The 115,343-nt window shown below is 70.7% G+C and carries 85 protein-coding genes, 3 tRNA genes and 1 pseudogene (1 of these 89 cut by a window edge); 56 read left to right on the top strand and 33 right to left on the bottom strand.

Annotated features, from left to right (window positions below):
- Positions 1–85 precede the first annotated feature (85 nt).
- From ACG83_RS45530 to ACG83_RS27040, 5 genes are all read left to right on the top strand, one after another.
- A complete protein-coding gene (locus tag ACG83_RS45530) occupies positions 86–247 on the top strand; it encodes a DUF4177 domain-containing protein (protein ID WP_116437465.1) in 162 nt (53 codons plus the stop codon).
- A 68-nt stretch (positions 248–315) separates the two neighbouring features.
- The gene (locus ACG83_RS27055; RefSeq protein WP_116437460.1) at positions 316–777 is read left to right on the top strand and encodes a RidA family protein; all 462 of its coding nucleotides are present in this window, start codon (positions 316–318) and stop codon (positions 775–777) included.
- 39 nt (positions 778–816) lie between these two features.
- Positions 817–1,746 (top strand): NUDIX hydrolase, encoded by a 930-nt coding sequence (locus ACG83_RS27050; protein ID WP_054569033.1) that lies wholly within the window; start codon positions 817–819, stop codon positions 1,744–1,746.
- Positions 1,743–2,522: an MBL fold metallo-hydrolase gene (locus ACG83_RS27045; RefSeq protein WP_054569032.1), complete on the top strand. Its 780-nt coding sequence runs from the start codon at positions 1,743–1,745 to the stop codon at positions 2,520–2,522. Before ACG83_RS27050 ends, ACG83_RS27045 begins: the two co-directional genes overlap by 4 nt.
- A gap of 493 nt (positions 2,523–3,015) precedes the next feature.
- Positions 3,016–6,849 carry an AAA family ATPase gene (locus ACG83_RS27040; RefSeq protein WP_054569031.1) on the top strand — a complete coding sequence of 1,278 codons (3,834 nt, stop codon included), beginning with the start codon at positions 3,016–3,018 and terminating at the stop codon, positions 6,847–6,849.
- Here the strand turns inward: ACG83_RS27040 and ACG83_RS27035 are convergent.
- Both ACG83_RS27035 and ACG83_RS27030 read right to left on the bottom strand, forming a co-directional pair.
- Positions 6,796–7,485 carry a Crp/Fnr family transcriptional regulator gene (locus ACG83_RS27035; protein ID WP_018637435.1) on the bottom strand — a complete coding sequence of 230 codons (690 nt, stop codon included), beginning with the start codon at positions 7,483–7,485 and terminating at the stop codon, positions 6,796–6,798. The two genes, ACG83_RS27040 and ACG83_RS27035, sit on opposite strands and share 54 nt — an antisense overlap.
- Before the next feature lie 416 nt (positions 7,486–7,901).
- Positions 7,902–8,138 (bottom strand): hypothetical protein, encoded by a 237-nt coding sequence (locus tag ACG83_RS27030; RefSeq protein WP_035951342.1) that lies wholly within the window; start codon positions 8,136–8,138, stop codon positions 7,902–7,904.
- Positions 8,139–8,256: 118 nt separating this feature from the next.
- On the opposite strand from ACG83_RS27030, the gene nth reads away from it, so the two are divergent.
- The 4 genes from nth to ACG83_RS27010 are packed head-to-tail and all read left to right on the top strand — an operon-like array spanning position 8,257 to position 11,434.
- Positions 8,257–8,982 (top strand): endonuclease III, encoded by a 726-nt coding sequence (gene nth, locus ACG83_RS27025; RefSeq protein WP_054569030.1) that lies wholly within the window; start codon positions 8,257–8,259, stop codon positions 8,980–8,982.
- On the top strand, positions 8,979–9,776 hold the full coding sequence (locus tag ACG83_RS27020; protein WP_054569029.1) for a CoA pyrophosphatase: 798 nt from the start codon (positions 8,979–8,981) through the stop codon (positions 9,774–9,776). Before nth ends, ACG83_RS27020 begins: the two co-directional genes overlap by 4 nt.
- Positions 9,773–10,198 (top strand): cupredoxin domain-containing protein, encoded by a 426-nt coding sequence (locus ACG83_RS27015; protein WP_054569028.1) that lies wholly within the window; start codon positions 9,773–9,775, stop codon positions 10,196–10,198. The genes ACG83_RS27020 and ACG83_RS27015 overlap by 4 nt, the downstream gene beginning before the upstream one ends.
- Positions 10,199–10,252: 54 nt before the next feature.
- Positions 10,253–11,434 carry a MarP family serine protease gene (locus ACG83_RS27010; RefSeq protein WP_054569027.1) on the top strand — a complete coding sequence of 394 codons (1,182 nt, stop codon included), beginning with the start codon at positions 10,253–10,255 and terminating at the stop codon, positions 11,432–11,434.
- On the opposite strand, the gene ACG83_RS27005 is transcribed toward ACG83_RS27010, so the two are convergent.
- Together ACG83_RS27005 and ACG83_RS27000 are read right to left on the bottom strand one after the other, a co-directional pair.
- Positions 11,412–12,377 (bottom strand): alpha/beta fold hydrolase, encoded by a 966-nt coding sequence (locus ACG83_RS27005; RefSeq protein ID WP_054569177.1) that lies wholly within the window; start codon positions 12,375–12,377, stop codon positions 11,412–11,414. The two genes, ACG83_RS27010 and ACG83_RS27005, sit on opposite strands and share 23 nt — an antisense overlap.
- A 128-nt stretch (positions 12,378–12,505) precedes the next feature.
- The gene (locus ACG83_RS27000) at positions 12,506–13,042 is read right to left on the bottom strand and encodes a phage holin family protein (RefSeq protein WP_054569026.1); all 537 of its coding nucleotides are present in this window, start codon (positions 13,040–13,042) and stop codon (positions 12,506–12,508) included.
- A 257-nt stretch (positions 13,043–13,299) separates the two neighbouring features.
- Here ACG83_RS27000 and ACG83_RS26995 point away from each other — a divergent pair, with 257 nt between their 5' ends.
- The 7 genes and pseudogenes from ACG83_RS26995 to ACG83_RS48075 all read left to right on the top strand — a co-directional run.
- Complete coding sequence (locus ACG83_RS26995; RefSeq protein ID WP_054569025.1) at positions 13,300–14,445, top strand: hypothetical protein; 1,146 nt, start codon at positions 13,300–13,302, stop codon at positions 14,443–14,445.
- Between the two features lie 540 nt (positions 14,446–14,985).
- Entirely contained in the window at positions 14,986–16,542 is a 1,557-nt protein-coding gene (ssd, locus tag ACG83_RS26990) for a septum site-determining protein Ssd (RefSeq protein ID WP_054569024.1), read from the top strand.
- Complete coding sequence (locus ACG83_RS26985) at positions 16,539–18,080, top strand: TadA family conjugal transfer-associated ATPase (protein WP_369812915.1); 1,542 nt, start codon at positions 16,539–16,541, stop codon at positions 18,078–18,080. The genes ssd and ACG83_RS26985 overlap by 4 nt, the downstream gene beginning before the upstream one ends.
- A complete protein-coding gene (locus ACG83_RS26980) occupies positions 18,077–19,555 on the top strand; it encodes a hypothetical protein (protein WP_054569023.1) in 1,479 nt (492 codons plus the stop codon). The genes ACG83_RS26985 and ACG83_RS26980 overlap by 4 nt, the downstream gene beginning before the upstream one ends.
- 223 nt (positions 19,556–19,778) lie before the next feature.
- A complete protein-coding gene (locus ACG83_RS26975) occupies positions 19,779–20,015 on the top strand; it encodes a DUF4244 domain-containing protein (RefSeq protein WP_054569022.1) in 237 nt (78 codons plus the stop codon).
- Positions 20,016–20,022: 7 nt separating this feature from the next.
- Positions 20,023–20,436 carry a TadE family type IV pilus minor pilin gene (locus tag ACG83_RS26970; RefSeq protein ID WP_076828807.1) on the top strand — a complete coding sequence of 138 codons (414 nt, stop codon included), beginning with the start codon at positions 20,023–20,025 and terminating at the stop codon, positions 20,434–20,436.
- Positions 20,433–20,786: pseudogene (locus ACG83_RS48075) on the top strand (Rv3654c family TadE-like protein); the annotation flags it as partial. The gene ACG83_RS26970 and the pseudogene ACG83_RS48075, both read left to right, overlap by 4 nt.
- Before the next feature lie 1,120 nt (positions 20,787–21,906).
- Here the strand turns inward: ACG83_RS48075 and ACG83_RS26960 are convergent.
- The gene (locus tag ACG83_RS26960) at positions 21,907–24,351 is read right to left on the bottom strand and encodes a DEAD/DEAH box helicase (protein ID WP_054569019.1); all 2,445 of its coding nucleotides are present in this window, start codon (positions 24,349–24,351) and stop codon (positions 21,907–21,909) included.
- Positions 24,352–24,667: 316 nt separating this feature from the next.
- Between ACG83_RS26960 and ACG83_RS26955 the strand changes: the two genes are divergently transcribed.
- The 9 genes from ACG83_RS26955 (at position 24,668) to ACG83_RS26915 (ending at position 38,984) form a co-directional block, all read left to right on the top strand.
- Positions 24,668–25,009, top strand: coding sequence for an STAS domain-containing protein (locus tag ACG83_RS26955; protein ID WP_054569018.1), 342 nt, complete (start codon positions 24,668–24,670; stop codon positions 25,007–25,009).
- A gap of 36 nt (positions 25,010–25,045) precedes the next feature.
- Positions 25,046–25,621, top strand: a complete 576-nt coding sequence (locus ACG83_RS26950; protein WP_054569017.1) for an ATP-binding protein — start codon at positions 25,046–25,048, stop codon at positions 25,619–25,621.
- A gap of 685 nt (positions 25,622–26,306) precedes the next feature.
- Complete coding sequence (locus ACG83_RS26945) at positions 26,307–28,667, top strand: sodium-translocating pyrophosphatase (protein WP_054569016.1); 2,361 nt, start codon at positions 26,307–26,309, stop codon at positions 28,665–28,667.
- A gap of 614 nt (positions 28,668–29,281) precedes the next feature.
- Positions 29,282–32,374, top strand: a complete 3,093-nt coding sequence (gene topA / locus ACG83_RS26940) for a type I DNA topoisomerase (protein ID WP_369812914.1) — start codon at positions 29,282–29,284, stop codon at positions 32,372–32,374.
- 395 nt (positions 32,375–32,769) lie between these two features.
- Positions 32,770–34,980, top strand: coding sequence for a dTMP kinase (gene tmk / locus ACG83_RS26935; RefSeq protein WP_235498224.1), 2,211 nt, complete (start codon positions 32,770–32,772; stop codon positions 34,978–34,980).
- Positions 34,981–34,987: 7 nt separating this feature from the next.
- Positions 34,988–36,256 carry a DNA polymerase III subunit delta' gene (locus tag ACG83_RS26930; RefSeq protein ID WP_076828814.1) on the top strand — a complete coding sequence of 423 codons (1,269 nt, stop codon included), beginning with the start codon at positions 34,988–34,990 and terminating at the stop codon, positions 36,254–36,256.
- A 104-nt stretch (positions 36,257–36,360) separates the two neighbouring features.
- A complete protein-coding gene (locus tag ACG83_RS26925; RefSeq protein ID WP_054569175.1) occupies positions 36,361–37,161 on the top strand; it encodes a metallophosphoesterase in 801 nt (266 codons plus the stop codon).
- 140 nt (positions 37,162–37,301) lie between these two features.
- On the top strand, positions 37,302–38,276 hold the full coding sequence (locus ACG83_RS26920; protein ID WP_054569013.1) for a regulatory iron-sulfur-containing complex subunit RicT: 975 nt from the start codon (positions 37,302–37,304) through the stop codon (positions 38,274–38,276).
- Between the two features lie 60 nt (positions 38,277–38,336).
- Positions 38,337–38,984 (top strand): histidine phosphatase family protein, encoded by a 648-nt coding sequence (locus tag ACG83_RS26915; protein WP_116437461.1) that lies wholly within the window; start codon positions 38,337–38,339, stop codon positions 38,982–38,984.
- On the opposite strand, the gene ACG83_RS26910 is transcribed toward ACG83_RS26915, so the two are convergent.
- Entirely contained in the window at positions 38,966–39,697 is a 732-nt protein-coding gene (locus tag ACG83_RS26910) for a response regulator transcription factor (RefSeq protein ID WP_006542997.1), read from the bottom strand. The genes ACG83_RS26915 and ACG83_RS26910 overlap by 19 nt on opposite strands.
- 504 nt (positions 39,698–40,201) lie before the next feature.
- Between ACG83_RS26910 and ACG83_RS26905 the strand changes: the two genes are divergently transcribed.
- A tRNA-Thr gene (locus ACG83_RS26905) sits at positions 40,202–40,273 on the top strand.
- A 137-nt stretch (positions 40,274–40,410) separates the two neighbouring features.
- On the opposite strand, the gene ACG83_RS26900 is transcribed toward ACG83_RS26905, so the two are convergent.
- Positions 40,411–40,950: an inorganic diphosphatase gene (locus ACG83_RS26900; RefSeq protein WP_006542998.1), complete on the bottom strand. Its 540-nt coding sequence runs from the start codon at positions 40,948–40,950 to the stop codon at positions 40,411–40,413.
- 616 nt (positions 40,951–41,566) lie between these two features.
- Here ACG83_RS26900 and dacB point away from each other — a divergent pair.
- From dacB to folE, 5 genes are all read left to right on the top strand, one after another.
- A complete protein-coding gene (gene dacB, locus ACG83_RS26895) occupies positions 41,567–43,045 on the top strand; it encodes a D-alanyl-D-alanine carboxypeptidase/D-alanyl-D-alanine-endopeptidase (protein WP_054569012.1) in 1,479 nt (492 codons plus the stop codon).
- 87 nt (positions 43,046–43,132) lie between these two features.
- Entirely contained in the window at positions 43,133–44,287 is a 1,155-nt protein-coding gene (locus ACG83_RS26890) for a zinc-dependent metalloprotease (RefSeq protein ID WP_054569011.1), read from the top strand.
- An 81-nt stretch (positions 44,288–44,368) separates the two neighbouring features.
- Complete coding sequence (gene hpt / locus ACG83_RS26885) at positions 44,369–46,177, top strand: hypoxanthine phosphoribosyltransferase (protein ID WP_054569174.1); 1,809 nt, start codon at positions 44,369–44,371, stop codon at positions 46,175–46,177.
- A gap of 210 nt (positions 46,178–46,387) precedes the next feature.
- On the top strand, positions 46,388–48,643 hold the full coding sequence (gene ftsH / locus ACG83_RS26880; RefSeq protein WP_054569010.1) for an ATP-dependent zinc metalloprotease FtsH: 2,256 nt from the start codon (positions 46,388–46,390) through the stop codon (positions 48,641–48,643).
- On the top strand, positions 48,640–49,398 hold the full coding sequence (gene folE / locus ACG83_RS26875; RefSeq protein WP_054569009.1) for a GTP cyclohydrolase I FolE: 759 nt from the start codon (positions 48,640–48,642) through the stop codon (positions 49,396–49,398). Before ftsH ends, folE begins: the two co-directional genes overlap by 4 nt.
- 52 nt (positions 49,399–49,450) lie before the next feature.
- Here folE and glsA read toward each other — a convergent pair whose 3' ends face one another.
- The 3 genes from glsA to ACG83_RS26860 all read right to left on the bottom strand — a co-directional run bounded on the left by glsA (position 49,451) and on the right by ACG83_RS26860 (position 52,886).
- On the bottom strand, positions 49,451–51,283 hold the full coding sequence (glsA, locus tag ACG83_RS26870) for a glutaminase A (protein ID WP_054569008.1): 1,833 nt from the start codon (positions 51,281–51,283) through the stop codon (positions 49,451–49,453).
- Positions 51,284–51,511: 228 nt separating this feature from the next.
- Positions 51,512–52,357 carry an ATP phosphoribosyltransferase gene (hisG, locus tag ACG83_RS26865; protein WP_054569173.1) on the bottom strand — a complete coding sequence of 282 codons (846 nt, stop codon included), beginning with the start codon at positions 52,355–52,357 and terminating at the stop codon, positions 51,512–51,514.
- Between the two features lie 58 nt (positions 52,358–52,415).
- On the bottom strand, positions 52,416–52,886 hold the full coding sequence (locus ACG83_RS26860; protein WP_054569007.1) for a phosphoribosyl-ATP diphosphatase: 471 nt from the start codon (positions 52,884–52,886) through the stop codon (positions 52,416–52,418).
- A 277-nt stretch (positions 52,887–53,163) separates the two neighbouring features.
- Here ACG83_RS26860 and ACG83_RS26855 point away from each other — a divergent pair, with 277 nt between their 5' ends.
- Positions 53,164–53,970, top strand: a complete 807-nt coding sequence (locus ACG83_RS26855; protein WP_054569006.1) for an HAD family hydrolase — start codon at positions 53,164–53,166, stop codon at positions 53,968–53,970.
- Between the two features lie 28 nt (positions 53,971–53,998).
- On the opposite strand, the gene ACG83_RS26850 is transcribed toward ACG83_RS26855, so the two are convergent.
- From ACG83_RS26850 to ACG83_RS26840, 3 genes are all read right to left on the bottom strand, one after another.
- The gene (locus tag ACG83_RS26850; protein ID WP_054569005.1) at positions 53,999–54,916 is read right to left on the bottom strand and encodes a helix-turn-helix transcriptional regulator; all 918 of its coding nucleotides are present in this window, start codon (positions 54,914–54,916) and stop codon (positions 53,999–54,001) included.
- A 133-nt stretch (positions 54,917–55,049) separates the two neighbouring features.
- Positions 55,050–55,259, bottom strand: a complete 210-nt coding sequence (locus ACG83_RS26845; RefSeq protein WP_054569004.1) for a hypothetical protein — start codon at positions 55,257–55,259, stop codon at positions 55,050–55,052.
- Positions 55,260–55,755: 496 nt separating this feature from the next.
- Positions 55,756–55,956, bottom strand: coding sequence for a hypothetical protein (locus tag ACG83_RS26840; RefSeq protein WP_054569003.1), 201 nt, complete (start codon positions 55,954–55,956; stop codon positions 55,756–55,758).
- A gap of 588 nt (positions 55,957–56,544) precedes the next feature.
- On the opposite strand from ACG83_RS26840, the gene ACG83_RS26835 reads away from it, so the two are divergent.
- The 3 genes from ACG83_RS26835 to ACG83_RS26825 all read left to right on the top strand — a co-directional run bounded on the left by ACG83_RS26835 (position 56,545) and on the right by ACG83_RS26825 (position 61,200).
- Positions 56,545–57,966, top strand: coding sequence for a hypothetical protein (locus ACG83_RS26835; RefSeq protein ID WP_054569002.1), 1,422 nt, complete (start codon positions 56,545–56,547; stop codon positions 57,964–57,966).
- A gap of 169 nt (positions 57,967–58,135) precedes the next feature.
- Positions 58,136–59,707, top strand: a complete 1,572-nt coding sequence (locus ACG83_RS26830) for a TldD/PmbA family protein (protein WP_054569001.1) — start codon at positions 58,136–58,138, stop codon at positions 59,705–59,707.
- Complete coding sequence (locus ACG83_RS26825) at positions 59,704–61,200, top strand: metallopeptidase TldD-related protein (protein ID WP_054569000.1); 1,497 nt, start codon at positions 59,704–59,706, stop codon at positions 61,198–61,200. Before ACG83_RS26830 ends, ACG83_RS26825 begins: the two co-directional genes overlap by 4 nt.
- A 63-nt stretch (positions 61,201–61,263) precedes the next feature.
- Here the strand turns inward: ACG83_RS26825 and ACG83_RS26820 are convergent, their stop codons facing one another.
- From ACG83_RS26820 to ACG83_RS26810, 3 genes are all read right to left on the bottom strand, one after another.
- Entirely contained in the window at positions 61,264–61,833 is a 570-nt protein-coding gene (locus ACG83_RS26820; protein WP_054568999.1) for a bacterial proteasome activator family protein, read from the bottom strand.
- A gap of 227 nt (positions 61,834–62,060) precedes the next feature.
- Complete coding sequence (locus tag ACG83_RS26815; protein WP_076828860.1) at positions 62,061–63,053, bottom strand: NAD(P)H-quinone oxidoreductase; 993 nt, start codon at positions 63,051–63,053, stop codon at positions 62,061–62,063.
- 48 nt (positions 63,054–63,101) lie between these two features.
- Positions 63,102–63,305, bottom strand: a complete 204-nt coding sequence (locus ACG83_RS26810) for a hypothetical protein (protein WP_054568997.1) — start codon at positions 63,303–63,305, stop codon at positions 63,102–63,104.
- A gap of 590 nt (positions 63,306–63,895) precedes the next feature.
- Between ACG83_RS26810 and ACG83_RS26805 the strand changes: the two genes are divergently transcribed.
- From ACG83_RS26805 to ACG83_RS26790, 4 genes are all read left to right on the top strand, one after another.
- Complete coding sequence (locus tag ACG83_RS26805; protein WP_054569172.1) at positions 63,896–64,852, top strand: SigE family RNA polymerase sigma factor; 957 nt, start codon at positions 63,896–63,898, stop codon at positions 64,850–64,852.
- Between the two features lie 135 nt (positions 64,853–64,987).
- Positions 64,988–66,589, top strand: a complete 1,602-nt coding sequence (locus ACG83_RS26800) for a hypothetical protein (RefSeq protein WP_152991525.1) — start codon at positions 64,988–64,990, stop codon at positions 66,587–66,589.
- A gap of 600 nt (positions 66,590–67,189) precedes the next feature.
- Entirely contained in the window at positions 67,190–67,744 is a 555-nt protein-coding gene (locus ACG83_RS26795; protein ID WP_054568995.1) for a hypothetical protein, read from the top strand.
- The gene (locus tag ACG83_RS26790) at positions 67,741–68,151 is read left to right on the top strand and encodes a DUF3817 domain-containing protein (RefSeq protein WP_076828826.1); all 411 of its coding nucleotides are present in this window, start codon (positions 67,741–67,743) and stop codon (positions 68,149–68,151) included. The genes ACG83_RS26795 and ACG83_RS26790 overlap by 4 nt, the downstream gene beginning before the upstream one ends.
- Before the next feature lie 38 nt (positions 68,152–68,189).
- Here ACG83_RS26790 and ACG83_RS26785 read toward each other — a convergent pair whose 3' ends face one another.
- From ACG83_RS26785 to ACG83_RS26775, 3 genes are all read right to left on the bottom strand, one after another.
- Complete coding sequence (locus ACG83_RS26785; protein WP_054568994.1) at positions 68,190–69,125, bottom strand: hypothetical protein; 936 nt, start codon at positions 69,123–69,125, stop codon at positions 68,190–68,192.
- A 221-nt stretch (positions 69,126–69,346) separates the two neighbouring features.
- Positions 69,347–69,703: a hypothetical protein gene (locus tag ACG83_RS26780; protein ID WP_050796123.1), complete on the bottom strand. Its 357-nt coding sequence runs from the start codon at positions 69,701–69,703 to the stop codon at positions 69,347–69,349.
- Positions 69,704–70,144: 441 nt separating this feature from the next.
- Positions 70,145–70,930 (bottom strand): siderophore-interacting protein, encoded by a 786-nt coding sequence (locus ACG83_RS26775; RefSeq protein ID WP_054568993.1) that lies wholly within the window; start codon positions 70,928–70,930, stop codon positions 70,145–70,147.
- A gap of 253 nt (positions 70,931–71,183) precedes the next feature.
- Between ACG83_RS26775 and ACG83_RS26770 the strand changes: the two genes are divergently transcribed.
- Positions 71,184–72,023, top strand: a complete 840-nt coding sequence (locus ACG83_RS26770; protein ID WP_054568992.1) for an SAM-dependent methyltransferase — start codon at positions 71,184–71,186, stop codon at positions 72,021–72,023.
- Positions 72,024–72,271: 248 nt separating this feature from the next.
- Here ACG83_RS26770 and ACG83_RS44565 read toward each other — a convergent pair whose 3' ends face one another.
- The gene (locus tag ACG83_RS44565) at positions 72,272–72,949 is read right to left on the bottom strand and encodes a hypothetical protein (RefSeq protein WP_152991524.1); all 678 of its coding nucleotides are present in this window, start codon (positions 72,947–72,949) and stop codon (positions 72,272–72,274) included.
- Between the two features lie 1,622 nt (positions 72,950–74,571).
- Positions 74,572–75,240 (bottom strand): O-methyltransferase, encoded by a 669-nt coding sequence (locus ACG83_RS26760; protein ID WP_054568990.1) that lies wholly within the window; start codon positions 75,238–75,240, stop codon positions 74,572–74,574.
- Positions 75,241–75,487: 247 nt separating this feature from the next.
- Between ACG83_RS26760 and ACG83_RS26755 the strand changes: the two genes are divergently transcribed.
- Positions 75,488–76,462 (top strand): LysR substrate-binding domain-containing protein, encoded by a 975-nt coding sequence (locus ACG83_RS26755; protein WP_054568989.1) that lies wholly within the window; start codon positions 75,488–75,490, stop codon positions 76,460–76,462.
- A 128-nt stretch (positions 76,463–76,590) separates the two neighbouring features.
- Here the strand turns inward: ACG83_RS26755 and ACG83_RS26750 are convergent.
- Positions 76,591–76,679: transfer RNA gene (locus ACG83_RS26750), tRNA-Ser, on the bottom strand.
- Between the two features lie 413 nt (positions 76,680–77,092).
- Between ACG83_RS26750 and ACG83_RS26745 the strand changes: the two genes are divergently transcribed.
- Positions 77,093–77,551, top strand: coding sequence for a hypothetical protein (locus ACG83_RS26745; RefSeq protein ID WP_054569170.1), 459 nt, complete (start codon positions 77,093–77,095; stop codon positions 77,549–77,551).
- On the opposite strand, the gene ACG83_RS26740 is transcribed toward ACG83_RS26745, so the two are convergent.
- The 5 genes from ACG83_RS26740 to ACG83_RS26720 all read right to left on the bottom strand — a co-directional run bounded on the left by ACG83_RS26740 (position 77,482) and on the right by ACG83_RS26720 (position 85,242).
- Entirely contained in the window at positions 77,482–80,265 is a 2,784-nt protein-coding gene (locus ACG83_RS26740) for an FUSC family protein (protein ID WP_054568988.1), read from the bottom strand. The genes ACG83_RS26745 and ACG83_RS26740 overlap by 70 nt on opposite strands.
- A gap of 132 nt (positions 80,266–80,397) precedes the next feature.
- Complete coding sequence (locus ACG83_RS26735) at positions 80,398–81,159, bottom strand: ABC transporter permease (RefSeq protein WP_054568987.1); 762 nt, start codon at positions 81,157–81,159, stop codon at positions 80,398–80,400.
- On the bottom strand, positions 81,156–82,265 hold the full coding sequence (locus tag ACG83_RS26730; RefSeq protein ID WP_054568986.1) for an ABC transporter ATP-binding protein: 1,110 nt from the start codon (positions 82,263–82,265) through the stop codon (positions 81,156–81,158). The genes ACG83_RS26735 and ACG83_RS26730 overlap by 4 nt, the downstream gene beginning before the upstream one ends.
- A gap of 418 nt (positions 82,266–82,683) precedes the next feature.
- Positions 82,684–83,583 (bottom strand): LLM class F420-dependent oxidoreductase, encoded by a 900-nt coding sequence (locus ACG83_RS26725; protein WP_054568985.1) that lies wholly within the window; start codon positions 83,581–83,583, stop codon positions 82,684–82,686.
- A 768-nt stretch (positions 83,584–84,351) separates the two neighbouring features.
- On the bottom strand, positions 84,352–85,242 hold the full coding sequence (locus tag ACG83_RS26720) for a class II glutamine amidotransferase (RefSeq protein WP_054568984.1): 891 nt from the start codon (positions 85,240–85,242) through the stop codon (positions 84,352–84,354).
- Positions 85,243–85,617: 375 nt separating this feature from the next.
- On the opposite strand from ACG83_RS26720, the gene ACG83_RS26715 reads away from it, so the two are divergent.
- Positions 85,618–87,594, top strand: a complete 1,977-nt coding sequence (locus ACG83_RS26715) for a serine/threonine-protein kinase (RefSeq protein WP_054568983.1) — start codon at positions 85,618–85,620, stop codon at positions 87,592–87,594.
- 286 nt (positions 87,595–87,880) lie between these two features.
- Here ACG83_RS26715 and ACG83_RS26710 read toward each other — a convergent pair whose 3' ends face one another.
- Positions 87,881–88,087 carry a cold-shock protein gene (locus ACG83_RS26710; RefSeq protein WP_006540654.1) on the bottom strand — a complete coding sequence of 69 codons (207 nt, stop codon included), beginning with the start codon at positions 88,085–88,087 and terminating at the stop codon, positions 87,881–87,883.
- Between the two features lie 493 nt (positions 88,088–88,580).
- A complete protein-coding gene (gene dcd, locus ACG83_RS26705) occupies positions 88,581–89,204 on the bottom strand; it encodes a dCTP deaminase (protein WP_054568982.1) in 624 nt (207 codons plus the stop codon).
- Positions 89,205–89,380: 176 nt separating this feature from the next.
- Here dcd and ACG83_RS26700 point away from each other — a divergent pair, with 176 nt between their 5' ends.
- The 3 genes from ACG83_RS26700 (at position 89,381) to ACG83_RS26690 (ending at position 92,821) form a co-directional block, all read left to right on the top strand.
- Positions 89,381–90,157 (top strand): HAD family phosphatase, encoded by a 777-nt coding sequence (locus ACG83_RS26700; RefSeq protein WP_054568981.1) that lies wholly within the window; start codon positions 89,381–89,383, stop codon positions 90,155–90,157.
- Complete coding sequence (locus tag ACG83_RS26695; protein ID WP_083473578.1) at positions 90,154–92,601, top strand: glycoside hydrolase family 65 protein; 2,448 nt, start codon at positions 90,154–90,156, stop codon at positions 92,599–92,601. Before ACG83_RS26700 ends, ACG83_RS26695 begins: the two co-directional genes overlap by 4 nt.
- Before the next feature lie 149 nt (positions 92,602–92,750).
- Positions 92,751–92,821 (top strand) — tRNA-Gly (locus ACG83_RS26690).
- Positions 92,822–93,727: 906 nt separating this feature from the next.
- On the opposite strand, the gene ACG83_RS26685 is transcribed toward ACG83_RS26690, so the two are convergent.
- A complete protein-coding gene (locus tag ACG83_RS26685) occupies positions 93,728–95,944 on the bottom strand; it encodes a (Fe-S)-binding protein (protein ID WP_054568980.1) in 2,217 nt (738 codons plus the stop codon).
- A gap of 900 nt (positions 95,945–96,844) precedes the next feature.
- Here ACG83_RS26685 and ACG83_RS26675 point away from each other — a divergent pair.
- The 7 genes from ACG83_RS26675 to ACG83_RS26645 all read left to right on the top strand — a co-directional run bounded on the left by ACG83_RS26675 (position 96,845) and on the right by ACG83_RS26645 (position 107,447).
- The gene (locus tag ACG83_RS26675) at positions 96,845–98,050 is read left to right on the top strand and encodes a nuclease-related domain-containing protein (protein WP_054568978.1); all 1,206 of its coding nucleotides are present in this window, start codon (positions 96,845–96,847) and stop codon (positions 98,048–98,050) included.
- Positions 98,051–98,991: 941 nt separating this feature from the next.
- Entirely contained in the window at positions 98,992–100,824 is a 1,833-nt protein-coding gene (dnaK, locus tag ACG83_RS26670; RefSeq protein ID WP_054568977.1) for a molecular chaperone DnaK, read from the top strand.
- Positions 100,821–101,666 carry a nucleotide exchange factor GrpE gene (grpE, locus tag ACG83_RS26665; RefSeq protein ID WP_054568976.1) on the top strand — a complete coding sequence of 282 codons (846 nt, stop codon included), beginning with the start codon at positions 100,821–100,823 and terminating at the stop codon, positions 101,664–101,666. The genes dnaK and grpE overlap by 4 nt, the downstream gene beginning before the upstream one ends.
- A gap of 172 nt (positions 101,667–101,838) precedes the next feature.
- Positions 101,839–103,017 (top strand): molecular chaperone DnaJ, encoded by a 1,179-nt coding sequence (dnaJ, locus tag ACG83_RS26660; protein ID WP_054568975.1) that lies wholly within the window; start codon positions 101,839–101,841, stop codon positions 103,015–103,017.
- Positions 103,014–103,604: a heat shock protein transcriptional repressor HspR gene (locus ACG83_RS47010; RefSeq protein WP_054568974.1), complete on the top strand. Its 591-nt coding sequence runs from the start codon at positions 103,014–103,016 to the stop codon at positions 103,602–103,604. The genes dnaJ and ACG83_RS47010 overlap by 4 nt, the downstream gene beginning before the upstream one ends.
- Before the next feature lie 253 nt (positions 103,605–103,857).
- Complete coding sequence (clpB, locus tag ACG83_RS26650) at positions 103,858–106,470, top strand: ATP-dependent chaperone ClpB (RefSeq protein ID WP_054568973.1); 2,613 nt, start codon at positions 103,858–103,860, stop codon at positions 106,468–106,470.
- 56 nt (positions 106,471–106,526) lie between these two features.
- Positions 106,527–107,447 (top strand): pseudouridine-5'-phosphate glycosidase, encoded by a 921-nt coding sequence (locus ACG83_RS26645; RefSeq protein ID WP_054568972.1) that lies wholly within the window; start codon positions 106,527–106,529, stop codon positions 107,445–107,447.
- Between the two features lie 111 nt (positions 107,448–107,558).
- Here the strand turns inward: ACG83_RS26645 and ACG83_RS26640 are convergent, their stop codons facing one another.
- Complete coding sequence (locus ACG83_RS26640) at positions 107,559–108,269, bottom strand: hypothetical protein (RefSeq protein WP_235498195.1); 711 nt, start codon at positions 108,267–108,269, stop codon at positions 107,559–107,561.
- 500 nt (positions 108,270–108,769) lie between these two features.
- On the opposite strand from ACG83_RS26640, the gene ACG83_RS26635 reads away from it, so the two are divergent.
- The 3 genes from ACG83_RS26635 (at position 108,770) to ACG83_RS26625 (ending at position 113,227) form a co-directional block, all read left to right on the top strand.
- The gene (locus tag ACG83_RS26635) at positions 108,770–111,154 is read left to right on the top strand and encodes an MMPL family transporter (RefSeq protein WP_054568970.1); all 2,385 of its coding nucleotides are present in this window, start codon (positions 108,770–108,772) and stop codon (positions 111,152–111,154) included.
- 223 nt (positions 111,155–111,377) lie between these two features.
- Positions 111,378–111,902, top strand: a complete 525-nt coding sequence (locus tag ACG83_RS26630) for a PH domain-containing protein (RefSeq protein WP_054568969.1) — start codon at positions 111,378–111,380, stop codon at positions 111,900–111,902.
- Positions 111,899–113,227, top strand: a complete 1,329-nt coding sequence (locus ACG83_RS26625) for a PH domain-containing protein (RefSeq protein ID WP_054568968.1) — start codon at positions 111,899–111,901, stop codon at positions 113,225–113,227. The genes ACG83_RS26630 and ACG83_RS26625 overlap by 4 nt, the downstream gene beginning before the upstream one ends.
- A 99-nt stretch (positions 113,228–113,326) precedes the next feature.
- On the opposite strand, the gene ACG83_RS26620 is transcribed toward ACG83_RS26625, so the two are convergent.
- A complete protein-coding gene (locus tag ACG83_RS26620) occupies positions 113,327–114,418 on the bottom strand; it encodes a nucleotidyltransferase (protein ID WP_054568967.1) in 1,092 nt (363 codons plus the stop codon).
- A gap of 513 nt (positions 114,419–114,931) precedes the next feature.
- On the bottom strand, positions 114,932–115,343 hold the 3' portion of the coding sequence (locus ACG83_RS26615; RefSeq protein WP_054568966.1) for a hypothetical protein. It continues 140 nt past the right edge of the window; the window shows 412 of its 552 coding nt (coding positions 141–552); its start codon lies beyond the right edge, outside the window; its stop codon occupies positions 114,932–114,934.

Raw genomic sequence — 115,343 nt, 5'->3', positions numbered from 1 at the left:
CCGCGCATGCTCCCGGACGGCATGCCCAGCTGATCCGGTGCACCCACCCGGGTGCCGGCCCGGTGATGCTCTAGGGTCCATGGTCATGCAGACCAAGTGGGAGTACATGACCGCCCCGCTCCTGATCCACGCCACCAAGCAGATCCTCGACAACTTCGGCACGGACGGCTGGGAGCTCGTCCAGGTCGTGCCCGGGCCCAACCCCGAGAGCCTGGTCGCGTACTTCAAGCGGCCCAAGGCCCAGTAGGGCACCCGGCAGTGAGTTCCTCGGCTCTCCCCCCAGACCCGGCAGATGCCACTGACGCCGCTGGCGCCGTGAAGCCGTCCGAGCGGCTCGCGGAGCTCGGGCTGCTCCTGCCGGCCGTGCCCAGCCCGGCCGGGGCGTACGTCCCGGCCGTCCGCGACGGTGACCTGGTCTGGACCGCCGGCCAGCTCCCCCTGGTGGGCGGCAAGCTTGCGGCGACCGGCCTGGTGGGTGACGAGATCAGCACCGAGCGGGCCGCCGAGCTGGCCCGGGTGTGCGCGCTGAACGCGCTGGCCGCCGCGGCGGCCGTGGCGGGCGGCCTGGACTCACTGGTCCGGATCGTGAAGGTGGTCGGGTTCGTGGCGAGCGCGCCGGGTTTCGCCGACCAGCCGACCGTTGTGAACGGCGCCAGCGAGCTGCTGGGGGCGGTCTTCGGCGACGCCGGGCGGCACGCCCGGTCCGCCGTCGGTGTCGCGGCACTCCCGCTGTGGGCCCCGGTCGAGATCGAGCTGGTCGCCCGCGTCAGCGGCTGAGCCCGACATCAACACGCCCGGCGTGTCTACCATCAGGGAATGGTTGATCACCGGTCGGCCCTGATCGCCCGGTTCGGCGTCCCTCGCCGGGTGAGCTCCGAGGAGGCCGCCTCGTTGGCGCGGCTCGCCGCCGCACCCACGGTCCCGCGGGACGCCGCGACGGTCATCCTGCTGCGTGACGCGCCGGCCGGCGGCGGAGTCGAGGCCTACATGATCCGCCGTACCGTCGCGATGTCGTTCGCCGGCGGGATGTACGCGTTCCCCGGCGGTCGCGTCGACCCCGCCGACAGCGACGAGATGCTCGCCTGGGCCGGGCCACCGGTCGATGTGGTCATGCCGGGCCTCGACCGGGATCCCGCCCGTGCCCGGGCGGTGGTGTGCGCCGCGGTCCGAGAGACCTTCGAGGAGTGCGGGGTGCTGCTCGCCGCCCCACCGCAGGCGGCGTCCGACGGGCCGGCGCCCGACGAGGCGGCCCCCGCCTCACCGGCCGGGGTCGGGACCGAGATCGAGACCGGGACGACGTTCGCCGCCGATCGGCAGGCGATGGAGGACCGCCGGCTCACCCTCGCCGACCTGCTCACCCGCCGATCGCTGGCACTGCGCGCGGATCTGCTGGGCGCCTGGACCCGCTGGGTCGCCCCGGAGCTCGAGCCGCGCCGCTACGACACCCGTTTCTTCGTCGCGGCGCTGCCGCCCGGGCAGCAGCCCGGCGTCGCCTCCTCCGAGGCGGACGGAGCGCTCTGGATCCGCCCCGCGCAGGCACTCGACCAGTTCTACGAAGGTGCCCTGGCGATGCTGCCGCCGACCGTCTTCACCCTGGCCGAGCTCGCCGAGTTCGACGACGTCGCGGGCGTTCTCGCGGCCGCGGCGGCCCGGGACCTCGCCCCGGTCATGCCGCGGATCTCCGTCGCCGACGGGCTCTGGCGCCTGCTGTTCCCTCACCTCGACCGCGAAGCCGTCGAGCGATGAGCGCTCCCCGCGAGGTCACCCGGCTGGCATCCGTCCAGCTCGCGCCGAACCCGGGGCCGATGACGCTGGAGGGCACGAACACCTGGATCCTGCGCGCTCCCGGCGAACCGGGCTGCGTCGTGGTCGACCCGGGCCCCGACCACGACGAGCACCTCGCGCGGGTCGCCGCCGCCGGCCCGGTGCACGCCATCCTGCTGACGCACGGCCACCACGACCACAGTGCGGGAGCGGCGGCGCTGCACGCCCTGACCGGCGCGTGGGTCCGGGCCCTCGACCCGGCGCACCGCCTCGGCTCGGAAGGTCTGGGTGCCGGGGACGTCGTCGCCGCTGCCGGGGTGGAGCTGCGGGTGCTGGCAACACCCGGGCACACGGCCGACTCGCTGTCGTTCGTCCTCACCGGGGACGACCAGCACCCCGCGGTGCTCACCGGGGACACCATCCTCGGGCGTGGCAGCACGGTGGTGGCACATCCCGACGGCCGCCTCGGCGACTACCTCGAAAGCCTGCGGTCGCTGCGCGAGCTCGGTGACATGACGGTGCTGCCTGGCCATGGTCCGGAGCTGCCGGCCGCCGGCCGGGCCGCGCAGGCCTACCTCGATCACCGGGCCGCCCGCCTCGACCAGGTCAGCGCGGCGCTGTCCGAGCTGGGCCGGCCGGCCGGCGAGGTCACGCCGTCGGACGTCGTGCGTCTCGTCTACGCCGACGTCGACCGGGCGCTCTGGCCCGCGGCCGAGCTGTCCGTCCGCGCGCAGCTCGAGTACCTGCGCTCGCGGTAGGCGCACCACCAGGTCACCCGTTCATCCGGCCGCCCGTTCATCCGGCCGCCCGGCCGGGCGTGACGTCCACCACGGCCGCAACGGTCCGCGTGCCTCGCCGCGGCAGCCTGGCCGGGTGCTCGGTGCCGTCGGCGACCCGTGAACGGATTCCGGGAACCCCCGGATCGGGGGCAACGGAGTGACCTGCGCCACAATGGGGGTCGGCGGCGGCACTGTCCCGACTCTGGCAAAACCGCCCAGGTCAGCCATCCGACACAGCTTGATCCAGAAAGGGAGACGAAGGCCACTAAACTTTCCGGCGGAGGAGACCGCTCGTGCGCTTTGTAACCATCTGGCCCACTGGTAACGCCGACGGATCCGCGTACTCGCGACCCGTCACTCTTCGCACACGTTCCGGCTACCGTCGCTGCCCTGCTTCCCGCTCCAGCGGCCCGTGCGGCTCCAGCGGCTCCAGCGGCCCGGCCTTCACCCGGCGGAGAGGAACCGGCCCAGAATGGTGATCAGCTCCCCCATGCCCGGCCCCCTGGTCTGCCCCAGATGCGGCACACCGACAGTTCCCGGCGGGCGGTTCTGCTTCAACTGCGGCCTGCAGTTCACTCCGGCGGACACGCCGCGCGCCGAGTCGGCGGAGCGGCGGGTGGTCACGGTGCTGTTCGGTGACCTCTCCGACTTCACCGCCTGGGCCGAGGACCGCGATCCCGAACGGGTCGGCGAGGTGACCGACCGTGTGCTTGCCGCACTCGCCCGAGACGTGGACGAGGTCGGCGGGCGGGTCGACAACCTCAGCGGAGACGGGATCATGGCCGTCTTCGGGGCCCCGACCGCGCACGAGGACGATCCCGAGCGCGCGGTGCGGGCAGCCGCCGCGATGCAGGAGACCGTCCGTCGCCTGATCATGGACGAGAGCGGCGACAGCGGCTCGCTCGCGCTGCGGGTCGGCATCAACACCGGCGAGGTGCTCGCCGGTGTCCAGGCCGCCCTGTCGTACACGGTCATCGGGGACACGGTGAACACCGCCGCGCGGCTTTCCGGCGCCGCGGCCGTGGGTACCGTCTACGCGGGTCGGGACACGGTCGCCGCCACCCGGCTGGTGGCGACCTGGCGCGACCTGCCGCCGCTGGTCCTCAAGGGCAAGCGCGAGCCGGTGCCCGCCTACGAGCTCGTCAGCCTGCGTCCGTCCAACATCGCCCGGCCGGGGCTCGCCGACGACGCGACCTTCATCGGGCGCGAGCGGGAGCTCGCGGAGCTGCGCGGGTACTTCACCGGAGTGGTCGACAGCGGCCGCCCGGATATCGTCGTGATCACGGGTGAGGCCGGGATCGGCAAGACCCGGCTCGCTCGCGAGCTCGCCGACGGCGCCGCCACGAGCCACGGCGCGGCGGTGCTGTGGGGCCGCACCGTCCGTCACGGCGATGTCCGTGACCTCGCTCCGCTGATCGATCTCATCCGCGGCCTCTGCGGCATCACCGACGGCGACAGCCTGGACCGGGTGGCCGACCGGGTCCGCCGCAAGGTCGCCAGCCTCACCCATCCGATCTTCGGGACGAAGCTTCCGTCCGGCATCGGTGACCGGCTGCTCGGCATGCTCGGTGTGCCACCGGACCGCCGGCCCGGCACCGGCGGGGTGACGCCGCCAGGCGATCCGGCCGGGCGGGCGTCGCAGGGCGAGGTGCTGCAGCGGTCCGTCGACGACGCGGTGGAGACGGTTGGCCTGCTCCTGAGCGCGGTGGCGGTCCAGGGGCCGGTCGTGGTGATCATCGATGACCTGGAATGGGCGACCAGCCGGCTGACGACCGCGCTGCGCCGGCTCACCAGCGCGCTCACCGGCCCAGTCATGCTCCTGCTGCTCGACCGGGAGAATCCCCGGTTCGCCGACCTGGCGACCGCCCACCGGCTCGCGCTGAGCCCACTGCCGGAGGACGCCGCCCGCACGCTGCTCAAGGAATACCTGGGCGAGCCGGGCCTGTCCCGGGCGAACCAGGCCGGTCTGCTGGCCCGGGTGCACGGCAACCCGTTCTTCCTCACCGAGCTGCTCAACCTGCTGGTCGACCGCGGTCTGCTGCACCAGGTGCCCGACCCGGACGGGGACGGTCTGCGGTGGGTGCTCGAGGGCTCGCTGGTCGAAACCGTGCTGCCGGCCGGAGTCCAGTCGGTGCTCGCCGCGCGGATCGACGACCTCGACCCCTCCGCCAAGGCCGCGCTGCGGGCGGCGGCCGTGCTCGGCCCCCGTTTCCCCGCCGAGGCACTGCCGGCGGTCGGTGAACGGCCCGCGGCCGAGATGGAACGGGCGCTGTCGGTCCTCACCGAACGCCAGCTCGTCCGGCCGCCGCGCCAGGGCGAGACGCTGTGGCGATTCGTCCATCCGATGGCCAGGGACGCGGCGTACTCGGGGCTGCCGAAGGTCGAACGTGCCCGCCGCCATGCCACCGCCGCCCGGTGGGGTGTCACATCGATGATCGGCCCCTCCCGCGAGGTGTCGACCTTCGTCGCCGCGCACGCGCTGCGGGCCTACGACCTCGCCGCGTCGATGGCGCTGCCGGCGGACGACCCGGCGTGGTCGGCACGCGAGGCCGGCTTCCACGCCCATGTCCGGCTCGCGCGTTCGGCGCTCGCCCGCGACGACCACCGTGCCGCCGCCGATCTGCTCGCCAACGCGCGCCGCCTCGGGCGCGGCGTCATCGACGGCGATGAAGACATCAAGGTGCGGATCCTGCACGCCGAGGCGCTCGTCTGGCTGCGTCGCCTTGACGAGGCGGAGCGCGCGCTGCGTCCGGCACTGCGTCTCAACACCCCCAGCCTGCGGGCGTCGGCCTACGCCGTGCTCGGTGAGCTGCGGCAGAAGCAGGGGCGCGGCGAGGAGGCACGGCAGTCCCTCATCACGGCGCTGGACGCGGCGCACCGGGCCGGCGACGACCGGGCCGTGGCCGCGTCGCTGCGCCGGCTGGGGCTGCTGGAGTACTCCGCCGGCCGCATCCTGGCCGCCGAGGACCGCTATCGCGAGGCGCTGACCCTCGCCCGCCGGGTCGACGATCCGCGCGGAGTCGGCTGGGCCCTGCAGCACCTCGCCTGGAGCGCCACCACCCGAGGGGACTACAGCCGGGCCGAACGCACCCTTCGCGAGGCCTCCGCGCTCTTCGAGCGGCTGGAGGACGCCGGGGGCCTCGGCTGGTGCTCGGGCACCGAAGCGCTCGTCCTGCTGCTGTCCGGCCAGCTCACGCGCACCCGCAAGGTCTCCCGGGTCCTCATCAACCTCGCGGAGTCGATGCGGGAGCGCTGGGGCCAGGCCATCTGCCTGACGATCGACGCGGTCGCCGCGGCCGAGCTCGGCGACATCGAGACGGCGGAGAGCGAGGCGGCCCGCGCCGCGGAGCTGTTCGCCGAGACGGGCGACACGTGGGGGCACACGCTCACCCTCATCGCCCGCGGCCTGGCCGCCCGCGGTGCCGGCGAGCCGCAGCGCGGGGCGGAGCTGCTGACCGAGGTCTGCGCGGACGCAGCCGCCACCGGCCATGTGCTCATCGGCGCGTTCGCCCAGGTCCTGCTGGGTCTGACGAGGCTGGACGCCGGCGAGGTGGACGCGGCGGAGGAGGCCGCCAAGAGCGCGCTGGCCGACCTGGACCGGCTGGAGCTGCGCCCGCACGCCCACCTCGGAGCGAAGGTGCTGGTGGCCCAGATCGCCCGCGCACGCGGGCGGCTGGACGAGGCGATCACCGGGCTGCGTGACGCGCTCGCCGTCAGCGAGCCGGCGACCCTGATGTTCCCGCGCCGGCAGGCCTACGCCCACCTCGCGGGCACACTGCTGGACGCGGGCGAGCCGGACGAGGCCCTGCGGGTGGCCCGGCGCGCGGTCAGCGTGGACGCGGAGGACGTCCGCGCGCAGGTGCTGGCCTATCGGGCGCTCGGCACCGTGCTCGCCGCGCATGGCGACGTCGAGGGCAGCCGTGAGGCCTACCAGCAGGCGCTCGCCGCGGCGACCGCCACCGGCGCGGTCAGTGAGGCCCCGCAGACCCGGCGGCTGCTCGCCACGCTGCCACCACCGGCATCCGGCGACGTCGAATCGGGCGGCGTCGGACCCGGCGAAACCGGGCACAGCGATGACGGACCTGATCGCGGACCTGGCGATGGCGGACCTGGCGACGACAAGCCCGGCGACGACGAGTCCGACGTCGTCGCCGTCACGGCTGGGAGTGCGCCGCTCCCGGATCCGACGACCTCGGCGGATCCGGGAGACGGGCGAGCGACGAACATGCCGGCTCCACTACCGGCGGTGAGTTCAGCGGGCTCGGCGGGCGAGCCGCTCACGGTCGAGCAGCACGACGGCGCGTGAGTCCAGCCGAAGCCACCCACGAGTGGCGAAATCGGCCAGAGCTTTGTTCACCGTCTCCCGCGAGGCACCGACCAGCTGTGCCAGTTCCTCCTGCGTGAGGCCGTGTTCGACGCGGACCCCAGCGGCCTCGTTGCCAGGCTGGGCCGGCTCACCGAAACGATCGGCCAGATCGAGCAGCGCCTTCGCGACGCGACCTGGCACATCGGTGAAGACCATGTCCGCCATCGTGTCGTTGGTCCGCCGCAGGCGACGGGCCAGCACACGCAGCAGCAGCGCCCCGGCTTCGGGCCGGGAGCGCAGCCACGGCCGCAGCGCGGTGTGATCCAGCGCGACGAGCGACGCGTCGGTCACGGCGGTCGCTGTAGCGGTGCGCGGTCCGGGATCGAACAGGGAGAGCTCACCGAAGAGGTCTCCCGGCCCCATCACGTACAGCAGGTTCTCCCGCCCGTCGGCGGACTGGCGTCCTATCTTGACCTTGCCGGAAAGAACCACGAAAACGCGGTCACCGACATCCCCTTCGCGAAACAGCACATCGCCACGGGTCACGTCCTGCCGGTCCAGGTGATCGGAAAGCGCCTGGCGGTCGGGCTCGGACAACCCGGCGAACAGCGGAACGCGGGCTAGCAGATCGTCCACGAGCTGAGCATGCCAGGGTGCGGGGCGTTGGGCACGGCCAGGGACCCCCATCGGCCTGGTCAGGTCACGCAGATGTACCCGAATACTCCGTTTCTGATACGCAAAGTGACCGTGGACGCACCACCAAAGTGGCGAGAGTCACAATCCGCCTAGCACGGTCGATTTCGGGACCCCGCACCCGCGCCAGGCGGCGCGATCAGGCCAGACGCGGCACAGGTCACATCGGCATAGTCCGGAACAACTGCTGGACATCCATGATCGACAGGTCCGAGAGCGGCCTGAACCCCCTTGACTCCGCCGGCAACCGACACCAGCCCCACCAACGGTGGGTTCGGGCGGACCGAGGGTTCGGGCGGACCGAGGGGCCGGGCAGGCCGAGGGCTCGGCAGAGTGGCGGGTTCGCCGGGGTGGCGGGTTCAGGCGGCCCGGTGCTTGCCAGGCGGCGTGCGGCGCAGCCGGCGCCGGTAACGCTCCAGAGCCGCGGGCATGCCCTGCTGGACGAAGGTCTCGACCTCGTCCGGGCGGGCGCTGTCGAAGAAGCCCTCGATGCCCTTGCCGACGTCGGCGGCGTTGAGGGGACGCTCGACCCGCTCCATCGCGAGCAGCAGCCCGAGCAGCAACAGGGGGACCGTAACCGCGGCAAATGCAATCATGGCCATCCCATGGTCCCCGATGACGCCGCCCGCCACGCGTGCGGGGGGTCGACGCGCCCGCATGGGCCACGATCAGACACCGACCGGCGCGGGCGGCCCGGCAGATACTCTGCGAGGCATGGGTATCACCGTCGACGCGACTGCAGAGACGGCCCTGGCCCGCACCCGACGAGCGCGACGCATCGTGCGCGCCCTCGGTGAGCTCCACCCGGACGCGCGCATCGCGCTGCACTTCGGCAGTCCGCTGGAGCTGCTGGTGGCGACGGTTCTGTCGGCCCAGTGCACGGACAAGAAGGTCAACGAGGTCACTCCCACCGTCTTCGCCCGTTACCGCGGCGCCGCCGCCTACGCCGCGGCGGACCGCGACGAGCTTGAGGGCCTGCTGCGCCCCACCGGCTTCTTCCGGGCGAAGGCCAACTCGCTGATCGGCATCGGCGCCGCTCTCACCGAGCGGTTCGCCGGCGAGGTGCCGGGCCGGCTGGAGGATCTGGTGACGCTGCCAGGCGTGGGCCGCAAGACCGCGAACGTCGTCCTCGGGCACGCTTTCGGCGTCCCCGGGATCACGGTCGACACCCACGTCGGCCGGCTGTCCCGGCGTTTCGCGCTCACCTCCGAGACGGACCCGGTCCGGGTCGAGTCCGACCTCGCGGCACTGATCGAGCGGCGGGACTGGACGATCGCCTCGGATCGGATGATCTTTCACGGCCGGCGGATCTGCCATGCCCGGCGGCCCGCGTGCGGGGCCTGCGCGATCGCCCGGATGTGCCCGTCCTTCGGCACCGGCCCGACCGAGCCCCTGCAGGCCGCGCGGCTGGTGCGCGGCGACGCGGAGGCCGCCCGGTGAGCACCCCGGATCAGACCGGCCTCACGCCGGGCCCCGCGCCGCGCCGCGCGCCGGCGGACGTGTCCGCCGGCGGTGGCACGCCGGTCCCCGGGTGGCTGGCGGGGCTGGTCGGCGCGGTCGGCGAGGGCATCCCGGTGCAGGTGCGCCAGCCTGGTGCGAACCGGCCGGGCGGGCGGCAGGCCGCCGTCCTGATCCTGTTCGGAGAGGGCCCGGACGGGCCGGACGTCCTGCTGCTGAAGCGGGCCGCCGACCTGCGCAACCATGCCGGGCAGCCCGCCTTCCCCGGCGGCAGCGCCGACGAGACGGATGCGTCGCGGGCCGCGACGGCGCTGCGCGAGGCGGAGGAGGAGGTCGGGCTCGACCCGTCCGGTGTCGAGATCCTCGCCACGGTCAGCCCGCTCTACCTGGCCGCGAGCCACTTCCATGTGACGCCCGTGCTGGCCTGGTGGCACACCCCGAGCGCGGTGGTCGCCGTGGACCCGGGGGAGACCTCTTCCGTCGCCCGCGTCCCCGTGGCCGAGCTCGCCGACCCGGGCAACCGGATCCTGCTGCGCCATCCGGCCGGTTTCGGCAGTCCGGCGTTCCGGGTCCGCGGCATGACGGTCTGGGGATTCACCGCCGGCATTCTCGACGCACTGCTGCGGGCCGGCGGGTGGGAACGCCCCTGGGACACCGCGACCCCCATCGACGTACCGGAGATCACCGCGGCGATCTCGAAGGCGATGGCACTCCCCCGAGCGGTGGTAGAGCCCCGCATCTCCCCTGACGAAGCGGGCGGTACGGTCGGAGGATGACCTCAAGATCCGCCCGGAACGGGCTGGTCGCACTGGTTGCGGCCGTGACGCTGTTCACTGCCCTGACCGGCTGCGGCGGCGGTGGAGGCGACGACATGGCGCACGGCGGGCCGTCCGCCACCGCGACCCTGACGGCCACGGTCAGCGACGGCGTTCAGGTCTTCGATGTCGTCGGCCAGGTGAACCAGACCTTCTCCGCCGGTGAGCTCATCGCCCATCCGGGAACGATCCGGGTCAACTTCTCGGTGCCGAAGGGTTCGGCTCCGCACAACTTCGTCATCGACACGCTCCCCGGCGCGACCACCAGGATCGTCGCGGCCGGCCAATCCCAGTCGATCACCTTCACCGCGTCCAAGTCCGGTCGATATCCGGTGGTCTGTACCCTGCATAAGGGAATGACGGCCACTCTTGTGATCCTCTGAACTGCGATCCTCCGAACGCGATGGTGATCTTCTGAACCTCGACGCGGGCCCCTGGTGAACCTTCTCGACCTCGTTCTGATCGCGCTGACCGTGATGTTCGCGATCTCCGGATATCGCCAGGGATTCGCGGTCGGCGCGCTGTCGTTCATCGGCTTCCTCGGCGGCGGTTTTCTCGGCGCCAAGATCGCCAGCCCGTTCGCCGAGCTCATCGGCCGTGCGGACGACGGCGCGCTGGTCGGTCTCATCGTGGTGGTGGGGCTGGCCCTCACCGGGCAGATCATCGGGACGGCGCTCGGGACGGTCGTGCGCGGCCGGCTGACCTGGCGGGCCGGTCAGCGGGTCGACGCCGTCGCCGGTGCCGCCCTGTCCGGCGTGTCCGTCCTGCTCGTCGGCTGGCTGCTCGCGACCACGGTGGACCGCTCGCCGTTCCAGACCCTCGCCCGGGCTGCGCGCGGCTCGGAGATCCTCGGCGCCGTCGACGACCAGATGCCCGACGACGTCCGCCACACCTTCTCCGACCTGCGCCAGCTCATGGACGACCAGGGCTTCCCCGAGGTCTTCGCCGGTCTGAACGGAGAACGCATCGTCGCGACCGACCCGCCGGACGCGGCGGTCGTGAACGCCACCGAGGTCCAGAACGCGGCGTCGAGCATCCTGAAGGTCCGCGGCCAGGCGCCGTCCTGCGGGAAGCAGGTCGAAGGCACCGGATTCGTCTTCACGCCCCAGCACGTCATGACGAACGCACACGTCGTGGCGGGTGTGAGCGAGGTCGTCGTCGAGGTCGGCGCCCAGGCGCTGCCGGCCGAGGTGGTGGAGTTCGACCCCGATCGGGACGTCGCCGTGCTGTACGTGCCGAACCTGCGTCGTGCGCCCCTGCGGTTCCAGACCTCGCCACCAGGTGAGGCCGGCGACCCGGTGGTCGTCGCCGGTTATCCCCAGGACGGTCCGTACACCACCGAGCCCGCGCGCATCCGCAACGAGCAGACGGCCAGCGCGCCGGACATCTACTCACGTGGCACGGTCCGACGCGAGATCTTCGCGATCCGCGGCCAGGTGCTGCCGGGCAACTCCGGCGGGCCGCTGCTCTCCGACAACGGCGCTGTCCTCGGCGTGGTCTTCGCCGCCGCGACGGACGACGACGACACCGGTTACGTGCTCACCGCGCAGGAGGTGAGCGTCCCGGCCCAGCGCGGCGCCCAGGCCACCGCCCCGGTCAGCACTCAGGGCTGCGACTGATCCCACCGGTCCCGCCGTTTCCGCTGTGGGTCTCCGCGAGCCAGGCGACCAGGTCACGGGTGATGGTGTCCGGGTCCTCCTCGTGCGGGAAGTGCCCGAGGCCGTCATACAGGCGCCACGTGTACGGCGCGGCCACGTGCCGTTCCGACCCGGCCGCGGTCGACGGCAGGAAGCACCGGTCGAGGCTGCCGTGCAGCTGCAGGGTGGGCACTCGCACCGGCGTCCGCAGCAGCTCGACGAAGCGCGCTCCGTCCGGTCGCAGCTGGGACCGCACCACCCACCGGTGGTACTCCAGCGAACTGTGGGCCACGCCGGGGATCCGCATGGCGCCGCGATAGCGTGCCTCGGCCTCCGGCGTCGGGTAGCCCGGACCTCCCCAGCCACGTAGGAGCTCGGCGACGTAGGCCGCTCCCTCCGCGACCAGGCGGCGTTCCGGCACCCACGGCAGCTGGAAGGCGGCCAGGTACCGGCTGGCCAGCCCCTGGCCCCGCACGTCGGCGACGATCCGGCGCCGGACCCGCAGCGGATGCGGCATGCCGATCACCGCCAGCCCCCGTACCACCCGTGGCCGACGAACCGCCGTCACCCAGCCGAGCAGGCCGCCCCAGTCGTGGCCGACGATCACCGCATTTCGCTCACCGAGTGCCCGCACCAGCCCGGCGACATCATCGGCCAGCGTGAACGCGTCATAGCCCCGCGGCGGTTTGTCACTCGCTCCGTACCCGCGAAGATCGGCGGCGACCACCCGGTAGCCGGCGCCGGGCAGATCCCGCAGCTGACTACGCCACGTCCACCAGAACTGCGGGAAACCGTGGAGAAGGAGGACCAGTGGACCCTCGCCCGCCTCGGCCACATGCAGCCGGGTTCCGTTGGTCGAGACGTCCCGGTGGCGCCACGGCCCGTCAACGAGCACGGCCGCCGGCTCAGAGATGGCATCCTCCATCATCTCCAAGGATGGCAGACCCGCTGCTTCTGCCGACGGGTGGTCGGTGCGCCGCGCCCGCCCGGCTTCCGCCGCCGCCGCGCCCAGCCTGTTCGGCTGACGCCAGGCCCGACAATCGCCGCGCCCGGCTACTCCGCTGCCGCCGGTCCCGCCACAGCCGGTCCCGTCACGGCCGGTCCCGCCACCGCGCTGCCTGGCCCCGCCGGGGCGCTTCCCACCTCGGCCGTGCCATGGCCCGTTCGGGCGGCCCCCGACCCGCCGGTTGGCCGGCGCAGCCAGGCGATGTCATCGCGCACCGTCTGGATGGTCCGTTCGGGGGGTGAAAGCTTCTTGAAGCGGGTGAGCGCGAAGACCACCAGCAGCCCGGCCAGGGCCAGATAAAGCACGGCCGTCAGCAGGTAGGCCCAGAACCGCTCCATCCCCGCCCAGGTGAACAGCTCACCGAGGAAGATCGTCCCGGCGATCAGTGCGCCGAACCCCAGGCCGGCCGCCACCACCAGGAACCCGGCACCCAGACCCGCGGACACCGCCTGCCTGGCGAGCTCGGCCTTCGCGAGCTCGATCTCCTGGCGGATCAGCAGCGACATGTCCCGGGTCGCGAGTGCGACCAGCTCCCCCAGCGTCGGCTCCCGCCCCGCTCGTGAGCTGTCGGTCCTTGTCGGCACGCCGGCTCCTCCCTCTCAAAGCCGGCCCGTGACACCGCCGATCGGGTCCGGTGCCGGCGCGCTTGCGGGGGCACGCGGCGGCGCTGCGTGGCCGCCCCGTCCGGATCCCCTGTGAGCAGTGTGGCCCGCGGCGGCGGAACACGTGGGGCGACGGGCCCGATCGGACGGTGTGATCCGAGGGACGATTCGCCCTTTCAGCGGTCATGACGAAGTCGGGAGCCGTCCTCGGCGCACCCGGGCGAGGTAGCGTCTGCCGGGTGACAGCACCTTCGTCGGCATCAGTCGTCGGTAGCGACCCGCTCGCCAGTGTTGCGGCGATCCCCGGTGTCGACGAGGCCGCCACGGCCGCGCGCGCGGGCGTGGACGCCCTGCTGCGGCACCGCATCCTGCGCCGCCGCAGCGCCGAGGTGACCGCCGAGGCCTCGCTGCGCGCCGCCCGGGCGTCCGCCGCGCTGGAAGGGCACGACGTCCCACTCGACGTGCTCAGAGCCCACCTCGGCGACCATGAGCTCGCCCTCGATGCCGGTACCGATGCCGGTGCCGCCGCTCCGGTCGGGCTCGCCGACGGGCGCGTCAGCGGACCGGCCGACGGCACCGACAGCCGGTCGCTGGCCGTGACGCTGGGGGCCGTCCGGCTCTACGCGGAGCTGGGCACGCTGTCATCCGCGTGGGAGCGCGCACCGCGCCAGGCCCTGGCACGCATGCACGTTCTCGCCGGTCGAGGCCTGCTCCCGGACGAGGTGCTGGGCCGGCCACGGGTCGACGTTCGGGGGCCGGGAGCCGCTGTCGGCGCCGCGGAGCTGGCTGGCCCCTGGGGTGAGCCAACGGTGTCCGCCATGGAGATGTCGGTGCGGCTCGACGGGCTCACCGCCGTGCTGACCGCCCCGACCCGCGCTCCCGCGATCGTGGTCGCCGCGATCATCCATGGGGAGCTGCTGGCGATCCGGCCGTTCGGCGTGCTCGACGGCATCATCGCCCGCGCCGCCGCCCGGCTCGTCCTGATCAGCCGAGGCCTCGACCCGAAGGCCCTGGTCGCGACGGACGTCGGCCACCTCGAGCTGGCCCACGGCAGCGCGGCCGCGGCCCTGGGCGGAGCCGGAGCCCCGTCCGCGCCGTCCGCTGCCAGCGCGGGCACCGACACCGGTGTCGGCACCAGCACCGACACCGGTGTCAGCACCAGCACCGACACCGGTGTCAGCACCAGCACCGACACCGGTGTCAGCACCAGCACCGGCACCGGTGTCAGCACCGTTGATCCCGAGGAGACCTACAGCGCCGCGCTTGCCGCGTACGTCGCGGGCGGGGCGGACGGGGTGGGTTCCTGGGTGCGGCACTGTGCCCGCGCGGTCGGGCTCGCGGCCCGGGAATCGCTCGCGGTGTGCGAGGCGCTCTCCCGCGCCTGAGAACCTCAGTCCCTCGAACAGCCGCCGCAGGGCAGGACCTGAGGACTGTGGTCGCCAGGACGAGGTCGCCACGGCAACGAAGATCCTCGGATCGTCTGGGCCGAGGTTTCGAGCTTCCGCAGTCGCGGATTAACGCCGATCAAGATCGCTGGTCGGCGGGCGGGGAGGGCCACACCCCGTGAACACGGCCGGACCTCCGAGCAACCGGTAGCCCTGTTTGGCGAGCCGCAAGAGTGAACGATTTTGGTCGTCCCGACGACCAAAATCCTTCTTTCTTGCGGGTCGGCAGTCGACTCCACGCCCTTTTTATCCCTTTTGCGGTGAATTACTAGTACTGGATGGCGGTACGAGACCCTCGGCGGGTGGCCCGGAGCCGCGGCTCGAACGCCGATGATCTCCGTCGCCGCCTGGTCCCACCTCGGTACAGACGCGGGCCGGCCCTTATAGCACGGCACGGCCCCCACCGAAGATCCACATTGCCCGGCCTGGCCGGCGCATGGTGGCGGCACACAGCCACCCGCGCCGAAGGGACGGCCCGCCATGACCCCCGCGAAGCCGATCACGCCAGCCGACGACACTCCCCGCGGACGTCCGCTGGTCGTCACCGATTCGCACGAGCTTCTCGACGACCTGCTGCGGCTGGCGGCCGCGGCGGGCACGACCGTGACGGTCGCGCCGACGGCCAGGGCCGCCAGCCGGTACTGGGCGAACGCACCGCTGGTCGTGGTCGGCGCCGACCGCGCCGCGGCCTGTGTCGCCGCGAATCTGCCGCCACGCTCGGACATCGTGCTCGTTGGAACCGACGTCGACGACCGCCGGACCTGGAGTCTGGCGCTTCTGATCAATGCCGAGCACGTGATCTTCCTTCCCGCGGCCGAGACCTGGCTCGTGAACGTCCTCTCCCGTGCGGCGGACACCGCCAGCCGCCGGTCACTGACCCTCGGTGTGCTCGGCGGGCACGGCGGGGCCGGCTCCACCACCCTGGCCGTGACGCTGGCCCGCGCCGGACTACGGCGCCAGGTCCGCTCGGCGCTGCTGGAGATCGACCCGTTCGGCGGACTCACGGTGGGCCCGGACACATCCTGGGGCTCCGGTCTCGGATCGGAGGCCAGCCAGGGCGACGGGCCCTCGGCCGGCATCCCTCGGTTCCATCCGGCGGGCGCCGGCTCAGCGGTGCGCGACGCTGCCGGCGGCGATCTGTCCGCGGCGCAGGCACGCCCGCCGCAGGCCCGGGGCCCCCACCCCTGGGCACGCCCAGGGGCCCGGCGCCGTCCCCTCACGCCGGCAGGCACCGTCATCGGGGAGGCCGCGCGTGCGGAGCCACCGCGCCCGCGGCCAGCCGACGACGAGGACGACGAGGACTTCCTCGAACACTTCCTTGCCGGGCCGCCCATGTGGGGCGGCGATCTGCCAGTGCTCTCCTGGGACCGCGACGAGATCCCCGTACTGTCGCCGCCGGCCATCAGCGCCATGTTCGCCACCGCTCGCGGTGGAGCTGACCTGATCGTCGCCGACCTGCCTCGCTCCGCCGATGCCGGGGCGGACGTCGGGCTCTTCCTCTGCGAGATGGTGCTGCTCGTCGTGACAGCCGAGCCCGCGACAGCCGCGGCGGCGGCTCGGGTCGCCAGGTACGTGGCGCGTACCTGCTCGGATGTACGGCTGGTCGTCCGCCTCCCACCGCCGGGCATGCTGCCACCGCCAGGCGCGCAGCCGCCCGGCCCGGGTCGCGGCAGTTCGCCCGGCAGCGGCTCACCCGCCGAGCGGAACGAGCCGGACGAGTCCCTGCACCCGGCGGTGGCCCGCATCGTCGCCACCGTGGGACTTCCGCTGGCCGGCGTGATCCACCACGAACCGGCCGCGAACCCCGTGGTCATGGCCGGCCATGACCACGGGGGGACGCCCGGCCCCGAGGGAAACCGTCCGGCTACGGCCAGAACCTCGGGCGCGCCGCGCTCGGAATCCACAGTGAGGATCACAAAGCGACCGCCCGTCGAAGCCGAAGCGGCGGCGGAAGGCTCGATTGCCGGAGCGTCGCTCATCCGGTTCAGCGATCGGTTTCTCGCGGAAGTCGGCCTCACCGGCGGAGCGCACCTGTGAGAGCCGGCCGGTCCCGCGCCTGGTCGGCCTCAGCCGAGGCCGTCACCGCGGCGCCGTCCGCCGCACCGGTGCCCGGGCCCCCGCTTTCCGGGGCAGCCCCACCCGGGGCGGTGCTGCCGCCGGCTCCGTTCGAGACGAGCCCTTCCGAGCCAGGTCCGTCCGACGCAGGTCCGTCCGACGCAGGCCCGTCCGACGCAGGCCCGTCCAAGGCCGGCCTGGACGAGGCGGCCGCCTTCGCTTCGAGCGGGGCGAGCTCGACGCCATCCCAGGGGCATGCCCAGCGACTGGGGCCGCTCGCGGTCCTGCTGCGCGACCCGGAGATCACCGACATCCTGGTCAACGGCCCGGACAAGGTCTGGATCGAACGAGCCGGCCGGCTTCGTCTCACCGGCGTGCGCTTCGCCGACGACGGAGCCGTCCGGGCGCTCGCCGTCCGGCTCGCCGCCAGCGGCGGCCGACGGCTCGACACCGCGATGCCGTTCGCCGACATCCGGCTGCCAGACGGAATCCGCCTGCACGCCATGCTCTCCCCACCCGCCCTGGGCGGAACCTGCCTGTCACTGCGCAGGCCGCGCCCCGTGCCGTTCACCCTGGACGACCTCGCCGCCGCCGGCACCCTGGGGCCCGACACCGCGGCCGCCCTGCGTGCCGTCCTCGCCGCCCGGCTCACCGCGCTCATCAGCGGCGGAACCGGGACGGGGAAGAGCACCCTGCTCGCCGCCCTGCTGGACGCCGCACCCGCGGCAGAACGGATCGTGCTGGTCGAGGACACCGCGGAGCTCGTCCTCTCCCGAATCAACCTGGTCCGGCTGGAGGCTCGCGCGGCGAACGTCGAGGGCGCCGGCGAGATCACCCAGCGAGAACTGGTCCGCCAGGCACTGCGCATGCGGCCGGACCGCCTCGTCGTGGGCGAGGTCCGCGGAGCGGAAGTCCTCGATCTCCTGATGGCGATGAACACGGGCCACGAGGGCGGCCTTGGAACAGTGCACGCCAACGCTGCCGAGAGCCTGCCCGCCCGGATGGAGGCCCTGGGCGCTCTCGCGGGACTGCCGCGCGACGCCCTGCACAGCCACCTGGCGGCGGCCGTGCAGGTGACCATCCATCTCCGGCGGAATGCGGCTGGTGCCCGTCGGGTCGCCGGCATCGGGGTACTGCGCCGGGGCGATGACGGCCTGGTCCAGGTCGTCCCGGCGCTTGTTGGCGACGACGCCCGGGAGCTGCCCCGGCGCGCGGGCGAACGACCCGCGCGAGGCGTCGCCCGACCGGATCCGGAGGGACTCGCCCTACTGGCCGCGCTCCTGCGGGAACGTGGGGTGCGCCTCTGGCCGGCCACGGCGCCCAGAACCGCGATGCCCAGAACCTCAGCACCCAGAACCGCCGTGCCCAGAACCGCGGTGCCCGGGGCGAAGCCGGCAGCGCCCGCCGGAGAACCAGCACCACCAGAACGATCGGCACCACCAGCACAACCAGTGCTTCGGATGCGACCGCCGCATCCCCGGCAACCAGGGCCGTCGGCGCCCCGGCCGGGTGCGCGATGACGGCCCGGCTGGCGCGCGGTGCGGCCTGGGCGGGCGGGAGCGTCGCCGCGACGGTGCTGGGTGGCCCGGCCGCCGGGATCGCGGTCGTCGTGCTCTGCTGCGGGCACGGGGCACTGCGTCGCTGGGTCGTCCACCGCTACGAGGCCGAGCTGCGTGGGGCGGCTGAGGACGTGCTGGCCGCGGTGGCGACCGAACTGGACGCCGGCGCGTCTCCCGACGGCGCGCTGCGAACCGCGCTGGCCTCGGTCACCAGCCTGCCGGCCCACCCGCACAGCGGCGAAGCCCACAGTGGCGCCGACCGTCTGGGTGGCGGCCGTCAGAGCCGTCGGAGTGACAGCCGTCGGGGTGGCGGCCGCTCGGGGCGGGCGGCGGGTTCTCTCGACCTGCCACGTCTGCGCGAGCTGCTCGCCGACGCCGACGCCGACGACGCACCGAGGCTGCTGTCCCGATGCGATGCCGGCGCGCTGCGCCAGCTCGCCACCGCGTTCCGGGTGTGTCGGTTGACCGGGGTCCGGCTGGCACCGGTCGCGGTCATGCTCGCCGATGCGGCCCGATCGGATGCGGCACGTGCCGACGAGCTGGCCGCCGCCCTCGCCGGGCCGCGGTCGTCAGGTCGCCTCGTGGCCGGCCTGCCGCTGCTCGGCGTCGCAATGGGAATCCTGCTCGGCGCGTCCCCGGTGGACGTCCTGACGACATCCCCGGTCGGGACGATCTGTCTGGCCGCGGGGGTGTTGCTCGACCTGGCCGGGCTGCGCTGGCTGCGGCGGATCTCGGACGGGGTCCAGGCCCGGGTGCCACCCGTCTGCGCGGGGCCGATCCCACCCGGACGGCCAGGCGACGCCGCGGCCTCCGGGGAGTACCGCCGCCGAATGCTTGCCGATCTTCCCCTCGCGCTCGACCTCGTATCGGCCTGCCTGAGAGCGGGTGCCACCACGCAGCACGCGCTGGAGGTCGTCGGGTCCGCGACCGGAGGCCCGGCCGGTGTCGAGCTGCGGGCCACCGGGCGTTCGATGCGCCACGGAGCACCCGCCGACGAGGCGTGCCGCCGGCTTCTGGGCGCGGTCGGTGTGCTCAGCGCGGACTCCGCACCCCGCCGTGGGTGGCGCGCCGGCAGCCGGCGGTCCCGACGGCGCGGTGGTACGGCACGGCTCTCGCGCGCGCTGGGGATCGGCGCGCTGCCCGGGCGAGCCGGGTCAGCCCGGCAGCGGGAGGCACAGACGGTGCTCGCCGCAGTGGCCGCCATCGGCAGGACCGAATCCTCCGGGGCGAGACTCGCCACGACGCTCACCCGAATCAGCACCCGTGCACGGCAGGAGACCCACGCCGCGGCCATCGGCGCCGCCCGGCGAGCCGGCGTCCTGGCCGTCGCCCCACTCGGACTGTGCTTCCTGCCGGCCTTCCTGCTGCTCGGCGTGGTGCCCATCATCATCGGCACCGCCCCGGATCTCGGCTCGGGCCTCCTGCCACAGCCCTGAACGGCGGCCCGCGACCGCGCCCGACGCGGGCAGATCGGGTGCCGGGTTGTGGATGAGATCTCGTCATCCACAGGGAGTGCGGGCCCGTCCCTCACCGGCCGACACCGCCCGATCATCGAGACAGCCGGCACCACGAGGTACCGACCCCGACCAGATCCGGCCTGCCGAGCCCCGTCCTGACCAGCTCTGACCAGACCGTGCCCCATCTGACCCGGAGGCAATGATGTGGCTTCTCGTCCTGTTCATCCATCTGGCGTCGACGCTGGTGAGATCGCTGCCCCGGCGCCGCCGCGCGGCGCCAGCCACTGCGGTGGACGCAGGGATGTCCACCGCCGAGTACGCCGTCGGCACCCTGGCCGCCGTCGCGTTCGCCAGCGTGCTCTACGCAGTGGTGTCCAGCTCAGCCACCCGCTCGCTGATCTCCTCGGTGGTCGAGCGCGCACTGAAGATCGACTTCTGAGCGCGCCTTGAGAACTGCGACCAGGCCGAGACGCGCGCGCGGCGGCAGGGATCGTGGCCAGGTCACCGCCGAGCTCGCGATGGGTCTGCCCAGTCTTCTGGCGGTGATGTTCATGATTCTCTGGATGCTCAGCGCGGTCTCCGCACAGACGCGATGTGCCGAAGCCGCCCGCCTCGGGGCTCGCGCCGCTGCTCGTGGTGAGTCGGCGGCGGCTGCCCGGGCCTGGGCACTGCGGGCAGCGCCGCCGGGCGCCGAAATCGAGATCGGCGGTAGCGCGGGGACGGTACGTGTCCGTGTCGCCGCGGTTGTCGGCGCGGGAGGTGCTGGTCGCCTCGTGCCCACAGTCACCGTCTCGGCCGTCGCGGTCGCCGCCGTCGAGGACACGGCTGCGGGTGCCGGGCCAGCGGGTACCGGGCCATGAGAACAACCCGGCCGCATGGTTCGTCGAATACCGGCGAACGCGGCTCCGCCACCGTCTGGCTGCTCGGCGCCATGATGGTCATCGTTGCCACCGGATCGACGGCGCTGAGCCTCACGCAGGTCGACGCGAGTCGGCAGCGGGCTGCCACGGCCGCCGACCTCGCGGCGCTCGCCGCCGCCGCGGAGCACTCCGCCCAGCCTGCTCTCGCCTGCCAGCGCGCCGCGGAGTCGGCCAGGGCCAACTCCGCGCGGCTGGCGATCTGTCAGGTGGAGGGCGATGGCGTGAGCGTCACGGTCGAGGCCGACCTACCGACTCCGCTACGGCTGTTCGGCCCGGCTCGGGCGCGCGCACGCGCCGGGCCCTGGGAAGGCGCACCCGGCGCGTATCAGGCTGTCGCCGCGGCGATGGCCGGTACCGGTGGGCCTGTGGGAATTCAGCTCGGGCGGGCACCCGTGGGCGCGCTGGGGTCCCCAGGGTGCTGGGATTTCCCGACAGGGGCGTCCTGGGCGTGGGGAGTGCCGTTCCCGGTCGGGTCCTGGGCTCCATCGCTGTTCCGGCGCCGTAGGTCAGCCACTCTCGCAACCACCCGATCAGTTCGGGGCACAACCGAGGGCCTGCCATGGCGTACCGAGGGCGTCGACGGCCGTTCGGCGGGAGCGACCGTGCGGCCGGCCGGCACAGGCGCGTCGGCCGCGGCGGCCGGCGGGGCGGACCGCGGACCCGCGCCTGTGGTCCTCGCGTCACCGGTCCGCGCCGTCGAGCCACGCCCACCCGCGCCATGGCCACGCACGACCAGCGGTGTTGTGGGAGCGGTCGCGGTCCCAGCCGGCCGGCCGATCGGCACCTGGCCTGACGGGCGCTGGTTCGAAGAGCGCTGGCTCGACGGGTGCTGGCTCGACGGTGCCAGGGCCTGGCTCGACGGTGCCGCGGCAGGCGCCGGCGCGGCGGGTGCTGGCGCCGGCGCCGAACCACCGGCCGTCGTCACCACGCCACCAGGAACCGGCCCGCCAGGAACCGACCTACGAGGCGCGAAAGCGGTGGCTGTGGCCGTCGCGGCGGCACGGGGCTGCGACGGCGACGGGTGCGGCCCAGGAACGGGGCGGGTCATGGCGGCGAGATCCCTGGCCTGCTCGCGCTGCGCCCTCAGTCGCTGCCTGTCGCGGGCAAAACCCTGCAGCCCGAGCTGGATACCGGCCACCGCCAGTACCCCGGTAGCGACCCCCAGGACGAACAGCCCCCAGACGTCAAAGGACAGCGCCTGCCCCATGATCATCAGTTCCGTCTGGCCAGAGCTCTCCAGGACGATGTCCGCAGTGAGAACGCCCGCCAGAAGTACCAGGACTACGCCGACGGTGACCACCGGAACCTCCACATTCCTGCCGTTTACGGGAAGTAGGACCGCTCTGAGAATCCGACAGAGCGCGGTCTACCCCCGATACGGTCGGCTACCCCCCCGACCCACGAAGGTGTCTATTTCCGTGGTGGGTCCAGTACCTGACCGCGGTCTCCGTCCATCGCGGCCAACACGGAGTCCAGCAGCCGCACGGCCGCCGCCTTGGCGAGAGGTTCGTTGCCGTTTCCGCACTTCGGCGACTGCACGCAGGAAGGGCAGCCAGCCGGGCATTCACAGGCGGCGACCGCATCCCGGGTGGCGCTCAGCCATTCGGCCACCCGCAGGAACCCGCGCTCGGCGAACCCGGCTCCCCCGGCATGGCCGTCGTAGACGAAAACGCTGGTGCGGCCCGTGTCCGGGTGCAGGTCGGTGGACACACCACCGATATCCCACCGGTCACACGTCGCGAACAGCGGAAGCAGGCCGATCGCCGCGTGCTCGGCGGCATGCACCGCGCCCGGCACCTCCGCGGGTTCCACGTTGGCAGCGGCCAGCAGTTCGTCGGTGACGGTGTACCAGACGGCCCTGGTGCGGAGCTGGCGCGGCGGCAGGTCGAGCGGTTCCTGCCCGAGGATCTCACCGGTGGCCAGGCGTCGGCGCTGGAATCCGACGACCTGATTCGTGACCTCCACCGTGCCGAGGTGGATCTCGAGGTCGGCGAACCGCGCCGACCGCGTCGACTCGACCACCCGGATATCGGTGTGCTCACGCGCCACCGTCGTCCAGTCCGGTTGAGCTGCCTCGACGAAAGCGACCGCGTCGTCGAGGTCGAGCTCGGTGACGAGGAAGGTGACGCCCTGATGCAGGTACACGGCTCCCTGGTGCACCGTCGAATGCGACGTCCCCGCGTCGACGGTGCCGAGCAGGCGACCTGTCCCGACCTCGACGATGCGCACGGGAGGACCACCGGTTCCTCTGATGTCGACATCCGGCCGGTGCCGCTGCGTCCAGAACCAGCCCGTGGGCCGGCGGCGCAGCCGTCCCCGGCGAACGAGGTCGTCGACGGCGCCGCGGGCTCCGGGCCCGAACAGCTCCAGGTCCTCCTCGGTCAGCGGCAGTTCGCTGGCCGCGCACTCCAGATGAGGCATCAGGACGTACGGGTTGTCGGGGTCGAACACACTGGCCTCGACCGGCCGGCCGAAGACCGCCTCGGGATGGTGAACGAGGTAGGTGTCGAGTGGGTCGTCTCGGGCGACGAGCACCGCGAGCGCGCCCTGCCCGGCCCGGCCCGCACGACCGGCCTGCTGCCACAGGGAGGCGAGCGTGCCGGGAAATCCGGCGATCACGGTCGCGTCGAGCCCGCTGATGTCGACGCCGAGCTCCAGCGCCGACGTCGCGGCAACGCCGAGCAGCTCACCTGTCCTCAGCCGGTTCTCCAGGTCCCGACGCTCCTCGGCGAGGTAGCCGGCGCGGTACGCCGCGACCCGCCCGGACAGTTCCGGCGCGGCCTCCTCCAGCGCACGTCGCGCTGCGGCCGCGACGACCTCGGCAGCTCGGCGGGAACGGACGAACACCAGTGTCCGCACGCCCTCCGTGACCAGATCCGCGAGCAGATCAGCCGACTCGGCGGTCGCGGCCCGCCGGACCGGGGCACCGTTCTCGCCGCCGGCCAGCTCAGCACCACCAGCCAGCCCAGCACCACCGGCGAGGCCAGCACCACCGGCGAGGCCAACCGATCCCGCCCCGCCAGCCTGCACGGCCCCCCTGATCAGTGGCGGCTCGTAGAGGGCGAAGTCCACAGGGCCGCGCGGGGACGAGTCCGTGTCAACCACCTCGACGTCCACTCCGGTCAGCCGCGATGCGGACATTCCCGGATCGGCCACCGTCGCGGAGGCGAGGACGAAGACCGGTCGCGCGCCGTACCGGGCGCAGACCCGCCGTAGCCGGCGCAACACCAGCGCGACATGAGCGCCGAACACGCCACGGTAGCCGTGGCACTCGTCGATGATCACGAAACGCAGCCCGCGCAGGAAGGAGGACCAGCGGCGGTGCGCCGGCAGGATCCCACGATGCAGCATGTCCGGATTGGTCAGGACGAAGTTCGCGTGTGCGCGCACCCACTCCCGTTCGGAGCCTGGCGTGTCGCCGTCGTAGGTCGAGGCCCGGACACCGGTCAGCCGCAGCGAGCGCACGGAGCGCAGCTGGTCGTGGGCGAGCGCCTTGGTCGGCGCGAGATACACCGCCCGCGCGCCCGGTTCGGCCAGCAGCCGTGAGAGCACCGGCAGCAGGTAGCCCACCGATTTCCCGGACGCGGTGCCCGTGGCGAGCACGACGTCTCGCCCCTCGTGCGCCGCCTGGGCGGTCTGGGCCTGATGCGTCCACGGCTCGTCGATCCCGGCCGTGCGCAGTCGGCCGACCAGGACCTCGTCGGCCCAGTCCGGCCAGGGCCCCGTGCGGCCCGGACGTGACGGCACATGCTCGACATGCGTGATGTTGCCGGCCCGCCGGCTGTCACGGGCAAGCCGGGCCAGGATGCTGTCCGCCCGCGCGAGGTCACGCTCGATGGCCGCCGACGAACCCACGCCCGTCACGATAGGCGGTCAGCGGGAGCCGACGCCCACCGCGGACATGCCGACCAGGCCCGAAGCTGCTGGTGGTGAACATCCGGTGCCGGGCCAACCCAGGCTCACTCGACGCTAGATCAGCGATAGCATCCCTTGGGTGCGCCACCCTGGACGAGAGGGACGCGGTTGAGAGCGATTCGTCCGTAGGCCACGCAGGCGTCGGCTCGTCAAAGTGTTGCGAGCCACCGGATTGATCCTCCTCATGGGAGGGTAGTGCCGCCGTGATGTCGGTTGCCCGAGGCGCGGGCGCCGGGAAGAACCACTAGGAGGATCCGTGGATCTGTCCCTCACGACTCGTCAGGAAGGGACCCACACGGTCGTCGTGGTGGGCGGCGAGATCGATGTCTACACCGCCCCCAAGCTCCGCGAGCAGCTCATCGATCTTGTCTCGGCCGGGTCGTACCACCTGGTGGTCGACATGGAGGGTGTGGAGTTCCTCGACTCCACAGGCCTCGGCGTCCTGGTCGGCGGGCTCAAGCGGGTTCGTGCGCACGAGGGTTCGCTGCGCCTGGTCTGCACCCAGGAGCGCATCCTGAAAATCTTCCGGATCACCGGGCTGACCAAGGTCTTCCCCATCCATACCTCCGTCGAGGATGCCCTCGCCGCCAGCGACTGAGTCAGGTCCCATCGCGAAAGGCAGGTCCTCGGACGCATGCCCACCGTCGAGTTGCGCTTCGCCGCCCTGCCCGGACATGTCCGCACCGCAAGAATGATCGCCACCGCGGTCAGCAGGCGTGCGGGCGTGCCGGTCGGGGCCATCGACGAGATCAAGTTGGCGGTCGGGGAGGCGTGTGCCCGTGCCGTCCGAGTCAACCGCCGCAGTAATCCCCAGGCGTTCGTGCACGTCGAGCTGACCGATACCCCCGAGTCGTTCAGGGTTGTCGTCTCCGACAGCGGCGCGGCCGGAGACGAGATCGCCCCAGGTCCCGACGGCGGCCTGCTCAGTGTCGACGCCCTGCTCGACCTCGGCGAGGGGGCGGAGCCCGACCTAGCGGCCATCGGAGTGCCCGGCACCGAGGTCGACCAGCCGCTGCCATCGGGTCTGGGGCTGGCCCTGATCGAAGGGCTGGTGGACGAGGTGGCCGTCCGGCGTGGTCAGGACGGCACCGGCACCGTCGTCGAGATGACCTGGCACACGGCCGAGCCCGAGGAGGATGCCGACCTCGATTCCGCCGGGTACGCGGCGCTGGCCGCTCAGATCGCCGGATCGGCCCGCCGGGAAGGCTGAGTCCCCCGGACCAGCCGCGGCGAGCGAGGCGCCGCAGACACCGGGACCGCAGACACCGGGTCCTCAGACGCCGGGGGCCTGTCCGGAGACCGGAGGGGCCCCCGGCTATGCGGTTGCCTTCGGCCGTGCGGTTGCCTTCGGCCGTGCGGTTGCCTTCGGCGATGACGCCTGCCCGGGACCAGCGATCCCACGGTTCCCCCGGGCCACCGACCGCCCCACTGGCGACGGGATCGTCTACAACAAAAACAGCATCCCCGGCCAGTCACAACCGAAAAACCTGCGCACGTCACACACCTACGGATAGACTGCGCCGCATCTCGCCGACGGTTGATCGAGACCGTCGGTGTTTCCCTTGGTGTTCCCCGTGGGTCCGGCCCCGGGCCACAGGCAAGGGCCGCGTGAAGGTGTTTGCCGTGCACGAGGGAACCAGCGCCGGGTCTGGACCGGCGTCGCTTCCCTCGTTCTCAGTCGCCTCCGGCGACCGTTCGGCTTTCGCCGGACCGTGGCTCACGCCCTGACCTGTGTCTGTCACCCACCCAGAACGTCGTCGGATGCGACGTACCTGGCTGTGATCGATGACCGATGGCCGCGGACGGTCGGCGTCCGCTTCCACCAGCACGATCACGGAGGGTGCACAGAACAAACCGGGACAGCAGTCCCGGGACAATGCAGACCGGGAGGAGCCATGTCCCCGATCCACACCCTACAGGCCGATAATCCCTCAATCGACCTTAGCGGTGGAGCTGTCGGGCTGGTCGCCGGTGTGGCGATCGTCGCAGCGCTCGCCCTGCTCGTCGCCGGCTACCTCGTCCGCGAGGTGCTGGCCGCGAGTGCGGGCACTCCGAAAATGATCGAGGTGGGCCGAGCGGTTCAGGAGGGAGCCGCAGCCTACCTCCGTCGGCAGTTCCGAACCCTTGCCGGGTTCGTCATCGTAATCCCCTTCGTACTCCTGCTTCTCCCGGCGGACGACACCGGTGCACGGGTGGGCCGATCCGTGTTCTTCGTGGTCGGCGCGGTGTTCTCGGCGCTGGTCGGCTTCGTCGGGATGTCGCTGGCCACCCGCGCCAACACCCGCACGGCCGCGGCGGCCATCGAAAGCGGCGAACCGGCCGCGATGCGGATCGCCTTTCGCACCGGCGGGGTGGTCGGAATGTTCACCGTCGGCCTGGGCCTGCTCGGAGCGGCGGTGGTCGTCCTGGCCTTCCAGGACACCGCACCGCAGGTTCTCGAGGGATTCGGCTTCGGCGCGGCACTGCTGGCGATGTTCATGCGGGTCGGCGGCGGCATCTTCACCAAGGCCGCGGACGTCGGTGCGGACCTGGTCGGCAAGGTCGAGCAGGGCATACCGGAGGACGACCCGCGCAACGCGGCGACCATCGCGGACAACGTGGGTGACAACGTCGGGGACTGCGCGGGAATGGCTGCCGACCTGTTCGAGTCGTACGCGGTGACCCTGGTCGCGGCACTGATTCTCGGCGTCAAGGCCTTCGGTGAGGACGGGCTGGTCTTTCCGCTGCTCATCCCCGCCGTCGGCGTCATCACCGCTGTCATCGGGATTTTCGCGGTCTCTCCCCGGGACGGTGACCGCACCGGCATGAGCGCGATCAACCGTGGATTCTTCATCTCGGCGGTGATCTCCGCGATCGGCGTGGTGATCGTCTCCCTGCTCTACCTTCCGGGCAGCTTCGCGGAGTTCCCGGGGCTGGCCGGAAGCACCCAGGACGGGGACCCCCGGGTCATCGCCATCAGCGCAGTGATCATCGGGATCGCGCTGGCGGCGGCCATCCAGCTGCTCACGGGGTACTTCACGGAGACGAACCGGCGTCCGGTGCTCGGTGTCGCGGAGGCGTCGACGACCGGGCCGGCCACGAACATCCTGGCCGGTATCGGCGTGGGCATGGAGTCGGCCGTCTACTCGGCACTGCTCATCGGAGCCGCCGTGTTCGGTTCGTATCTCCTCGGAGCCGGCAGCGTCACGATCGCGCTCTTCGCGGTCGCTCTTGCCGGAACGGGGCTGCTCACCACGGTCGGCGTGATCGTCTCGATGGACACGTTCGGCCCGGTCAGCGACAACGCGCAGGGCATCGCGGAGATGTCCGCGGGGCCGGAGGGCATCGACGAGCGGGGCGCGGCGATTCTCACCTCGCTGGACGCCGTGGGCAACACCACCAAGGCGATCACGAAAGGTATCGCGATTGCCACCGCGGTGCTCGCCGCGACTGCCCTGTTCGGGTCGTTCACCGACACCGTCACCACCGCGCTGGCCGACGCCGGTGCCGCGCCCGAGCTCGGCCGCGGCACCGTTGGTGGTCTCAATGTTGCCTATCCCGACGCATTGGTCGGCCTGATCATCGGCGCTGCCGTGGTCTTCCTGTTCTCCGGGCTGGCCATCAACGCCGTGGGCCGGGCGGCCGGCCGCGTCGTGTCAGAGGTCCGCAAGCAGTTCCGCGAAAAGCCCGGGATCATGCAGGGCACCGAAAAGCCGGACTACGGCGCCGTCGTGGACATCTGCACGAGGGATTCGCTGCGTGAGCTCGTCACACCGGGGACTCTCGCGGTGATGGCACCGATCGCGGTCGGCTTCGGCCTGGGCTACCCGCCGCTGGGCGCCTTCCTCGGCGGGGCGATCGCCGGCGGAGTTCTCATGGCGGTCTTCCTCGCCAACTCGGGTGGTGCCTGGGACAACGCGAAGAAGCTGGTGGAGGACGGGCAATACGGGGGCAAGGGCTCCGAGGTGCACGCCGCGACGGTGATCGGCGACACCGTCGGCGATCCGTTCAAGGACACCGCGGGCCCGTCGATCAATCCTCTGCTCAAGGTGATGAACCTGGTCAGCCTGCTGATCGCTCCCCTGGTCGTGAAGTTCTCCGTCGGCGCCGACGAGAACACCCCGGCCCGGATCGGCATCGCGGTGGCGGCGGTCGCCGTGATCATCGCGGTTGTCGCCGCCTCCAAGCGGCGTGGCTCCAGCATCGGCGACGAGCCGCCGAAGCCCGCGTCGCCGCCCGCGTTCTCTCCACAACCGGACTCCCAGGTACAGGTCTAGCGGCCGGGGCCGACACCGTCCAGGCCCGTTGACGAAGCCGCCGGCAGGGCCTGAACAGCCCGCCGGCAGGGCCTGGACGGGTCGGCGCCGCCCCATCACCACGCCCAGAGGTCCGACCGGCACGATCCGGTCGGACCTCTTACATTCCGTAACCTGGCCACTGGTATGGGCCGTATCGGCCGCACCCGCGGCGGCCACGACCGGCACGGCACCGCTACCCGGCCCGGCTCTGGTAATGCCAGTTCAGTCGACCGGGGTACGACGGGTTTGGTGGGCGGAGAGATCCTTTTGACGCTGGACCAGTCGGCGTATGGCGCGGCACGATGGTGCGGTCGGTGGCCCGTGCGACCACGGAGAGAGAACTCGCTCGGCCCCCGACGGCGGACGGGGGGTCCCTCCAGCGACACACCGGCGTACGGTGCTCCCTGCGGCCGATTCCGGCAGCGGGAGGTGTCCGGTCGCGCCGGACCCGCGCCCACGCCCAGGGAGCGGGGAAGGCCGGCGTGCCGTCGGTGTGCGTACCGACGGCGGCCCGGGCAGACGTTGGAGCAAGTGACAGAGGTCGATCGAACGAGGATTCCCCGGGGCGGATCGCGGCCCGAGGAGTCCACCGGATGCAGCACGCCGTGACGAGGAGAGAAGTGCCACCGCGCACGAAGTCGACGAGCCGGACGACCGCGGGGTCGCCCACGCCGGTCGCCGAGCCGGCCGACAGCCACGAGGCCTTCGGCGCCACCACGGCCCGGGACGGAACCCGCCTGGTGATCGTCGAGTCGCCGGCCAAGGCGAAGACGATCGCGGGCTACCTCGGCCCCGGCTGGCAGGTCGAGTCGAGCATCGGCCACATCCGGGACCTTCCGCGCAGCGCCGCCGATGTGCCCACCGCGCACAAGGGCAAGCCCTGGGCCCGGCTCGGGGTCGACGTCGACAACGGCTTCGAGCCCCTCTATGTCGTTAGCCCGGACAAGAAGGTTCAGGTCAGCAAGCTGAAGTCGCTCGTCAAGGACGCCAGCGAGCTCTATCTCGCGACAGACGAGGACCGGGAGGGCGAGGCGATCGCCTGGCATCTCCTGCAGACGCTGAAGCCGACCGTCCCGGTCAAGCGCATGGTCTTCCACGAGATCACCCCGCAGGCGATCCAGCGCGCCGTCGACAGCCCGCGGGAGATCAACGAGAACCTGGTCAACGCCCAGGAGACCCGGCGGATCCTGGACCGGCTCTACGGCTACGAGGTCTCCCCCGTGCTGTGGAAGAAGGTCATGCCGAAGCTGTCGGCGGGCCGGGTCCAGAGCGTGGCGACCCGCGTCCTCGTCGAGCGCGAGCGGGCACGGATGCGGTTCCGCAGCGCCGAGTACTGGAACATCGAGGGCGTCTTCGCCCAGACCGTCGCCCACGACGGTGCCGCGTTGGACCCGACCCCGCTGCCGGCGGTCCTGGTCGCGCTGGACGGTCGACGTCTCGCCAGCGGCCGTGACTTCGCCCCGACCGGCGAGCTGACGTCCGACGCGGTCGCCCTGCTGGACGAGGCCGGTGCCCGGGAGCTGGCGGCGCGCCTCGCCGGCGCCGCGTTCGCGGTGCGCTCGGTCGAGACGAAGCCCTACCGCCGCTCGCCCTACCCGCCGTTCATGACCTCGACGCTCCAGCAGGAGGCCGGGCGCAAGCTGCGCTTCTCCAGCCAGCGGACCATGCAGGTCGCCCAGCGCCTGTACGAGAACGGCTACATCACCTACATGCGGACGGACTCGACCAACCTGTCCGAGACCGCGCTGGCCGCCGCGCGCGACCAGGCCCGCACCCTGTACGGCGCCGAGTACGTGCCCGACCGGCCCCGGATCTATGCCAAGAAGGTCAAGAACGCGCAGGAGGCCCACGAGGCGATCCGCCCGGCCGGCGACCAGTTCCGGACTCCGGGCGAGGTTCGCGCCGAGCTCGACGGCGACTCGTTCCGCCTGTACGAGCTGATCTGGCAGCGCACCGTGGCGAGCCAGATGGCCGACGCCCGCGGCACCAGCGCCACGATCCGGCTCGGCGCGCGCTCGTCCGCCGGCGAGGACGCCGAGTTCTCCGCCTCCGGCAAGGTCATCACCTTCCCGGGCTTCCTGCGCGCCTACGTCGAGGGTGCGGACGACCCGGACGCCGAGCTCGAGGACCGCGAGCGGCGGCTGCCGGACGTCCGCCAGGGCGACGCGCTGGCCACCCGCACCCTCACCCCACGGGGCCACACCACCAGCCCGCCGCCGCGTTTCACCGAGGCGAGCCTGGTCAAGACCCTCGAGGAACTGGGGATCGGCCGCCCGTCGACCTATGCCTCGATCATCGGGACGATCCAGGACCGCGGCTACGTCTGGAAGAAGGGATCGGCGTTGGTCCCGAGCTTTGTGGCCTTCGCCGTGGTCGGCCTGCTCGAAGACCATTTCGGGCGGCTCGTCGACTACCAGTTCACCGCCTCGATGGAGGATGACCTCGACGCGATCGCCGCTGGCACGGCCGCCTCCACCGACTGGCTGACGGGCTTCTACTTCGGCTCACCCGACCCGGACGGCACGGGCGCACCCGAGGGCCTCAAGCACCTCGTCGGCGAGCGGCTCGGCGAGATCGACGCCCGTGAGGTCAACTCGATTCCGCTCGGCAAGGCCGAGGACGGCGCGCCCGTCGTCGTGCGGGTGGGCCGTTACGGCCCGTATGTCCAGCACGGGGAGGCCCGCGCCAGCGTCCCGGACGAGGTGGCGCCGGACGAGCTCACCGTCGAGCGCGCGCTGGAGCTGCTGGCCGCGCCGAGCGGGGACCGGCTGCTCGGCACCGACCCGGAGACCGGTGCGTCGATCACCGCCAAGGCCGGCCGCTACGGCCCGTACGTGACCACCGACAGCGAGCCGCCGCGAACCGCCAGCCTGCTGCGCACGATGTCCCTGGAGACCGTGAGCCTCGAGGACGCACTCCGGTTGCTGACGCTGCCCCGTGTTCTCGGGGTGGGCGAGGACGGCGCGGAGGTCACCGCCCAGAACGGCCGATATGGGCCCTATGTGAAGAAGGGGACCGACAGTCGGTCGCTGGAGACCGAGGAGCAGCTGTTCACGGTCACCCTGGAGGAGGCGCTCGCGCTGCTGGCCCAGCCCAAGGCACGGGGGCGGCGCCAGGCCGCGCAGACCCCGCCGCTGCGCGAGCTGGGGCAGGATCCGGCCAGCGAAAAGCCGATCGTCGTCCGGGAGGGGCGTTTCGGCCCCTATGTGACCGACGGCGAGACGAACGCCAGCCTGCGCAAGGGTGACGCGGTCGAATCCATCACCACCGAACGCGCCGCCGAGCTGCTCGCCGACCGTCGCGCCCGGACTGCCACGGCCCCCCGCCGAACCGTCAAGGCGCCCGCGAAGACGGCCGCCAGGTCAACGGCGAAGGCGACCGCCAGGACCCGCTCGACAGCAAAGAGCTCCGAGCCGGGCGAAAAGACCGAAACGGCGGGCACGAAGGCGACCGCGAAGACCACAGCCGCCAAGAGCCCCGCGAAGACCCGGGCGACGACGGCCAGGAAGAGTGCCGGCGGGACGTCGACGGCAGCCGCCGGATCCGGTTCGCGCAGGTCGCGGACCGCCGAAGCCGCACCGGCCGACGGACCTGGGGCCACGCCGGTCCAGGACCTCGACGGCGGCGGTAACGGCACCGCGGGGGCCACCGGAGCCGCTTCCAACGGCTCACGCCGGTCAGGCTGATGGACCTGCCCCTCGACGAGAGCCACGGCGAACTGGGCGGCACTCCTGTACAGGCTCCGGGCGGCGAGCCAGCTGTACGTGTGTCCCCGCTGGCCGACGCGACCGTCCCCCTGCCCGGCTTTCAGAGCACTCCGCTCGATCGCCCGCCCTCCCGTGGAGGTACCCCTCCGAACGAGGGCCCACGGCCGGAGGCGCCGAACGCGGCTGGTGCGCCAAACCAGCTGGACGAGACGGGCCAGACGGGCGAAGCCGCGGCATCCGGCGAGCCGCCCGCGGCCGCGGCACCAGCGGACGGCGTAGCACCAGCCGACGGCGCGGCACCGACCGACGCCGCGGCCGCGTCGAACGCACCGAACGCGCTGACGAGCGGTCCACGCGATCGGCGTCAACCACGGATGCGGGTGCGGCGCACACTCAGCCGGCATCCGGTCACGACCGTGCCATCGCCGCCAGCCCGGTCGCAGGGCCCCGACGGCTCCGACGGCGACCTACGCGCGGTCCTGCGGATCCCCGAGTTCCGCCGGATGTGGATCCAGCTCAGTCTGTCGAGCCTGGGCGACTGGCTGGGCCTGCTGGCGACCACGGCGCTCATCACCGAGCTCGCCAGCAGCTTCTCCGGCAAGGCCTACGCGATCGGCTCACTGCTGATCGTCCGCCTGCTGCCGGCTCTCATCCTGGGGCCGCTGGCCGGCGCGATCGCCGACCGCCTCGACCGGCGGATGACCATGGTCGTCACCGACGTCATGCGATTCGGGCTCTTCGTGTCCATCCCGATCGTGCACACCCTCGAGTGGCTGCTGATCGCGTCCTTCCTCGTCGAGTGCGTGAGCCTGGTGTGGGCGCCGGCCAAGGAGGCCTCGATTCCGCGGCTGGTTCCTCGTAACCGGCTGGCGGCGGCGAACACGCTGAGCCTGATCACGACCTACGGCACCGCCCCGCTGGCGGCCGCGATCTTCACCCTGCTGGCCACGGTGTCACGTGGGCTGGGCCCGAGCATCCACTACTTCGAGGACCGCTCGCTCGATCTCGCGCTGTACTTCAACGCGGCGACCTTCCTCGGCTCCGCGATCGTCATCTGGGGCCTGCGCTCGATCGGCAAGGCGGAACGGCCTGAGCAGGGCCCGGAGCCGGGCTTCTTCGCGTCGATCACCGAGGGCTGGAAGTTCGTCGGCCAGGACCGCCTCGTCCGTGGTCTCGTTGTGGGCATCCTGGGCGGCTTCGCGGGCGCCGGGAGCGTGATCGCGCTCGGCAAGCTCTACGTCGAGATCCTCGGCGGTGGCGACTCGGCCTACGGTGTGCTTTTCGGTGCCGTCTTCATCGGGCTGGCCGGCGGTATGGCCGCCGGTCCACGGCTGCTCGGGGACTACAGCCGGACCCGTCTGTTCGGTGTCTGTGTCACCGGCGCCGGCATCACCCTGGTCATCGTCGCGATCATTCCGAACCTGGTCATCGCCTGCATCCTGGTGGTGCTCGTCGGCGCGTTCGCCGGTGTCGCCTGGGTGACCGGGTACACGCTGCTGCAGGCCGAGGTCGCCGACGAGCTGCGTGGCCGCACGTTCGCGCTGGTGCAGTCCCTGGTGCGGGTCGACCTGCTGCTCGTACTCGCCGCCGCCCCCGCGCTCGTCGGGCTGATCGGCTTCCACGAGGTCCACCTGTGGGGGGACATCAACGTCCGCGCGGACGGTGTCACCGCCGTGCTGCTGGGCGGCGGCCTGCTCGCCGTGGCTGTCGGGCTCTTCTCCTACCGGCAGATGGACGACCACGCCGGCGAGGCGGTGCTTCCGGAGCTGTGGAACGCGGTCCGGGGCCGCCGGCCGCGCAGCCGCCGCCGGCTGCGACACGCCGGGCTGTTCATCACCATCGAGGGGGACACCGCGGCCGGCGCCGAGGGCCAGCTGGACCTGCTCCAGGAGTGGCTCGCCGCGAGCGGCCGCGAGGTCGTGGTCGTTCGTGAGAAGACCGGCACGCCGATCAGCGCCAGCGTGCGCGAGCTGCTCGACGCCCCGTCCACACGACCACATTTCCGGACGGTGGCCCTGCTGGACGCGGCTGATCGGGCCGAGCAGGTCGCGCGGATCATCGAGCCCGCGCTGGCGCGAGGGGCCATCGTGCTGGCCGACCGGTACGCGGCGTCGTCGAAGGCCTTCCAGGGCGCCGACCCGCGCCTGGACCAGGACGAGCTGGCCGCGCTGGCCCAGTGGGCGACCCACTCGCTGCTCCCCGATGTGACGATCCTGCTGGATCTGCCGACAGAGCGGAAAGCGCCCCGCCCGTCCACCCGGCCCCGGCGTGCCAGCCGGAGCGACACCGCCGCCACCGCGGCCACCGACGGCACCTCCGACATCGGCGACATCGGCGACACCACCGCGCCCGCGGAGAGCGGCACCGCCGACGAAGCCACCGCCGCCGCCACCGCTGCGGACAGCGGCGCCGCCGGCGACAGCGCGGCCTACCATCAGCGGGTCCGCGAGCAGTTCCGCCGGATCGCCGCCGAGGACCCCGCCAGACACGTGACCGTCGACGCGACGCTTCCCGTGCCCGAACTGCACAGAAGGATCCGTTCGGTGATCACCGAACGGATCCGCCGGACCGCCGACGCGGGTTAGGCCGAGCGTGGCCGACAATGGCAGCGTGACGGTCTGGGATGCGCTCGTCGGGCAGGATGCCGTGGTCTCGACGCTGACCGCGGCGGCGGAGGCGGCGGCGCTGGTGGCCACCGCCGGCCCGCTGGCGGCCGCCCGCGCGGGCATGACCCATTCCTGGCTGTTCACCGGGCCCGCAGGCTCCGGGCTCGCGGAGGCCGCGCGGGCCTTCGCCGCCGGGCTGCTCTGCGAGAGCACCCCGCCCGGCTGCGGGCAGTGCCCCGCCTGCCACACCGTCCTGTCCGACACCGCCGCCGACCTGCGTACGGTCCGGCCGGAGGGGCTGTCGATCGGCGTACGTGACGTCCGGGCCCTGATCAGGGACGCCGCGAGCGCCCCCAGCGCGGGCAGTTGGCGCATCCTGCTGATCGACGACGCCGACCGGTTCACCGATTCGGCGGCCAACGCGCTGCTCAAGGCACTGGAGGAGCCGGCCGAGCGGGCCGTGTTCCTGCTGTGTGCGCCGTCGGTCGACGATGTGCTGCCCACCATCCGCTCCCGCTGCCGGTCGGTCGCGCTGCGCCTGCCCACCGTCGAGGACGTCGTCGCCGTCCTCGTCCGCGAGGGTGCCGACGAGGAGCTGGCCCGGGTCGCGGCCCAGGCTTCGCAGGGGCACGTCGGGCAGGCCCGGCGGCTGGCCGCGGACCCCCAGGCCAGGGCCCGCCGGGAGGCCGTGCTACGCCTGCCGTCCCGGCTGAGGCGCACCGGCGACTGCCTGGCCGCCGCCGCCGACCTGGTGGAAGCGGCGACCGCCGACGCCCAGGCGGCGGGTGCTGATCGGGACGAGGCCGAGACCGAGGCGCTCAAGACAGCCCTCGGGGTCGGCGCCACGTCGGCCGGCACCCGGTCCACCTCCACCCGGGGCGGCGGTCGGGCCGGCGGCGCGGGCGCCAAGCCGCGGTCGATCCAGGTCAGGGGCGCCGCCGGCGCGCTCAAGGAGCTGGAGCGGGCGCAGAAGAGCCGTGGGCGGCGAACGGTGCTCGACTCCCTCGACCGGGCCCTCGTCGATCTCGCCGGCCTGTACCGGGACGTCCTGGTCAGCCAGCTACGCGCCGATGTCGCTCTGGTGCATCCAGACCACGCGGAAGCCACGGCGCAGCTGGCCTCCGCCGCCACGCCCGAGCAGACGCTGCGGCGGTGGGAGGCTGTCCTGGCGACTCGGCAGGCGCTCGCGGACAATCCGGGGCTCGTACCACAGCTCGCCACCGAGTCTCTCGCGCTCGCGTTGCGCGACGCATGAGAGCCTTCAGCGGCAAGGGTCGCCGCCGGCCTCCGGCGCAGACCCACTAATCAGGCAAGAGACCAGGTGGGAAGTCACGGTTCGCCCGTGACGAAGGGATGATCATGCGGGTTGCGGCTGTCGGGGATCTCCACGTCGTTCCCGGGTCCGCGCATCGGCTCCGTCCCCTCTACCAGCGGGCCGCCATGGTCGCGGATCTTCTCCTGCTGGCCGGCGATCTCACCAACGCCGGCGATCTGGAATCCGCGGCGGAGCTGTGCACCGTCGTCACCGGTCTCGATCTCCCGGTCGTGGCGGTGCTCGGCAACCACGATCACGACGCCGGCGCGGGCGGCCAGGTCGCCGCGATGCTCGGCGACGCCGGCGCGATCGTGCTCGAAGGCACCGCCGCGACCATCGAGACGTCCAGTGGCGCGGTCGGCGTCGCGGGCGTGACGGGGTTCTCCGACGGCCAGGACGCCGGGAGGGCCGCCACCGACGGAACAGCCGCCCACCGCCTGCGCGACGCGCTGGCGTCCCTGGACACCGACGTCCGCATCGCGCTGACCCATTACGCGCCGGTCATGGAGACGCTCACCGGCGAGGCACCGGAGATCCATCGGTTTCTCGGCAGTCCCCTGCTCGGTGCCGCGATCGACGGCTCCCGGGCGGGCACGGCGCCGCCGGCTCCGGTCACGGCACCCGCCGTCGACACCGCCGCCGATCCCGGCCCGCTCGACGCGGGTGACCTGATCGGCATGGCCGCGCCGGAGCCCACGACCATGCTGGCCGTCCACGGCCATGCGCACCACGGCCAGGAGATGGGCTGGACCCCGGGCGGGACACCGGTCCGCAACGTCGCCCGGCCGGTGATCGTCGCACCGTTCGCCGTCTACCGGCTGCCCGACGGCGCCCGGATCGGCTAGCCGGGACATCGCGGCCGCCGACGTCCGGGCGTGTCCTGACCGGGCGGGACGGAGATGGGCGAACTGGGAGCCAAGCGGCCGGGCGCGTCGTAGTCTTCGGGTGTCCCGGACCCGCGAGTGTGGAAGGCGGCGGCCGTCGCATGCCGATGATGTGCGCGGTGTCCTTTTCCAGGCGGGGTCGTCTGTACTACGCCGACCCCGGTCCGCACAGCCCGCGGGTGGGCGACCGGGTGCTGGTGCCCACCGACGACGGGCCCGAGGTCGCGACCTGCGTCTGGGCACCGCAGTGGGTCAGTGAGGACGTCGGCGGCCTCCCCGTGCTGGTCGGTCTCGCCGACGACGAGGATCTCCGCCGCAACGACGCGTCCCGGCGGCGCCGAGCACAGGCCAGGGTCGCCGCCCGCCGGCTGGTCCGGGAGCACGGGCTGCCGATGAAGGTGATCGGCGTGGACGTCGTTCTCGAGACGAACGCGATCACCATCTTCTTCACCGCGGAGAACAGGGTCGATTTCCGTTCGCTGGTCCGTGACCTCAATCGGACCCTGGCCGCCCGGGTGCAGCTTCGCCAGCTCTCGGCCCGCGACAGCGCCAAGCTGCAGGGCGGGATCGGCTCCTGCGGCCGGGATCTGTGCTGCTCGACCTTTCTCACCGACTTCGAGCCGGTGAGCGTGCGCATGGCCAAGGATCAGAACCTCTCGCTGAACCCGATGCGGATCAGCGGCGCCTGTGGCCGGCTCATGTGCTGCCTGCGCTACGAGCATCCGCTCTACGAGGAGTTCACCGCGGCGGTTCCCGCCGTCGGGGCGGCGGTGTCGATCCCCGCCGGCGAAGGCCGTGTGGTCGGCCATGACGTGCCTCGCCAGCAGCTCACGGTCGCGCTCGACGACGGGAGCCGGCACAGCTGCTCCCGCGCGGATGTCTGCGGCTCGAGAAAGGCCTACGAGGCGGCCCACGGCTCACCGAACGCAGGCAGCCAGGTGGCCCCGGGCAACCAGGCAGAGCCAGACGACCAGGCACGGCCAGACGACCAGGCAGAGCCAAACGACGAGATGGACCTGGGCGGCCAGGATCCGTCCGCTCGACGCCGGCGGTCGCGACGACGTCCGGAGCAGTAGGCGCCGCGCACGGGCGGGCGTGCGGACTGGCGAGCAACCCACCAAGGTTCGGGGGCGATAGTGGGACAGCTGGTGTGGCTGGTACGCCACGGGGAGAGCACAGCGAACGCGGGGCAGCCCGGCACGGACCCGGATGGCATCGGTCTCACCGATCTCGGGCTGCGGCAGGCTGACTTCGTCGCGGACGCGGTTCCGCGAGATCCGTCCCTGATTGTGGTCTCAGGATTTCTGCGGGCCCAGCTGACCGCCGAGCCGACCACCCGCAGGTTCCCCACCACCCCCCAGGAGATCTGGGAGGTCCACGAGTTCACCTATCTGGGCAGCCTGCACGGCAAGCCGATGAGCGACCGTGACCGGGTACCGTACGCGAGCTCCTACTGGCTCGCGGCGAACCCGTACCACGTCGACCGGCCGGAGGTGGGCAGCGAGTCGTTCGCCGGCCTGCTGGACCGGGCTGACCGACTCCTCGCTCGGCTACGGCTGGCGCCACCCGGCCTCGTCGTGGTCTTCAGCCACGGGATGTTCATCCGGGCGGTGGACTGGTGCCTGCGAAGCCGCGCCGGCCGGGTCCAGCGGTTGGACATGGGCGGCTACCGGGAGCACCAGCAGGGCAACCCCGTCCCGAACGGCTCGATCATCGAGCTTCATGAGGACGACAAGGAGCTACGCCAGCCGATCGATCTCATACCTCACGGGTCGAAGCGGTAGCCCATCCCACGCAGGGTCGTGACGAGGCGGCGTTGTGGGGGCCTGCCCTCCACCTTGGTACGCACCCGGCGGACATGCTCGGTCACCGTGGCCGGGTCCTGGAAGCGGGTGCCCCACACCTGCTCCAGCAGCTCCTCACGGCTGAAGACCCGCCGAGGATGGCGGGCGAGGAACGCGAGCAGTTCGTACTCACGAGCGGTCAGATCCACCCGCTCGCCGGCCACCGCCACCTCCCGCGCACGCAGGTCGATGGAGACGTCACCGTAGATCAGGGGCTCGTTGCCGTCGCCGGTGCGCTGCGGCGGCGCCTCCACCGGCCGGCGCCGCAGCCGGGCCCGGACCCGGGCCACCAGCTCACGCAGCGAGTAGGGCTTGACCACGTAGTCGTCGGCACCCAGCTCGAGGCCCACGACGCGGTCAACCTCCTCCGCGCGCCCCGTCAGCATGATCACCGGAACCTCACTGGTCTGGCGCAGCCGGCTCAGAACGGCGAACCCGTCCATCCGCGGCATAGCCACGTCAAGCACAACGAGGTCTACCTCTGTGGTCTGGAACAACCGCAGCGCGGCCTCGCCGTCCGCGGCCTCCAGTACCCGGTACCCGAATCGCTCAAGGCTGCGTGCCAGTGCGATTCGCGATGCCTCGTCGTCTTCGGCAACAAGCAGCGACGCTCCGCGCGTCGTGCCTGGCGCACCTTCCCCGGCCCCGGTCATGGTGCGAAACCCTACGCAACCTCTCCGGAGCCACTGCGACCGGGGGTGCCTTTTCGGCACCACGAGCCCCACACGCCGGAGTACCCGCATTCAGTTTCGTAACGGAAAGACGCACCCAGCATGCGATCGGTACACATTGCGATGATTCGGCCCTCGAAAAGCGACCCAACGTCCACGCGATGTGGCATGACGCACAGAACATCCGATCGGTGACGTTCGGGGACCACTGTGGGCCTCGCGCCTCCGTCACGCGCCCGGCACTCCCGTCCGGCGATCCCCCTGGCGCCCGCCCGGGGGGATCGCGCACGTTCGGCCCATCCGCACACCCACCCCGCGGACCCCGGACCGGAGCACCCATCACACCGATCATGCCGCGCATCGCGCTGTTCCAGGTGCCACCGGATCGCCGACCACGGGCGCCGATCGCTCACCGGCCTCCGTCTGGCATACTCGTCCCGGGCAGGGCGGTGTCGGAGTTTGCAGCCCCACATGCACCTGCCAGACGCCGGAGTAGCTCAGTGGCAGAGCAATCGCCTCGTAAGCGATAGGTCGCGGGTTCAATCCCCGCCTCCGGCTCAAACACAGTCCCAGCAGGGAAAACCCCCGCCACCAGCGAAAAGGGCGGCCGGGGGATCCTTCCCCACCAGCCGCCCGCGGCAACGCGCCAGCTCGGTCAGCGCATCGCCGTCTCCATCGCGTCAGCCGCCTCGGCGTCAGGCCGTGTGGGCGTGCGCCGTCGTGTCGTCGGCGCCGTGCCCGGCCTCCTCGGAGTCCTTGAGCCGGGTGATCGAGTCGAGGATCTCCTTCTCGGCGTCCCGCCGGTCGACCCAGGAGGCGCCTTCCACGGACTTGCCGGGCTCGAGATCCTTGTAGACCTCGAAGAAGTGCTGGATCTCCAGCCGGTCGAACTCCGGAAGGTGACGGATGTCACGCAGGTGCTCCTGGCGGACGTCCGCCACCGGAACACACAGCACCTTGTCGTCCGGGCCCTTCTCGTCCGTCATGCGGAACATGCCGATCGTCCGGCACCGCACCAGGCAGCCCGGGAAGGTCGGCTCCTCCAGGAGGACCAGCGCGTCGAGCGGATCGCCGTCCCGGCCGAGGGTGCCCTCGATGAAGCCGTAGTCGGACGGGTAGTGAGTGGACGTGAACAACATCCGGTCGAGCCGGATGCGCCCGGTGTGGTGATCCATCTCGTACTTGTTGCGCTGCCCCTTGGGGATCTCGATGGTCACATCGAACTCAAGGTCCACGCCGTTCCCTGTCTCCTTCGGTACGTCCGGCACCGAAGGCCGGAACTGGTTTGGTGACGCCTTCACGTCGGTGGTGCCCCCGCCGAACCACGCCCACGCGACCCGGCCGGCGGCCGGATCCGGGCGCGGTGTGCCCGCATGCCTGCGCCCGGGGGCGCCTGAAGGCGGTGCGGACCCACTGTGCCCTGCGTGCGGTGACGGAACTCGACGGGGTCCCGGTCCGACATCCGACTCGCCGTGCACGTGCGTCGCGACCGGAAACCCACGCGGGTCGTGTACATCGTGCCCGTTCCACCTCGGTGCGGGCGCCAAGGTGTGGTCTTCTCCGTATCCGAACCGCGCCGCTCCCGGATGACGCCTCCTCGGTGCGGGCGCCTCGCCGGCTCACGTGTCAGAGATGTTCCCGCCCGGCTGAAGGCCACGCAGCCGCGGCCGGTGACCTGGGCACCCCCGCTGCTCGAGCGCCCGGACGTTCGAGAGCCCCGACGTTCGGGGACCCAAACGAGGGCGTCCACCACAAGCGACATCAAGATCTCAAAAATACCAGGCCGACACGTGGACGGCACGACGCTGTCCAGCCACAGCCAGCCTGCGTAGTCTTCCGCTGGTGACAACAGTGCCGCTGGCCGCGCGCACCGGTGGCCTCACGGCCCTGGCCGGCGCGCTGCTGGCCGGATCTCTGTCGCCCACACCCGGGCCCACGGCAACCCCGGGCGGCCCGGCGTCGCCCGGCTCGGGCACCCGGGTCGAGGCGTCCGCCCTGCCCGGGCTCGACCCCGACGCACCACAGGCCGATCCGGCAGCGGTCACCGCGCGGCTGACCGAGGCACTCGCCGACCCCGTGCTCGGCAACCCGGCCGCCCTGGTCGTCGACGCACTGACCGGTCAGGTGCTGTTCGCCCAGCGCTCCACCGAGCCGACCGCCCCCGCCTCGACGATCAAGATCGCCACGGCGACCGCGGCGCTCACCACACTCGACCCCGACAAACGCCTGGTCACCCGGGTGGTCTACCTGCCCCCGGCGGGCGGCTCCGCCACCTCGCCGGGGGGAACGCTGTGGCTGGTCGGCGGTGGTGATCCCACCCTGACCGCGAGCACGGAGCCCGGCGGCTACCCGCCCGCCGCCCGCCTGAGCGACCTGGCCGAGCAGGTCCACGACGCCGGGATCACCTCCGTCGCCACGGTGATCGGCGACGGTACCGCCTACGAGGGGCCCGCCCAGGCCGCCGGCTGGCGCGACGGATACGTCACCGACGGCAATGTCACACCGGTGTCGGCGCTGGAGGTGGATGCCGGGCGCCGGGCACCCGGTGCGGCCGGGGCACGCACAACCACCCCGGACGCGGCCGCGGCCGGGGCCTTCGCCTCGGCACTGCGCACGGCGGGTGTCTCGGTCGGCACCGTGGCGACCGGCCGCGCGGATGCCGGCGCGCAGGAGGTCGCCTCCGTCCAGAGCCCGACGATCCCGGTGCTGGTCGAGCGCATGCTCACCGACTCCGACAACGACCTGGCGGAGAGCCTGGGCCGTCAGGTCGCGGTCGCCCGCGGGCTGCCGGCGACGTTCGCCGGCGCCTCCGCCGGTGTGCTCGCGGCGCTGCGCGACGCGGGGATCCCCACCGACGGAGCCTCGCTGCAGGACACCAGCGGGCTTTCCATCGAGGACCGAATCGCACCGGCGACCCTGGTCGCGGCCCTGCGGACGGCGGTCATGCCCGGGCATCCGGCATTGCGGACCGTGCTGTCCGGGCTGCCGGTGGCGGGCTTCACCGGCACTCTCGGCGACCGCTACAGCGCCGGGGACACCTCCGCGGCAGCGGGCGTCGTCCGGGCGAAGACGGGGAGCCTGCGCATCGTGACAAGTCTTGCCGGCATGGTCACCGACGCCGACGGTCGGCTGCTGCTGTTCGGGCTGTTCGCGCCGGTCGAGGAGCAGGGCCTCACCAAGATGGCGCTGGATCGGGTGGCCACCGCTCTCGCCTCGTGCGGGTGCTCGGCGACGACATCCACCAACGTGCCGAGTACCGGCGGCGCGGGTGCCGCGGGAGCCTCGGGCGCTCAGACACCGGCCCAGCCGTCTGCCTCGGCCGGGCGCTGATCCGGCTCCGGCCGGGCGGCTGCCTTCCGCAAGCGGGTCGTCCGATCGGGCAGGCCAACCCGCCGGAGGCCCGGTACGCTCGTATTCGTGGACGCTGAGCTGGTCGACTGGGGCCTCGCTGTAGCAACTGCCAAGAAACTCGTCCGTCCTGGCCCGCAGCGCACCCGAGCGCAGGCGGATGAAATCGTCTCCGAGCTTCGCAGGCTCGCCGTGGTCGCCGAGGGCCACGTACAGGACTACACGCAGCTGGTTCCCGCCGGTCCCGCGACGCCGATCGCGGTCGTCGACCGACCCGAATGGGTGCGTTCCAACGTCGCGGGCCTGCGGGTCGCCACCGCGCCGCTGATGGAGAAGCTTTCCGACCAGAACCGCAGCCGCCTCTCCGCGAACGTGGGGCGCCGCGTCACCGGGATCCAGATCGGCTCCGCCCTGGCCTACCTCGCCGGCAAGGTTCTCGGCCAGTTCGAGATCTTCCTGCCGCCGGAGGAGTACGAGGAGGGCGGGCCCGGCGCGGGTCTGCCGTCGCTCGCCAAGCCCGCGGCCGCAGCGGCCGCGGTGGCGGCGCTCCCGGTGGGTCGGCTGAGCCTGGTGGCGCCCAACATCGCCCACGCCGAGGAGGCGCTCAACGTCGTCCCGCGTGACTTCCGGCTCTGGGTGTGCCTGCACGAGCAGACCCACCGCAGCCAGTTCACCGCGGTTCCCTGGCTTCGCGAGCACCTCGAGTCCGAGATCACGTCGTTCATCGCCGCCACCGATCTCGACCCGGACGTCCTTGCCGACCGGGTGCGCGCGGCCGTGACGGCGCTGCGCAGCGCCGTCCGCGATCACGGCCCGGACGCGCCGAGCGTGGTGGAGGCGTTGCAGACACCGGCGCAGCGCGCCGTCCTGGACCGGCTCCAGGCGCTGATGACCCTGCTGGAGGGCCACGCCGACCAGGTCATGGACGCGGTCGGCCCGCTGGTCGTGCCGACGGTGGCCGACATCCGGGCCAAGTTCGACAACCGTCGCTCCGGCGGCTCGCCCATCGACCGGTTCCTGCGGCGTCTGCTCGGGCTCGACCTGAAGATGCAGCAGTACCGCCAGGGCGGCGCCTTCGTCCGGGCCGTGGTGGCCGACGCCGGTGTCGAGGGCTTCAACCACGTCTGGCAGTCGCCGCAGACGCTGCCGACCAGGTCGGAGCTGGCCGACCCCGGGGCGTGGATGCTGCGGGTGCTCGGCACCCGGCCGTCGATGTCGGCCTGACGGCCTGAGGGCCCGGGTCAACGTGTCGGCCAGGTCTTCGTGACGGCGGCTCGGCCGGCGGCGCCCCAGACCCCGCGGGGCATGCCCGCACCGGCCGTCGCGGCGGTGCGCCTCGGTGTCCGCGACGCGGTGGCCGACCTTCCACCGGGCGCCCTGGTGCTGGTCGCCTGTTCGGGTGGCGCCGACTCGTTGGCGCTTGCGGCCGCGGTGGCCTTCGTCGCTCCCCGGCGTGCGCTGCGGGCCGGCCTGCTGACGGTGGATCACGCCTGGGATGACAACTCACGCGCGCGGGCCGAGGAGGTCGCGGCTCAGGGCCGGGCGCTGGGGCTGTCCCCGGTGGAGATCCTCGCGGCCCCGTCCCCCCGCTCTGAGGGCGCCGCCCGGGACGAGCGTAGGAAAGCCCTGCTCGCGGCGGCTCGACGTCTCGGCGCACACGCCGTACTGCTCGGCCACACCCTCGACGATCAGGCCGAGACCGTGCTGCTACGCCTGGCCCGGGGCTCCGGCGCCCGCTCGTTGAGCGGCATGCCGGCCCTTGACGGGCTGATCCGCCGGCCGTTGCTCGGGCTACGTCGGGACCAGACCCGCCAGGCCTGCCAGTTCCTGGGCCTGCCGTACTGGGAGGACCCGACGAACGCCGATCCCGCGTTCGCCCGGGCCCGGACGAGATCGCGGGTGCTGCCGGTGCTGGAGGCCGAGCTCGGGCCGGGAATCGCGCAGGCCCTCGCCCGCACCGCCGACCTGCTGCGCGCGGACGCCGAGGCGCTGGACGAGCTGGCCGACGCGACCTACTCCGACCTCACCGCCGCTTCCGGTCCGGACCATGGACAGGACCAGGAACCGGAACCGGAGCGGGACCAGGAACCGGAGCGGGACCAGGAACCGGAGCGGGACCAGGAACCGGAGCGGGACCAGGAGCCGGAGCGGGACGCCGCCGGTTCCGCGCCGGGGCCGGCCGCGCGGGTGGAGCTCGAGGTCGAAGCGCTCGCGGGCCTGTCCCAGGCCGTGCGCAGCCGCGTGCTGCGGCGCGCGGCGCTGACGGCGGGTTCCTCGGCCTCGGCGCTGCGGGCCGGGCATGTCTGGGCGATCGAGGAACTGGTCACCCGCTGGCGCGGGCAGCGGCCCGTGCCGCTCCCGTCGGGCGTGCTGGCACGCCGGACGGGTGGCAGGATCGCCATTGTCGGTCCAGATACCCCGATCGTCGCCGAAGCCGCAGAGTCCGGCGAGCGAGGGCCGGCCCACCCAGCGCACAACCAGGAGGACAGGCCGGTGAGCCAGGCCGCTACGGCGAAGCCCGACAACGACCGCACTTCGAATCCGACAGATGAGTCTGCTCGAGCCCGGATTCATCCGGATATCGACGACATCCTCGTCAGCCAGGAGGAGATTGCGGCCAAGATCGCAGAGTTGGCCGCGCGCGTCGACGCGGACTACGCCGGCCGCGAAATCCTGCTGGTCGGGGTGCTCAAGGGCGCCGTCATGGTGATGGCGGACCTGTCCCGGGCGCTGTCCGTCCCGATCACCATGGACTTCATGGCCGTCTCGTCCTACGGGTCGACGACCTCGTCGTCCGGGGTCGTCCGCATCCTCAAGGACCTCGACCGGTCGATCGAGGGCCGGGACGTCCTCGTCGTCGAGGACATCATCGACTCCGGCCTGACGCTGTCCTGGCTGCTGAAGAACCTGCGGTCACGCGGGCCGGCGTCACTGGAGGTGCTGGCGCTGTTCCGCAAGCCCGAGGCCATCACGGTGGACGTCGACCTGCGGTATGTGGGCTTCGACATCCCGAGCGCGTTCGTCGTCGGTTACGGCCTCGACTACGCCGAGCACTACCGGACTCTGCCGTTCGTGGGAACGCTGACACCCGAGGCGATCGCCCGCCGCGCCTGAGGCTCACCACGCAGGCTCACGGCTCCTCCGGGACGAGGCGCGCCCAGTTCCGACCCCGGTGCGTGGAACAGGGCGGGCCCGCGGGCCGTTGCTCGGATGTACGCGCGGTGAGATGCGCGTGCCGGCGGTACCCTCGGCACAAGGGAATCCCGATCGAGGGCAGCACACAGGGCAGGAGGGTGGAACGCTTGTGTCCGGCGTTCCAAACAGATGACTCCAAGAAGAATCTTCCGCGGCTGGGTACCCCTGCTACTCCTGGCCCTCTTCGTGATCATTCTCACGACAGGCGTGCTGTCCGGGCCGAGTGAGTACCAGAAGACGGAGCTCAGCGCCGTCCAGCAGAAGATCGACCAGAGTGCCAGCGCCGCGCCCGAGAACCGTGTGGTCGACGCGACGATCCAGGACTCGAAGCAGATCATCCGGATCAAGCTGGAGAACGGCAAGAAGTACGAGGCGTCCTTCGCGACCGAGCAGGCCATCGCCCTGGCCAACGAGCTCAAGGCGCAGAACGTCAAGTACAACGTCACCGTCGACCGCGGGAACGTGCTCGTCTCGCTGCTGCTGAACCTGCTGCCCGTCGTGCTGATCGTCGCGCTGCTGCTGTTCTTCATGAACCAGATGCAGGGCGGCGGCAACCGCGTCATGAACTTCGGGAAGTCCAAGGCAAAACTGGTCAGCAAGGACACGCCAAAGACCACGTTTGCCGACGTCGCGGGCTCCGACGAGGCGATCGAGGAACTCCAGGAGATCAAGGAGTTCCTCGAGAATCCGGGCAAGTTCCAGGCCATCGGCGCCAAGATCCCCAAGGGTGTCCTGCTCTACGGGCCGCCGGGAACCGGTAAGACCCTGCTCGCCCGGGCGGTCGCCGGTGAGGCCGGCGTCCCCTTCTACTCGATCTCCGGCTCGGACTTCGTCGAGATGTTCGTCGGTGTCGGCGCGAGCCGGGTCCGTGACCTGTTCGAGCAGGCCAAGACGAACGCCCCCGCGATCATCTTCGTCGACGAGATCGACGCCGTCGGCCGGCACCGCGGCGCCGGCCTGGGCGGCGGCCACGACGAGCGCGAGCAGACGCTGAACCAGCTCCTCGTCGAGATGGACGGTTTCGACGTGAAGGGTGGCGTCATCCTGATCGCCGCCACCAACCGGCCCGACATCCTCGACCCCGCGCTGCTGCGCCCCGGCCGATTCGACCGCCAGATCGTCGTCGACCGGCCCGACCTTCTCGGGCGCGAGGCGATCCTCAAGGTCCACGCCAAGGGCAAGCCGATCGGTCCCGACGTCGACCTGCTGACCATCGCCCGTCGCACGCCCGGCTTCACCGGTGCCGACCTGGCGAACGTGCTGAACGAGGCCGCCCTGCTGGCGGCCAGGTCGGACGTCCGATTCATCTCGTCGGCTCTGCTGGAGGAGTCGATCGACCGGGTGATGGCCGGGCCCGAGCGCAAGACCCGGGCGATGAACGAGAAGGAGAAGAAGCGCATCGCCTACCACGAGGGTGGTCACGCGCTCGTGGCGCACGCGCTTCCCAACGCCGACCCGGTTCACAAGATCACAATCCTGCCTCGTGGGCGCGCCCTCGGTTACACCATGCAGCTGCCGCTGGAGGACAAGTACCTGTCAACCAGGTCGGAGATGCTCGACCGGCTGGCCGTGCTGCTCGGTGGACGCACCGCGGAGGAGCTCGTCTTCCACGAGCCCACCACCGGTGCCAGCGATGACATCGAAAAGGCGACCCAGATCTCCCGCGCGATGATCACCCAGTACGGCATGAGCGACAAGCTCGGCGCGATCAAGTTCGGCAGCGAGTCCGGTGAGGTCTTCCTCGGCCGCGACATGGGCCACCAGCGGGACTACTCCGAAGAAGTCGCCAGCGAGATCGACGACGAGGTGCGCCGGCTGATCGAGGCCGCGCACGACGAGGCGTGGGAGATCCTGGTGACCTACCGGGACGTCCTCGACAACCTGGTGCTGCGCCTGATGGATTCGGAGACCCTGAGCAAGGACGACGTCCTGGAGGTCTTCGCCACGGTGCAGAAGCGCCCGAGCCGCGGCTCGTACACCGGCGTCGGGCGGCGCATCCCGTCGGACCGGCCGCCGGTCCAGACCCCGGCCGAGCTGGGCCTGGTCCCGACCAACGTCTCCGACATGGTGAAGGGCGGTCCGGCCGGCCACGCCGCGAACGGCGGCACGCGCCATCCCGGCGCCACCAACGGCGGTGCGCCGAACGGCAACGGCAACGGATCCGGCGGGCATGCACGTCCCGCGGGGTCGGCCGACCCGACGTCCACCCAGAACACGCCGGCCCCGGGCGGCGACCCGGCGCAGACCGGGCACAGTGCACCCGGCTCCGGTGGCCCTGCTCAGGCACCTGGGGCGGCCGGAGACCCGGCGCCGGAGACACCCCGGATCTCGAACCCGTGGGCGCCACCCACCTGGGACAACGATGACGACAGGAGACGCCGTTGACCGCCGATTCCGAGCAGGCGAGGACCGTTTCGCAGCAGGCGAGTGACCCGGCTTCGGGCCTCGTCGGCGTCGATCAGCGTACGGCCCTCTCCGAAGGAACCGACGCCAACAACGGCGGTGGCAACGGGTCATCGGCGAGTTCTGCGAGCACGGAACGCAAGCGGCCCAAGCGGCCCGACATGGTCCGGCCGTTCGACCACGACCGGGTCGCGCGGGCCGTCCGCGAACTGTTGATCGGCATCGGCGAGGACCCGGACCGCGAAGGACTGCGCAAGACGCCCGACCGGGTCGCCCGCGCCTACCAGGAGGCGGTCGAAGGGCTCGGCCGGGACCCCGCGGAGGTCCTCACCACGGTGTTCGACGAGGGTCACGACGAGATGGTCCTCGTCCGCGACATCGACTTCTCGTCACTGTGCGAGCACCATCTGGTGGTTTTCGCGGGCAAGGCGCACGTCGCCTACATCCCGAACGAGAAGGGCCAGATCACCGGCCTGTCGAAGCTCGCCCGCCTGGTGGACCTCTACGCCCGGCGGCCGCAGGTGCAGGAGCGCCTCACCTCACAGGTCGCCGACGCCCTCGTCGACGTCCTGGACCCACGTGGTGTCATGGTCGTCGTCGAGGCCGAGCACCTGTGCATGTCCATGCGGGGCGTTCGCAAGCCGGGAGCGACCACCGTGACGTCGGCGGTGCGCGGCCAGTTCCTGAGCCCGGCCACCCGCAGCGAGGGCATGTCGCTGATCATGCGGGGCCGCTGACCATCCGCGGGGCCGCATGACCAGCGGTTACAGGGTCTCGCGGCCTCGCCGGTCACTCCTCCAGCGACTGGATCTCCAACGTGGCCTGGCGGAGCTGGGACGACAGGCTCCGCGCGATCGAACGGACCAGCGCGTTGTACACGTCCGGCTGGTCTCGCAGCAGCGTCGCGAAGGCCTCGACGGACAGCACCTCGCAGGTCGCGGGCTGGGCCACCACCGTGCGGGTGGACCGCCGGCCACCTTCGACGAGCGCGATCTCACCGAAGGCACTCCCGGCCGGAATCGCACTGAGGCGGAACCACCTGGTCCTGTCGGAGTTCGGGGCCAGCGCGTTCACCACCCCGCGCGTCACGAAGAAGAGCGCGTCCGCCGGCTCACCGACATCGAAGATCGTGTCACCGACCTCGTAGGAACGACGCTCACACGCGTCGGCGACGGCGCGGGCGGCCTGCTCACCGAGGTCGGCGAGATCAGCGAGCAGTTCCTGCGCTCCGAGGTCGACATGCGCGGTCGGCGGAGGGGTGGCCAGGTCCTCGGCCGCGAGCAGGGCCTCCTCCGCGTGTTCAAGTGCGGTTTCCAGATCGGGCAGCCGCATCGTGTTGGCCGTACCGAGCATCAGCCGGGCGACGCCCGGTATCGCCCGTGGATCAGCGAAGAGCACCGTCGTTCCCTGCGCCGCGAGGTCATCGACCATGACCCGGATCAGCTCGACCGCGGGCTCCCGGACCGCGGCGACCCGCCGCAGGTCAAGCACCACCCAGCGGACACCGTCCAGGTTCGCCCGGACAGTTCGGACGACCCGCTCCGCGCTGGCGAACACCAGGTCGCCCTGCAGTTCGTGAATGATGATGGCGGAACCGGATCGGGCGAGCGCGGCACGTTCCCGCGCACCGCGCAGCCGCTTCGAGCTCAGCGCGTCGCCACGGTGTGTCCCGCGCACCGGATGCGGCGGCTCGCCCTGAGGCGCCAGCAGATGCAGCGCGAAGCGGGACGCCAGCATCTCGCACGCCCGGACCCCCCGGACGCTGTTTCCCACCTCGTCGAGCGGCGGGCTGAAGACACCGATGCCGAGCTGCCCGGGCAGCACCGCGCAGACCCCACCTGCCACGCCGCTCTTGGCCGGCAGGCCCACCCGGAACAACCAGGTTCCGGCCCGGTCGTACATGCCGCAGGTCACCATGACTGTCAGCACGTGGTTGACGTGCTCCTCGTCGAGCACTCGCTCGCCGGTGCGTGGGTTGACCCCGCCGTGGGCCAGCGTGCCTGCCATCACCGCCAGGTCAGCCGCGGTCACCTCGACCGAGCACTGCCGGAAGTAGACGTCGCAGATCTCGTCCACGGAGCCGCGCAGCGCGCCGGCGCCACGCATCAGGAAGCCGATCGCGCGGTTGCGATCACCGGTGCCGCGCTCCGAGGTGAAAACCCGTTCGTTCACCGTCAGCCGCCGCCCCGCAAAGGATGACAGACCATCCAGAATGCGGGCGAAACGCTCCTCGGTGTCACTGCCGAGAACCAGGCTCGATGTGAGGATCGCTCCGGCGTTGACCATCGGATTCAGCGGCCGGCCACTCCCCGGCTCAAGCGTGATCGCGTTGAAGGCATCGCCGGTGGGCTCCACGCCGACCCGCGCCAGAACGTCGTCGGTGCCCCGGTCACGCAGTGCAAGCGCGTACACGAACGGCTTGGAGACCGACTGGATCGTGAACGGAACCTGACTGTCCCCGACCTGGTAGTGAAGCCCATCCATCGTGGTGACCGCGAGGCCGAAGAGATCCGGGTCCGCCGTGGCGAGCTCGGGAATGTAGCTGGCCACCGAACCCGACGTGTGGCTCTGAAAGGCATCGTGGATGTCCGCGAGGACCTTCTCCATGGGCCCCGTGCCCATGTCCCCCACGCCCCGGGCTCCCACCGCGCCGGGGCTCGCAGCCGGTGAGCCGACATCGGAGGCCAGTCCAGAAGTACCCGTTGCCAGCCCGACGTTCCCGATCCCGCGCATGCTCCGATCAAAGCATGAACGCTGGTTCCGCCGGTCGGCGAAAGCGGACCGGCGGCCGCAGCCAGCGGACCGCCGGGCGCCGTGCCCAGCGGTGACGCCACCAGGCCTTTCGCCGTGCTAAAGGCGACAGGCCTGGATCCCGGAGACCAGAATCCCCCGGGCACCAAGATCCCACAGGTCATCCATGGTGCGGTTGACCTCGGCCTTCAGCACCATCGCGCGGACGGCGACCCAGCCCTCGCGCTGCAGGGGCGAGATCGTCGGTGACTCGTACCCCGGCGTGATCTCGCAGGCCTTCTCCAGCACGGAGGCAGGCACGTCGTAGTCCATCATCACGTAACGCCGAGCAACGAGGACGCCCTGGACCCGGCGCAGCAGCCGCTCATGAGCGGTCGACAGCTCCGCCCCCCGCTTGGCAATCATGATCGCCTCGGAGTGGAGCACCGACTCGCCCACAAGCTCCAGGCCCGCGGCCCGCAACGTCCGCCCGGTCTCGACGACATCGGCCACCGCATCCGCCACGCCGAGCCGCACCGCCGTCTCCACCGCGCCGTCGAGCTTGACGATCTGCGCGGAGAGACCGCGCCCGGCGAGATCGGTCCGCACCAGGCCCGGGAAGGAGGTGGCGATGCGCAGCCCGTCGAGCTCCCGGACGTCGCTCAGCACCCCGGCGGGCGCGGCGTAGTGAAATGTCGACTGGCCGAACCCCAGCGGGACGAGCTCCTGCGCGGCGGTGTTGCTGTCGACGAGAAGGTCTCGACCGGTGATGCCCAGATCGAGCCGACCTGTACCCACATACACGGCTATGTCACGCGGGCGAAGGAAGAAGAACTCGATGTCGTTCTCAAGATCTGCAATCACGAGCTCGGCGGACTCGCGCCGTGCACGGTAACCCGCGTCGCACAGCAACTGACTGGACGGAGCCGCGAGCCCGCCCTTGTTCGGAACCGCGATACGCAGCATCATCACCACTCGCCGACGGCGCACACGGCACACACGGCCGCGGAGAAAACGGACGTACTCACAGGCGCGAGTATACGTCGTCCAGGGAAAGGCCCAGGGAAATCATCATCAGCTGACTCCAGTAGAGCAGCTGTGAGAGTTCCTCGGCCGCTCGCTCGCGGCTCTCGTGCTCAGCGGCCATCCAGGCCTCGGCGGCCTCCTCCACAAGCTTCTTACCCAAGTGGTGCAGGCCTTGGTCCAGCGCGGCGACGGTGCCCGAGCCCGGCGACCGGTCGCGCCATTTTCCCGCGAGCTCCGCAAAGAGTTCGTCAAATGTTTTTCTTTCCCGGCTGCCGCTTCCTGCGCCAAGCGCGGATTCGGTGGCGGACGGCGGCGATGTGACCGATGCAGCCGGCCCGCCGAACTCGACGCCCTCAGCCGCGGCCGCGCCTCGGGAACCAGCCCCGGCGCCGCTGCCGGAACCCCCCACTCCGCCAGCACCGCCGGTCGCGGACGGACGGGCCGCGTCGGGCGCGTCGGAAAGGACCATGCCCGCATGCTACCCGCAGCCGCCGGGCCGGACGCCGACCATGATCGTCGATCCGATCCATGCGACCAGGCCAGGGACGCCGATCAGCACTCGAGGCACCCGGCCTCGACTCTGGCCGCAGGCACACCTGAGGCCACAGCGGATCAGCTCGATGAGCTATCCGAGTCGACATCACCGGTGGGTCGACGCACTCCGGGCGATGCTCTGGTATCGACTGGTAGCGACCCGAAGCCGACACCACCGAGCCCGCTCAGACGATGGTGCGGCATCGCTGCGAATGGTTGACTCATTACTTGTGTCCCGTCCCGCTCTTGTCGCCACCGACCTGGACGGAACCCTGATCCGTACCGACGGCACCGTCTCCGACCGGACCAGGGACGCGCTGCGCCAGGTCGAGGGTGCTGGCGCGACCGTCGTGTTCGTCACCGGTCGCCCCACCCGGGTGATGGCTGACATCGTCCGCCAGACCGCGGTCTCCGGCCTCGCCATCTGCGCCAACGGCGCACTCGTCTACGATCTTGACGCTCGCGTCGCGGTGCGCGAGACAGTCCTGGAGCGGTCGGCGGCGGTGCGGCTCGCGCAGGCGATCCGGGAGGTGGTGCCCGGTGTGGCCTTCGCGGTGGAGAGCGGGTTGCGGTTCGGGCGGGAACCCGAGTTCCTCACCATGTGGCCGGACCCGGACGAGGTCGTCGGCAGTTTCCAGGAGCTCCTCGACCTCCTGCCGACCGCGAAGCTCCTCGTCCGCCGGGGCGGAACAGTGATGACCGACGTGTACCAGACGGTCGTCAGCATCGCCGGATCCGACGCGGCCGTGACCATGTCGAGCGCCGACCTGATCGAGATCTCCGGGCCGGGTGTCTCGAAGGCGGTCGCTCTGGCCGAGCTTGCGGCAGGCTGCGGGATCGGGCCCACCGACGTCGTGGCCTTCGGGGACATGCCGAATGACCTGCCGATGTTCGCCTGGGCCGGGCATTCGGTGGCGGTGGCGAACGCGCATCCGGAGGTCCTCGCGGCCGCCGACGAGATCACGGCCTCCAACGACGACGACGGCGTCGCCCAGGTGCTGGAGCGCCTCTACCGCTGACGTGGCCTGGTGCTCCCGTCGGCGCGGGTCAGCTGGGACGCGCCAGATCCGCGTACAGGGTCTTGTAGGAATCGGTCATCCGCGCCAGATCGGTTTCGGAGTTCTTGACGAAGTAGTCGTGTACCCGCCGGTAGAAGTCCACGGTCCGCCGGTCCCGCACAATTGTCGCCTCAATCGACTCGAGCATGACGGCCCGATCGTCGAGAAGTGTGAAGCCCTGGGCCGGCGGAAACCGAAGCTCCACCCCGCGGGGCACGATGCGGACCGTGACATTGGGCAGATCCGCGACCTTTTCGATGCGGTCGATCTGCGCGAGCATGTAGGCCGGCGGGGCGAACCGGTTACTGAGCACTGATTCCATCATGACGAAGTCAAAGATCCGCTGCGGCTCGTAAAGGCGCTCCTGCCGCTGGGCCCGCAGGGAGACCGTGGCCGCGGTGTCGGCGTACCACTCCTGTTCGGACGTGTCCTCCGCGTACTGAAGTGAGAAGTATCCGTTCACCACGCGCCGGGTGTACTCACTGATCTGCAGCAGGCCCGGGACGGCCACGGGTTCGTAGCTTCGCAGCTCCCGTGCCCGCCCTTCCTCGGTGAAGTAGTCGTGCTGCCCGACGGCGCCGATCCGGCGCCGTCCGCCGCGCCGCGCGGCCGCGTTCTGGAGCTTCTCCGCGTCGTCCATCAGGTTCCGATACGCGTTCTCCGGCGCGTCGAGAGCCCTGGCGATGCGCTCGACGTCCGCCGGAGTGGGACGTAACAGGCCCCGCTCAAGCTTGGAGATCTTCGCCTGACTCATGTCGACCTTGGCACCGAGGGCCTCGCCGGTCAGGCCGCGGGCCCGACGCAGGGAGCCGAGGATCCGGCCGATGTTGACCGCCGAGGAACGAGCGCCGTGGTCGTCGACGTCGTACGCAGACGCAGAAGACGTGCCCGGTCCGATATCCGCCATTGTTACCTCGGTACGGTCAGTGAGCCTTTTCCATCTCACGGTGCACGGTCAGGGGTTCCGCAGGGCCGAGTAGACAACGGAAAAGGCTCATTGCATCGGGCCGGCGAACGGCGAGGTTCTCGGCGGTCGGTGGCTACCCGTCTACGGCGGGCAGCTTCCGAATCGCATCGACGAGCAGCTGGCGAGGAATCCGTACCAGGGTCTCGCCTTCCGGCACCTCACCGGCCCCGCGCCGATCCGGGACAATATAACCCTGCACCACCAGATCGGTACCCTCGGTGGTGTAAATGGTCGGACATCCCGACGTGTTGCAGGCCATGCCGACCAACGGGGTGAGCTCCATCGCTCCGCGGCTCCTGACTGTCAGCTCGACGACACCGCCGGCCGCCACGAATACTAGCTCGGATCGGAGGCATATGCGGGCGGCCGGCCGAATACTCCGGACTCGGGCCCGTAGCCGCTTGAATATAGCGGCGGAGCTGGCGACCCTCCGGCAGGGCACGCATGAGCGAGGCACCAGGTCGCCCGGTTACCCGACAGGATCCAACCACGTTCCGTAATCGCACTGGAATACTTTGTTACCAAAGCCGGCTCTGTTCCGCGACAAACCGGCACCGCGTACTCGGGGTGGCGGGCTCCGACCGCCTGAGCCAGTCCGACCCGCATCCGTGCTCGCATCCAGGCCCGCAGCGTCGGCCCGCCTCACACCCGACCCGGCACACCGCCACACACCCGACCCGGCACACCGGCTCAGAAACGCCGGCGCATTGCCTCAGAAACGCCGGCGCACGGCGTCAGTTACGCCGATGCACGGCCTCAGCAACCACGACGCACCCCACTCACAGCGGGCCGAGCCGCCGGGCCGCTTCCAGCAACAGGGCCGACGGGATGACAACCAGCGCCTCGCCGGGCGACAGGACCACGGCGGCCGGCGGCGGATCCATCTGATCACCCCGGATGACGATCGCGCCCGATTCGTCCAGGAACACCGCCGGGCACGCGGCGGTGTTACAGACAGCCGCCAACGGGGTCAGAGTCATCGATTCAGCCTCTCTGTACTCACCTCGGCCACCGGTCGACCCGGTTGGGCATCGCGCGTGACGCAAACGAACGATGCCGCCGTTCGTCTCACGGGGAGGCAAGCCCGAGTAGAGCATAAAGATGCGCTTCACGCCCACCGCTACGCATGGAAAATCAGTTCGGAGATCGACAAGATATAGACGATGAGAGAAAGTGGGGATAATCACGCCCTGTAACCACTCTATATCTTCGCGTAATCAAATATCGACTTTCGGCGCGATCTCAGAAAGATCAAGGATTATTCGTCAAAAGGACCTTGTGGCACAGCGCTACAGGAGTCACGATTCGAGACACCCCGACAGACCCTATCGGGGGCGTTCCACAGGTCCTCCCGCACCCGAGGAGGTGCATCGGATGTCTGGCACGGGGGCGCGGTCATCCGCGGAACCACGGCCGGGTGGAGCGCCGTGTTCCTCCCCGACCACACACGTCTTCTGCTGCGCCGGAGTTGCGCCGGCACCGGTCCGTACGGGTGCCTCCAGCCCGTCTCCAGCGGCACCGATCGAGCCAGCAGCATCCCCCGGGAACCGATACGGGGGAGAACAGGAATGAGCGTGCTCACCAGCAACGACCTCCATCCGGGCCTGTCAGTCGGGGCGGCGGTCATCGGTGTGGCATTGACTGTCTTCAGCGCCAGGCGCAGAAGGCTTCGCGCCGCCTTCCTGCTCGCGCTTCTCACCGTGTTGCTGGCCGGCGCGGCCGGCGTCGGCGCCCTGGTCGCAGGTGAGTCCACCGCCACGTCGCACGACGGCAACCACGACGGAAACCTTGCGCTGCCGGGTGTACCGCCGGAAACGGTCCGTTCGGGTCCCACGGACGCCGGCGACCACGGGATCTCCCTGATTCCGACGGTCGCGGGAGCGGTCCTTGTGCTGCTCGGCATAGCCGTCCACGCGCCCTGGCCCCGACGGTCCGACCGGCGACGCGGTCCCCGGGGCGACGACGGCGAACCGGGCGACCGGCGCCTGTTCCGGCGGCGATTCCGAAACAGATATCGGGGCGATTCCGACCTGCGGTCGAGACCGGATCCGACCGCGGTGCGGTGGACCCACACCCCGCTTCCCACTCCCCGCCAGCACCTCGACGGCGCGGAACAGGGAAGCGGTATACGTCTTTCCGACCTGTTCGACCCGGATCTGCCCGGCACCGGAAATCCGGATCCATGGCCAGCCGGCGGTGTCATCGCGACTCGGCCAGAGCCGGGTGAACCGAGCGAGGTGGCCGACGGCTATCCGGTGGAGGACTGGTATCCGGCGGATGAGGTGCTGGAGAACGATTTCTGGTGCCTCCCGCGAAGGGACGCGGAGCACCCCGATCCGGCCGCGGGTCGTTGGGAGCACGCCGAGCACGCCGGTTCCGGAGAACCCGCCGGGCCCGGAGCACCCGTTGACAACCAGAACGATGCCGCCGCGTGGGATGACATGGCTGACGACTGGGAGGAGGAGACCCCGGTTTTCCCCGCGCCACCGCGCAGTGCCTGGCGCACCAGGGAGGATCCGTTCCTCGAGAACCTCTCGGCCCGAATCGAGCGCGTCGTCCGGCTGTACATGAGCGCGGTGACGCCGCGGGCCGGCCAGCCGGCCCGGGTCGACCCGTACGCGCCGGACGCCCGTCACTTCGTCTGCGCGCTGACCATGACGTTCGATCTCTTCGGCGGGCAGGCGCCGGCCGCACACCTGGACAGTCTGGTCGCGGCCGTTCGCGAGGTCGAGCGCCGGTGGGACGTCGTCGGCACCCGTGCCGGGCTGAGCACCTCCGGGTCCCTGCTGTCCCGCCGGGCCGCGGGCCCTGGGATGCCGGAGCAGGACGACGAGCGGGCACGCCCCGCGGTCGCCAAGCACCGCATCCGGATACCGCCACGACCACCGGTACCGCCGTCCTCTGGTGGGGAGCCCGACGACTCACGGCGCGGACCTGTCCGTCGGCGCCCCGGCGAGCATCCGCCGGGAGGCCAGCAGCGTCCGCGCTGATCCGGCGGGCCGCGCCCGGCGGCACGGCTCACGGCACGACTCACCACACGGCTCACCACACGGCTCGTGGCATGGCTCGCGGCAGGCTCACCCCACCGGTCGGCGACGCGATCGCGATGACGGAGCACGCGATCGCGTGGCAGGCGCGCCGACAGGCCAGGATGGGGGTATGGCGCCTTCCGTTCCCGGGGATCCGGCCACTCCGGCTCTGCCACCGCATCAGATCGACGAGGAGTTCCGTGCGCTGCCCACCGCGGCTCTCACGGACGCAGCCCTCCAGACCGCCCGCGACCTCGGCGTCAGCCATGCGGACATCCGGGTCGAACGGCTCAAGGAGTCGTCGCTCTCCTTCCGTGACGCCGGCCTGGAGAGCCGCTCCGACGGCGTCACCGCGGGCTTCGCGGTGCGGGTGGTGCACGACGGGACCTGGGGCTTCGCCGCCGGCGTCGACCTGACGGTGGACGAGGCCGTCCGCGTCGCCCGAGAGGCGGTGGCGATGGCGAAGGTGGCCAGGCCGCTCAACTCGGAACCGGTGGAGCTGGCCGACGAGCCGGTCCACGCCGGCGCCACCTGGGTGTCCGCCTACGGTTCGGACCCGTTCGCCATCGACCCACGGGATCAGATCGAGCGGGTCGGCGGCCTGTGTCGAACACTGTTCGCCGCCCAGGACGTCGATCACGTGGACGGGCACTTCGAGGCCGTCATGGAGAACAAGTTCTATGCCGACACCGCTGGCACGGACACCAGCCAGCAGCGGGTTCGGGTGATCTGCCAGCTCGAGGCGACCCGGGTGGATCCGGCCGGCGGCTTCGAGACGATGCGCACGATCGCGCCGCCGGTCGGCCGCGGCTGGGAGTGGATGGTCGCCGGCCCGGCGGCGGGCTGCTGGGACTGGGAGGCCGAGCTCGACCTGATCCCGTCGTTGCTGGCGGAGAAGGCGAAGGCGTCATCCGTCGAGCCGGGCCGCTACGACCTCGTCGTCGATCCGTCCAATCTCTGGCTGACGATCCACGAGTCCGTCGGGCACGCCACCGAGCTCGACCGCGCGCTCGGCTACGAGGCCGCGTACGCGGGGACGTCCTTCGCCACCCTCGACCAGCTCGGGTCGCTGCGGTACGGCTCGCCGGCCATGACGGTGACCGGCGATCGCACGGCGCCCCACGGGCTGGCCACGATCGGGTACGACGACGAGGGCGTGCGGACCGGTCGGTGGGACATCGTCCGCGACGGTGTCCTGGTCGGCTACCAGCTCGACCGGCGAATGGCCGCCCAGAACGCGGCCGCGCTCGGCGTGGACCGCTCGAACGGCTGCGCGTTCGCCGACTCGCCAGGCCATGTCCCGATCCAGCGGATGGCGAACGTGTCGCTGCTCCCCGCGCCCGGTGGCCCGTCGACCGAGGAGCTGATCAGCCGGGTGGACCGCGGCATCTACGTGGTCGGCGACCGGAGCTGGTCCATCGACATGCAGCGCTACAACTTCCAGTTCACCGGGCAGCGCTTCTACGAGATCCGCAAGGGGCAGCTGGTGGGCCAGCTGCGCGACGTCGCCTACCAGGCCACCACCACCGACTTCTGGGGCTCGCTGGACGCTGTCGGCGGCCCGCAGACCTACGTGCTGGGTGGGGCGTTCAACTGCGGCAAGGGCCAGCCCGGCCAGGTCGCCGCGGTCAGCCATGGCTGCCCGACGGCACTGTTCCGCAACGTCAACATCCTTAACACCCGTCGTGAGGGCGGGCGATGAGCGGGGGGTTCCCGGTGGCCGGGGCGGCACACGCGATCCGGGCCTCGCACGAGATCGTCGAGCGAGCGCTGGAACTGTCCCGCGCGGACGGCGCGATCGTCATCGCCAGTGAGTCCAGCACGGTCAACCTGCGCTGGGCGAACAACACCCTGACCACGAACGGTGCCGCCCGGGACCGGTCGGTGACGGTCATCAGTGTCGTCGGGCGGTCCTTCGGCGTGCGTACCACCTCCGCGGTGGACGGGCCGGGCGGCGACGGTGACCTCGCTGTCCTGGAGGCGCTGGTCCGTGCCTCGGAAGCGGCCGCGCGGGAGTCGGAGGACGCCGAGGACTACAGCGAGCTGATCACCCCGGCGGGCGGCCCGCCGGCCGCGTCCGCGGGGTCGCCGGGATCGCCGGTCGGCGTCTTCACCGACCCGGCCGAGCGGACCAGCAGCGCGGTGTTCGCGGCGTTCGCCCGTGATCTCGCCGAGGCGTTCGGCGCCGCCCGTGCCGAGGACCGGCGGCTGTTCGGCTTCGCCTCACATGACCTCACCACCACCTGGCTCGGGACGTCGACCGGCCTGCGGCTGCGCCACAGCCAGCCGACCGGTTCGGTGGAGTGGAACGCCAAGAGCAACGTCCCCGGTGGCTCCGTGTGGCACGGCCAGTCCACTCCTGACTTCACCGATGTGGACGTCGCGGCGACCGACCAGCACCTGCGGGCCCGGCTGGCATGGTGTGGCCGCTCCGTCGACCTTCCGGCCGGCCGGTACGAGACGCTGCTGCCACCGTCAGCCGTCGCCGACCTCATGGTCGATCTCTACTGGTCGGCCGCCGGCCGGGACGCCGCCGAAGGGCGCACGGTGTTCAGCCGCCCCGGCGGCGGAACGCGCATCGGGGAGATGATCGGCCCGGCGGGTCTGCGGCTGTGGAGCGACCCCGGTGCGGCCGGCCTGGCAACCACACCGTTCGTCACGGCGGCCTCGTCCTCGGCCACCTCCAGCGTCTTCGACAACGGTCTGCCGCTCGGGCCGACCGACTGGATCCTGGACGGACGCCTCAACGCGCTCGTGCAGACTCGTGCGTCGGCACGGTCAGCCGGCCGCGCCGACGCAGCGCCCGGCATGCCCGGCACGCCCGTCACCCCGCTGGTCGACAACCTGCTCCTCGACGGAGGAGGCACCGCCAGCCTCGACGACATGATTGCCTCGACACGACGCGGCCTGCTTCTGACCTGCCTGTGGTACATCCGCGAGGTGGACCCGGAGGTGCTCCTGCTCACCGGCCTCACCCGGGACGGCGTCTTCCTGGTCGAGGACGGTGAGGTCGTCGGTGCCGTCAACAACTTCCGGTTCAACGAGTCGCCGGTCGACCTGCTGGGCCGCGCCACCGAGATCGGCGCCACCGCACGGACACTGCCCCGCGAATGGGCCGACTGGTTCACCCTCGCGCGGATGCCCACGCTACGGATCCCCGACTTCAACATGAGCTCGGTGAGCCCGGCCAGCTGATCAGGTGCTTGCCTGATCACGAGGGTCCGTTGGAATCCCCCGCGGTTCACGCGGGGGAGGACGTCAAAGGTAGGTACCGCCGAAGGGCTCGTTGCCGCCCTGCTGCTGCTGACCGCTGGGAAGCGCGCGCCGACGCATCTCCTCGAGCTGGGCGCGCGCCGCCATCTGCTGGGCGAACAGCGCTGTCTGCAGCCCGTGGAAAAGCCCTTCGAGCCAGCCGACGAGCTGCGCCTGGGCGATGCGGAGCTCTCCGTCGGACGGCGTCACGTTCTCGTCGAACGGGAGGGAGAGCCGGGCGAGCTCCTCCCTCAGCTCCGGCGCGAGGCCGTCCGACAGCTCGGCGATCGAGCTCTGATGGATCCGGCGGAGCCGGACCCGGCTGGCGTCGTCCAGCGGCGCCGCCCGCACCTCGTCAAGCAGTTGCTTGATCATCGTGCCGATTCGCATGACCTTGTCGGGCTGGGACACCATGTCGGCGAACGGGTTCTTGACCTCGCCGTCCGACCCCTCGGCCGCCGGGTGGGAGCCGGGTTCCGCGGACGGTGTGAGCGGCACGCCGACCGCCCCACGGACCTCCTGCAGGGCGCCGTCCGGGCCGACGACGACGACGCGGGGTTTCGGTTGGTCTGTCATGCCTCCATCCTGCCCTCCCGAGCGGGCGAGTCCATCCAACGGAATCGCCGGCTCCTGTTCGCGCCGACAACGGTTCACGCTCCGGCCACAGCGCACCGGATGATGGGCCCGCTGCGGGCCGGACGAAACACCAGGAAAGGTGACCAACGGCCGAATTCGTTCCCTGACCCAACCGCGGCGACGACTTCCCTGGTCAGCCCGATGAACAGCTGTTGAGCACCGGCCGATCAGCCACCGACGTTCAGGATGACCTTGCCCACGTGCCCGAGCTCCTCCACGATCCGGTGGGCCGCCTGGACGTCCGAGATCGGGAGAACACGGTCGATCACCGGCTGGATGCGCCCCTCGGCGACCAGCGGCCACACGTGCTGCCGGACCCCCGCGACGATCCGCGCCTTCTGCCCGGCCGGGCGGTTGCGCAGCGACAGCGCGTGCACGCTGCCCCGCTTGGGCAGCAGGGCCGACAGGTTCAGCGTCCCCTTGGTGCCCCCCTGCAGGCCGATCACGACGAGTCGACCATCCGGCGCAAGCAGCGAGACGTTGCGCTCCAGATAGGACGCGCCCATGTTGTCGAGGATCACGTCCGCGCCGTGGCCACCGGTCTCCTCCCGCACCCGGGCGACGAAATCCTCGTCCCGGTAGGAGATCGTGATGTTCGCGCCGAGCTCACGGCAGCGCGCGAGCTTCTCCGCGCTGCCCGCGGTGGCCGCGATCACCGCGGCCGGGCGCAGCGCCCGCACCGCCTGGATCGCGAAGGTCCCGATCCCGGACGCACCACCGTGGACGAGGAAGACCTCACCGTCCGCCAGCTCCGCGCGTTCGAAGACCGTTGAGTACACAGTGCAGGCCACCTCCGCCAGGCCCGCGGCGTGGACGAGGGTCACGCCGGCGGGCACCGGCAGAAGCTGGCCCGCCGGGACGTTCACCCGGGTCGCATACCCCCCGCCGGCAAGCAGTGCACACACCTCGTCGCCCGGCGCGAACCCTGCGACACCGGGGCCCACCACGGCTACTCGGCCCGAGCACTCCAGGCCGATGATGTCGCTCTCACCGGGCGGAGGAGGGTAGAAACCCTGCCGCTGCAGCAGGTCCGCACGGTTGACCGCGGTGGCCACGACGTCGAGCGTGACCTCGCCCGGCCCCGGCGGAGGAAGATCGGGCACCTCCGCCCAGGTCATGACATCAGGGCCACCGGGCGCGCTCACTGTCACCGCATGCACGAAGGTCACTGTACGGCGCGGGGCACGTCCGGCCCGGCGCATTCGCGCTCAGACGGGCTCCGGCTCCGGCTCCGGCCGCTCGGGGACCGGGGGCGTGTAGGGGGACGGCTCGTGGGGCGCCGGCGGAAGATCCGGGCTGTCGGGAAGCAGCGGGCCCGGGTCGTCCGGAATGGGCGCGTCCGGGTCGAGCGGGGGTGGGTCGAGCGGGGGTGGGCTGTCGGGACGCCGCGGGACCGCCGCGGCCACTGCCATCGGCCGGCAGGCGACCATCGGCCGGCAGGCAACGCGCGGCCCCCCGGCACGCGAGGCGAGGCCTCCAGCCACGGCGGGGTCAGGGGGCACTGTGTCCGGCGGCACTGTGTCCGGCGGCACTGCGTCCGGCGGCACTGTGTCAGTCAGCGGGGCCATACCGCTCGCCTACCCCGCATCCCGTCGCGGGGAACATCGCGGGCGTACCGCCCCGGCCCGTATCGCGTTCCGCCGTACCACGGCCCCGCTGACGGCTACCCGTTCCACGCGCACCCGCCCAGCGAGCCGGCGCCGTTCCGGTCAGGTACCGGTCCACGCACATCCGTCACGACATCAGGACATGAAACACGAAAGTTCAGCCCATCACGGGCGCCACGAGGACAGTGCCGGAGTGATTGAACGGACCGACGCGGCCGACAACATCCCAGCGACACGATTTAGTCGCCTTCAACCCCTTTCGCGATACTTCCAGCGCGGAGTACCGTCCAATAGTGCGGTGTTATCGCGCCGGTTAACACAACCGCGCCGCCAGCACCGCGCCACCGCGACAAGGGCACACGGGATCGCCCAGACAAGCCTCGGGAGTGTGCCTGGTGAGTGTGGACAGCGTCGCGGAGCTCGGCGCCCATTCCCCTCGGCTGCGCACCGATCACCGACCCCGGTGGGATCCGACGTTGCTGGATCCCACGCTCCTGGAGGCGGTACCACTCGAAGCGGCCCCGCCGGACTGGGGAGCGGAGCTCCTGGCAACAAGCAGCGACGTGGTCACCCAGTGGGGCGGCGACACCGAGGAGCCGGAGCCTCTCCCAGAGCACCCGGCGGACGGCTCGGGCCACCTGGCCGGCCAGCCGAACGCACGGCACGAGTTCCAGATCTTCTTCGAGAACCACCACCGTGAGCTGTCACGCTTCGCCTACCTGCTCACCGGCGACCGCGATGTCGCCGACGACCTGACCGCCGACGCGCTCACCGCGGCCTGGTCCCGCTGGGATCGGGTCAGCGCGGCGGACAGCCCGATCGCCTATGTCCGGCGCATCCTCGCGAACCTCGCGACGAGCCGACTACGCCGGATGATCAGAGAACGCCGCGGCCTGGCGGTACTCGGCATGATGGGCGATCACGCCGGACAAGCTCGTGAGCACGCGGATCTACCGGCCGCGGTCGATCTACGTGCCGCGTTGATGGCCCTGCCCGCACGCAAACGGGCCTGCGTGGTGTTGCGCTACGCGTTTGATCTTTCCGAAGCGGAAACCGCGCGGATCCTCGGCGTTTCGGTCGGCACGGTCAAGAGCCAGACCTCCAAGGCCGTGACCGAGCTGGAACGGCTGCTCGGCGCGCGGCCAGACCTGAGCCCACCCCACGAAGCGGGCAGATCCGTGCCCCAGCAGGAGCCACCCACCACTCGTTCAGCAGCCGCCCGCCGTGGCGGTGCCCCACGGTCCCGGCGGCGCGTCGGTGGCGCGGTGGATCCGGCGGCCGCCGCGCGGTCAGCGTTGAACCGGCTACGGGAGGGCGAGGCGCACGGCCGGCTCCGGGGCAGTGAGAGCTGAGCTGACACGGGGGTCACGCCACCCACGATGTCACCGCTCCCACCCGGATTTCCTGATCGTGGAGGCCGTATGAACGGGCGCGTGCGACAGTGCGCGTTCACGGGTAACCCCCGGTACTCGCATAATGGGCATGTCATGTTCCGTGATCGTTTCACGAGACGCTCTGCTCGCTCCCAGACGGACGAGCACACCCCTGGGAGCGGCATCCCCGACACGCGCCCAGCTTCCACCAACGAGCCGTCGGGCGTTCTCGGCGGCGTGCACAGGCCCACCGAGAACACCGGGCCTGCCAACGCCGGAGCTGCCAGGAAGGCCGGAGCTGCCGGGAACGCCGCGCGCCCCGAATCCGCGCCCGCTGACGATTTCACCAGCACACTGCGGGCCCTGTTCGCCCGCGAACTCGCAAGCCACGATCCGAACACGGAGCGAATCCGTGCCCGCCTCCAGGCAGGAGGCCTGCTCACCACGGAACCCGCGCTGCCCCCGGCCGGCGCGTCCGCCACGGCCGGGACCAGCACGACCGACGACACGCCCGGCACGGACCGCACGGTCGACAGTCGGTCCGCCACGTGGACCCCTCGGTCGACGTCCGGGCGCCGCGACCTGGTGACGAAACGGCCGGGCGGGGTCCGACCACGGCCACGCCCGGCCCAGGACCGAGGCCGAGGCCGCCTGCCGCTCCTCGCCGGTGCCGGCGCCGCGTCGATCGTCGGGGTGTTCCTGCTGAGCAGCGTGCTCACTCACAGCAGCCCCGACCTGGGCACCGTGACTGTCTCATCACACCCGGCAACCCGGACTCCCGTCGCACCCACCACCGAGCCCCCGCCGACCAAGGGCGTCGTGCGGCCGTCCGAACAGCTCGCCGAGTCCGCCGCTCCGACGCGGACTCCGCCGGTGCCGACGCCCACCACCGACGCCACCAGCCCGTCCCCGGGGGAACAACCCAACGGGGGCACCGGTGCCACGAAGCCTGGCACGGTGCGCGGAACGGCGCGTGGGATGGCGGGCTCGGCATCCGGCTCCGGCTGGGGAGGCAGCTCCGGCTGGGGAGGCGGAGCAGGAGGCGGTGCTTCGGACCGTCAGCATGGCCAGCAACAGGACCGTGACTCCTCAACCGGCACGCAGGGCCGCGACGGCGACGACTCCTCCTACCACCGGTTCGGGGACTCGTCCGGCACGGGGCACGATCGCGATGCGTCCACGCGCGAGTCCGCCGGCAGCTCCGCCTCCGCTCGGGTGTTCGGTGCCAGCGAGCGGACGGCCCTACCAGCGCATGGCTGCCTCGACTGGGTGCTGTTCAACGCAGGCGTGCAGACCCGCGCCGCCCATCCGGCCGCGAGCATCGACACCAGCCGCCTGGCCGCGGCCACCGCGGCCGGCAGCTTCCGGAACAGCTTCTCGTGGACGGGTGGCCGGCCGCTCGCGTCCGGCACGGGAGACAACGACCGCCTCGCCACCTCCCGGTTTCGGCTGAGCATCGACGCACGATCGGGTCCCCGACGCCTCGACCTGTATCTCGGGGGGCCGAACGCCGCGTTCACCGTGGTCGTCGGGGACGGCCGGGATGCCGAGTCCCATCAGGTGGCACTGGGCTCGTCGCATGGCGCCAAGGCCAACGGCGACGCCGACGCCGTGCTCTCCGTGTGGCTTCCACGTGCTGCGGGATCGACGCCCATCAGCGTCACGGCGAGCGACGGCAGCCGGATGCTCACCCTCGCGGCGGCCGTCCTCTACTGACCGCCGAGCCGACCCGTCGGCCGAGCCGATCCGTCGGCCGAGCAGACCCGTCGACACCGGCACCGGCTACTGGCGCCGGCAGGTCCACGCCCTCCGACGGCGCCATCACTGCGGCACCGCATCACCCCGAAAAACAACGGAAAAAAAATCCGCGATCCGCGGCAACCTCCGACGGCCCCCGGACGACTGGACATATGAGCGCACCACCGCATACCGCGCCAGGTTGTGGTGGTCGTTCCGGCCCGCCCGATCCCCGCTAACCCCCCCCCAGCCGGGCGGGCGGGCCGAACCGACACTGGCACCGGAGCACTACCGCTCTGGTGCCAGCACGCGGAGCTCACACGTCACATCTCCGTCGGCGGTTCCGTCATCCGCCCGCGGTCACCGAGCCCCGCGGATGGTGGGAGGGCTGCCCTCCACGCGTCCACGGACCTCCCACCACCACTTCCACGGTCCCGCGATCCGTTGGGCCTCGTGATCCATTGGGTCGCTCACCGTGGCCGCTTTCCGATCCGTCGTCAGATCGCCGGTGCCTACGCCCGCCACGTCCGGATCGCCGGAGCTACCCGCCCGCGCGGACGGACAGGTACCGTCGGCTGCGTGCGCAGGATTCTGCTCCGCCCGTCGTGGATCGCCCGCCATGCGCTCGCGCTCGCGCTGATCGGGCTCTTCCTGCGGATGGGCATCTGGCAGTGGACCAAGGGTGAGTCCGATCACGGCAGCATGCAGAACCTCTTCTACGGCGTCGAGTGGCCGATCTTCGCGGCCTTCGTCGCCTACTGGTGGTGGCGGATGGTCTCCGAGGACCTCCATCCGCGGGACGCCGAAGAGGACTCCGGCCCCCAGTGGGGCCTTGGCGGGCGCATAGCTCCGGAGGCTCCCGCGCCATCCGTCGACGGGAGCACCGCGGATGCCACCGGTGTCGCGGGTGCCGCTGGTGCCGCCGTTCCGGCGACCGTGCCGCAGCAGGGCACCGCGGGTGCCGTCGCGGTAACCCCGCTGCCCCAGGCACGTCCCGGCCAGGTCTCGGCCGTCGGCTCGGAGGCGGAGACCGAAGAGGACCTCGAGCTCGCCGCCTACAACCGTTATCTCGCGTCGCTGTACGAACGCGACGCCACCGGCCCGGACAACGACCGTAAGGGAGGCCGCCGGTGACGGCATCCTCAGAGCCCGTGACGTCCCGGCCGAGCACGGCCGAGCCCAGCAGACCCGGCGCACAGGGCGGGCCGCGCTCCACGCCCGCCGCCGTCCGCTCCTCGCTGCTGCGCTACCGGATCATCGCCTACGTGGTCGGCGTGGTGCTGATTCTTCTGGTCGTCGTCGGCATGCCGCTGAAGTATCTGGCGGACGAGCCGGCCGTGGTGAAGACCATCGGGCCCATCCATGGGCTGCTTTACATGATCTACCTGGCCGCGGCGTTCGATCTGGCGAGCCGCCTGCGGTTCCCCGCGAAGAGGACGATCCTCCTCATGCTGGCGGGCACGATCCCCTTCCTGTCCTTTGTCGCGGAGCGGAAGGTCGTCACCCTCGTACGGGCCGGCCGGGGCGCCGCCTCCGCATAGCTCACGAATGCCGCGGTGCGCCACCTGGCGTGCGCCGGTCAGGTGACAGGAGTGTCCAACACGGCGGATTCGGCTTCCTGGGGAAGAAAGTCGGCCGCGGGAGGCCTGCGGAGCCTGGTCGCCACGGTCACCGGCAGGGTCTCACCAGCCGCGAGCCGGCGCGGGCGGACGGAGCCCAGTGACCCCACCGCGAGCACCTGCCCCGGCTCGGCGCCGAAGGCGAAATAGCGGCCGTCGGACCAGACCACCAGGTCATCCGCACGCCGGCCACCCCGGCTGACAATCAGTCTTCGGCGGGTCGGTTCCCAGACGATCGCCAACAGATGCTCGCCCAGCGTGCCCAGCGCACGCTGCCCGGCGGCGCGGTACGAGGCCATCAGCGCGTCCGCTGCCCGAACACCGTGATTGCGTTCGTCCCAGCCGCCGTCGCCGGTCGGCTCCCGCCACGGCGCCCCGGCGTCCACAACATCCACGCCGCCCGCGGCATCCGCGGCATCCACCGCCGGGAGCGACTCCCCCGCGTCCGCAGGACGCAGGCCGACCGGGCGCGGACCGGCGGGACGCAGCACAGTCACCGATCCGGTGCCGGCCGAGGAGCCATCGGATCCGTCCGAGGCGGCACGCCGCCCCGGCGGGCCGACGGTACCGATCGAACCGGCGGTGCGGAAAGGCCCGGTGGCGGCGCCTGCCTGGCTCGTCGGCGCGGCCACTCGGGCGCCCCCGGCTCGACCGACCCGCACCACCCTCGCTCCCGCCCCGTGGTGGACGATCACGACGACCAGCCCGGCCGGCCCCACCAGCACAGGTGGCATGGATCCGACCGCATCATCCGCGGCTGTGACCACACCGAACGAACCATCCAGATGCACCCGGCGCGCGGCGGGAAGACCGATGGAGGACGCCGCGAGCATTCCGGTCAGCTCCGACCGGCGGACGTCGGCACCGTCCAGCCGCAGCAGCCCGCACACGGTCATGCCGTCCTCCCGTTCCGAGCCCACCATCGCGGAACGCGCGCGCACGCTCCCGCGCCGGAACGTAGCAGCTTGCTGACCCGATCACCGGGCTGTCGGGCCCAATGACCGCATCATCCACCGAGAACGACCGCCAAACGCGGACACCGATACGAAGTCCGGCGCGACGTCCGGCGCGAAGGAAGGGACGAACGCCGACGCGGACAGCGGACAGCGGCCTGCGGTCAGGCGACGTTCCACTCGTCCCGCGCGGCCCCCGCCGACGGCTGGGCACGCTCGGCCGGCTCCTGGGCTGCCTCCGGGGAGTTCCGGCGCTGGTCGGGAATCCGCTTCGCCTTCCTGGGCGCGATCTCCGGCGAGGCCGGGCACTCCACAAGATGGTCATCGAAGCCGTCCACTGTCGGCCAGAGCTGATGACAGGCCCGGCAGTGCGCGGCCTCCAGCTCGGACCAGCGCTGGTCGCAGCCTCCGCAGCTCACCACGGTGGGAAGGTCACGCAGGCGCACAGGCTGACGAGCGGAGTCGACAGGCAGGGGAAGCGCCTGCTGAGACGACGGGCCCGGACGCGTCGGCAGCGTCACCGAAACGGCACGTGGGGCGGTGTTCGGCGCGAGCGGGGTCGGGATCGCGCGCCGACCAGCAGAGCGGCGGGGAGGCACCCGGCCATCCTGTCGTACACCGGCACAAGCGTCACGCAACCGGGCGTCGACTCTTCAGAGTTCTTCGGCATTGCGCCCTTCGCTGGCCCTTCCAGGTGATCCGCCGACACGGCTACCTGGGCTCACACGGGCAAGCCCGCCGACGGGAAGCCGCAGGTCCGGCCCCGGACGACCCTCGGCGCTCCCCCGCCTGGGGTGAACCGGCCCGCAGCCACCTGCCCGGCCGGCGCAGGCCACCGGCCGGCGCGGCTGGCGGCCTGATCGGGTGGGCGGACGCCGCGCCTGCCTCGATCACGGAAGGAATCCGGAAGGAGTCTCCGCCGGTCGCGGCCCCGTTTGCCACGGCCGCGGCGTACGCACTGGTCAGTCCATCCCACGGCGGCCCGGGGTCCAGAAGGCCCTGACCAGAACCCGCTGCCGGGGCCAGCCCCGCTCATCGATGAGATGGCGCCGGACAGCCTGGCAGGTGCGAGCCTCACCGACCACGTAGGCAGCGCCGGGCTCGCCACCGGAGAGATCGAGATCGGCGAGCGCCGCGGTCAGCAGCGAGGAGGAGGCGGCAGGCACACCGCGCCGATGGACCCAGGTCAGCTCCGTGGCACGCGGCAGCGGAAGCCGGTCATCCTCCTCATCGCACTCGATCACACCACGGACCAGGGTCGGTGCGGGCAGCGTGCGGAGCATCGCGCCGAACGAGACGGCCGCCGTGTCCTCTCCGACGAAGAGGTGCACGCCCGCCTCGGGACGGGTCACCAGGCGCCCCTCCGGCCGGGTGACGATGACCTCGTCGCCCGGGACCACCCGACGGGCCCAGGACGTCCCAGGGGTCTCGCCGCCGTGGTCGTACACGGCCAGCTCCATGCGGCCGGACGGGTCGTAGTCCCACACCGAGTAGCTGCGTTTGAGGTCACGTGGGCCATTGCGCCACCCCGCCAGCCTGGTCGGATCGGCGAGGAACACCGTCACGTTCTGCCCGGGTGACCAGGCGAGATCCGCCAGCGCCGGACCGGTGAGCACGATGCGCCGCGTTCGGCGGGCGAGCATTCCGACGGACTCCACCCGGGCGTGGAGCAGCACCCTGTCCAGCAGACGCCAGGCAGCCCCTCGGGTCCGAGTGACGCCGGGGGCCTCTTCACCGTTGTCAGTCACGACCGAATCCTCCTCAACTCAGGGAAAAGGAGCCAGCCGCCTGGGCCGCCGCCCACTGGAGCGTGCACCAGGCGGGGCTACCACGCCACGTCCCGTTGCCGACCCACCTGCCACTCCCTGAGATCGAACCATCATAATTCGGTAACATCTCGCTGCTCCCTGACCCGGCAGGCAGATACCGCTCGGCCGCCGGCAAGACGCATGCGGGGACGGTGCATGCCGATGTCCGGACGACGCTGAGAGAGGCCGGGACGTGAGCGACAACAAGAACAGGTATGGCTGGCCGGTGGAGCAGATCGAGCCGGTCGACCTGCGGACGGACGTCCCGCATTCCGCTCGCATGTACGACTTCTTTCTGGGTGGCAAGGACAACTTCCCTGCCGACCGGGAAGCCGCTGAACATGCGCTGACGGCGTTCCCGGCACTGCGCATCGCCGCCCAGCAGAACCGCGCCTTCGTCCACCGTGCGACCCGATACCTTGCCGGCGAGGTGGGCCTGCGCCAGTTCCTGGACATCGGCACCGGCATCCCGACCTCGCCCAATCTGCATGAGGTCGCCCAGAGCATCACCCCCGAGTCGCGGGTGGTCTACGCCGACAACGACCCGATCGTCCTCGCGCACGCCCGTGCACTGCTCACCAGCACACCCGAAGGCCGCACCGCCTACCTGGACGCCGACCTGCGCGAACCGGAGAAGATCCTGGCCTCGCCCGAGGTACGGGAAACCCTCGACATGAGCAGCCCCGTGGCGTTGTCCCTGATCGCGATCCTCCACTTCTTCCCCGACGTCGACGAGGTGACCGAGCTTCTCCGTCGGTACCTCGACGCGATGCCCAAGGGCAGCTATCTCGCGCTCACCCACTGCACGGCCGACGTCGCGCCGGAGGAGGCCGGGCGACTCGTCGAGATCTACCGGCAGCGCGGGATCCCCCTCACCACCCGGACCCGAAAGGAGATCGAGGGCTTCTTCGAAGGTCTCGATCTCGTCGAGCCCGGGGTGCAGATCGTCCATCGTTGGCGGGCCGAGCCGGCGCCGGACGGGCCGACCGACGCCCAGGTCAGCTGGTACGGCGGAATCGCCCGCATATCCTGATCCACCGCTGTCCGCCGGTGCGGGTCGACACACGTCCGCCGACCCGCACCGATCACAGCGCTGCACCCGCACCGATCAGCACCAGCGGGCCGGGGACCCGCGACCGCCGCCCCAACAACCATCGCCATGGCTCTTCGGAACAGGATGAGCCCACCCAGCCGGGATCTACTCGTCCACATGCGCGAAATCATCTGGCGCTGCGACGCACCCGGTTTCCGCATTTTCCGTGGACCATCCGCGGAACTGTTCTAGAAGCCAAGCCAGTGAACAATCGCGGAGAACTCCAGGAGATCCTGAAGGAGTTGGCTGATCGACGTGTCGGCAGCGCTCCCGGTCGGTGCGAAGCCGTCGACGGCCGCGTGGTTCGACCCGGTCGACCCACCCTTACCGAACGACCCGGTCGACCCACCCTGAGCGCCACCCTTACCGAACGACCCGGTCGTCTCCTTGCCGCCAAGGTTCCGCGGTGTGGAGATATCGATGGTCACGCCTTCCTCAACCGGTCTGGTTGTTTGGGATGACCCGCCCTGGGTTCCGTCGCCATCGAACGAGCCAGTCGACCCACCCTGAGCGCTGGACGCCGCACCGAAGGTACTCGTCGGGCCACCGACAATGGTCTCCGCAGTAACCGGCGCGCCAATACCGATCGTGATGCTTCCGGTCGACAGAATGGAGAGATTCAATCCGCTCGGAATAGCCAGGCCCTGCCCGGCATCCAAAACCCTGGGCTCCACTTCTCCGACACTCTCCTGGCCATCTCCTACAGCGACCACGGGCGCCACCAGGTTGGCTGGAGCCGGATCAACGGCTATCGATATGTCAGCCCTGGCAGGAGACGCCGACAAGATAGCAGCAGCAGATATTCCACCGGCCAGAGCCAGAACGGACCAAGTCTTCTTAACAATCATGATTTCCCCGCTCGACATCAGGATCCACCTCGTCGCAGCGGGATGGTAGCTATCAAGCCGTCGGATCAACCGCTTCCACCAGACCGGCGTGTTGCGGAAAAATTTCGAGTGACATATTTCGCGACAGCAAAGCGTCGAACTCATCCGGACCGGATCACATGGCAAAAGTAGATCAGATCACCAACCCGGCCCACCTGGTGTGATTGGTGCGAGTACACACCCCTATCAGGGAGATCCTCGCAACATCATTCCACCCAGCTCTTCATGCATGCGACAGCCCTCCGCCTCTCCCACCTGGCAGATTTCTCCAGATGGGAGAAGGGAGGGCTGCCCGTCACACCCAAACAAAAATTAGGCGGACACTAGGAACTTCTCAGCGGAAGGAGCCGGTCGACCCACCCTGAGCCCCACCGCCCCCGAACGAGCCCGTGGAACCACCCTGAGCGCCGCCACCCCCGAAGGAACCCGTGGAACCACCCTGAGCACCGCCACCCCCAAACGAGCCCGTGGATCCACCCTGAGCAGCCGCATTCGCCGGTGCAGCAAACATCAGCACCGCAGCCGCGGGCACCGAAACCAGCATTCCGCAAACTCGCTTCTTGTCGAGCTTCATCGATAACCCCCTTGCTCGTTCCGCTTCTCAGACGGAGGAAGGTGGCCACCCCCATGCGGCGATACCACTCAGCAAGAGCAATCAGCCGCTACAGCGAACCGGGACGCTGGACATCCTCCCGGTGCGCCACTCCGCCGCATCCCTACCCGGATTCCTGGCCTAATACTTCAAGGCAGCCCGTGTAGTTGCGACGAACGATCTGCCAGTGGTCGCCGTGAAATAAGAGAATACGCTGGAGCGACTGCATTACCGGACCGGCGACAGGGTCCGAGCTGAGCCGTTCGTGGCGACAAATCTCGAGCGCCTATCCTACCATAATCCGACAAAAGGGTGAGCAGGAACATCGACAGCGTTCACGCTCTATGGTCGGCCAGGTCGGGTCCCGAACGGTGGGTTAATCACGGCGGACGAGATTTCCTGCGAGGGATTAACGTCAACGGGTGAACGGCAACCTGGTTTATGGATGGCGGCACGGCACGGAAGAACGAGCTCCAGCGCCACTGGTTACCGACCTGAAGTGCGACCATCCACCCATACAGCTTGATTTGCACCGACCTGGACCGGCACCCGTCGCCGGGCCGAGCCCGTCACGGCCCGGCGGAGTCCGGGAGCCCAACCCAGGTGAGCGCCGCGGACCAAGCCAAGGCCAGGCTGGTCTCGTTGGTCGAGCCACAGCTGAGCGCACCAGGCCGTAGATCCGAACCGGCCCTCGTCGCGCTGCGGTTCCTCCCTCTCGTTTCCGCGCCCGGGCGCGGTGGGCCAGGCCTGTTGTCGTGGAGCTGGCGACCACTCCGGCCGTCGTCCTGCTGGGGGCATTCGCCCAGCGTCGCCGCCGGACGCCTGACCCGAGCCCCCGCGGCCGTTCCTCTGCTGGTGCCGACGATGGTCGCGGCCGTCGCCGGCGTCCTGTTCGCGAGGGAGCCGCACTCCCTCATGGGAAGCCTCATGGGAAGCGCAGTAGCCCCACCGCGCCCACGAACGCCGGCGAGTGGCCCGGTGGCGCCGAGGCCAGCCACCGCATCGCGGTTCAAAGCCGGGTGGAGAGCTCCAGACCGTCATCAATCGGCAGCGGGCTGGAGATGTAGCCGTGCGCGGGGTCGCGAACGTAGGCGAGATAGTCCGCGGTGTCGTCGGCGAACAGCACCGTGTCGTCGGCGACGACCACCGCTCCTTTCGACAGTCCGGGCTCGATCAGGTTCAGAACCGGCAGGTAGAGGTGGTTCCAGCCGTCCAGCAGCAGGAAGTCGACCTGGCCCGGCAGGGTGGCGAGTGTCTCCAGGGCGTCACCGGGCCAGACCTCCGCCACATCGCTCAGCCCCGCCTCGGCGAGATTGGCGCGGGCTGCGGCGACCTTGCTCGGCGACAGTTCGGTGCTGACGACCCGTCCGGCCCCGTTGTCACGGACGGCGGCGGCCAGGTGGACCGCAGCGATCCCGAAAGAGGTGCCGAACTCGACGACGAGCCTGGGCCGCACAGCACGGACGAGTTGGTAGAGGAAGACGCCGGTCTCCCGGGAAACCGGCATATAGATGTCACCGGTGAGTTCGGCGAGCCTGGCGGCGGGCAGTTCCCGCGGGACGAAGCCGGCATGCGCCGCGCGGAACGCGGTGAAGGCCGCGTCGTCGGTCTCTGAGGCACCGAACAGGCGGTCGATGACGTTCGCGGTGGGCGGGGCGAGCAGCGATGACGAGGGCACGAAGATCGTCCTTCTCTTTCAGGTGGCAGGCAGGGGATCCGCGTTCGGAGGAGCCAGGCCGCGAAGCAGCTGGGCGACCTGGAAGCCACCGGGCTACGCGGGTCCGTGGGTCTGTGGGTCTGTGGGTCTGTGGGCCGAGTGGCTCCGCGGGCCGGCCTGGGCAAGGCCGCGGGCCTGCCCTCGAACGCTCACCACGACTGTAGGAAGAAGACGATCTGGCTTCAAATGCAACTTGTACAGTTGATTAGTGCACCGAAGTCAATCGGACCTGTCAGGTGTCGACCTCAACCTGCTGGTTGCCCTGGACGCGCTGCTGGAGGAGCTCAGCGTCAGCGCGGCGGCCCGCCGGCTGCACCTGACCGAGTCCGCGATGAGCCGCACGCTCGGGCGGATCCGCCGCACGGTCGACGACCCCGTCCTGGTTCGGGCCGGTCACAGCATGGTGCCGACACCCCGGGCACTCGCCATGCGCGCCGAGGTCCACGACCTGGTTCTGCGCGCCCAGGCGGTCTTCGCACCGGCGCAGCCCAGCGACCCGACGACGCTGACCCGGACGTTCACGATCCTCAGCAGCGACCTGCTCATCACCGCGATCGGGGTCGATCTCCTCGACCGGCTCGGAACCGAGGCACCCGGTGTCCGGCTCCGCTTCCTCCCCGAGCCGGACCTGCGGTCCGACCCGCTCCGGGACGGCACGGCCGACCTGGAGATCGGCGAGATCGACTCGACCGCCCCAGAGATCCTCACCGAGGCCGTCGGGGAGGAGCGGGCGATCGCCGTGGTACGCGCCGGCCATCCACTGACCACAGGACCCGTCACACTCGCCCGGCTGGCAGCCGCCCGGCACGTGACCGCTTCCCGCCGGGGCAGACTAAGCGGCCCGATGGACGAGATGCTTGCCGCCCACGGCCTGCGCCGCGAGGTCGCCGCAGCCGTACCGACCCACGCCGCGGCCCTGGTGCTGGTGGCGCACAGCGATCTCGTCTCGATCGCACCGATCCGGCTCGGCCGGGCTCAGCTGGACGCGCTGGGCCTCGTCCCGCTCGACCTCGACCTGCGGCTCCCACCGCTGCTGCTGTCCCAGGCCTGGCATCCCCGTCACGACGCGGACGGCCAGCATCGCTGGCTGCGCGGCCGGGTCCGTGACTGCCTGAGACAGGCACTCGCCGGCGGCTCGGCGGCGGCGGGGCCGGACGTCGTGACGCGGCCGGTGGCTGGTTGAGCACTTCGACGGCGGTGATTCGGCAGGGGGCTCGAGGTCACGCGCCCTGTCCCGGGCGGGATTCGCGCGACAGCCGAACCCGCGAATCGTAGGTCCGGCTGTCTCCGATGTCCCGAGACATCACAGAGCGGAGGGCGTGGGATTCGAACCCACGAAGAGGATCACTCCCCTTAGCGGTTTTCAAGACCGCCGCCATCGGCCACTAGGCGAGCCCTCCTGACCTGCAGCTTCAGCCCGGTTGGCCCCGATCGTCCGTAGGGCCGTTCCGCGCCTGTTCCGCGTGACCGTCCGGACCGTCGCCGGCCGGGTGGTCATGGTCGAGTATCGCAGCTCCGGCGTCGGGCGTGCCGAGGGCCCGTTCGATCGAGCCGTTCGCGATCACCTCCTGGCGTCGTGGCTGCACCGGCAGATGGCCCGACGACGCCGGAGGGCCGGGCTGTCACCGAGCGGATCGATGCGGCCTGATCTGGTGGTCCGACGAGCATCTGATCTGGGGAACATGCCCTGCGATCATGCGACTCCGCCGATGGGTTGTGTCGACGGCGATCAGGGCAGGTCGAGACTGTGACCAGAACACATGATCAGAAACCCGCGAGTCGGCCGGATCACGTCACCCGGCTGACAGGCCAGGTGAACACGCCGCCGACCACGGTCACCGACGGGGCGGGCTCGGCCCCGGAAGACCGCACCGTCCCGCATCTCGACGAGGCGACGGTCAACGCCACCGGGCGGCTGAGTGAGGCACTCGAGTGGGTGGAACGGGCCCGGGGGGCGCTCTACTCGTTCCACCAGCTTTCGGGGCGGGCCGACATCATTCTCGGTGAGGCGCTGGACGCACTACGGGAGGCCGGGCACGAGCAGGTCGCAGGCGAGGTCCGCCGCGAGCTGTACGGCCGCAACGTCCTGGACGGCCGGTGGACCTTCCAGATCGTCGAGGAATACGACGATCTGTACTATCGCCCTTTTGTCGCCACCGAGGAGCGGGTCCGTGACCAGCTCACCGATGGGCACCGGCACGTCTACGAGGCCCGGATGAAGGCGCGCGAGCGCACCGAGGCAGGCCGTGACCTGTGGGGTTTCGGACCCTGATGATCATCCGCCACAATCCGTCCCACCCTGCCCACACTGCCCGCACTCCCGGCGACGCCCCTGGACGGATCCCTGTCCGCGGCATCCTCGGCGGAGGACCACAGACGATCCACGTCGTCGTCAGCGCCACCGTCGGACCTTCGTTCGAGTGCCGTGGCGGCCGCCGTGAGCATGGGCTCGATTCCCCGCAGAATGTCGAGGTAGCTGGCCCGGGCGGCGAACGCGATGCCGGCGAGTGTTTCTGGGTGGCCTGGCAGGTGCTCCACCTCATGAAGCACCGCCAGACCGGCCGGTCCGCCGCCGCCCGGGGCGAGGTCGGGCTCGGGTGGGCGCCAGGCGGCCCCAAGCGCCACCGCGAAACGGCGGTACCAGTCGCAGAGACCATCCAGATCCTGGGCGAGCGCTTCGCGGGCCGTGGCGAAGGCAGCGCCGAATGCCGACGTCCTGTCGAAGTCGGACAGGTCCGGGGGCCAGCGGACGTCCCCATGCCGCAGTAGTTGTGCCGTACGGCGCATCCGCTGCGCACCGGCCGCGATCATCATCAGCGCGTCGATGTCGAACCGCTCCGGAGGGTCCTCGTCGAGGAAATGGCGCATGGCGTCGTCCAGGAGACGACCGGACCGGATCGCGCGGCGCGCTTCCTCCGCCACCTCCGCATCCGATTCCCGCGCTGCCACCGCAGCCCCCGTACCCACTCCAAGCGCCATACCCACCCCACGCGCCGTGCCCGCCCCAGGTTCAGCGCCCGCCCCAGGTTCAGCGCCTGCCTCATGCCCCGCGCCCGCCCCCGAGACCGGCTCGTCACCAGCCCCGGCCTCCAGCCCCACGCGTGGTCCGAGCGTGCCGGGCAACCTCGCCACCGTGGTCTCGAGGAAATCCACCGCGGTCAGATACGCGGATTCGGCCCGAGCCCGCAGCACCGCGACCGCGCCTCGCGGCCACAGCAGCGCGCCTGCCGCGATGCTGACCGCGAAACCGATCAGAACATCCTCGATCCGAACAATTCCGACCTGCCACCCTTCGGGTGCGACGATGTTGAAGAGCAGGATGACCGCGGTCGTGAAGCCGGCCTGACCGAGCGCGAAACCTGCCACGCGGCGGGCGTAGCTGCCGAGGAAGACCGCGATCGGCAGCACCGCCCACAGCGCGGCCCAGTGGCCGCCGGCGGTGGCGATGGCCACGGTCAGGCCGCCCACGACGATCCCGAGAACGGTGCCGGCGAGTGCCTTCGCTGCCGCCGCGTTGGTCGCGAGCGCATTGGTCCGCAGGACGGACAGCGTTCCCAGCACGACCCAGAAGGCGTGGTCGACCCCTACGGCCTGGGCGATGAGGACAGCCAGCGAAAGCCCGAGCGCTCGACGCACACTGTTGCGGAACCAGGCCGATCGCGGATTGGCGTACCCGGCGGCGACGTCGGTCGCGACCGTGCCTCGTTCCCGCCACGAGCGCTCCCGCCACGAATGCCTGGGGCCGGTGGCGGCCTTCGCGGGCCGGAGGCGCTCGATGGAGCCGAGGCCACGGGTGGACGCGGTCGCCTTCAGGACGTTGAGCGCCAGGTCACGGGTGCCCCGAGCGAGCCTGCGCAGCCGAAACGCCTCAGCGGCGGCGTGCTCGGCGCGGACCGGGCCGAATCCTGCGCTCCCCCGCGCCCGGGCCCTGGCCTGCCACTCCTCTCCGCGATTCTCGTGTTTCAGATGATCATGCCGACCCTGCCGAACCTGCCGCTCCTGATACTCCTGGTGCTCCTGGTGCTCCTGGCTGCGCAGGAAGGCCAGAAGCGCGGCGCGGATCGCGCGCTCGGCCCGTTCCAGGCGAGCCATGCCGAGCCGGTCATCACCGGCGGCGGCAGACCCGGTCGATGCCGGCGCGGCCGGCTCGATCCGGGTGGAGATGGCCTGCAGCGTCGCTGCCACCGCGGCGTGCAGCTCAGCGGCCTCGGCGGGGAAGCAGGCACGTGCTGTCCGGTCCCGCTCCGGCCAGGGCAGGGCGAACGGCATCAGCCAGTTGAGGTCGATGAAGACGTACCCGAGCGCCGCGGCCCGCCCGCCGAGCCCCGTGGGCCGATGGACCGTGGCGGCGAACTCGCGTCGCAGCCGCCGCAGCTCCGTCCAGATCCGCGCTGTCTGCGCCGCCGACTCCGCCGCTGCGGGCCAGGCCACCCCGCTGGCCAGGGCGCGGGAGACCGCCGCGATGTTCGCCCGCAGCCGGTCGGGCGGACGGCGCGGCCTCAGGAGCATCACGGCGGTGATCGAACCCGCCGCGCCGATGGCCCACCCCGCGAGTCGCTCCGGTATCGCCGTCAGTGGCCCCGGTGTCATCACCGCCAGAACGAAGGCGAGTAACGCGGAACGTCCGGCAACGGCCACATAGGGGTTGAGGACGCCGGAGAACAGGATGACGAACGCGACGACTGCGGTCATGGTGACCGCGAGAAAGATCGACCGCGAGCAGAGCGTCCCGAGGACGATCAGTGTTGCGCCGGTCGCCGTGAGCGTGAGATAGGCGCGCAGCCGCGTTGTTCGCGGGCCCTCGAACTCGACGAACTCGAGGAGAGCGATGACGGCGAACCAGGCGAAGAGGCTCATTCGCACGTTACCGGCGATCCCGACGGTGAGCGCGAGCGCGGCTGGCGCGACAATCGCGACCCGAGCCGCCGAGGTGGCGCCGAAATGCCCCGGATCGCGAGCCCAGACCCGCCGCCGTCGCTGTCGCATCGTAGTAGGCGCTACCCGGCGGGCAGCGCCCGATGCGTCCGGCTGCGGGCGCCTCCCGCCGAAACGCGGAGCGCGCCCCGACCAGGGGACCCGGTCGGGGCGCGCAGGTTACCGGACGAATGTCGACGGAGGTCAGGCGTCCCGGCGTTTGGCGCTGATGAGGCCGAGAGCCAGCAGACCGAAGCAGACCGCGGCGAAGTAGAGCAGCGATCCCCACGGCCCGAACGGCAGGCCCTCGATGACCGGCGGCCCGTCGTCCGTCTCGAGCTGGCCCGCGACGACGAAGTTGTTTCCGACGATGAAGGGCATCCAGTCCTGGATGTGGGGCCCGATCCGGGGTATGGCCGGCAGCAGGCTCTCCGCGAGGAAGAGATAGACGAGCATGACCACGATGGCCCCGGCGGTATGCCGGATCAGCAGCGCGAGGCCGATCGCGAAGACCGCCGCGAGCAGGTAGATCAGCCCGACCCCGAAAACGTTTCGGAACTCCTGGCCGGTGTCGAGTGCCAGCGGTGCGTCCGGCCTGATCGCCTTGGCGATGGCCCAGGAGCCCACCGCGGTGATCTCACCGACGATCCCGGCGAGCCCGGCGACGACGGCCGTCTTCGCCAGCAAAGCCTGCGTCCGACCGGGAACGGCGAGGAAGGTCGACCTGATCGTCCCGAACCGGTACTCGGTGGTGACGGTGAGCGCCGCCATCACCATCATCACGACGAGCCCGAAGTTGTAGGCGAACTGGGTGACGGACGGGGTGAGGTCGCTGAGGTCGTCCGGCTTCGTCGCGGCGCTGAAGATGGCGGTCAGGCCGACGGTCAGCGCCACCGTGATGATCATGCACCACCACGGGGAGCGGGTGGAGAAGAGCTTGATCCGCTCGACTGTCATGAGTGTCATTGAGCCGGGCCCTCCTGACCACCGCGGCTGGCTGTTTCCCGAGTGGCAGCCGGGCCGGACCCGCCACCGGGCGCCGGTACGGCCCCGGGCGGCGGGAAACCGGGCGCCCCGGAGACCGGCCCAGGCGGAGCGAACGCCACCTGCGCGTCGACTGGCACGGCGACTCCCGAGGGGGCTGGCGCGGTGCCTCCACCGGCCTGGTATTCGACCTCGCCGCCGGTCATCTGGATGAAGGCCTGCTCCAGCGAGCCACGCGACTCGGTGAGCTCGTGGAGCACCAGCCCCACGGCACCTGCCAGCTCACCGACCGCTTCGGTGGAGCTTCCACGCACGACCAGCACCGCCGGAGTGTCCTCGGTGGCCGCCTGCTCCTGGACGGCCAGCCCCTGGCCGGCCAGGACGCTGTGCAGCCGCGCCAGCTCAGGCCCGCGTACCCGCACCGAGGAGTCGGCGGCCGATTCGATGAAGCTCTTGGTGCTGGTCTGCGCGATGAGCCGGCCACGACCGATGACGACGAGGTCCTGCGCGGTGAGCGCCATCTCGGAGAGAAGGTGACTGGATACGAAGACAGTGCGGCCCTCGTCCGCCAGCCGGTGCATGAACTGACGGATCCAGAGAATGCCTTCTGGATCGAGCCCGTTCACCGGCTCGTCGAACAGGAGGACGCCCGGGTCGCCCAGCAGCGCGACCGCGATGCCCAGCCGCTGGGCCATGCCCAGCGAGTAGCTGCCCGCGCGGCGACCGGCGACCGCGGTCAGGCCCACAGCGTCCAGAACCTCGTCGACACGCTTCGCGGAAATCCTGTTGGAAGCCGCCATCCAGCGCAGGTGCGCCCGCGCGGAGCGATTGGGGTGCACCCATTTCGCCTCCAGCAGGGCGCCCACCTCGCGCAGCGGCTCCTTCAGCTCGGTGTATCGGCGGCCGCCGATTCGAACCTCGCCGGCCGAAGGCCGGTCAAGCCCGAGAATCATCCGCATCGTCGTCGATTTGCCCGCGCCGTTCGGGCCGAGAAAGCCAGTCACCCGGCCGGGTTGCACGGTGAAGGACAGGGCGTTGACTGCGACGGTGCGCCCGTAGCGCTTCGTCAGCCCTCGTGCCTCGATCATCACACTCCCTTCATGGTCATGATCGCGAGCGCCGACGGCCGTGGGAGCCGTCGGTCGCCGACCCGATACTTGCATCGCCAGCCGACACTTCCCAACCATGGGGTGAACCCGGTAGGTAATTGGCCTGTCGGGCTCCCGACACAGTACGGAGCCGCGCGCACGACCAGCCGGCCTGGCAGGCACACCGCCTTCGCAGGCAGTGATCGCCCTGTCAGCGCAAGATCGTCACATGATCACAACGAGGGTGTGAGAACAGGCGCGACTACCGGCGCGAGTAGGCGCCGATACCCGATCGGGCCGGGCGGCGAAGTGTTATCGCCGGCCGGCCCGCCAGAAAGAACTGTTCGCTGACCATCGCGAACTGTTCGCTGACCATCGCCAACGGGCCCGGCCACACAGTGCCGGGGTCTTTTCGGGCTCAGATTCCGCTGACCGCGCCGGCCACCGCCGGTGGCCTCAGATCGAGCCCGGCGGCGAGGATGCGCCACTGGGCCCGCGGGAGTTGCTTGTTGTCGGTGAGGATCTGCACCGCGACCTGGTCGGCACCAGCCGCGCAGTGCTCCTCCAGCCGGGTCCGGATGCTGTCCAGGTCGCCCCAGGCAATGAGCGCGTCGACCAGACGGTCGCTGCCACCCGCGGCCAGATCCGCGTCGGTGAAGCCGAGCCGGCGCAGATTGTTCGTGTAGTTGGGCAGCTCCAGATAGATCGACAGTGCGGCCCGGCCGATCGCCCGCGCCCGGGCCGGGTCCGTCTCCAGGACGATCTTCTGCTCGGGCGCGAGAAGTGCGCCCGGCCCGAGGATCTCCCGCGCCATCCGGGTGTGCTCGGGCGTGACGAGGTAGGGATGTGCCCCGGCCGACCGGCGGGCAGCCAGACCGAGCATGCGTGGGCCCAGCGCCGCCAGCACCCGCGCCGACGCCGGGATGCCGACCGCGTCGAGCGCCTCCAGGTAGGAGATCACGGCGCCCAGTGGCCGACGATAGCGGCGGCCGGTCACGCTCTCGACCATCCGCGCGTGCCCCGCGCCCACGCCCAGCAGCAGGCGGCCGGGGTGTGCCTTCTCCAGCATTCCGTAGGTGTCGGCCAGCAGGTCCACCGACTCGGTCCAGATGTTCAGGATCCCGGTACCGACGCACAGGCGCTCGGTGGACTCCAGCAACGCCGCCGGAAGCTCGAGGTCCGCCGTGGCACCGCCCAGCCAGACCATGTCGTAGCCGAGCTCCGCAAGCTCCTGAGCGGTGTCGCGACGTTCGGCCGTGCCATGTGGCCACTGCCTCGCGGACATCCAGAGCCCGATCCTGGCGACATTCATGGTCACTTCTGTGATCCCTTCTCGCTGGTCACATCGTCGTCATCGACGCCGCGATCCGATCGGGTCGTCCTACCCGATGCCGCGGCCCTCCTCACGTCTCGGTGTGGTCCTGACGGGTATGCCACCCCGATTGGCCGGTGGACATCGGTTACATCCGACCCGTTGGTGACGAATCATCGGCCCACCGGACCACCATTTCGATCTTGAAACGAAAGAGGTTAAGCGAACCGTGTCGGATTGGGGGTGGTGGGTTTCGCCCGGGAAGTCGAGATGCCACCACCACAACGGCGGATCGGGTGAGACGGACCCTGTAACGACCATAGCCAGCCAGGAGGACGATCGTCACCCTCGGCGGGGACCTCGTGACCCCTGAGCAACCAGCCGTCCGGCGGGCTCAGGCGGGAAGAGCGCAGGTCGCGGGTTTGAACCGGGCGCTTCTCACACCCTTCCCCCGTGGTCGGCCCACCGGCCCGATCGGGCCTGGCGCCAGGCACCGACCGGGCGATCGGCAAGCCGCGCCGACCCCGCCGACGGGGCTGGCAACCCAGCGCCCGCGACGGAAGCAGCTGAGGCTGTCAACAGGTCATCCACAGGAAGCCCGCGTGCGGCAGCGTGGCTCCGCGGGGCGGCGAAAGCCCTCCCAGCAGGCAATTCATACCGCCGAACTCCCAGGATCGCGATCACATCCACCACAGGTGTCCACAGCTCTCCACATGATTTCCACACGTTATCCACAGGCCACGGTCAGCTGCCTCGCAGTCCGCCTCGCTACGTTCAGGCGGGAATCTGGATGTCGGGCACCGCGGCGGTCTGCGAGGCGGCCGCCTCCGGGCGAAGGTCGTCGAGATCCAGCGCATGCGCCGGCGGTCCGGCAAGCACCAGCCGAGAGGTCATGGACAGATCGGGAGCCACGTGCAGCAGTTCACCGCTGGCCATGAGGCGCCATCGCGGGTCCTCGTCCATCCGCTCGCTCTCCACCACCACGGCGGGTCGCGTCCGCAGGTCAACGGACCGGACCCGGATCTCGCTGAAAGGGCTCGCGTGGTCGAGATGACGCTGGTTACGCCCACCCGGGGCGCGTTGAAGCACGTGCAGGCCGTTGGTGTCCGGGTAGCGAAGCGCCCACAGCTCACGCGGAGTGGCCAGCACCATGTTGATCGAGTACAGGGGCAGGTTCTCGGCGATCCAGTTCACCGCGGCAGTGATTCCTTCGCCGACGTCTCCGTCCCGCGCGGCGATCTCCCGTGTCACCAGGGCGAAGTACCGCTCGGAGTCGGTGTCGCCGGCTACGCCCGCACGGGCCGGCCCCAGCTCGGCGTCGAGCTTGTCCAGGCCCTCGACCACCCCGTTGTGGGCGAAGATCCGGCCGTCCTGCAGGAAGGGGTGGGTGTTGGCGTCGTCGACCCGCCCCGTCGAGGCATGCCGAACGTGCGCGACGAACGTGGTGGAGGTCACCTGCTGCGCCTCCCGCGCGAACGCCGTGTCGGCGCGCGAACGGATCGCCTGCCGGCGCACCTGCGCGGTTCCGTCCTCGGCGAAGACACCGAGGCCGGCGCCGTCCGGCGGGCGGCGCGTCTGCGTGCGGGGGTTGTCCGGGGCGTCGAGCAGCCAGAAGGTCGCCTCGATCCGCTCCGCGCCGCCGCTCATCGCGAACAGATGGCACATACATGACCTCCTCACACCCGGGAGTCGTCCCCACGCCCCAGGAGCCGTCCCCACGGGCACAGATCACCAGCGGTCATCCGCGCGTTGCTCAGTCCGTGGTCCGCCGACCGCAGCCGGCCGAATCCATGACATCGCCTGGAACCTGCCCAGGATTCGGGCAGTCACGCCGGGCACCGCAGCCGATGCAGGCCCCGACGGTCGGGCCGCAGGTCAGCCAATATGATGAAAACGGACTTGCCGCGACACCAGGACACCGAGACACCAGGACACGAGACGCGTCCGCATCAGGTGATCTACCAGTGGTCTACCTCCGTTGCCCATGATCGGGATCACCGTGGCACCGCGGCGGCACGCCGGCAGCGCCCGGAGGGCAGGATGAGCAGCACGCCACCCACTGCGGCCAGGCCAGACCCGGGCCAGCCGTTTGACCGGCCCAGTGGGCTGGAGCCGGGCCGAGACATGGACCGGCCCCGGTCGGCGCGCCCGTCCTGGGACGGTGTGTTCGCCCCGCTGGCCGCCACCGATCCCTACGAAATCAGCGGCTACCCGCTCCAGGCCCGCATCGGCGAGGGCGGCATGGGCGCGGTCTACCTTTCACACACCCCTGGCGGACGTCCGCTGGCGCTCAAGGTGGTGCGGCCGGAGTTCGCCACCGATCCCGACTTCCGCGCTCGTTTCGCGAAGGAGGTGGCGATCGCGCAGCGGGTGCAGGGCCCGTACACGGTCCCGGTCATCGACGCGGACGTCGACGCCGTTCGCCCGTGGATCGCGACCGCCTATGTTCCCGCGCCCTCCCTCGCGGTCGCCATAGCCCGGACCGGTGTGCTGCCCGAATCGACCGTCCTGATGCTGATTGCCGGCGTCGCCGAGGCGTTGCAGTCCATTCACCGGGTCGGCGTGGTTCACCGCGACCTCAAACCGGGGAACGTCATTCTTGCGCCGGACGGCCCGCGCGTCATCGACTTCGGGGTCGCCCGGGCGATCGACGCGGCCACGGCGGCGATGACCCAGACCGGCGCCCGGCTCGGGACCCCGGCCTTCATGGCCCCGGAACAGGTCCAGGGCAGGCCCCTCGACCGCCCCGGCGACATCTTCGCCCTGGGCTCCACCGCCTACTTCGCGCTGACCGGCCGCCCGCCGTTCGGAGTGGACGCCGCGGTGTTCCACCGCATCGAGCACCAGCAGCCGGACTGGGCGGGCTGCTCGGACGACCTGCGCGACATCCTGTCCCGTTGCATGGCAAAGGACCCCACGTCGCGGCCCACGCCGACCGAACTGATCGAGCTCTGCCAGTTCGCGGCTCCCCTCGGGCGGCTGACCGCCCAGGACCACCAGGGCCTCACGACTGACTGGCTTCCCCCGACCGTCGCGGCGGAGATCACTCGCTACCGCGTCGCCCGCCTGCCTGAGCCACGCGCACCGCAGGTGGATCCGCCGACCCATGTCCCAGGCGCGATACCAACCGCGATACCAACCTCAACACCGGGTGCGATGCCGGGTGTCAGAACGGGCTCCGGCGACTACCCGGCGAGCCCGGGACGCCTTCCCGCGCACGGATACGCCCAGGCACCGGTGGGAACAGCCGCCCGCCACCCGTCGCAGCCGCCGTCGCCGTCGCCGTCGCCTGGCAAGGCTCCCGGCGCCCGGCCGCCGTGGCTGCTTGCGGCGATCGCGGCCGTGGCGGCGGTCGCGGCGATCGCCCTTGTGGCCGTGCTGCTCCCACGCTCCGACGAGCCGGCGCCAACGACGCCCATGACCGCCTCGGTGGGCGGCCCTGGTCCCGATGGTGATCAGTCCCGTCGCGTGGCACCCAAGGGGGCTGGCCCCGACGCCGTGCTGCCCGGACCAGGGCTCACCACCCCCGGCGCAGCAGGCCCGGGCGGACCAGGCGCCGCCGACCCGAGCGCCGCACCGGGATCAACCCAGAAGCCGCCCGGCGCGTCCCCGACCACCGCCGCATCGGGCACGCCGACGACCTCTCCGTCGGCACGCCCGGCCGCCGCGGTGTCGAAGCCCCCTGCCACAGCGAGCACCACCGCTCCTGGATGCCCCGCGAGCCCCAGCCACAGCTACAACGGCGACGGCTACGCCGTGCTCGTCGAGGACGCACCGCTGCGCACGGGGCCGTACGCAACCTGTTCCACCGTCTCGAAGCTCGCCAGAGGGCTGAAGGTCTGGCTGCACTGCAGCGTCGTCAACAGCTACGACAACGTCTGGTGGTGGGCCCGCCTGGACGGCACCACGACCGCCGGGTGGATCTACGGCGGGAGCGTCAAGCTCAGCTACGTCGACGACAACGGTGACGGTAGGACCCGCACCTACAGCTGCGACGGGAAGTACGTGGACCACTGACGCCATGACATGAAAAAGGGCCGCCCGGCCTGAACGTCTCTGCCGGTGGCCCTCTGCCTGCTGGTGGCCCACTGCCTGCTGGTGGCCCTTCGCGGTCTGCCGGTGGCCCTCCGCGTCGACGCGTCCGGGTACGGACGCGACAACGCAGCGATCGTGCCACGAACCGACGGCGGGGATGGGCCGGTTGTCACCCCGCCGCGGTCGCGACTACCGCGACCTCATGGGGCTCGCCCGGAGGAAGGCCGTGAGGCCGATCCCCGGCCGAGCTGGCCGCAGTTCGAACAGATCAGATGAGGGGCTGCACCTGAGCAGCCTGCGGACCCTTCTGGCCCTGCTCGATCGTGAACGAAACTCGCTGCCCCTCTTCGAGGGACTTGTAGCCGTCTCCCACGATCGAGGAGAAGTGGGCGAAGACGTCAGGGCCTCCGCCGTCGACGGTGATGAAGCCGAAGCCCTTTTCGGCGTTGAACCACTTGACAGTACCTTCGGACACGTTTTTCCTCGTTCCCCTGCTACGGCGCACCCACGTGGTGTTCCTGCTTTATGCCGACAACCGCCGTTGGCGATTACCGCGATGCCATCCTGGTGGTGACCGGCGGCACCAAGGAGAAGAGCAACGGGACCACCGTACACCCCCGACCCGCGGACGGCCTCACGGGAGAGTGATGCCATGCGGTTCGCGGGTGCGCCACCCGGTCGCACCGTGTACGTCCCCTTTACCATGGATCCGCACGGCCGAGGGTGATCTGTGGACAAGCGGACGACCGGCTGGCGGTCTCGGTGGAGCGTGCCGACAGCTGTGCATCACGAGGATTTCCTTCAACCGGGTGCAATCAACGCCCCATTTCGAACGTCCACGGGCGAGTGACATCGAAATCGGGCTCGCCGAAGGCAGAGCTGGGGATTGCCAGGACGTCGCCTACCAGGGCGAGCGCGACGATTCCGGCCCTCCGCGCGGGTTCGACGCCGCACGACGATCCCGACGATCAGTTGTACCCGGGCGCCTCTGTGACCTCGGCGACCTCAGCAAGCTCGGGGACCGTCGTCCGAGTGAAGTCGCGGTAGGCCCTGGACGGGGTGGGCCCACGCTGGCCCTGGTAACGCGAGCCGTAGATCGCCGAGCCGTAGGGGTGCTCGGCCGGCGACGACAGCCGGAAGAGGCAGAGCTGGCCGATCTTCATCCCGGGCCAGAGCCTGATGGGCAGCGTGGCGACATTGGACAGCTCGAGCGTCACGTGCCCGGAGAAGCCGGGATCGATGAAGCCCGCGGTCGAGTGGGTGAGCAGCCCCAGGCGCCCCAGGCTCGACTTGCCTTCGAGACGCCCGGCCAGGTCGTCCGGCAAGGTCACGATCTCCAGGGTCGACCCCAGCACGAACTCCCCCGGATGCAGCACGAACGGCTCGTCGCCCTCCGGAGCGACGAGCTCGGTGAGATCCTCCTGCTCGACGGCCGGGTCGATGTGGGTGTAGCGGTGGTTCTGGAAGACCCGGAAGGCACGGTCCAGTCGCAGATCCACACTGGACGGCTGGATCAGCCGCTCGTCGTAGGGATCGAGCCGCACACGGCCGGTAGTGATCTCGGCACGGATATCCCGATCTGACAGCAGCACGTCCCGGACGCTACCGCAGAGCGCCGGATTGTTGCCGTGGGGTGGAACGCGTGCAGTTATCGGGTAAGTAGCCCCTCGAACTCGAAACCGTGCGCAGGTCGCCGCCGGTAGGACGTCGCCGGCGCCCCTGCCGGCCTGCCGGCCTGCCGGCTGACCCTGATCCAGGATGGGGACCGATGTTGGGGCTACCGGATCACATCAGGGCGTGCCTGTTCGATCTCGACGGTGTGCTGACCCGCACCGCCGCCGTGCACGCCGCCGCCTGGAAGGAGATGTTCGACGACTTCCTGGAGAACTGGGCCAGACGCTCCGGTGATCCGTACGTTCCCTTCGACATCGGCACCGACTACCCCGACTACGTCGACGGGCGGCCGCGAGCCGACGGCGTGCAGGCGTTCCTGGACTCGCGGGGCATCCACCTGCCGCCGGGTGTGCCCGGCGACCCACCCTCGGGCCTGACGATCAACGCCCTCGCGACCAGGAAGAACATCCTGCTCCTACAGCGGATGGAACGGGACGGCGTCGAGGTCTTCGAAGGTTCGGTGCGATACCTCCAGGCGCTCGACGAGGCCGGCGTCCCGCGCGCAGTCGTGTCGTCCAGCGCCAACTGCGCCGAAGTCGTCCGGGCGGCCGGAATCGAGCGGCTGCTGCTCGCACGGATCGACGGTCTCGTCGCGCAGGAACGTGGCCTGGCGGGGAAGCCGGCTCCGGACACCTACCTCGCCGGCGCACAGGCGCTGGGGGTCCAGCCCGAGGCGGCCGCGGTCTTCGAGGACGCCGTGGCGGGCGTGCAGGCCGGGCGGGCCGGCGCCTTCGGCTACGTGGTGGGTGTGGACCGGATCGGCCACGCCGACGCCCTGCGGCACAGCGGCGCCGACATCGTCGTCAAGGATCTCGCCGACCTGCTCGGCGGGCAGGCGTTGGGTGCCGTCGCCGCCGGGAGAACCGTGTGATCGGCAAGCCGAACTACCTCATCGAGGCCTGGTCGCTGACCGAACACGGCCTCGACATCGACGCCCTTGCCCGCTCCGAGTCGCTGTTCGTGCTCTCCAACGGGCACGTGGGCCTGCGCGGGAATCTCGACGAGGGCGACCCGCACGGGCTTCCCGGCACCTACCTGAACTCCGTCCACGAACTGCGGCCGCTGCCCTACGCCGAGGCGGGCTACGGATATCCAGAATCCGGCCAGACGGTCATCAACGTCACCAACGGAAAGATTATTCGCCTGCTGGTCGACGACGAGCCGTTCGACGTGCGGTACGGAGATCTGCTGACCCATACCAGAACAATCGATTTCCGTGAAGGCGTGCTGTCCAGGGAGGCCGACTGGGTGTCTCCCGCCGGTCAGCGCATCAGGATCCGCTCCCAGCGGATGGTTTCCTTCACCCAGCGATCCGTCGCCGCGATCTCCTACGAGATCGAGCCGGTGGACGGCTCCGCACGCATCGTCATCCAGTCCGAACTGGTCGCCAACGAGCAGCTTCCGATGCGTCGAGGCGATCCACGGGCGGCCGCGGTCCTGGAGTCACCGCTCGTCTCGGAGCGGCACCGGGCCCGGGGTTCCATGGTGGAGCTCGTCCACTGCACCCGGCACAGCGACATCCGGGTCGCCGCGGCCATGGACCACATTTTCGACGGTCCCCGCTCGCTCGGGGTCAGCTCGGAAAGCGAGCCCGATGCCGGGCGGGTGACCGCGACGGCCGTCCTGGCCGCCGGCGAGACGCTTCGGATGATCAAGTTCCTCGCCTACGGCTGGTCCGAGCAGCGCTCCCTGCCCGCGCTGCGCGACCAGGCCGTCGCCGCGCTGGTTGCTGCCCGCCAGACCGGATGGGACGGGCTGGTCGAGGAACAGAGGGAGTACCTCGGCGAGTTCTGGCGGTGCGCGGACGTCGAGGTCGACGGGGACGCCGAGGTTCAACAGGCCGTCCGCTTCGCACTGTTCCACGTGCTGCAGGCCGGCGCGCGAGCCGAACGCCGGGCGATCCCCGCGAAGGGACTCACCGGCCCGGGCTACGACGGTCACGCCTTCTGGGACACCGAGAGCTATGTGCTACCCGTACTGACCTACACGGCGCCGGCAGCTGCCGCCGACGCACTGCGCTGGCGCCACTCCATCCTCCCGATGGCCCGCGAGCGCGCGCAGCTGCTCAACCTGGACGGAGCCGCGTTTCCCTGGCGAACCATCCACGGCGAGGAATGCTCCGGCTACTGGCCCGCCGGCACCGCCGCCTACCACGTGAACGCCGACATCGCCGACGCCGTCATCAGGTATGTCTGGGTGACGGAGGACACGGATTTCGAGGTGGAGGTCGGCCTCGAGATCCTGATCGAAACGGCCAGGCTGTGGCGCTCCATCGGGCATCACGACCTGTCCGGGAAATTCCGCATCGACGGTGTGACCGGACCCGACGAGTACTCCGCGCTCGCCGACAACAACGTCTACACCAACCTCATGGCCCAGCGAAACCTCATCGGCGCCGCCGACGCCGTCCAGCGCCACCCCGAGCGCGCACGCGCCCTCGGTGTCGACGCCGAGACCGCCGCCAACTGGCGGGACGCCGCCGACGACATGTACATCCCCTACGACGTGCATCTCGGGGTCCATCCGCAGTCGGAGGGGTTCACCCATCACCAGGTGTGGGATTTCGACAGCACCAGGCCCGAGCAGTACCCCCTGCTGCTGCACTTCCCGTACTTCGACCTCTACCGCAAGCAGGTCGTGAAACAGGCCGACCTGGTGCTCGCCATGCAGCGGCGCAGCGATGCCTTCACCGCCGAGCAGAAGGTACGCAACTTCGCCTACTACGAGGCACTCACCGTCCGGGACTCGTCGCTCTCCGCCTGCTGTCAGGCGGTGATGGCCGCCGAATGCGGGCACCTGTCACTCGCCCACGACTACCTTCGCGAAGCCGCCTTCATGGATCTGAAGGACATCGAGCACAACACCGGCGACGGGCTGCACGTGGCCTCCCTCGCCGGCAGCTGGATCGCACTCGTCGAAGGCTTCGGCGGGCTGCGCGACACCGGACGGCTGCTCTCCTTCGCGCCCCGACTGCCCGAAGGACTCACCCGGCTCTCCTTCGGCCTACGGGTACGGTCCCGCCACCTCCGAGTCGAGGTCTTCGCCTCGTCCGCCACCTACACGGTGCTCGAAGGCGACGGGATGACCATCGTGCACCACGGCGAGGAAGTCCGGATTCCGCCCGGCCAGGCCTGCACGCTGGACGTACCCCCCGCCCCGGAGCTCGAACGCCCGCAGCAGCCCCCAGGCCGGGAGCCGCTGCGCTTCCTGCACCAGGTGGACAGCAGCGAAGTGAAACGTGCCGAGGCACGCCGCGCCGACAACGCCCGCGCCGGTGCCGGCGCCGGCGACCGGCCCGAGCAGCATGATCGGTAATCCACGATCGCTCAGTTACCCGACTCCACAGACCGTCCCCCGGTCGGCCCGTCGACACCCTGTACGTCCGGAAGCCCAGCCTGGACGAGAAGTCAGGGGTGGCGCCACGCCGTGTGGCGCGCTCGTCCGGTAGGATGCGGATGCACCATGCGGGCGTAGTTCAGAGGCAGAACACGAGCTTCCCAAGCTTGCAACGCGGGTTCGATTCCCGTCGCCCGCTCGAGCCGGTTCACTGTGGTTGCCCCCTTGTGGGGGCTGCCCGGTGGGCCGTTATTTTTTCGGAGGGCGTCCCCCGAGCCCCCGAGCGGCCGGCATGACTGCCCCGGTGGGGGCATCGTGCCTTCGAGGACGTCCGGTTCACCATGGTTACCGGTTCACTGTGGTTGCCCCCTTGTGGGGGCTGCCCGGTGGGCCGTTATTTTTTCGGAGGGCGTCCCCCGAGCCCCCGAGCGGCCGGCATGACTGCCCCGGTGGGGGCATCGTGCCTTCGAGGACGTCCGGTTCACCATGGTTACCGGTTCACTGTGGTTGCCCCCTTGTGGGGGCTGCCCGGTGGGCCGTTATTTTTTCGGGGGGCGTCCCCCGAGCCCCCGAGCGGCCGGCATGACTGCCCCGGTGGGGGCATCGTGCCTTCGAGGACGTCCGGTTCACCATGGTTACCGGTTCACTGTGGTTGCCCCCTTGTGGGGGCTGCCCGGTGGGCCGTTATTTTTTCGGGGGGCGTCCCCCGAGCCCCCGGCATGACTGCCCCGGTGGGGGGTCATCGTGCCTTCGAGGACGTCCGGTTCACCATGGTTACCGGTTCACGGTGGTTGCCCCCAGGGATCCGGCGCCGTCGCGCCGCTCCGGCAATTCACCTCAGGACCAGACACAGCGGGCGCAGGGTTATTTGACGATCCGCAAGAGTTGCGGATTTTGGTGTCAGGGCGACCAAAATCCTCAACTCCTGCCCGGCCACGGCACCAACCCCCACGGCGCCCGGAGGCCGCGGCTCGAAGATTCGAGTCCCCCCGGCTACTTCGGGTGGCCGAACCATGCGGCGCGGGGCGCGGAAATGCCGGACGGGGCGTGGCCCGTTCGCCACGCCCCGTCCGGTCAGTTCGATTTGCCTACGGCACCCGCAGGGTTATGCGCCTTCCGCCGGAGCCGCGGCGGCGGCCGGTGTGGGCGGGGCGGCAAGGGAGCGTGCCAGCAGCTGGGAGACGTCGAGAACCTCGACGCTCTCCTTTGCCTCGCCGGCCAGCTTCTTCTCGGTCACCGCGTCGGAGAGCATGACGATGCAGAACGGGCAGGCGGTCGAGACCACGTCGGGGTCGAGGCCGAGCGCCTCCTCCATGCGGTCGACGTTGACCCGCTTGCCGATCTTCTCTTCCATCCACATCCGCGCACCACCCGCGCCGCAGCAGAAGCCCCGGTCCTTGCAGCGGTGCATCTCCTGCCCCCGGATGCCCGGGATGGCCTCCAGGATCTCCCGCGGCGGGGTGTAGACCTTGTTGTGCCGGCCGAGGAAGCACGGGTCGTGGTAGGTCACCGACGACTCGATCGGGGTGATCGGGACGAGCCTGCGCTCCTCGACGAGCTTGCCGAGCAGCTGGGTGTGGTGGACGACCTCGAAGTTGCCGCCGAGTGCCGAGTACTCCCGCGCGAGGCTGTTGAAGCAGTGCGGGCAGGTGGCGACGATCTTCTTGACACCGGTCTCGTTCAGGAGCTCGATGTTGGCCTTCGCCATCTCCTGGTACAGGTACTCGTTGCCGAGGCGGCGGGCCGGGTCACCGGTGCACGACTCCTGGCTGCCGAGGACGGCGAACTCGACCCCGGCGGTGTGCAGCAGCTCGGCGAACGACCGGGCGACCTTCTTGGCCCGGTCCTCGATCGCACCGGCGCAACCGACCCAGTAGAGGTACTCGACCTCGTCCGGGATCTGCTCGCCCTCGTCGAGGATGCGGACCTCGAAGGGCAGGCCCTCGGTCCACTCGGTGCGCGACCGCGGCGAGACGCCCCACGGGTTGCCGTTGTTCTCGAGGTTGCGCAGCATCACGCCGGCCTCGGACGGGAACGCCGACTCGATCATGACCTGGTAACGCCGCATGTCGACGATGTGGTCGACGTGCTCGATGTCCACCGGGCACTGCTCCACGCAGGCGCCGCAGTTGGTGCACGACCACAGGACGTCGGGGTCGATGACCCCGCCCTCCTCCTCGGTCCCGACGAGCGGGCGGTCGACCTGGGGCTGACCGGGCTCGGGCACCCGACCGAAGCCGGATTCCGGCACATGGTGCACCGCGTGCTTCTCGGACGTCTCCTCGGCGGACGCGGTGGCCGATGTCGTGGTCTCCTCGCCCTCCTCGTCCTTCTTGGGCGCGAGCAGGTAGGGAGCCTTGGCGAACAGGTGGTCGCGCAGGTCCATGATCAGAATCTTGGGCGACAGCGGCTTGCCGGTGTTCCAGGCCGGGCACTGGCTCTGGCACCGCCCGCACTCGGTGCAGGTGGCGAAGTCGAGCATGGCCTTCCAGGAGAAGTCCTCGACCTTGCCCACACCGACGACGGGCTCGTCCTCCTCCATCAGCTTCTCGATGTCGGGGGTCGTGCCCAGCGGGCCCAGGGCAACCGGCTCGCGCTTGAGGATGACGTTGATCGGCGCAAGCCCGATGTGCAGGTGCTTGGAGTAGACCACGAGCACCAGGAAGCCCATGATGATCGCGATGTTGAGCAGCAGGAACGCCGTCTCGATGTCCTCGTTGGTGTGCACCGAGAAGGCGCTGAGCGGCTCGCTGACCAGCCAGGAGGCGAACGCCCACTTGGTGTCGCCCTGCGGGTGGGTACCGGCGTTGAACTGGGCGCCACGCGTGATCAGCAGGGTCACGATGACCAGGGTGATCATGCCGAGGATGACCCAGGCCGGGCCGATGTGGGACCCGTAGAAGCGGGACTTGCGGTCCAGCCGGGCGGGGGCGTTACGCAGCCGGATGATGGTGAACGTGAGCAGGCCCGCGAGGACGGCGACCGCGAAGAAGTCCTCCAGGAACCCGATGATCGCCCAGTCGCCGAACAGCGGGATGTGGAAGTCGTGGTCGAACAGGGCCCCGTAGGCCTCGACGATCGTCAACCCGAGGATGGTGAATCCCCAGAAGGTGAAGAAGTGCGCCAGGCCGGGTACGGACCACTTCAGCAGCTTGCGCTGGCCTCCTACCTCGCTGATCTCCGTCCAGATCCTGGTCGGCAGATCATCGAGCCGGCCCTCTGCGGGCTGGCCAGACCTGATCAGTCTGGTCAGCCAGAAGACGCGGCGGCCGGCCACCGCGAGAGCGATCAGCGTGATCGCTAGACCGATCGCGATTCTCACAGGTCCTCCATCTGCTGTGCTATCCACCTCTGCCTGGGGCTGCCCGGATGCTGCCCGACGACGCGGCGAGCCTACTCCTACCGGCCAGTAACTTGTCGATCCCGACAGCCACACCACCAACGGCCACGACTCCGGAGCCCTGCGCGACCATCGCACACTGCACCTCGGCCGCCGGCTGCGCTCCGGAAAGCAAGCCTCGCCGGGACCTCACGACCGGTGACCAGCGGAGTGACCAGGGACACGTTCAGATCACCGACGGCGCTCCATCTCATCTCCATTCACCCACCGCACCCCGGAGAGGTCGAGCCACCGGGGCGACTCCCGACCTCGTGATACCCACCGCCCCCGACCCTGCCACGACGTGGTCCGAGCGTCGCGGGATCGGGCACCTATTGGGCCGATCTTGCCCGAGACGCAGGAGAGCCTGCTACTTTGAGTGGCAGACAATCGCCAGAACCACAACGCTCCGCACTGTCCGTTCCCGACCAGCCACACCAAGAGCCACGACCAGGACCACTACTTCCAGGTCGGGCCAGACGACCTGACGCTGCGGCCCGCAACGACCAGCCAGCCACCGACCCACAACTCATGGATCATCGCGCGGGTTGATGTCAACTCTTGAGATGACCGCGGGTCCCGCCCCACCATGGGTCAGTGTCCTGGTCCGGACCGTGGCGGCTCGTTCGCGCGCTGGTCGGGGGCGCATGACGCTGCGCGCTGGCAGCAGCGCCGCCACCAGGGCACCCGGTGCGCTCCTGGGGGCGGGTCCCGACGACGTTGACGACCCTGCGATCCATGGTGGGCACGATGGTGACAAGCACCAGGCCGACGACAGGTCGGGCCGGGCGTCCTGGCTTTTCTCAGCACACTGAGTATCTCCGTGCGCGGGAGAACCAGGCGATGGTCAGACGTGACCGCATCGCGCGTGACGTTCCTCGGGCGGCCATCCGCGCCGCGATCGTCGGCCTCGGCCTCGGCCTGGTCATCGGCTTCGGGCTGGGCCTGCCCAGCCTCGGGGTCACCGTGTTCGTGGCCCTCCTTGTGATCTGGCCCGGTGGCATGGCTCTGGCCGCCTTCGGTGCGTCACCGGACGTCGAAACACTGCGCGAGGCGGCCGAGGCCGAGCGGAAGACCGCACACGCGATCTCCCGGCTGCGCCGGCGCGGGTACGTCATCCTTCACGACCGGGCCGTGCCGTACTCGGAGGCCACCATCGGCCACCTGCTGGTCGGCCCCGGCGGGGTGATGATCCTCGGCAGTGACACCAACAAGGGCGTCGTCCGCTACACCAAGGGCGGCGCGGTGGTGGACGGGGAATCCCTCAAGCCGGCGATCGACAAGACCGCGTGGCTGGGTGGCGAGGTGCGCAACCAGATCCGGGCCGCGCTCCCGATGCTGAAGTTCCCCACCTACCCGATCCTGGTGATGGTCGAGGCGAGCGTCCTGTGGAAGGACGGTGCTCTCGAAGGAGTAACCGTCCTGAACGTCAAGGACGTGGTCGACTACATCCGGCACAAGCCCGGGCGTCTCAACCCCGGGCAGGTACAGCAGGTGGTGGCCGCCGCCCAGCGGCTGTTTCCGCCGTACTCGTCGAACCGGCTCGCCGAGGAAATCGTCGTCGATCGGGACCAGTGGCTCACCCTGATGGACGCCCTGCGCACCATCCAGGAAAACGGCGGCGACGCTTCCGGGATGCTTGACCGCCTCGCGCAGATCGAAGCAGATCTGGGCCGGCAGGCGGATCTCGTCGAACGCCGGGGCCTGCGCAGGGCCCGCTCCGGCTCCGACGAGCCCACGGCCGGGTTCGGCACCGGCGCCACGACAGACTCGGTGGTGCCACCGGGCAGCACCGGCTCCGGGCTCGCGCCGCTGGCTCCGAACGCCCCCGCGGTCCGCCCGGGAGCCAGGCGAGGGCGCCGCATCCTGGCGTCAGTACAGCCGGAGCGCGGCGGCGATTCCAAAGCCGCACAGGGCCGACCGCTGCTCTCCAAGGGCGGCGCGGCGGGCCCTGCTCAGGCCGGCACCGACCAGCAGGCGTCGCCGGGTGCTCATGATGGCGGGAACACCACGGATGGCACCCCGGGGGAGCCGGGCTCCAAGTTGTAGATCCGGGCTCGGCCAGGCAACCAGGTTTCCCGGCCGCACCCGACCCAGGCTGTCTGAGGCCAGCGGCGGCTCTGGACGCGGCGTAGTGGCTTGCGCACCAGCCACACCGCGCGTCCGCACCGCCTCATGAGCGCCTGTGGTCCGTTTGTCCGCCTGGCGTCTGCGGCCGCCGCGAGCCGCGAGCCGCGAGCCGCGAGCCGCGAGCCGCGAAACATCGTCACCGTCGACGACGGCCGCCTCGTGCCGCTCCCGCAGTCCACGTGGCGGATCCGGCCCACCGATATTGACCTGGCGGCCGTGCCCACCCGCCGCACGGCGACCCACCGGGGATCCCGCGCGCGCCGCACCGCACCGCACCGGCGCAATTCGCCCCAATAGGTGCAAACAGGGGCGGGAAGTTGCTTGACGATCGGCAAGAAGTGCGGATTTCGGTTGCTCCAGCAGCCTGGATTCTCACTTCTTGCTCGGCGACAACGGCAGAGGCGGCAGCCCGAAGACCGAAGCCGGACCTCGTAGATGTGAGGATCTTGACCCCCGACGAACGCCGGTCCCGCGGGCCGGAACCTGTCCGCGGCGCGGTCCGGACCGCGAGCTGTTCGTCCAGGCAGCCCACGAGTGCCCTAGAGCGATACCGGAGTCACGTATGGTCACCCCCGGGGTGTCCGATCACGACAGTCGGGCGGGCGGAGAAAAACTGAGTGGACAAGACTCAGGTTCGTCGGGCTATCCTAGGTTCGTTCATCCTGAGCGGACCATACTCAAGTCGAATCCGGGCGCTTGACTCCGACGCGAGGAGCGTGCGGCGAGCCCGTAGGACCAGGCACCACGCAGTCGCACGCACCCCGTGCCTCGGCGCTGGAGCCGGGTCCGGGGCTCACACCAACAAGAGCGTCCCGCCGGTCTCCACCAGGCGGGCCTGCATGATCGAGAGGCATACAGACATGGCACGAGCGGTCGGTATCGACCTCGGCACCACGAACTCCGTCGTGAGCGTGCTCGAGGGTGGAGAGCCCACGGTGATCGCCAACGCCGAGGGCTCCCGGACGACTCCGTCTGTCGTGGCCTTCGCGAAGAACGGCGAGGTGCTCGTCGGCGAGGTCGCCAAGCGGCAGGCCGTGACGAACGTGGAGCGGACCATCCGGTCGGTCAAGCGCCACATGGGCACAGACTGGAAGATGAAGGTGGACTCCAAGGAGTTCACCCCCCAGGAGATCAGCGCCCGCATCCTGCAGAAGCTCAAGCGGGACGCCGAGGCCTACCTGGGCGAGCCGGTGTCCGACGCGGTCATCACCGTCCCGGCCTACTTCGACGACGCGCAGCGCCAGACGACCACGGAGGCCGGCACCATCGCGGGTCTCAACGTCCTGCGCATCGTCAACGAGCCGACCGCCGCCGCCCTCGCCTACGGCCTGGACAAGGGCGAGAAGGAGCAGACCATCCTGGTCTTCGACCTGGGTGGCGGTACGTTCGACGTCTCCCTGCTGGAGATCGGCGACGGTGTGGTCGAGGTCAAGTCGACCTCCGGTGACACCCAGCTCGGCGGTGACGACTGGGACCAGCGGATCACCGATCACCTCATCAAGACCTTCAACGACCAGCACGGCGTCGACCTCGGCAAGGACAAGATGGCGCTGCAGCGCCTGCGCGAGGAGGCCGAGAAGGCCAAGATCAACCTCTCGCAGTCGACGCAGACCTCGATCAACCTGCCGTACATCACCGCCTCGGCCGAAGGCCCGCTGCACCTGGACGTCTCGCTGACCCGCGCGGAGTTCCAGCGGATGACGCAGGACCTCGTCGACCGCCTGAAGGGCCCGTTCCAGCAGGCAGTCAAGGACGCCCGCATCAAGATCAGCGATGTGGACCACGTGGTGCTCGTCGGCGGTTCCACCCGGATGCCCGCGGTCGTGGACCTCGTCCGTGAGCTGACCGGCGGCAAGGAGCCGAACAAGGGCGTCAACGCCGACGAGGTCGTCGCCGTCGGCGCGTCCCTGCAGGCCGGTGTCCTCAAGGGCGAGGTCAAGGACGTCCTGCTGCTCGACGTCACCCCGCTGTCCCTCGGCATCGAGACCAAGGGCGGCATCATGACCAAGCTGATCGAGCGGAACACCACGATCCCGACCAAGCGCTCGGAGATCTTCACCACCGCCGAGGACAGCCAGCCCTCCGTGCAGATCCAGGTCTTCCAGGGCGAGCGCGAGATGGCCGCCTACAACAAGAAGCTGGGCATGTTCGAGCTGACCGGCCTGCCGCCGGCGCCCCGTGGCATGCCGCAGATCGAGGTCACCTTCGACATCGACGCCAACGGCATCGTGCACGTGTCCGCGAAGGACCTGGGCACGGGCAAGGAGCAGTCGATGACGATCACCGGCGGCTCGGCGCTGCCGAAGGACGACATCAACCGCATGGTGCAGGACGCGGAGCAGTACGCGGAGGAGGACCGTCAGCGCCGCGAGGAGGCCGAGACCCGCAACCGGGCCGAGTCGCTGGTGTACTCCACGGAGCGCTTCCTGGCCGAGAACGGCGACAAGATCGACGCCACCGTGAAGTCCGACGTCGAGGAGAAGCTCGGCACGCTGCGCGGGGCGGTCGCCGGGACCGACATCGCCGCCATCCGCGAGGCGGCGGACGAGCTCACCAAGGCCAGCCAGGCCATGGGCGAATCGATGTACGCCCAGGCCGCCAGTGCGCAGGCCGGCCCGGGTGCTCCGGGCGCGGGCCAGACCGACGACGACGTGGTTGACGCCGAGATCGTCGACGAGGAGGACCCGAAGTGACCCCTTCCCACGACGAGCACCGGCTGGACCACAGCCGGGCCGGCGGGGACGGCGGCCCGGAGGAGCCCATCGTCAAGGACAGGCGCCGCATCGATCCGGAGACGGGCCAGGTCCGCGCCGGGGCCGGCCAGGCCGCCGCTGGCGCCGAGCCTGCCGGCCCGGCCTCGGCCGGTGTCGCTGGCGTCGGCGTCGGTGACACCGAGCTGGTCGCTTCGCTGCACGAGCAGCTCGGCGAGCGGACGGCCGACCTGCAGCGGCTGAAGGCCGAGTTCGACAACTACCGGCGCCGGGCGACCCGGGAGCGTGAGGCGGCCGGCGACCAGGCGGTCTCCAAGCTGCTGACCGCCCTGCTCGGGGTTCTCGACGACATCGGTCGCGCGCGGGACCACGGCGATCTCGAAGGCCCGTTCAAGGCCATCGCCGAGTCCCTGGAAGCGGCGCTGGAGTCGACCGGCCTGGAGCGCTTCGGAGCCCCGGGCGAGGCATTCGACCCGCACCTGCACCACGCTCTGCTGCACTCCTACCGGTCGGACGTGTCCGAGACGACCTGCGTTGAGATCTTCCGCGCGGGCTATCGGCGCGGAAACACGGTGCTGCGGGCCGCGCAGGTCGCGGTCGCCGAGCCGTCCGACGAGGGCGGTGCCGCCGGCGCGGACGTCGACGGCAGCGGGTATGAGGGCGGATCGGTCCAGGCCGGCGATACCGGGTCCACCGGGACACGTGCGGACGAGGGTCAGCCGGTGCCCGGCGCGTCTCCCGGGAGGGAGCACGCGTCCGTGCCGGACGACACCGGCAGCATTCCCGGGCCGGACCGCGGGGGCCCGACCGTCAGCGCCGACTGAAGAGATGGCCTACTAGAAGCATGCCGATCGACCGCTCGCGTGCCTCCCGCCCGACGCCTCGCGTCGGGCGGGTCGGCCCGCTCCGACCTGACCGGCGGCCGGGTGGCTCCGCACGCCTGGACGCTTCCGACGCCCGCGTGCCGGGCTCGATCAAGACGGAAGGAGGGGCGCCGTGAGTGTTCGCGACATGGTCGAGAAGGACTACTACGCCGCTCTCGGTGTCCCCAAGGACGCGTCCGCGGCCGACATCAAAAAGGCGTACCGCAAGCTTGCCCGCGAGCTGCACCCCGACAAGAACCCCGGAGATCTCAAGGCCGAGGCACGGTTCAAGGAGGTCTCCGAAGCCTACGACGTCCTCTCTGACGAGACCCGGCGTCGTGAGTACGACGAGGCGCGCGCGTTGTTCGCGTCCGGGGCCTACCCGGGCGCGGGCGGCGGGCGCGGTGGCATGGGCGGGTTCGGCGCCCCGGGCGGCTACGGGCCGACCTCCGGGATCAATCTCGATGATCTCCTGAATGGCAGCGGCGGGGGTGGCCTCGGCGGGATCTTCGACAATCTCTTCCAGCGGTCGGCCCCCGGCCGGGCCCCCCGCCGTGGCGCCGACATCGCGGCCGAGGTGACCATCTCGTTCGAGAAGTCGCTGACCGGTCTCGAGGCAACGGTGCGGCTGCCGGGGGCTGCGACCTGTACGACCTGCGGCGGAACCGCCGCGAGGCCGGGAACCACGCCGCGAACCTGCCCGGTCTGCCGAGGTCTCGGTGTGATCTCCCGCTCCCAGGGCGGTTTCGCGCTCTCCGAGCCGTGTCGGGACTGCCTGGGCAAGGGCAGTCTCATCGACCACCCGTGCCCGGACTGCCACGGAACCGGCCGCCGTGAACGCGAGCAGCGGATCCGGATTCCGGCGGGAGTCAGCAACGGGCAGCGCCTGCGCGTGCGTGGACGCGGCTCTCCGGGGGAGCGCGGCGGAGCAGCAGGTGATCTTGAGGTCACCGTGCATGTCCAGAGCCACCCGGTCTTCGGGCGGGAGGGTCACAACCTGACCATCATCCTGCCGGTGACGATCACCGAGGCCGCGCTCGGCGCCTCGGTGAAGGTGCCCACCATCGACGGGACACCGTTGACCGTGAAGGTGCCGCCCGGGACGTCGAGCGGCCGGCGGCTGCGCGCCCGCGGTCGTGGTGTGCCCCGCCCCGGCGGAGAGAACGGCGACCTCATCGTGACCCTCGAGGTGACGGTTCCCCGACCGTCCGAGCTCTCCCCGAAGGCACGGACCGCGCTCCAGGAGTTCGCGCGGGCACATCCCGAGGATCCCCGTGAAGCCCTGATAGCCCAGATGGAGGGCCGGTCATGAACGCGCGCCCGAACCGTACTTCCGATCCGCCCCAGGCGGCGCGCGGGTCCAGTGGCCGATCCCGACCGGGTACCGGCATGCCATCTGGCGGCCCGGCCGCCGGCAGGCCGCCGACTCCCCCGCATCCCGGGGACGGGCAGGGCACCGGCTATTACCAGCCCCCCGGTCCCACCGCCGGCCCAGCCCACGACGATGACGCGCCGGTCTATGTGATCTCCATCGCGGCGCAGCTCGCCGGCATGCATCCGCAGACGCTGCGGTCCTATGACCGGCTCGGCCTGGTGACGCCTGGGCGCACCGCAGGCCGTGGTCGGCGCTACTCCGCCCGCGATGTCGCCCTGCTCCGCGAGGTACAGCGGCTCTCCCAGGAGGAGGGCGTCAACCTGGAGGGCATCCGGCAGATCCTCCATCTCGGAGCGCAGGTCGTCGCGCTGCAGGCCCAGGTTCGCCAGCTCGCCGAAGAGCTCGCCGCGGCCCGTGTCGAGGCCGACCGACGGGTCGCCGAGGCGCATGCGAGCCATCGGCGTGACCTCGTTCCCATCGAACGCGGTGCGGTAGTGGTCTGGCGTCCCGGCCACCGCCGCTGACGTCCGGCCACCAGCACCGCCAGCACCACCAGCACCACCAGCATCGCCACCGCTGCCGACACCGACGTCCGGCCACCGACACAGCAGCAGCACCATCAGCAGTAAGAGTTGAGTGGGAATGACTCAGGTATGCTGAGTGTCATTACCGGAGAAGAGCGGAGTCGACCGACCCCGCCGACACAGGACCAATCACGCGGGTCCGGCACCACCGGAGCCGCCTGACACCGGATCGCTCCGAGACACTGGGATCGCCATGAACGCTGACCGTCTCACCGCCCGCTCGCAGGAGGCGCTGTCCTCCGCGATCAGCCGTGCCACCGGCGACGGATCCCCGCTCGTCGACCCACTGCACCTGCTGACGGCGCTGCTGGAAGCGCATGACGGTGTTGGCGCCGCACTGCTCGACGCCGTGGGCGCCGACGCGGCGGCGGTCCGCTCGCGCGCAGAAGCCGCGGTCGGCCGGCTCCCACGGGCGGCCGGGGCCAACGTCGCGCCGCCTCAGCTCTCGCGCCAGCTCGTCGCCGTGCTCAACAACGCCGAGCGGCAGGCCGCGCGGATGGGCGACGAGTACATCTCGGTCGAGCACCTCGTCGTGGCGCTGGCCGAGGAAGGCGGCGAGGCCTCGCGCATCCTCGCCGACACGGGGGCCACCGCGGATGCCCTGCGCGGCGCGTTCGACCGCGTGCGCGGCGGTGCCCGGCGCGTGACCAGCCGTGATCCCGAGGGGGCCTACCGCGCGCTGGAGAAGTACTCCATCGATCTCACCGCGCGGGCGCGGGAGGGCAAGCTCGACCCGGTGATCGGTCGGGACACCGAGATCCGCCGGGTGGTGCAGGTGCTCTCCCGGCGCACGAAGAACAACCCCGTCCTGATCGGTGAGCCCGGCGTCGGCAAGACCGCGATCGTCGAGGGGCTCGCCCTGCGGGTCGCCGCCGGCGATGTTCCCGAATCCCTGCGCGGCCGGCGGATCGTCTCCCTCGACCTGGGGTCGATGGTCGCCGGCTCGAAGCTGCGCGGGGAGTTCGAGGAGCGCCTCACCTCGGTGCTCACCGAGATCCGCGAGGCCGAAGGCCAGATCATCACCTTCATCGACGAGCTGCACACCGTCGTGGGCGCCGGCGCGGCCGAAGGCGCGATGGACGCGGGCAACATGCTCAAGCCGATGCTGGCCCGCGGCGAGCTGCGCATGATCGGCGCGACGACGCTGGACGAATACCGCTCCCGGATCGAGAAGGACCCGGCGTTGGAGCGTCGCTTCCAGCCCGTCATGGTCGGGGAGCCCTCGGTGGAGGACACCATCGGCATCCTGCGCGGGCTCAAGGAGCGCTACGAGGTCCACCACGGCGTGCGGATCACCGACTCCGCGCTGGTCGCCGCGGCCACGCTCTCCGACCGCTACGTCACCGCCCGCTTCCTGCCGGACAAGGCGATCGACCTGGTCGACGAAGCCGCCTCCCGGCTGCGGATGGAAATCGACAGCCGGCCGGTCGCGGTCGACGAGCTCGAGCGCGCGGTGCGCCGCCTCGAGATCGAGGACATGGCGCTGTCCAAGGAGAACGACGACGCCTCCCGGCAGCGGCGGGAGCGGCTTCAGCGAGAGCTCGCCGAGAAGCGCGAGGAGCTCTCCGCGCTGACCGCGCGCTGGCAGCGCGAGAAGAACTCGATCTCCGAGGTCCAGAAGATCAAGGAAGAGCTGGAGAACGCCCGCCGCGCGGCCGAGATGGCGGAGCGCGACCTCGATCTCGCCAAGGCCGGCGAGCTGCGCTACGGCACCATCCCGACGTTGGAGAAGCGGCTCGCGGCGGCGACGGACGCGCTCGCCGGCTCCGACTCCCCCGGTGGCGCGATGCTGAGCGAGGAGGTCGGTCCGGACGATGTCGCCGAGGTCGTCGCCTCCTGGACGGGCATTCCCGCCGGTCGCATGCTCGAGGGCGAGACCGCCAAGCTCCTGCGGATGGAGGAGGAGCTGCACCGCCGGGTGATCGGGCAGGACGACGCCGTGCGCATCGTGTCGGACGCGGTCCGCCGCGCGCGGGCCGGCATCGCCGACCCGGACCGGCCCACCGGCTCGTTCCTGTTCCTCGGGCCGACCGGTGTCGGCAAGACCGAGCTGGCGAAGGCGGTGGCTGACTTCCTGTTCGACGACGAGCGGGCGGTCGTGCGCATCGACATGAGCGAGTACGCCGAGAAGCACTCGGTGGCCCGGCTGATCGGTGCTCCTCCGGGGTATGTCGGCTTTGAGTCTGGCGGTCAGCTCACCGAGGCGATCCGGCGCCGCCCCTACAGCGTGATCCTGCTCGACGAGGTCGAGAAGGCCCATCCGGACGTCTTCGACGTGCTGCTCGCCGTCCTCGACGACGGGCGGCTGACCGACGGCCAGGGCCGCACGGTCGATTTCCGGAACACGATCCTGATCCTCACCTCGAACCTCGGATCGGCCTTCATCGCCGACCCGACGCTGCCTCCGCAGGTGCGCCGGGATTCGGTCATGGTGGCCGTGCGGGATGCCTTCAAGCCGGAGTTCCTCAACCGGCTCGACGACGTCCTGGTCTTCGAGCAGCTGGGGCGGGAGGACCTCACCCGGATCGTCGACATCCAGATCGACCGGCTTCGGCGGCGGCTCGCCGACCGCCGCATCGATCTCACCGTCAGCGACGCCGCGAAGGGCTGGCTCGCCGACGCGGGCTACGACCCGGTCTACGGGGCGCGGCCGCTGCGCCGGCTGGTTCAGACCTCGATCGGGGACCAGCTCGCTCGCGAGATCCTCGCCGGTGAGATCAGGGACGGTAACGAGGTCGTCGTCGACGTCGACCCGAAGCGGTCGGCACTGACCGTGCATCCCGCGGTCAGCGCGCCAGCCATCTGATCTGACCGAGCCTCCCGCGCCAGTCCCCTCCGGCCCCCTCCGCGTAGGGTCGACGGGTGGCGCGGGAGGTTGCAGGTCTGTCGGTTTCCGCCGAGGTCGAGGCCGCGCTGGCCGCCGGCTCGCCGGTGGTCGCGCTGGAGTCGACCTTGATCGCCCATGGGCTGCCGCGCCCCCGTAACCGGGCCGTGGCGGTGGAGCTGGAAGCGATGCTGCGCGACCGTGGCGTCACCCCCGCCACGGTGGCCGTGATCGATGGCGTGCCCACCGTGGGGCTGGATGACGACACGCTCGGGCGGATCGCCGGCGACCCCGGAGTCACGAAGGCATCCGTACGCGATCTGCCGGCCGCCGCGGCGCTGGGTCTCACCTGCGCCACGACGGTCGCGGCCACCTCCGTGCTGGCCGCCCGGGTGGGAATCCGGGTGTTCGCCACCGGCGGTCTCGGCGGTGTGCACCGCGGCGCGGCCGAGACCTTCGACGAGTCCGCGGACCTGCCGACGCTGGCCGCCACACCGATCACCGTCGTAGCCGCGGGCGTCAAATCCATCCTGGACATCGACGCGACCATCGAACGCCTCGAGACGTTCGGGATCACGTTGCTGGGCTGGCGCACCTCGGACTTTCCCGGCTTCTACCTCCCCGCCACCGGCCATCGGCTCGACTGGCAGGTGGATGGCGCCGCGCAGGTGGCGGAGGCCATGGCGGTCAGAGATCGCCTCGGCCTGACGTCCGCGATCGTCGTCGCGAACCCGGTGCCGGCAGGTCAGGCCCTCGACGAGGCCATCCACGACGACGTTCTGCGCACCGCGCTGCAGCAGGCGGACAAGATCGGCCTGCGCGGCAAGGCCGTCACCCCGTTCCTGCTGGAGACCTTCCACACCGAGACCGCCGGTGCGAGCCTTGAGGTCAACATCGCTGTCGTGCGGAACAACGTGGCGGTGGCCGCCGAGATCGCGGTGGCCTGGGCGTCACGCTGATCGACGGTGTCCAACGGGCCGGCCCGCGTACCAGCACCTGCCGGCACCTGCTGGCCCCGGCTGGCGCGTGCCGGCCGGGGCTGGCGCCTGCCGGCCGGGGCTGGCATCTCCCTACTGGAGCTGGAGCTTGCCGGCGATCTGGTCCGTGATCCGCTGCAGGTGAACATCCGCCGGGTTGTTGTCGACATTCGAGTAGGTCACGATCACCTCGACCTGTCCTTCGATGAGGAAGAGGCTGTCCAGGACGAGTCCGAGCGTTTCGCCGCCAGCCTTCACGCTCACGCTCATCCGCAGCAGCACGCGTGCCCCGGAGGGAGCCTGCGGTGTCTCGACCGCGACGACCTTGATCTCGCTTCCAGGCTCGGAGACAGCGTCGAACTGCTGCTGGATCGCCTGGCCGAAGCACTCGCCGAACCGCGGATTGTTGAGGAGCTCGAGATGTGCGGCAGCCGTCTCGGTGGACACGATCGACGCGGTTGAGGATATCGCCACGATGGCGTCGGCTTCGCTGGTGAACTTGGGACCGTCGGCGGTGTCCTGATAGTCGTCGAGATGATCGCCCGAGATGCCGAGGCACTGCCCGACCGAACCCAACGAAATATCCTCCGAATTTGACCCTGCGGCGGGCGGAGATGCCGTGAAACCAGCTGTGATTTCCCCTTCCATCAGGACGTAGTCTTCGGCGTCCAGCGGCACCTCGGCGGACGCGGGCGACGCCGGGACAGCAGGTGGCGTGCCGGTGGCGCCAGGCGGTCCCGGCGGATTGAACGCGGTGAGATCACCGCCCTGGCAGGACGCCAGCAAAGCCGCGACGGCAATCACCAGACCGCCACGGGCGAGGGCCGCGGTTCCGCGACGCCATGGCCCCGCCACGGAGTCCCGGCGGCCCGTAATCGTGTCCGCGCCATCGGGGAGCAAGGAATCCGCCAGTCGCCGACCGGCGCCCCACACAACCATCAGTCAGACCCCCTGACAACGACGGCCCGAATTCTGATGGTCGAGCCGGAAGATTTCACCGCGTCCCGCGACGGGCCACGGCGTCCTTCTTCCACAATGCCGCAGAAAATGCCGCCGTCGGTCGATGTGGTGGGTCGTTGTCGGGACAGCGGTCCGCCGGATCAGGAACCCGGTACCGCCCTTGACGGAGCGCAGATTGTCAGCTAATTACGACCCCTCCACCACATCCGGCCATCACCTGCGCACATTCCGTCACAGTCGGCCGCCGCTTCCCCCTGATCGCGCGAACAGATCATCGAACGCGACGCGCGCGAGACGCTCCGAGCTGGCAGCATCGGCGAGGAGACCGAAGGAGAGGGCACCGCATGATCCGGCCGCGTCGCGCCGCCGCGCGTTCAACGCGGCTGTTCCCCTGGCTGATCGTCGCGTGCTGGCTGCTGGCCGGCATAGCAATCAGTCCGCTCGCCTTCAAGCTCACCGAGGCGCAGACCAACAATGCCTCCGCATTCCTTCCCAAGGATGCCGAGTCGACCCGTCTGCTGGAAGCGCAGAAAAAACTTCCCGGCGGAGACTCCGTACCTGCGGTGGTCGTTCTGCACCGGGACACCACGCTGACCGACCAAGATCTGGCCGCCGCCGACGCCCTGCGCACGGAGTTGCGGGGGTTCGCGACGACCCAACTACCCGCGGTCATTCCGTCAGGTGATCGGCGGGCAGCACTGATCACAGTCCCGATGCCGCAGGACAAGGACGCCGACCGCTTCACCGCAAACGTCCAGAAGATGCGGGAGATCGCCGAGCGCACCGCCGCGGGGAACCCCGGCCTCACCATCGCCGTCACGGGCCCGGCCGGCCTCCTCGCCGACACCTACGACGTGTTCTCGAAAATTGAGGACGCGCTGCTGCTCGTCACCGCGTCCATCGTGGCTGTGATTCTGCTCGTGGTCTATCGCAGCCCGTTCCTCTGGATCGTGCCGTTGCTTTCGGTCGGCATCGCCGACCAGATGGCCGCCGGCCTGATCTACCTGCTGGCCAAACACGCCGATCTCACGGTCAACGGCCAGAGCTCGGGCATGCTGCGGGTACTCGTCTTCGGCGCGGGCACCGACTACGCGCTGCTGCTCATCGCGCGATATCGAGAGGAACTGACCAGATACGCCGAGCCCGCCGCCGCCATGCGGATAGCGCTGCACCGGGCCGGGCCGGCGATTCTGGCCTCCGCCGGAACCGTGATCATCGGCATGCTCTGTCTGCTGCTCGGCACGTTGAACTCGCACCGCGGGCTCGGTCCGGTCTGCGCGCTCGGGATCCTCGTCGCGGTGGTGACCATGCTGACGCTGCTCCCGGCGGCGATGGTGGTCGGCGGTCGGCGTCTGTTCTGGCCGTTCGTACCGGAGCTGGGCAAGCCCGAGCACATCGAACAGATCGAGCGAACCGGTTTCTGGGCCAGGACCGGCGCCGCGATCGCCCGGCACCCGCGCCGCATCTGGCTGGCGACGGCGGCTGTCCTGGGCGCGCTGGTCATCGGCATGAGCGTGCTTCCCGGCGTGCTCCGCCAGGACCAGGCCTTCCGCAACGAGGTGGAATCCGTCAAGGGTCAGCACCTCGCCGAGCAGAGCTTCCCCCCGGGCGTCACAGCACCCACGTTCGTCGTCGCGAACGCGGCTCACGCGGACGAGGTGGCCGCCGCGGTCCGCGCGACGCCCGGAGTGGTGGGAGCGACTGAAAGCGGTCGGACGTCCGAGCTGGTGCAGTTTCTGGTGGTGCTCGACTCGCCACCCGACAGCACCGACTCGTTCCACTCCGTGGAGGCTCTCCGCACCGCGGTCCATGCGGTACCCGGCGCCGACGCCCTGGTCGGCGGGAACACCGCGGTGAACCTCGACGTGCGCGATGCCGCGATCCGCGACCGCGGCGTGATCATCCCGGTCGTCCTCCTGGTGGTGCTGCTGATCCTCGGGCTGCTGCTGCGAGCGATCGTGGCACCGGTCCTGCTCATGGCCACGGTTGTGCTGTCGTTCTTCGCCGCTCTTGGCGCGAGCGCTTTGGCGTTCCGCTACCTCTTCCATTTCCCGGGCATCGACCCGGCGCTCCCGCTGGTCGGTTTCATCTTCCTGGTGGCGCTCGGCGTCGACTACAACATCTTCCTGATGACCCGGGTGAGGGAAGAGGCGGGGCAGATCGGGCACGCCGCTGGCGTCCGCCGCGGACTGGCGGTAACCGGCGGGGTGATTACCTCGGCAGGAGTCGTTCTTGCCGCCACCTTCGCGGTACTTATGATCTTCCCTCTGGTTCAGCTCGCCGCGGTCGGCTTTCTGGTGTCTTTCGGGGTTCTGCTCGACACGCTCGTCGTCCGCTCGGTGCTGGTGCCGGCGCTCGCCCTGGACGTGGGCCCCGCCGTGTGGTGGCCGAGCCACCCGGCCCTCGCCGCGGCACCCCGCGCGGCCGGTGACGTCCACCCGGCCCCCACCGGCTCCGTGGCTGTGGACGACATGCTCACCGAAGTCCACCTGCTTGCGCACGACAGCCCTCGTCACGACGCCGTTCAGGGCGACGACCTCCAGCACGACGACCTTCAGGGCGACCACGTTCAAGGCGGCGACCTCCAGCACGACCACCTTCAGGGCGACCACGTTCAAGGCGACGACCTCCAGAGCGACCACCGTCACCACAACGCCCCGGCGCCGCCCGAGCACGGCCGCCGGCGTTCCCAGGACGGGGCGCCGGCGAGGACCGGCCGAGACGACTGAGCCTCGTTTTCGTGCCGACTCGGACCGGCCCCCGACTCGGACCGGCGGCGTCCTCGACCGTGCACCGTGAGATGGAAAAGGCTTACTGAACGCACACAAACAGACCATGCGCGCAGGTTTCGTTCCGGCCAATCCGTAGTCAGATTGGTCAATGCCGGCCACACGGTGACTACCACTGCGAAAATGAGCTGGAAGCCCGGCGTGCAGACCTTATGGTTGCCACATGCACACCGCTGCGCGCCCTGCCCCGGACAGCGCAGCGATGGCGGACATCTGGCGGGTTCCACCGGAATGCTGGTCTGGACTGTCACCCCAGCTCCGGCGACTACGCCGCCTGCTGCTCGCCGCCGTCGCGCTCCCGCTCAGCGTTTTCGCCGCGCTCGCCGGTGGCGGCCTCCTGGGTTTTCCGGGCCTTCTCGTCGGGTTCGTCCCGCTTGCGGCGGCCGCCCTGGCCTGGCGGTCCATCGGCCGGGCGTGGGCGGCCTGGCGCTACGCCGAACGCGACGACGACCTGCTCATCCAGCACGGCGTGCTGGTCCGCAGGCTGGTCGTGGTCCCCTACGGCCGGATGCAGCTGGTGGATGTCACCTCCGGCCCGCTTTCTCGCCGGTTCGGGGTGGCCCAGGTACGCCTGCACACCGCCGCAGCCACGACGGACGCGGTCATCCCCGGGCTGGGGCCGGGCGAGGCGGCGAGGCTACGGGACTCACTGGCCGCGCGCGGCCGCTCCCGGGCAGCCGGGCTTTGACCACAGCAGGTTCGGACCACGCCGCCGACCCGAACCACGCCACCGGCCCGTCCGCCAGCCAGGGTGACGGGTATCAGCACCTGCACCCCCTGACACCGCTCCTGCGGGGCTGGCTGTTGGTCGCGGCCGTCGCGGCGAGCGTGCTGAGGAACTTCGCCGACGAACTGAGCACGCATGGCGTGCTGGCCACTCTCGCGGTCCTGCTTCCCTCGGCCGCCGCCTACGGATACTGCGCCTGGCGGTTCACCCGCTTCCGGGTCGGGGCCGACAGCATCCGGCTGGAAACCGGCCTTCTCGTCAAACGTTTCCGCGACGTGCGTCTCGACCGCATCCAGTCGGTGGAGATCACCCAGTCGTTGATCGCCCGCGCGACCGGGCTCGCCGCGCTGCGGCTGGATCTCGGTGGCGCGCACGACGGAGACGAGGAATCGGTCACCAGCCTGAGCTACCTGTCGCTGGACCGGGCGAGGACGTTGCGGGCCGAGCTGCTCGCCCGCGCCGCCGGAATCGCCCCCGAGGCGGGCGAGGCGCCCGAACGCCCGCTCACCATCGTCCCGCCGCGACGGTTGGCCGCGTCCATCGCGCTTTCTCCCGGACCGTGGCTGGCCCTCGCCGCCGCCGTACTGCTTGTCACGCCGGCACTGTTCACGGGAACCCTCGCCGGCTTCGTGGCGGTCACGCCCGCGCTCGTCGGTGTCTGGCGTACGTCCTTCCGTCGTTTCGCGAGCGGCTACCTGTTCACCGTGTCGGAATCGCCGGACGGTCTGCGTATTCGAGGCGGCCTGCTCGATCGCGCTCATCACACCGTTCCGCATGGTCGGGTGCAGGCGATCCGGCTGCACAGCTCACCGCTGTGGCGCTGGCCGGACTGGGTGGAGGTCCAGGTAAACGTCGCTGGCGACGCGCGAAGCACCTTGTTGCCGGTGGCGCCCCGGGCCCAGGCGGTGATGCTGGTCGAACGCCTGCTGCCCGGTGTGAACCTGGCGGACGTCCAGCTGCTGCCGCCACCGGGCCGTGCTCGGCTGCTGGCGCCGTTCCGCTGGCGCCAGCTCCGTTGCGGCCACGACGACCAGGTTTTCGTCACTCGCTCCGGACGCCTCTGGCAACGGACCGACATCATCCCGCACAACAAGGTTCAGAGCATTCAGCTGGTCGCGCGACCGCTGCCCCGTCTGCTGGGCCTCGCGGACGTCCACCTGGACTCCACCGGCGGCCCGGTGCGAATCCAGGCACGTCTACGGGACGCGCGGGAGGCGTGCCAGCTTGCCGCCGAACAGGCGGAACGCTCCCGGCTCGGGCCGGAGCAGACCACGCCCGGAGAATGAGCCTTTTCCATCGTCGACCCGGACTCGCGGCGTTCGGTGACGGCTGTGAGCCGGAAAAGGCTCAATAGCGAACAGGACCTCGGCAGGCTCGGTGAGATGTCACCCGAAGGTCGGGAACTCCGGCCCGAAGATGGTTCCCCACAGGCTCACAGCCTCCTCGTGCCTGCCGGCCCGCTCGGCCGCGACCGCGCGGGCCGAGAAGTCACGCGCCTGCCGAACAAACACCGCCAGGTCGTCGAGATCGTCCCGACGAAGGTAGCTGGAGAGGTCACCCCGGATGTCGGACGGATCGCCGACGGCGAGGCCGATCTCGTCCATGTACCGGAAGACCTCGGCGAGGCCCTGGCGGGTGTTGAGCCCACGGCCGGCGAGCACCTGCCCGGCGAGCGCCTCGATGTGGAACGACCGCAGGTGGCTCCCGCAGACCCGGTTCCACGCCTTGAGCAACCGGACCGCTGAGATCACCCGGGGCCCGAGGTCCATCGTCCAGCTGGCATGGCGCTCCGGGCGCGTCGGCAACCAGCCGCCGACCCTGTCCGGGATCACGTAGCCGGCACGGGGGTGGTCGAAGGCAGGCACCAGATGGACGTCGGGCGCGGCGTCGTACACGATGCGCAGGGCCTGCCCACGGGTGCCGATCGTCTGCACCCGGTCGCCACCGATAGCGTTCCGGACGCAGACGAGAAGATCGCGTGAATCCCAGCGGAAACGCTTCCAGGCGCTGTTCGCGGCGCTGAAGACCACGAAGATGTCCACCTCGTCGAGCGGGCGGATCATCGTGTCGCGCCCGGCGGAACCGATGGTGGCCACGCCCACGAGCGGAAGGGCACAGCGCGGCGGGAAGATCGACCGCAGGGCCCGCTCCGCCTCGGCCCGCCGTTCGTCGATCACCGCACGATCGTTCTCGCTGAGCCGCACGAGATCGTCCAGCTTGGCGAACGCACGTGCGGTGGTGCCGACGAGCAGCGGGCCCGTCATCGGCCCGGTGACCGGGTTGATCGGCGACGCACCTGTCACGGCGGGCCCGGGCGGCGGCGCGGTTGTCTGCTCGCCACGCGGGAAAAGCGTGTTGGGTGCCCCGGGAGCCGAACCCGCCGGCCGGCGCCAGTGCGGAGGAATGATCAGATGGTCGTACGTGACCTCGCTCGGTCGGGTTCCGGCCGGAACCTCCCTACGGGCATCCACGCTCATCGTGCAGACCTCCAGACGCAGGTGACGCGAAGGTGCGAGTTCCCCTTCCGAGCCACGACGGCCCCACTCGTCGCGGATGCCTCAACCGGACCGGCCGACCGTTGGGCGACCGACTACCGGTGGCGACATCAGCTCCTATGGTGCCCCAGGACGTCACGTTCTGAACAGGGGGCTCGTGGCGTCGGCGTGTCCGACCGAGCCGGGCTGTCCACGAAACCACGAAGAAACTTTGTCGGATCGCCGACACCCCGCCCCTGAGGGGTCTTCACGAATACCACCCTTGGCAGGTGAAGGGGAAGCCCTTGACCAGCACCAATGGCACGTTCGGGGGGTGTCGGGGCCGGACTGCGCGGGCGGCGGCGTTCCGTCTCCCGTCACCTCCAGCCCCACCACGGGCAGCCCACACGAAGGGCCACACTTCAGCACCAGCAGCCCAACAGTTCCGGCAATGCTAACGTTGCGTAACAGATCATCGAGCGGACAACCGACGCACTGCGGCGCCACCCCGAGTGATCACAGGGGCGGCCGAATCCACAATCTCCGGCGTTCGGTGAGCAGTACTCCGGTCGGCACGAAGGCCGTCGTCTGGGCCAGGCGCTTGCCGACCACGTCGCCGACCCCGATCCGGCTCCCGACCAGCAGGCCCCGATATTCCAGCCAGCTCGAGAGCGCCTGGACCGCCTCACCGCCGAAACCATCACGCCGATACGGGTTGCTCACCCGAACGCCGACCACCGCGCGGGCGCGATGCGTGTCCGCGGCCAACAGCCCCAGCGCCACGCCGTCCTGACCGCGCAACACCCAGGTGAGGATCCCGGTGCCGGCGCTGACTCGCCGCCTCAGCTCCCTGCGCATTCCGGTCGGATCCGTGGCCGCGGAATCCGCTGCCGCGGGCGCGGAGTCGAGCGCACCGCCGAAGAGCTCG

Origin of the sequence: Frankia sp. R43, assembly GCF_001306465.1 — a bacterium.
Classification (GTDB): domain Bacteria; phylum Actinomycetota; class Actinomycetes; order Frankiales; family Frankiaceae; genus Parafrankia; species Parafrankia irregularis.
The sequence above is the reverse complement of the archived record's forward strand: the minus strand, read 5'-3'. Positions and strand labels throughout refer to the sequence as shown.

Coding starts and splice junctions, on each gene's coding strand:
- ACG83_RS45530 (WP_116437465.1), top strand. CDS start 86: ATGCAGACCAAGTGGGAGTACATGACCGCCCCGCTCCTGATCCACGCC.
- ACG83_RS27050 (WP_054569033.1), top strand. CDS start 817: ATGGTTGATCACCGGTCGGCCCTGATCGCCCGGTTCGGCGTCCCTCGC.
- ACG83_RS27045 (WP_054569032.1), top strand. CDS start 1,743: ATGAGCGCTCCCCGCGAGGTCACCCGGCTGGCATCCGTCCAGCTCGCG.
- ACG83_RS27040 (WP_054569031.1), top strand. CDS start 3,016: ATGGTGATCAGCTCCCCCATGCCCGGCCCCCTGGTCTGCCCCAGATGC.
- ACG83_RS27030 (WP_035951342.1), bottom strand. CDS start 8,138: ATGATTGCATTTGCCGCGGTTACGGTCCCCCTGTTGCTGCTCGGGCTG.
- nth (WP_054569030.1), top strand. CDS start 8,257: ATGGGTATCACCGTCGACGCGACTGCAGAGACGGCCCTGGCCCGCACC.
- ACG83_RS27015 (WP_054569028.1), top strand. CDS start 9,773: ATGACCTCAAGATCCGCCCGGAACGGGCTGGTCGCACTGGTTGCGGCC.
- ACG83_RS27005 (WP_054569177.1), bottom strand. CDS start 12,377: ATGGAGGATGCCATCTCTGAGCCGGCGGCCGTGCTCGTTGACGGGCCG.
- ssd (WP_054569024.1), top strand. CDS start 14,986: ATGACCCCCGCGAAGCCGATCACGCCAGCCGACGACACTCCCCGCGGA.
- ACG83_RS26980 (WP_054569023.1), top strand. CDS start 18,077: ATGACGGCCCGGCTGGCGCGCGGTGCGGCCTGGGCGGGCGGGAGCGTC.
- ACG83_RS26975 (WP_054569022.1), top strand. CDS start 19,779: ATGTGGCTTCTCGTCCTGTTCATCCATCTGGCGTCGACGCTGGTGAGA.
- ACG83_RS26950 (WP_054569017.1), top strand. CDS start 25,046: ATGCCCACCGTCGAGTTGCGCTTCGCCGCCCTGCCCGGACATGTCCGC.
- ACG83_RS26945 (WP_054569016.1), top strand. CDS start 26,307: ATGTCCCCGATCCACACCCTACAGGCCGATAATCCCTCAATCGACCTT.
- topA (WP_369812914.1), top strand. CDS start 29,282: ATGCAGCACGCCGTGACGAGGAGAGAAGTGCCACCGCGCACGAAGTCG.
- tmk (WP_235498224.1), top strand. CDS start 32,770: ATGCGGGTGCGGCGCACACTCAGCCGGCATCCGGTCACGACCGTGCCA.
- ACG83_RS26925 (WP_054569175.1), top strand. CDS start 36,361: ATGCGGGTTGCGGCTGTCGGGGATCTCCACGTCGTTCCCGGGTCCGCG.
- ACG83_RS26920 (WP_054569013.1), top strand. CDS start 37,302: ATGCCGATGATGTGCGCGGTGTCCTTTTCCAGGCGGGGTCGTCTGTAC.
- ACG83_RS26910 (WP_006542997.1), bottom strand. CDS start 39,697: ATGACCGGGGCCGGGGAAGGTGCGCCAGGCACGACGCGCGGAGCGTCG.
- hpt (WP_054569174.1), top strand. CDS start 44,369: ATGCCCGCACCGGCCGTCGCGGCGGTGCGCCTCGGTGTCCGCGACGCG.
- ftsH (WP_054569010.1), top strand. CDS start 46,388: ATGACTCCAAGAAGAATCTTCCGCGGCTGGGTACCCCTGCTACTCCTG.
- glsA (WP_054569008.1), bottom strand. CDS start 51,283: ATGGGCACGGGGCCCATGGAGAAGGTCCTCGCGGACATCCACGATGCC.
- hisG (WP_054569173.1), bottom strand. CDS start 52,357: ATGCTGCGTATCGCGGTTCCGAACAAGGGCGGGCTCGCGGCTCCGTCC.
- ACG83_RS26860 (WP_054569007.1), bottom strand. CDS start 52,886: ATGGTCCTTTCCGACGCGCCCGACGCGGCCCGTCCGTCCGCGACCGGC.
- ACG83_RS26855 (WP_054569006.1), top strand. CDS start 53,164: ATGGTTGACTCATTACTTGTGTCCCGTCCCGCTCTTGTCGCCACCGAC.
- ACG83_RS26850 (WP_054569005.1), bottom strand. CDS start 54,916: ATGGCGGATATCGGACCGGGCACGTCTTCTGCGTCTGCGTACGACGTC.
- ACG83_RS26845 (WP_054569004.1), bottom strand. CDS start 55,259: ATGGAGCTCACCCCGTTGGTCGGCATGGCCTGCAACACGTCGGGATGT.
- ACG83_RS26840 (WP_054569003.1), bottom strand. CDS start 55,956: ATGACTCTGACCCCGTTGGCGGCTGTCTGTAACACCGCCGCGTGCCCG.
- ACG83_RS26835 (WP_054569002.1), top strand. CDS start 56,545: ATGAGCGTGCTCACCAGCAACGACCTCCATCCGGGCCTGTCAGTCGGG.
- ACG83_RS26830 (WP_054569001.1), top strand. CDS start 58,136: ATGGCGCCTTCCGTTCCCGGGGATCCGGCCACTCCGGCTCTGCCACCG.
- ACG83_RS26825 (WP_054569000.1), top strand. CDS start 59,704: ATGAGCGGGGGGTTCCCGGTGGCCGGGGCGGCACACGCGATCCGGGCC.
- ACG83_RS26820 (WP_054568999.1), bottom strand. CDS start 61,833: ATGACAGACCAACCGAAACCCCGCGTCGTCGTCGTCGGCCCGGACGGC.
- ACG83_RS26810 (WP_054568997.1), bottom strand. CDS start 63,305: ATGGCAGTGGCCGCGGCGGTCCCGCGGCGTCCCGACAGCCCACCCCCG.
- ACG83_RS26800 (WP_152991525.1), top strand. CDS start 64,988: ATGTTCCGTGATCGTTTCACGAGACGCTCTGCTCGCTCCCAGACGGAC.
- ACG83_RS26785 (WP_054568994.1), bottom strand. CDS start 69,125: ATGACCGTGTGCGGGCTGCTGCGGCTGGACGGTGCCGACGTCCGCCGG.
- ACG83_RS44565 (WP_152991524.1), bottom strand. CDS start 72,949: ATGTCGAGCGGGGAAATCATGATTGTTAAGAAGACTTGGTCCGTTCTG.
- ACG83_RS26740 (WP_054568988.1), bottom strand. CDS start 80,265: ATGCGACAGCGACGGCGGCGGGTCTGGGCTCGCGATCCGGGGCATTTC.
- ACG83_RS26735 (WP_054568987.1), bottom strand. CDS start 81,159: ATGACACTCATGACAGTCGAGCGGATCAAGCTCTTCTCCACCCGCTCC.
- ACG83_RS26730 (WP_054568986.1), bottom strand. CDS start 82,265: ATGATCGAGGCACGAGGGCTGACGAAGCGCTACGGGCGCACCGTCGCA.
- ACG83_RS26720 (WP_054568984.1), bottom strand. CDS start 85,242: ATGTGCCATCTGTTCGCGATGAGCGGCGGCGCGGAGCGGATCGAGGCG.
- ACG83_RS26715 (WP_054568983.1), top strand. CDS start 85,618: ATGAGCAGCACGCCACCCACTGCGGCCAGGCCAGACCCGGGCCAGCCG.
- ACG83_RS26700 (WP_054568981.1), top strand. CDS start 89,381: ATGTTGGGGCTACCGGATCACATCAGGGCGTGCCTGTTCGATCTCGAC.
- ACG83_RS26675 (WP_054568978.1), top strand. CDS start 96,845: ATGGTCAGACGTGACCGCATCGCGCGTGACGTTCCTCGGGCGGCCATC.
- dnaK (WP_054568977.1), top strand. CDS start 98,992: ATGGCACGAGCGGTCGGTATCGACCTCGGCACCACGAACTCCGTCGTG.
- ACG83_RS47010 (WP_054568974.1), top strand. CDS start 103,014: ATGAACGCGCGCCCGAACCGTACTTCCGATCCGCCCCAGGCGGCGCGC.
- clpB (WP_054568973.1), top strand. CDS start 103,858: ATGAACGCTGACCGTCTCACCGCCCGCTCGCAGGAGGCGCTGTCCTCC.
- ACG83_RS26635 (WP_054568970.1), top strand. CDS start 108,770: ATGATCCGGCCGCGTCGCGCCGCCGCGCGTTCAACGCGGCTGTTCCCC.
- ACG83_RS26630 (WP_054568969.1), top strand. CDS start 111,378: ATGCACACCGCTGCGCGCCCTGCCCCGGACAGCGCAGCGATGGCGGAC.
- ACG83_RS26620 (WP_054568967.1), bottom strand. CDS start 114,418: ATGAGCGTGGATGCCCGTAGGGAGGTTCCGGCCGGAACCCGACCGAGC.